Source organism: Belliella marina (genome assembly GCF_042682445.1).
Lineage (GTDB): Bacteria > Bacteroidota > Bacteroidia > Cytophagales > Cyclobacteriaceae > Belliella > Belliella marina.
The window spans coordinates 1-115,343 of sequence record NZ_JBHUHR010000022.1; the positions used below are offsets into that span (position 1 = coordinate 1).

65 protein-coding genes (1 of these 65 running past the window's edge) are annotated in these 115,343 nt (G+C 41.7%); 42 read left to right on the forward strand and 23 right to left on the reverse strand.

Annotated features, from left to right (window positions below):
• From ACFSKL_RS07630 to ACFSKL_RS07660, 7 genes are all read left to right on the forward strand, one after another.
• On the forward strand, positions 1-3,216 hold a 3,216-nt coding region (locus ACFSKL_RS07630), incomplete at its 5' end, for a collagen-like domain-containing protein (RefSeq protein WP_465252693.1).
• A gap of 260 nt (positions 3,217-3,476) precedes the next feature.
• Complete coding sequence (locus ACFSKL_RS07635) at positions 3,477-11,141, forward strand: GEVED domain-containing protein (RefSeq protein WP_376885002.1); 7,665 nt, start codon at positions 3,477-3,479, stop codon at positions 11,139-11,141.
• Positions 11,142-11,212: 71 nt separating this feature from the next.
• Positions 11,213-11,719 carry a hypothetical protein gene (locus ACFSKL_RS07640; RefSeq protein ID WP_376885004.1) on the forward strand — a complete coding sequence of 169 codons (507 nt, stop codon included), beginning with the start codon at positions 11,213-11,215 and terminating at the stop codon, positions 11,717-11,719.
• Positions 11,720-11,917: 198 nt separating this feature from the next.
• Complete coding sequence (locus tag ACFSKL_RS07645) at positions 11,918-12,451, forward strand: hypothetical protein (RefSeq protein ID WP_376885006.1); 534 nt, start codon at positions 11,918-11,920, stop codon at positions 12,449-12,451.
• A 100-nt stretch (positions 12,452-12,551) separates the two neighbouring features.
• Complete coding sequence (locus ACFSKL_RS07650; RefSeq protein ID WP_376885008.1) at positions 12,552-13,994, forward strand: hypothetical protein; 1,443 nt, start codon at positions 12,552-12,554, stop codon at positions 13,992-13,994.
• A 288-nt stretch (positions 13,995-14,282) separates the two neighbouring features.
• A complete protein-coding gene (locus ACFSKL_RS07655; RefSeq protein WP_376885010.1) occupies positions 14,283-14,783 on the forward strand; it encodes a hypothetical protein in 501 nt (166 codons plus the stop codon).
• 125 nt (positions 14,784-14,908) lie between these two features.
• Positions 14,909-23,788, forward strand: coding sequence for a DUF8202 domain-containing protein (locus ACFSKL_RS07660; RefSeq protein ID WP_376885012.1), 8,880 nt, complete (start codon positions 14,909-14,911; stop codon positions 23,786-23,788).
• Positions 23,789-24,142: 354 nt separating this feature from the next.
• Here the strand turns inward: ACFSKL_RS07660 and ACFSKL_RS07665 are convergent, their stop codons facing one another.
• Entirely contained in the window at positions 24,143-25,963 is a 1,821-nt protein-coding gene (locus ACFSKL_RS07665) for a sensor histidine kinase (RefSeq protein ID WP_376885014.1), read from the reverse strand.
• Between the two features lie 305 nt (positions 25,964-26,268).
• Positions 26,269-28,209 (reverse strand): sensor histidine kinase, encoded by a 1,941-nt coding sequence (locus ACFSKL_RS07670; protein WP_376885017.1) that lies wholly within the window; start codon positions 28,207-28,209, stop codon positions 26,269-26,271.
• Between the two features lie 741 nt (positions 28,210-28,950).
• Between ACFSKL_RS07670 and ACFSKL_RS07675 the strand changes: the two genes are divergently transcribed.
• Positions 28,951-29,232, forward strand: coding sequence for a hypothetical protein (locus tag ACFSKL_RS07675; protein ID WP_376885019.1), 282 nt, complete (start codon positions 28,951-28,953; stop codon positions 29,230-29,232).
• Between the two features lie 353 nt (positions 29,233-29,585).
• On the opposite strand, the gene ACFSKL_RS07680 is transcribed toward ACFSKL_RS07675, so the two are convergent.
• Positions 29,586-30,218: a LuxR C-terminal-related transcriptional regulator gene (locus tag ACFSKL_RS07680; protein ID WP_376885021.1), complete on the reverse strand. Its 633-nt coding sequence runs from the start codon at positions 30,216-30,218 to the stop codon at positions 29,586-29,588.
• Positions 30,219-30,577: 359 nt separating this feature from the next.
• On the opposite strand from ACFSKL_RS07680, the gene ACFSKL_RS07685 reads away from it, so the two are divergent.
• The gene (locus tag ACFSKL_RS07685) at positions 30,578-30,952 is read left to right on the forward strand and encodes a glyoxalase superfamily protein (RefSeq protein ID WP_376885023.1); all 375 of its coding nucleotides are present in this window, start codon (positions 30,578-30,580) and stop codon (positions 30,950-30,952) included.
• 543 nt (positions 30,953-31,495) lie between these two features.
• Positions 31,496-31,981, forward strand: coding sequence for a helix-turn-helix domain-containing protein (locus tag ACFSKL_RS07690; RefSeq protein ID WP_376885025.1), 486 nt, complete (start codon positions 31,496-31,498; stop codon positions 31,979-31,981).
• A gap of 59 nt (positions 31,982-32,040) precedes the next feature.
• Here ACFSKL_RS07690 and ACFSKL_RS07695 read toward each other — a convergent pair whose 3' ends face one another.
• Positions 32,041-32,526, reverse strand: a complete 486-nt coding sequence (locus ACFSKL_RS07695) for a hypothetical protein (protein ID WP_376885027.1) — start codon at positions 32,524-32,526, stop codon at positions 32,041-32,043.
• A gap of 435 nt (positions 32,527-32,961) precedes the next feature.
• Here ACFSKL_RS07695 and ACFSKL_RS07700 point away from each other — a divergent pair, with 435 nt between their 5' ends.
• On the forward strand, positions 32,962-33,303 hold the full coding sequence (locus ACFSKL_RS07700) for a Crp/Fnr family transcriptional regulator (RefSeq protein WP_376885028.1): 342 nt from the start codon (positions 32,962-32,964) through the stop codon (positions 33,301-33,303).
• A gap of 2 nt (positions 33,304-33,305) precedes the next feature.
• The gene (locus ACFSKL_RS07705) at positions 33,306-33,473 is read left to right on the forward strand and encodes a Rossmann-fold NAD(P)-binding domain-containing protein (RefSeq protein ID WP_376885030.1); all 168 of its coding nucleotides are present in this window, start codon (positions 33,306-33,308) and stop codon (positions 33,471-33,473) included.
• Between the two features lie 278 nt (positions 33,474-33,751).
• Here ACFSKL_RS07705 and ACFSKL_RS07710 read toward each other — a convergent pair whose 3' ends face one another.
• The 8 genes from ACFSKL_RS07710 to ACFSKL_RS07745 form a co-directional block, all read right to left on the reverse strand.
• Entirely contained in the window at positions 33,752-34,210 is a 459-nt protein-coding gene (locus ACFSKL_RS07710; protein ID WP_376885032.1) for a GNAT family N-acetyltransferase, read from the reverse strand.
• Between the two features lie 15 nt (positions 34,211-34,225).
• Entirely contained in the window at positions 34,226-34,681 is a 456-nt protein-coding gene (locus tag ACFSKL_RS07715; RefSeq protein WP_376885034.1) for a GNAT family N-acetyltransferase, read from the reverse strand.
• Positions 34,682-34,916: 235 nt separating this feature from the next.
• Entirely contained in the window at positions 34,917-35,348 is a 432-nt protein-coding gene (locus ACFSKL_RS07720; protein WP_376885036.1) for a CPBP family intramembrane glutamic endopeptidase, read from the reverse strand.
• 525 nt (positions 35,349-35,873) lie between these two features.
• Positions 35,874-36,488 (reverse strand): hypothetical protein, encoded by a 615-nt coding sequence (locus ACFSKL_RS07725; RefSeq protein WP_376885038.1) that lies wholly within the window; start codon positions 36,486-36,488, stop codon positions 35,874-35,876.
• A 634-nt stretch (positions 36,489-37,122) separates the two neighbouring features.
• A complete protein-coding gene (locus tag ACFSKL_RS07730) occupies positions 37,123-37,926 on the reverse strand; it encodes an ion transporter (RefSeq protein WP_376885039.1) in 804 nt (267 codons plus the stop codon).
• 65 nt (positions 37,927-37,991) lie between these two features.
• Entirely contained in the window at positions 37,992-38,750 is a 759-nt protein-coding gene (locus ACFSKL_RS07735; RefSeq protein ID WP_376885041.1) for an HNH endonuclease, read from the reverse strand.
• A 537-nt stretch (positions 38,751-39,287) separates the two neighbouring features.
• Entirely contained in the window at positions 39,288-39,563 is a 276-nt protein-coding gene (locus tag ACFSKL_RS07740; protein ID WP_376885042.1) for a helix-turn-helix domain-containing protein, read from the reverse strand.
• Positions 39,560-39,985: a helix-turn-helix domain-containing protein gene (locus tag ACFSKL_RS07745; protein WP_376885044.1), complete on the reverse strand. Its 426-nt coding sequence runs from the start codon at positions 39,983-39,985 to the stop codon at positions 39,560-39,562. The genes ACFSKL_RS07740 and ACFSKL_RS07745 overlap by 4 nt, the downstream gene beginning before the upstream one ends.
• 987 nt (positions 39,986-40,972) lie before the next feature.
• Between ACFSKL_RS07745 and ACFSKL_RS07750 the strand changes: the two genes are divergently transcribed.
• The 21 genes from ACFSKL_RS07750 to ACFSKL_RS07850 all read left to right on the forward strand — a co-directional run bounded on the left by ACFSKL_RS07750 (position 40,973) and on the right by ACFSKL_RS07850 (position 83,622).
• Entirely contained in the window at positions 40,973-43,837 is a 2,865-nt protein-coding gene (locus tag ACFSKL_RS07750; RefSeq protein ID WP_376885046.1) for a TIM-barrel domain-containing protein, read from the forward strand.
• A 166-nt stretch (positions 43,838-44,003) separates the two neighbouring features.
• On the forward strand, positions 44,004-48,002 hold the full coding sequence (locus ACFSKL_RS07755) for a hybrid sensor histidine kinase/response regulator transcription factor (protein WP_376885048.1): 3,999 nt from the start codon (positions 44,004-44,006) through the stop codon (positions 48,000-48,002).
• Positions 48,003-48,548: 546 nt separating this feature from the next.
• Positions 48,549-51,719 carry a SusC/RagA family TonB-linked outer membrane protein gene (locus tag ACFSKL_RS07760; RefSeq protein ID WP_376885049.1) on the forward strand — a complete coding sequence of 1,057 codons (3,171 nt, stop codon included), beginning with the start codon at positions 48,549-48,551 and terminating at the stop codon, positions 51,717-51,719.
• A gap of 11 nt (positions 51,720-51,730) precedes the next feature.
• A complete protein-coding gene (locus tag ACFSKL_RS07765) occupies positions 51,731-53,317 on the forward strand; it encodes a RagB/SusD family nutrient uptake outer membrane protein (protein ID WP_376885051.1) in 1,587 nt (528 codons plus the stop codon).
• 20 nt (positions 53,318-53,337) lie between these two features.
• Entirely contained in the window at positions 53,338-54,585 is a 1,248-nt protein-coding gene (locus ACFSKL_RS07770; protein WP_376885053.1) for a glycan-binding surface protein, read from the forward strand.
• Between the two features lie 298 nt (positions 54,586-54,883).
• Positions 54,884-58,567 (forward strand): T9SS type A sorting domain-containing protein, encoded by a 3,684-nt coding sequence (locus ACFSKL_RS07775; protein WP_376885055.1) that lies wholly within the window; start codon positions 54,884-54,886, stop codon positions 58,565-58,567.
• Positions 58,568-59,425: 858 nt separating this feature from the next.
• Positions 59,426-59,800 carry a hypothetical protein gene (locus ACFSKL_RS07780; protein ID WP_376885057.1) on the forward strand — a complete coding sequence of 125 codons (375 nt, stop codon included), beginning with the start codon at positions 59,426-59,428 and terminating at the stop codon, positions 59,798-59,800.
• Positions 59,801-60,009: 209 nt separating this feature from the next.
• Positions 60,010-61,482, forward strand: coding sequence for a cellulase family glycosylhydrolase (locus ACFSKL_RS07785; protein WP_376885059.1), 1,473 nt, complete (start codon positions 60,010-60,012; stop codon positions 61,480-61,482).
• A 167-nt stretch (positions 61,483-61,649) separates the two neighbouring features.
• Positions 61,650-63,182, forward strand: a complete 1,533-nt coding sequence (locus ACFSKL_RS07790; protein ID WP_376885061.1) for a glycoside hydrolase family 43 protein — start codon at positions 61,650-61,652, stop codon at positions 63,180-63,182.
• A gap of 174 nt (positions 63,183-63,356) precedes the next feature.
• Positions 63,357-64,943 (forward strand): glycoside hydrolase family 43 protein, encoded by a 1,587-nt coding sequence (locus ACFSKL_RS07795; protein WP_376885064.1) that lies wholly within the window; start codon positions 63,357-63,359, stop codon positions 64,941-64,943.
• Positions 64,944-65,274: 331 nt separating this feature from the next.
• On the forward strand, positions 65,275-66,648 hold the full coding sequence (locus tag ACFSKL_RS07800) for a glycoside hydrolase family 43 protein (RefSeq protein WP_376885066.1): 1,374 nt from the start codon (positions 65,275-65,277) through the stop codon (positions 66,646-66,648).
• 614 nt (positions 66,649-67,262) lie between these two features.
• Positions 67,263-69,224, forward strand: coding sequence for a sialate O-acetylesterase (locus ACFSKL_RS07805; protein ID WP_376885067.1), 1,962 nt, complete (start codon positions 67,263-67,265; stop codon positions 69,222-69,224).
• Between the two features lie 184 nt (positions 69,225-69,408).
• Positions 69,409-70,881: a cellulase family glycosylhydrolase gene (locus ACFSKL_RS07810; protein ID WP_376885068.1), complete on the forward strand. Its 1,473-nt coding sequence runs from the start codon at positions 69,409-69,411 to the stop codon at positions 70,879-70,881.
• A gap of 30 nt (positions 70,882-70,911) precedes the next feature.
• Positions 70,912-72,561 (forward strand): glycoside hydrolase family 43 protein, encoded by a 1,650-nt coding sequence (locus ACFSKL_RS07815; RefSeq protein ID WP_376885071.1) that lies wholly within the window; start codon positions 70,912-70,914, stop codon positions 72,559-72,561.
• A gap of 180 nt (positions 72,562-72,741) precedes the next feature.
• Entirely contained in the window at positions 72,742-73,707 is a 966-nt protein-coding gene (locus ACFSKL_RS07820; protein ID WP_376885073.1) for an alpha/beta hydrolase, read from the forward strand.
• 60 nt (positions 73,708-73,767) lie between these two features.
• Positions 73,768-75,291: a family 43 glycosylhydrolase gene (locus ACFSKL_RS07825; protein WP_376885075.1), complete on the forward strand. Its 1,524-nt coding sequence runs from the start codon at positions 73,768-73,770 to the stop codon at positions 75,289-75,291.
• Between the two features lie 2 nt (positions 75,292-75,293).
• Complete coding sequence (locus ACFSKL_RS07830; protein ID WP_376885077.1) at positions 75,294-76,925, forward strand: alpha-L-fucosidase; 1,632 nt, start codon at positions 75,294-75,296, stop codon at positions 76,923-76,925.
• 10 nt (positions 76,926-76,935) lie between these two features.
• Positions 76,936-79,362: a glycoside hydrolase family 2 TIM barrel-domain containing protein gene (locus tag ACFSKL_RS07835; RefSeq protein WP_376885079.1), complete on the forward strand. Its 2,427-nt coding sequence runs from the start codon at positions 76,936-76,938 to the stop codon at positions 79,360-79,362.
• 10 nt (positions 79,363-79,372) lie between these two features.
• Positions 79,373-79,501 carry a hypothetical protein gene (locus ACFSKL_RS07840; RefSeq protein ID WP_376885081.1) on the forward strand — a complete coding sequence of 43 codons (129 nt, stop codon included), beginning with the start codon at positions 79,373-79,375 and terminating at the stop codon, positions 79,499-79,501.
• A gap of 24 nt (positions 79,502-79,525) precedes the next feature.
• A complete protein-coding gene (locus tag ACFSKL_RS07845; RefSeq protein ID WP_376885082.1) occupies positions 79,526-81,328 on the forward strand; it encodes a glycoside hydrolase family 2 protein in 1,803 nt (600 codons plus the stop codon).
• Between the two features lie 86 nt (positions 81,329-81,414).
• Positions 81,415-83,622, forward strand: a complete 2,208-nt coding sequence (locus tag ACFSKL_RS07850; RefSeq protein ID WP_376885084.1) for a glycoside hydrolase family 3 C-terminal domain-containing protein — start codon at positions 81,415-81,417, stop codon at positions 83,620-83,622.
• 497 nt (positions 83,623-84,119) lie between these two features.
• Here ACFSKL_RS07850 and ACFSKL_RS07855 read toward each other — a convergent pair whose 3' ends face one another.
• The 3 genes from ACFSKL_RS07855 to ACFSKL_RS07865 all read right to left on the reverse strand — a co-directional run bounded on the left by ACFSKL_RS07855 (position 84,120) and on the right by ACFSKL_RS07865 (position 87,962).
• Complete coding sequence (locus tag ACFSKL_RS07855) at positions 84,120-85,520, reverse strand: MBL fold metallo-hydrolase RNA specificity domain-containing protein (RefSeq protein ID WP_376885086.1); 1,401 nt, start codon at positions 85,518-85,520, stop codon at positions 84,120-84,122.
• 192 nt (positions 85,521-85,712) lie between these two features.
• A complete protein-coding gene (locus ACFSKL_RS07860; protein WP_376885088.1) occupies positions 85,713-87,629 on the reverse strand; it encodes a PspC domain-containing protein in 1,917 nt (638 codons plus the stop codon).
• 3 nt (positions 87,630-87,632) lie between these two features.
• On the reverse strand, positions 87,633-87,962 hold the full coding sequence (locus ACFSKL_RS07865) for a PadR family transcriptional regulator (protein WP_376885090.1): 330 nt from the start codon (positions 87,960-87,962) through the stop codon (positions 87,633-87,635).
• A 402-nt stretch (positions 87,963-88,364) separates the two neighbouring features.
• On the opposite strand from ACFSKL_RS07865, the gene ACFSKL_RS07870 reads away from it, so the two are divergent.
• Positions 88,365-89,477: a putative type IX sorting system protein PorV2 gene (locus ACFSKL_RS07870; RefSeq protein WP_465252694.1), complete on the forward strand. Its 1,113-nt coding sequence runs from the start codon at positions 88,365-88,367 to the stop codon at positions 89,475-89,477.
• A 5-nt stretch (positions 89,478-89,482) separates the two neighbouring features.
• A complete protein-coding gene (gene porU2, locus ACFSKL_RS07875; protein WP_376885093.1) occupies positions 89,483-94,510 on the forward strand; it encodes a putative type IX secretion system sortase PorU2 in 5,028 nt (1,675 codons plus the stop codon).
• 216 nt (positions 94,511-94,726) lie between these two features.
• On the opposite strand, the gene ACFSKL_RS07880 is transcribed toward porU2, so the two are convergent.
• The gene (locus ACFSKL_RS07880) at positions 94,727-95,443 is read right to left on the reverse strand and encodes a TVP38/TMEM64 family protein (protein WP_376885095.1); all 717 of its coding nucleotides are present in this window, start codon (positions 95,441-95,443) and stop codon (positions 94,727-94,729) included.
• 384 nt (positions 95,444-95,827) lie between these two features.
• Here ACFSKL_RS07880 and ACFSKL_RS07885 point away from each other — a divergent pair, with 384 nt between their 5' ends.
• Positions 95,828-96,973, forward strand: a complete 1,146-nt coding sequence (locus ACFSKL_RS07885; protein WP_376885098.1) for a cystathionine gamma-synthase — start codon at positions 95,828-95,830, stop codon at positions 96,971-96,973.
• Between the two features lie 411 nt (positions 96,974-97,384).
• Here ACFSKL_RS07885 and ACFSKL_RS07890 read toward each other — a convergent pair whose 3' ends face one another.
• The 4 genes from ACFSKL_RS07890 to ACFSKL_RS07905 form a co-directional block, all read right to left on the reverse strand.
• Positions 97,385-98,218, reverse strand: coding sequence for a hypothetical protein (locus tag ACFSKL_RS07890; RefSeq protein ID WP_376885100.1), 834 nt, complete (start codon positions 98,216-98,218; stop codon positions 97,385-97,387).
• Positions 98,219-98,223: 5 nt separating this feature from the next.
• Positions 98,224-99,177, reverse strand: coding sequence for a Smr/MutS family protein (locus tag ACFSKL_RS07895; RefSeq protein ID WP_376885102.1), 954 nt, complete (start codon positions 99,175-99,177; stop codon positions 98,224-98,226).
• Entirely contained in the window at positions 99,174-100,475 is a 1,302-nt protein-coding gene (locus ACFSKL_RS07900) for a cryptochrome/photolyase family protein (protein WP_376885103.1), read from the reverse strand. Before ACFSKL_RS07900 ends, ACFSKL_RS07895 begins: the two co-directional genes overlap by 4 nt.
• 314 nt (positions 100,476-100,789) lie before the next feature.
• Positions 100,790-105,322 carry a translocation/assembly module TamB domain-containing protein gene (locus ACFSKL_RS07905; protein WP_376885400.1) on the reverse strand — a complete coding sequence of 1,511 codons (4,533 nt, stop codon included), beginning with the start codon at positions 105,320-105,322 and terminating at the stop codon, positions 100,790-100,792.
• 60 nt (positions 105,323-105,382) lie between these two features.
• Here ACFSKL_RS07905 and tsaD point away from each other — a divergent pair, with 60 nt between their 5' ends.
• The 5 genes from tsaD (at position 105,383) to ACFSKL_RS07930 (ending at position 111,276) form a co-directional block, all read left to right on the forward strand.
• The gene (tsaD, locus tag ACFSKL_RS07910; RefSeq protein ID WP_376885105.1) at positions 105,383-106,387 is read left to right on the forward strand and encodes a tRNA (adenosine(37)-N6)-threonylcarbamoyltransferase complex transferase subunit TsaD; all 1,005 of its coding nucleotides are present in this window, start codon (positions 105,383-105,385) and stop codon (positions 106,385-106,387) included.
• A 90-nt stretch (positions 106,388-106,477) separates the two neighbouring features.
• Positions 106,478-107,566, forward strand: coding sequence for a PDDEXK nuclease domain-containing protein (locus tag ACFSKL_RS07915; RefSeq protein ID WP_376885108.1), 1,089 nt, complete (start codon positions 106,478-106,480; stop codon positions 107,564-107,566).
• A 141-nt stretch (positions 107,567-107,707) separates the two neighbouring features.
• Positions 107,708-108,172: an SsrA-binding protein SmpB gene (gene smpB, locus ACFSKL_RS07920; RefSeq protein WP_376885110.1), complete on the forward strand. Its 465-nt coding sequence runs from the start codon at positions 107,708-107,710 to the stop codon at positions 108,170-108,172.
• A 53-nt stretch (positions 108,173-108,225) separates the two neighbouring features.
• On the forward strand, positions 108,226-108,732 hold the full coding sequence (locus ACFSKL_RS07925) for an HNH endonuclease (RefSeq protein ID WP_376885112.1): 507 nt from the start codon (positions 108,226-108,228) through the stop codon (positions 108,730-108,732).
• Between the two features lie 54 nt (positions 108,733-108,786).
• Positions 108,787-111,276: an ATP-binding protein gene (locus tag ACFSKL_RS07930; RefSeq protein WP_376885114.1), complete on the forward strand. Its 2,490-nt coding sequence runs from the start codon at positions 108,787-108,789 to the stop codon at positions 111,274-111,276.
• 1 nt (position 111,277) lies between these two features.
• Here ACFSKL_RS07930 and ACFSKL_RS07935 read toward each other — a convergent pair whose 3' ends face one another.
• From ACFSKL_RS07935 to ACFSKL_RS07945, 3 genes are all read right to left on the reverse strand, one after another.
• Positions 111,278-112,618: a sigma-54-dependent transcriptional regulator gene (locus ACFSKL_RS07935; protein WP_376885116.1), complete on the reverse strand. Its 1,341-nt coding sequence runs from the start codon at positions 112,616-112,618 to the stop codon at positions 111,278-111,280.
• Between the two features lie 95 nt (positions 112,619-112,713).
• Positions 112,714-113,049, reverse strand: a complete 336-nt coding sequence (locus ACFSKL_RS07940) for a hypothetical protein (RefSeq protein WP_376885118.1) — start codon at positions 113,047-113,049, stop codon at positions 112,714-112,716.
• A gap of 45 nt (positions 113,050-113,094) precedes the next feature.
• Positions 113,095-113,253, reverse strand: coding sequence for a hypothetical protein (locus tag ACFSKL_RS07945; protein WP_376885119.1), 159 nt, complete (start codon positions 113,251-113,253; stop codon positions 113,095-113,097).
• Positions 113,254-113,525: 272 nt separating this feature from the next.
• Between ACFSKL_RS07945 and ACFSKL_RS07950 the strand changes: the two genes are divergently transcribed.
• Positions 113,526-115,343, forward strand: the 5' portion of a protein-coding gene (locus tag ACFSKL_RS07950; protein ID WP_376885121.1) for an amidophosphoribosyltransferase. Its footprint extends 66 nt past the window's final position; 1,818 of the gene's 1,884 nt are visible here — the first part of the coding sequence; the start codon lies at positions 113,526-113,528; its stop codon lies off the right edge, out of view.

Genomic DNA, 115,343 nt, shown 5'->3' on the forward strand with positions numbered 1-115,343 from the left:
GGATCGACCTTTACTACTTCAGACCTGACTGGTCCACAGGGAGAGCAGGGCGAGACAGGTTTCTCTTCGGAGGCGATGCCTGGTCAGACCGGTGCTCCTGGTACCCCTGGTGATGCTGGTGATCCCGGCGCTCCTGGTGAAGGAGTGACCATAGTCCACAACGCAGACGGTGTGTGGGTATATGATCCTACCACTGAGACTTGGACGAATATCAATGGTCCTGCGGGAGCAGATGGAGCAGATGGAGCGGATGGCCTATCGGCGTATGAACTTTGGTTGGTTGACAATCCGGGTGGTACAGAACAGGATTTCTTGGACAGCTTGGTTGGTCCGGTAGGTCCACAGGGCGAGCAGGGCGAGACAGGTTTCTCTTCGGAGTCGATGCCTGGCCAGACGGGTGCTCCTGGTACTCCTGGTGATGCTGGTGATCCCGGCGCTCCTGGTGAAGGAGTGACCATAGTCCACAACGCAGACGGTGTGTGGGTATATGATCCTACCACCGAGACTTGGACGAATATCAATGGCCCAGAAGGGGTAGACGGAGTGGATGGAATTGACGGACAGGATGGAGCCGACGGAGCTGACGGTCTTTCAGCCTACGAGATTTGGATAAACGAAGGCAATACAGGAACCGAGCAAGAATTCTTGGATGGACTTCAGGGAGCTGCAGGTGCTGACGGAGCGGATGGAGCCGATGGTCTTTCTGCCTACGAAATTTGGTTGAGCGAGGGTAATACCGGAACTGAGCAGGATTTTATTGATTCACTTCAAGGAGTGGATGGGGCAGACGGACTTTCTGCTTATGAGGTTTGGATAAATGAAGGCAATACAGGAACTGAGCAAGAGTTCTTGGACGGCTTGGTTGGTCCAGCAGGGGTAGACGGAGTGGATGGAATTGATGGACAGGACGGATCCGATGGTCTTTCAGCCTACGAGATTTGGATAAATGAAGGCAATACAGGAACCGAGCAAGAGTTCCTGGATAGCCTTCAAGGAGCTGCAGGTGCCGACGGAGCAGATGGCGCAGACGGACTTTCTGCTTACGAGATTTGGATAAACGAAGGTAATACAGGAACCGAGCAGGACTTTATCGACTCCCTTCAGGGTGCAGATGGGGCAGATGGACTTTCTGCCTACGAGATTTGGATAAATGAAGGCAATACAGGGACTGAGCAAGAGTTCTTGGACGGCTTGGTTGGCCCGGCAGGGGCAGATGGAATTGATGGAGTTGATGGTCAGGACGGAGCCGATGGGGCAGACGGACTTTCTGCTTATGAGGTTTGGATAAATGAAGGCAATACAGGAACCGAGCAAGAGTTTTTGGACAGTTTGGTTGGTCCGGCAGGACCACAAGGTGAAGAAGGTGCTCCAGGGCCAGAAGGACCTACAGGAGCACAAGGAATACAAGGAGATCCGGGGCCACAAGGACCAGCAGGAGCTAATGGAGCAGACGGCGCAGATGGACAGTCAGCGTATGAACTTTGGTTGATTGACAATCCGGGCGGTACAGAACAGGACTTTTTGGACAGCTTGGTTGGTCCCACAGGAGAGACAGGAGGACAAGGAGACCCGGGACCACAAGGTGATCCAGGACCACAAGGGCCAGCAGGGCCAATGGGTCCAGCAGGAGCTGATGGACAAGGTGGTGTGACTACAGCGGGAACGGGTATTGATGTAACGGGTGATGGAACAGCCATTGATCCTTATGTGATAACGAATACCTCGCCTAATACTGATGAACAGACATTAACCCTGGATAATGGGGATTTGTCGATAAGCAATGGCAATACAGTTCCATTGATTTCCATAGATCCGGATAATGCTATTACCGTAGGAACAGACGGGGCTTTGTTTGCTCCACAAGCAGATTCCATTAACATCTACAACTCCAATGGTCTTTTAACAGGAACGGAGACGATAAGAACTTTGGGTTTGAACAGTAAACAGTTGAGATTCAACGGAAATGACCGGAGAACCTGGTGGGATGCCGATGGAAGAATTCATCAGACAGCTACCAACACTGATATGGATGCAGCTATGGGTTTTCATAACGGAAGTTCTAGTTTATGGATACAGCAATGGAATGCTAGCACTTCTTCAATAACTGCTACCGGTAGTTCCACAGAGTTATCATTGGGAACACATGTCACTGATGTTTCTGCTCCGATATCATTCAGTACGAGTGCGGGAGGCGGAGCTCTTGGTACTGAAAAAATGCGTATAACAGGTGAGGGAGAGATATTGTTTAACAACTACCCCAACACCCGTGACGATAGCGGAGACACTGCAGTAGAAAACATCCTCTACACCGATGAAAACGGCAATATGCTTTCTGCTCCAATGGGTTCCTTATTGCAAGAGCCTTGGTTCAGTGCGGCTACCAACACAGGAGCTACGACCAATACCGAAGACATATACCACTTTGGGTATGTAGGTATTGGTACAGAAAATCCGGATAGAGGGTTGCTGATCGAAAACAACAATGTCAATGACAACAAGGATGATATCATGATCAGAACATTTAGTGGTGCTAATTCACACACGCCTTCCCTCAATATGCGTAGGGCTGCGGGCACCTTGGATGTTCCAGAAAATCTGACTGCTGGCAGTAGTATAGGTGCATTGACATTCACTTCTTTTCACAATGGATCTTTTGGTGATTGGCATCAGACGGGGCTGAGGGCATATTATATGGGTGATGGAGCAACTAGCCTGACATCCCTGGAGTTTCGTACCTCTGAAGAGAGCCAGGTGTTTATCCAAGCTAATGGGGGGATAATGTATACCAAGTACCCCAACAGTAGAGATGATAGCGGAACAACTCCCGTAGAAAACATCCTCTACACCGATGAAAATGGCAATATGCTTTCTGCGGATATTTCAGCACTTGCGCCCCAAGCAGTTCATTACCGACTTACCAGCCAAAACACAGGTAAGGAATGGATCGACGAAGAGCCTGTTTTTGAGGTGGTTGGAGATATTACCTTGGCAACCAACTCCAATGTAGTGGATCTCTCAGGAAGTGATATTCCTACCGGAGCTATTGTGATAGGTGTCAGATTTATAAGCAAGACCACAGGATCTATCAGTACCAACATCATAGAATATGACCAGACTAATAGAACCTTGATACTCGGGACTGCTGGGTCTATGACAACCCTACATCCTGCAGGTGATTACCATATCATCGTGGAGTACTTTGTGCCAACACCTTAAAAAAAGATTGAAGCTGGATATGGGAAGATGCCTTCCCGAATTGCACACAATTGGGGGAGTGGGAAAGTGTATACTTTCCCACTATCATCCCGAATTACAAGGGGACATCCTAAGGGAAGTGCTTAAACAATCAGGTAATTGATTGGAAATGATAGAAAAACACAACATACAACCGACTTGCATATCCATAAAGAAGGCGAAAGCAATTGCTTTCAGAGCTGTGTTGTTGTTAGGCGTAGTTCAGAAAAAGACAAAGCTTAATGAAAAATAGCTATAAATCACAAGTAAGGCTGTTGATCGGTATTTTTCTATCGGTACTGTTTTTATGTTCGCAGCATTTAAGTGCACAAACACGCTTGTCAGAGAGTTTTAATTACGCTCAGGGGACAACGCTGTCAAATACCGGTTGGGTAACTATTACAGGCACTCCGCTTATCACAGTAGTAGATGGCAATCTGACCTACCCCAATACGATTGCTGCTAATATGGGAAATAAAATAGCCTTGGGTCCTGGTGGGCAGAATGTCTATAAAAGCTTTATTTCTATACCCGTAAACGCAGATGGTCTGGCAGCTTATGCTTCTATGGTCGTAAATGTTTCGGCAGCACAAACTGGAAATTACTTTTTTGCTTTGGGAAGTACAGCTTCTGCCCATAATGCCCGGATATATATACAGGCCAATGGTTCAGGTTATAGCTTTGGGATAGGAAAAACAGCAGCAGCAGCTGATTATGAAACTACGGTAAGACCCTTTGGGGAGAATGTTCTACTGGTGCTCAAATATGAGGCTTTTACGGGAACCAGCAATGACATAATCAGATTATATGTAAATCCGCCTTTATCGGTAGAGTCCCCGGCAACAGCGGTTATCAGTATAGCACCGGCCATAGCAGATGTAGCATCACTTAATCATGCTTTTCTTGTGCAAGCAGCAGCAGCCAGTGGGCCAACACTGGAAGTGGACGGAATCAATATAGGAGACACCTGGAGCAGTGTTACATCTGCCATATTTGACTATGGGGATGTGCCAGATTCTTATGAGTTTTCTAAGGACGGGGTTTATATGCCTGCAGCCCACATGCGTATTTCAGGTCTTTCACTGGGGAGCATTCTCCCTAACCGGGAGCTTGCACCCCATAGTGTAGCACCGGGAGAAGACAATAACGGGACCAATGGAGACGGAGCAGAAGAAGATGCCATAGATCCTGCTACCGTTCAGATAAGAAAAGGTGCTGCTTTTGTTTTGGATGTTCCGGTAACCAATACATCAGGAACAAAGTACCTGTATGGCTGGATCGACTTCAACAATGACGGAAAATTTGAAGCTGGAGAGTTTGTAACAGCTTCCTTTAGTACGGCAGGAACAAGCACACAGACGCTTACCTGGACAGGACTTCAAACTGCGGAAATACCCGATGGAGTCGAGAAACTGTATATGAGGTTACGGCTTTCTGATAGGATTTTGAATGACTTTACCACCGCAGCAGGGGGAGGTGCCGATATGGATGAACGGAGCATCGGCTTCGGGGCAATTTCAACAACCAATGTCAATGACCACGGAACCATCCCCAACGGAGAGGTGGAGGACTACCAGATAGAAGTAGTCAACACGTTTGATTACGGAGACCTTCCGGTTTCCTTTGAAAATGATAAAGATGATAATTACCTTCCTGCTGTACACGCACCCTTGGAAGGTTTCAGCATAGGGGACTTGTTGGATGTGGAAACAACCCCGGCATCTGTGACGGCACCCGCTGAGAACAATATTGCCGGAGATAATGCGGTAGGAGAAGCAGATGAAGACGGAATTACCGAGTTCGTGAGTGTGAGCAGAGGGGTTGCCTATAGTATTTCGGTACCTGTAAATATTCCGGCAACACTCACAGGGACCAAATATTTATATGGTTGGTTAGACCTGAACGGAGACGGACGTTTCCAGCTGGGTGAAGTGGCAACAGCCACAACAACTTTGACAGGGAATTCATATATTACCCTTACTTGGACTGCTGCCCAGACCACATCCATTGCACTGGGAACAACCCATATCTATACGAGGTTGAGGCTCTCTAATTTGCAATTACTGGATTTTACCACAGCTGCTTCAGGAGGAGCTATCATTGACGAAAGAAGTGTTGGAAACGGAGCTACGGCTACCGGCAATCCGGCTAATAATCCGATAGTCGCTTTTGGTGAGGTAGAGGATTACCAATTGCCTGTTGATTTTTATGATTTTGGGGATTTACCGGTAAGTTACGAACTGAATAATGCCAGTGATTCCTATCCCGCAAGACAGATTGCCAATTCTTCCTATACAATAGGACAATTGGTTGAGCACGAATCTGCCCCGTTTAGCGTGCTGCCGGGAGAAGATAACAATGGTACCAATGGGGATGGTTTAGAGGAAGACGGTTTGATTACCCTGCCTTTGATTACAAGGGGAGCTCCTTTCAACTTTTCTGTGCCTGTGACCGTAGCGGCCGGCTCAAGCGTTATTGCCTGGGTCGATTTCAACAATGACGGTAAGTTTCAGGCAAATGAGGTGGCTTATACAGCAGTTTCCGGAACCGGAACCGGCTATCAGACAGTATCCACGGGAACAACAGCAGTCACTTTTTGGTTCAGAGGAGCACAGACAGCTCTTATTCCTCCAGGAACGGAGCATTTGTATGTGCGTATCAGACTGACACAGACAGCCGGAGCGGATAATGCTGCTACAACAGACATTGATGAACGGTCTATTGCTGATGGGGCCAATACAGGAATATATACGCTTCCACGCTTTGGAGAGGTAGAGGATTATCGTTTTGAAGTAGCGGACGAACTTTATGACTTTGGTGATGCTCCTGAAAGTTACGAAATGGATAAGGATGGAACAGCACCCGCAAATTTCAAGCCGGCAAGGAACTATCCTACCAATGCTTTACATCTCGGGAATTCTTTTGATTTAGAATCAGGACCGGCTTCTGTAGCCCCGGGTGCAGATAATAACGGAACTAACGGTGACGGAATCACTGATGATGGGCTGGCATCTAACCAGTTATTCATCAAATCCGGAGCACTCAATTCCTTTGTGGTTTCCGTAACCAATAATACAGGTGCTGCCGCTACATTATATGGGTGGATAGACTTGAACAACAACGGAAGGTTTGAGGCTGGAGAAGTTCAGACTGTATCGGTTGCCAACGGAGCAACTTCTGCAACATTAAACTTCACTGCCGCACAAATCAATTCGATAGACGCTGCAACTCAGAAACTCTATATGCGATTGAGGCTGATACAACCCGAAACAGGGGTAACCATCGCTGACTTCACAACTGCAGCTCAGGGAGGTGCCGTGGTAGATGAACGCTCCATAGCAGATGGGTTGATTACCGGAGAATACGGATCGGTATCCCGTGGAGAAGTAGAGGATTATCAATTGACCGTGATCCGTGATTATGGCGATGTACCTTCCAGCTATGAAAACGGAAATCCGGCTTATCACACAAATACAATTGTTCCTGAACTTATGATAGGGGAAACAGTAGATTATGAATTGGCTCCGAACAGTGTGGCTCCGGGTGTAGACAACAACGGACTGAATGGTGACGGCGAGGATGAAGACGGAATTTCTGTCCCTCAAACAATTACCAGTGGTGCTCCTTTCTCGATAGTTGTTCCGATAAATACTACCGTTACAGGTACCAAGCAACTGTATGGCTGGATTGACTTCAATGGTGACGGATTCTTTAATGGAAATGAAGCAGCCCTTGCTTCCGGTAGTGTTACAGCCGGTACTACAGGCTATTTTACACTCACGTGGAACAATACCGAGGTGTCCCCGGCAGTGCTTGCAGAAGGGAAAACGTATGTGAGGCTCAGATTGTCAGGAGCTGCATTGACCAATACCAACAGTGGAAATACTACGTTGATTGATACTCGAAGCTATGGCGGAAGCAATGCTGTAGGAGAAATAGAAGATTATCAATTTCTGGTAAGTGATTTATATGATTACGGAGATGCTCCCATTACTTATGATATGAATAAGTTTGGCACCGATCCGGAACACTACCTGCCTGCAAGACAGGCACCATCTCCTTTGTTAAGGCTAGGTGAATTGGTAGAAGCAGAATCCGCACCAAACTCCGTGGCTGACGGTGCTGATAACAACGGAACTAATGGAGACGGAGCAGAAGAAGATGCGATTGCCCTAATGCCGGTTCACAGAGGAACGATCTATTATTCACGTGTGAGCGTCATGAATAATACAGGTTCAAATAAGACCTTATATGGCTGGATAGACTTTAATAATGATGGGCGTTTTCAGGCATCAGAAGTAGCAACAGTTACAGTGCCGAGCAATGCAGAACAGCAGACTGTTACCCTGTCGTGGACAGCTGTCAATACCAACACTATCCCCGTAGGGGTTGAGAACGTCTATATGCGTTTGCGCATTTCAGCCGGAACATTGAGCGATTGGACAACAGCAGCTTCGTTTGGTGCTGTAGTGGACGAACGGGCTATAGGTGACGGTCTTGCAGGAACAGCTGCCGCGACACCTTATGGAGTGGCACAGATTGGGGAAATTGAAGATTACAGGCTGCCTGTAGTAACTATATATGATTATGGAGACTTACCGGACAGCTATGATACCAACCGAAATGATATAGTGGCTCCGGCAAGGCAGGCCATCAGCAGCGGATTGTATATAGGAGACAACCCTGCCGATGCCGAAGCGGCCAAACTGACCTCGGCAGATGCACTGGGCGATGACCAGGACGGAATTGATGACGAGGACGGGCTGGACTTGGATATTTCTCCTATTTATGCAGGAGGCGGAGCCGGATATACGGCACGTGTAAAAGTTACAAATTTCACAGGAGCAGCGAGAACACTTTATGGTTGGATTGACTTTAACAACGACGGCCGTTTTCAGGCAACTGAAGTGGCAACAGTTAGTGTGCCTAATAACACAGACGGAGGCTTGGTAACCCTTACATGGAGCAACCCACAGTCGGTTTTCGACTCGGCTTTGACCGAACTGAATATACGCCTGCGTATATCACAAGGAACATTAACCGATTTCATAACAGGTGCCCCGGGTGCTTTGGTGGATGAAAGGGCATTGGCAGATGGACTCAATACAGGAGAATATGCCGCATCACCGGTGATATTTAACGGTGAGGTGGAAGACCATAAGATTCCGGTATCCACTGACCTTGATTATGGCGATGTGCCGGAATCTTATGAATATAATAATTCAGGAGTAATCTTACCGGCCCGCCATTTGCCAAATGAAGCACTACTTATAGGGAATACGGTGGATACCGAGCCTGGTCCGCAGAGTGTGGCTCCGGGCGCCGATAATAACGGAGCCAATGGGGACGGACTGGATGAAGATGGAGTGGTATTCCCTTTACCTACGCTGATATCAGGATCTGAATATAGCGTACTTGTAAATGTGACCAATAACCTCACGACCGCTGCTACACTTCATGCCTGGATAGATATGGACGGTAACGGAAGATTTACTTCTGATGAATATACCTCTGTTTTGCTATCCGCAAATTCCGGAAGTCAGACAGCTCAGCTCTATTGGTATACTACATCGTACACCGGTACGGCTGCCAACACCTATATGAGAATTCGTCTGACAAGTGCAGCACTTGCTGACAATCCATCTACAGCAGATGTGGATGAAAGATCTATTGGTGACGGGCTCAGTACAGGTGTAAATGCAACTTATCCTATTAATGGTGAAGTAGAGGATTATTCAATTCCTGTAGATTTGGGAGCAACACAAGGTGAACCCCAGCCATGTGATGCTGAAGATGACCGTTTAGGACTTATGGATCCTATACAGGCACTTTTTCATGCAACTATTGCTAAAACAGCAAATGGAGATTGGCTGGTATTTGGAGCTAATACACATGGAAGTGGTACCCATCAGATGACACCGGCTAAACTTGAATCAGGATTCAATGGCTATAATTTCCAAGGGAATCCATTAATGGCAACAGGTGCAAGTATATACGGTCTTGATTTTACTCATCAGTATTGCCTTTTGACTACTACCGGATTATATGTTTGGGGAACTTCAGGAATCGTGATTCCAGGCGTCTCCAATGCTATGAGCCAGTTACCACTGCCATTGGGGGTGAGTCCTGCCGATGTACAAATGATAGATGCGGGGCGTGGTGTTTCAATAGGTTCTCTAATGTTATTGACCAAAACAGGGGAGATATGGGTATATTCAAATGTAATCGGGAGTGATGTCCAGGGAGACGGAAGTATTGTAGCAGCTGGTTGGCATCAGGTGATGTTGAATGTTACAACACCACTTACCGGAATGAAAGATGTTCGTACTTCAGGTGCAGCAGCAATTGCTACGGATGGCAACAGTTTTTATACCTGGGGTTCTGATGTGTTTTTAGGGGATGGTTTACAAGCATCTAATAAGAGTTATGCAACCCAAATGGTTACACCAACAGGTATAACATTGCCGATAAAGCAGCAAAGCATCAACCACAGAAATAATACAGCATATTATCTACGGGATGGAGAAGGGAAAGTATTTGTTTTGGGAGCAAATGAAGATGGTCAGCTGGGGCTTGGCAATACTTCCAATACCCAAAACTGGCTTACTATTACCCAAATGAATGAGGAGCCGGATGCTCCGGGTAACCAACCGGATGTTACCAAACCCATTAAAAAAGTAATCTGGATTTCTGCGAATAACCATGATTCGTGGGCTCCAATTTTTGGTCTGATCACAGAGGAACACAGGGCATACACAACGGGAAACAACGATGGGGTTAAATCGGGGACCGTGGGTCCAACAACCCGTTATTTGCCAACTGCTGTTACCATCGGGAATGGAGCACAAATGATGGAAGGGAAAATGATTTATTTAGAAGTCGGAGGTCATATTTCTATATTGATTAAAGACAGGAACGACCGCTATGGCTATGTAGGGCATACTGTTGAGGGAAGTGATGGTTGTGGTGGTTGTACGAATAGCCCTGCGGAATTCAATTTCTCCGGTCCCCCATCAACAGGACCAGTTTGTGGAAACACAGCTTTTGATTATGGAGATCTGGACGATCGCTATAACTTAGGGGATGGTGCTAGCCATGAGATCAAATTTAGCCAAAATGACAATCCATTGAAGTTAGGTAGCATAGCAGCAGATAGTGAAGACTGGGCACAGTTCACCATAACCGGAAGTGGGAATGATGCCATGGGAGATGATGATGATGAGCAAGGAGATGATGAAGATGCTCTCACAGCTGGAAGTTTGCCTATAAAAGTACCGGGAGTTCCCTATACTTTGGAGATTCCTCTGACCAATAACACTGGGGAAACTGCATATCTCTACGGTTTTATTGATTGGAATGACAATGGTAGGTTTGATCCATATGAAGCTGTTGTTGAAGAGGTACCATCTTCAGAAACGCCACAGACAATTACACTTACCTGGGCAGATGATATACTTATAGATTGCCAAGAAGGGGAAGTAGTAAGGGGGTTCGTTCGATTGAGATTGACCACGGCACTACTGGAAGATGACGCAGATACTCCCGAAGATGAACGCAGCTTCCTGGCCGCACCAGATGGAGAGGTTGAGGATTATTATTTAGATTGGGAACCAGACTGTTCTGTTTGTACTATGCCAGGAGCGGGAGGAACTCCGGACGGTTATACTGTGGTGGGAGTAACTACTCATACAGAACTCACAAGCAACTGGCCAGCTACTGTACCTAACGGTTGGTTGGCTATTGAATCTGCGACCAAAGGGTTTGTGATTACTAGGGTACAAAACGATGCAGTGATTACTGACCCTAAATCAGGAATGTTGATCTATGATATTGATGCAGACTGTGTCAAATTGTTTAGAGATGGTGAATGGAACTGTATTGAGCAAACGTGTATTAGTGTAGATTAGTTGAATGTAGAAGAGGACGGAGGTTATATCACATAACCGTAATCTGTCATATAAACAGTAAAAATGAACTTATGAAAAAAATTATCTTTAGTATAGTTCTCTTCACCATGGCATCTTATGCCATGGGCCAAGTCGCTGTTAGCAAATTAACTGTTGATGGCAACAGTACATTGTTGGACTTTTATGATCAAGCGGACAATTTCCGCGGGATTATCCTTCCGGCAGTAGATGTTGTTCCTCTAACACCAGTAAACGGGACATTTTTGTTTGATAGATCAGACAAGAAGTTGAAAATGTATGAAGGGGGTGTCTGGGTGGATTTGTCAGGCGAAGGACACGACGCTGGTATCATAACAAATAATTCACTTGAGACAGGAAAGAAAACCGTTATGGGAGATACCGAGTCCGCAGCGGATGGGGCTCTGGTTTTGGAGTCTCCCGACAAAGCAATGATACTGCCGCACATAGCCAATCCTCATACCACTGTAAAAAGCCCTTATCCAGGTATGATGTGTTTCGATACAGTCAGTAATGCGCTGGCTATCTTTGACGGATTAGTGTGGAACTACTGGAAGTAAAAAGGTGATTTGAGGTATTTGAACACTAGTTCGAACGAACCTACTGATATATAAAGTTTAAACTAAGTAATAAATAGACACCAACTAAGGTAATCAATGAATAATTCCTTGCCTTGTCAGCAGGGATTTATCCGATCATTAAAAATAAATAATAATGATATGAAAATACGATTTAAGTTATTGGTAAAATTTTGTTGTATGTCATTAATGACAATGTTGTCCATTATTGCTTTTGGGCAACAGGGCGAATCACTCCGATTTGGACAGCAAAACAAACCGCACCAACACAGTGAAAGTTGCGGTCACGTAAAAGATAATAATCCTGTTCGTGTAATGGAAGGAAAAGGGTATAACAGCCTTGAGGATGGTGTCAGAAACCAAATGAGGTTTTCCGGAACCGGCGGGACTGAGGTATCACTCAGGGATAATGAGGTTATCGTGCACAAAACGGGCGTATATAAAATCAGTGTGTCAACCGATATAGACAAGGACGATATTATACAAAAAAGAGTGAATTATGAAGTTGTCGTCAACGGTAAGGAAGCATTTCAGACAAATTCTCACACTTTTCCGTCAACCGGAGTATATAGCTTTCAGGTACAATTGAAGGAAAATGACAGATTATGTTTTAATCTGGTTAAAATTATGGATGAAGAAGATAACATATCCCAAAACAAATTAACAGTTCAGTTCACTGATCCTGCCCTTATTTCATACGGGGGGGATCAGTGATGGGTTGGATGTGGGGAAATATTTTTGTCCACTTAATAGGATACTATGGACTCCCTAAATGCAGTCATATAACGGCACGGCAAATTATTTAAATAAGATTATGATGAAAAAACAGGTATTATTATTAGCCGCATTACTCAGTTCGGCCATTGCCTACTCTCAGACAGGAATAAATACGGTAACTCCCAAAACCACTTTGGATGTAGAAGGAAAACCCGCAGATATCACTTCGTTGGACGGTATCATCGCACCTAGAATTGCCGGTGACCAACTGAGAGCCAAGACCTATACCACAGACCAAGAGGGGGCTTTGGTATATGTAATAGCAGCAGATACCGCTCCGGCAGGGCAAACGATAGATGTGACTGCGTCCGGTTACTATTATTTCAACGGAACTAAATGGGTAAGTACGGAAGGGGAATATCTTAATATCTACAACGCCAACGGTACGCTTACTGCAAACAGGACCGTAACACAAGATGAAAACTTTCTCAGATTTTCAAACGTACAGCAAACTACGTTTTTTAATACCGCAGGTACTGGAATGAGGCAAGATGCCGGAAGCGGCAACAGGGCTTCAATAACCTTCTCCCATGGCGGAGCAAATTCACTGTTTCTTTATACTGATAATAATTCTGCTGCGCAAATGCTTGCTGGCGGTAATTCTACCAGTCTCAATATTGGAACCAATAATACGACCAATGCCGCACCTATTAATTTTACAACAAGTTCTGGTGGAGCGCCAGGCTCTCAAAGAGCCCAGATAGCAGGAGATGGCAGATTTAACATTATTAATACACTGAGTGTAGGCTATGCTGGGCAGCAAACTTTTTCAGGAACGGAAAGGCTAAAGGTAAACGGAAGAGTAGCAATAGGTATCGGTATTCCTACAGAACAACTTCATATCAATGGAGGAAATGTAAGGATACAAGGTTTACCATTGAATGGAGCAACCAATGCTACAAACACTACGCCCGGCGGTAGTGCATCACCCTCTCAAGACCAGACTTTTGAAGCTACCCGAACATTGGTAGCGGATAATAATGGTGTCGTAGGATATGTACAAGGAGTACCTTCAGATGCTGGAACATCAAAAGTACTTGTAGTTGCCAACGCACCGGGAACACAGAATGTGGCAGGACAAGTTATCCCAAATGCTGCCATTGGGCAATTTACTGTGGAAAGTCTTGATATTTATGATTCCTGGACCAATAATGTTTTTACTGTTCCGACTGGTATGGGAGGGGTTTACATTATAGTCATGCAAAGTTCTAACACACATACAAGCACTGGGACTGCAACCCCCACATGGCATACCATGGCCTACTATGAAAGAAGTACAAATGGAGGAGTAAGTTGGAGTACAATGATAAAACATACCTATTCCAACCTGGCAGGTACCATTGTGGACAATGGAAATACGTTGTATTGGACAGGATTTCTGAATGTAGGAGATCAGGTAAGGGTTCGTTTCAGTTGTAATGCCATTACGGATAACATTGTGGACTACGCTGGGCTTTCCATTACAAAGCTGGCCCAATAATATTTAACTCTTTTCATTTAAAGATAAAAACGTGGCGGTAAACCAAGCTGGTTTTATGACTGGTTTAATAGATTTAACCTGGGGAATTTCGTCCGAATATAAAAAGTATGAATGGCGTGAGTCAATAGGTGGATGTAAAATTATAGTCAAAACCTGCCCCGACTAGTCGGGGTGATCACTAAAAAAACAATTATAAACACATGAAATCGAGCATGACTAAAAAGTCAAACACTGGGGGATTATGCATGCGAGATTCTATATGGCCTTTAAAAGACAAATTATAATCTTATGAAAATACCTGTTTTATTACTACTTGGGATCTGCTTCAGTTGTACTGTGGGTTATGGTCAAACTGCCATCGAAAAATTAAACGTAGATGGCAGTGGTGTATTGGACTTTGCTTCTGGCACCACCAAGGGGATTATTCTACCTGCTGTAGAAATCTTGCCTGCCACACCGGCGAACGGGACATTTTTGTATGACAAAAATGCCCAAATGGTAAAAATGTATTCAAATGGTGTCTGGATTAACCTTTCTGATGAGGGAAACAACAGTGCCGTGTTGCCTTATTCTGGTGCAGCTGCAGGCACGCAGACAGTGATAGGAGACACGAGTACAGCTGTTGATGGTGTGTTGGTGTTGGAAGCGACGGATAAGGCATTGGTGTTGCCCAAAGTGGCTTCCCCCCATTTGAATGTACCCAGTCCATACCCGGGAATGATATGCTATGATACTGATGCCAAGGCTTTGGCTGTCTATGATGGCTTGGTTTGGAGTTATTGGAAGTAGGGAAATCCAGAATAAGAAAGAAACGTATGCATCAGTCATTCTTGCATACGAAAATGTAGCTTCCTATAGATAAATTATGCGTTTAAAGTGAATTGTCCTGAAGAGGGAATTAAAAATTGTTTAGCATGAAAAAATTATACAACTTGAAAATTGGATTTGTTACAGCGCTGTTTTTTTCCGTGCTAACTTCGGCTTTCGGGCAGTCCCCCGGGGGTGTATCCACCGGTTTGGCCGCTTGGTACAAGGGGGATGTAGGATTGGCGGGAACTTTCTGGGCAGACCAATCAGGCAATGCTTATAACCTGGAAAGAACCTCAGCACCCGTTGGCGAGTCTTTGATCAACTTCAATCCGGTAGCTTCTTTTGGCGGGGTTACTGCTCACCAGTTCAACAATCTCACACCCAAGATCCTTTGGCCGGTAGGAAATACCACCCCCACTACATACTACTATGTTGCTAAAAACAATGCAGCTACTGCCAACAGAGCAGTATTTGGTATCGGCGCATCCAATGATGCTACAGGCTTTCACAGTGGTCAACAGGCTACCACCGGAACCATTGCAACTCGAGGTGTTGTGACATTTGCAAACAATACAGGCACTGCCATGGTTCCTGCTCCGCCTAATTGGGATATCACACAACCGAACCAAGGCTTGAATTTGGTAAGGACAGGGTATGATGGAGGAGGTGCTACCGGTAGGAATTATATCGCTGCCCAAAGCCTGGCGGAGGTCATCAATGCAACCAATGTAAGCCCGACATATGCCAATAATGCGGCCTTTAGGATAGGCTCTTCAGGGGCAAATAGTGTTTTCTGGAGCGGGGATGTGGCAGAAGTGGTAGTTTTTTCCGGGAAGCACGATCCTGCAGAATACAACAAAGTAGAAACGTATCTTGCGCTAAAGTATGGCATTTCCAAGCAAGGCGACTATGTCGATGCCAATGACAATGTTCTTTATAGTGACGCTACTTACAACAACAATATTTCCGGAATAGGAAGGGATGATGCATCAGGATTGCACCAAAAGCAAGCGATGTCCCAAAATACAGGAAATCAAGTGTTGATAAGCAATGGGAGCAGTTTGTTTGATACCAATGCAGGCAATACAAATGATCTTGTTGATGGTCAGTTTTTGGTATGGGGAGATAATGGGTTGCAAAAGCAATTAGCAGAATCACTAACACACAATGCTCCGGGTGGCGAAACCAACTTTCGTTTTGGAGCCATTTGGAAAGCACAAAATACCAACGGAGTAGGACAAGTAACCGTGGCCTGGCCTGCGGGGATTACTAATTTACACCTGGTACGATCTACGGATGCAACAATAGACGCAACGGACGAATTTATTCCGATGACGAATGTGGTTACAGTTAATGGCGTTGATTATAATACAGCAACAGTCACTTTCAATGATGGAGACTATTTCACCTTTGCCGGATATATGATGGCTCCGGGTGGCGTTGCCGGACAGGGTTTTTGGGTGAGATCAGATATGGCAGGAGATATTGCTACTGCCTGGCAAGACCATTCGACAAATGCAGACGACATCCCTGCCTTGGGTACCTGGGCATTGTCTACTGCCGATGGAGCACATAACTTCCATCCATATACCACAGATTATACAACTTCGAAGAATTTCTATAATAGCAATACCTTGTTGAATCCGGGTGGTGGAGATAATACCACGTCATATTCTATGTTCTCTTCGGTAAGACCCACTTCAACCGGAACAGGTCGTATCACTGGTATGGGTACTACTGGCGGTACAACGTATGGGTCAAACCCATCTCTTGCATCATCGGCCGGAACCCCACGCTTTTATGATTTTGATGCGACAACAACCTCAGAGGTATTCAGTACACCGTTTACGATTAACACAACCAATCTTTTCTCCGCCGTGGCAGACAACTCCATCGCCAACGGAGGTGGGTCAAGCTTCTCAGGAGGTGAACTTACCTTGGGGTTAAACGGTGCCTATGAAGGCTTTACATACAATAATTCCAACCTGTTTCAGTTTAACGGCCCTTATTTAAGAGTAGGCTATAGTACGTTTGGAACAGGAGCCGGCGTTTTCCCTGGCGATATCATGGAAGTGATTTGGTATAGCCGGGCACTTACTCCTAACGAACAATCGAGGGTAAACTCGTACTTAGCTATCAAGAACGGTGTTACCTTGAGCGAAGACTATTTGAATTCAGATTCAGATGTGGTATTCAGCCTTACAGCCAACACGGGCTATACAGAAAACATCTTTGGTCTCGGGTTCAATGCCGTCAGCGGGTTGACCCAGCGTCAGGCCAAAAGTATCAATGAAGGTCAAGAACTAATTATCGGAGCAGGAAATTCCCTTTTTGACAACAATGCCGACAATACCAATGATCTTACAGAAGGACAATTCCTAATGACAGGTGATAATGGCTTGATGCAGGGATTGAGTGTTCCATTGGCTTATTTGGCAGGAAGCAATGGTGAGACCAATTTCCGCTTTGAATCCATTTGGAAGGTGCAAAACACAGCTAATGTTGGCACAGTAACTGTTGCTTGGCCGGTGGGAGTTGGCAATATGTATTTGGTTCGGTCAATAGATGAAACATTTGATGATTCAGATGACTTTATCCCAATGGACGATGTGGTAAGCATCAATGGGCAGGGTTACAATACCGCAACCATTACATTCAGTGATGGAGATTTCTTCACTTTTGCTGGATATACACATGCACCGGGTGGAGTTGGGGCAGGCCTTGAAGCTTGGCACAGGGCAGATGCATTTGTCTATACCGACGCAGGTGTAACTCTGGCAGCTTCTGGTCAGACAATTGAGCAATGGAGTGAATTCAACAGCTCCGGGATTGACTTTAGTCAGCCAACGGCAGCCCGAAGACCAATTTATACCCCAGAAGTAATGCTCAATTTCAATCCGTCTGTGAGGTTTACCCGTTCGTCGGTTCAATGGTTGTCATATACTTTCCCTATCTCTACACCAAAAACTGAAGGGACCTTATATTTTACAGGCAGGGATAATACTGTTGGTTATGGCTCAGGAATTCTTGGTATGGATGTTACCATGGATTATCCTGGTTGGCATAGAATGGCCGGGAATAATTACTTAATCTACCACAACAATTTCACTCCGGAATTGTCAAACCCCATCGCAAGTGAAATTCCAAATATTATGGGAGCTTCATGGTTAAATGGGGCAGGAAGCACCGCTTCAAACTTGTTGTTTAGCACGAGATACAACGGCTTTGTAGAAACTTTTAATACGGTAAGTAATATTAGTTTAAGCACCAATCATTATAGAATTGGTCAAGATACTAACTATGGGGCTTATGACGGGAATATAGGTGAAACCGTATATTATAGTAGAGATTTGGATGGGAATGAGAAAGATAGGGTAGATAGTTATATGGGGATCAAGTATGGTGTGACCTTGCGGGAGGATGATTTTGAAACAGGCACCTTCAACTATCTGTCTTCTTCAAGTACTGTAATTTGGGATGGTACTAATAATGCCACATATCACAACAATGTATTTGGTATCGCCAATGATTTTGCTTCGGCATTGCATCAAAAGCAATCAAAAAGTGCCAACCCAAGTCAGAGACTGATAATCGGAGCAGGAACGTCTTTGGCTGAAAGCAATTTGGAAAACACTAACTCATTGACAGACGGACAGTTCTTGATAGTAGGTGATAATAACGAAAGACAAAGCTTGATCATCCCACTGGTTTATACAGCAGGTACTAACGGTGAAACAAATTTGCGTTTTGAAGCTGTTTGGAAAGTACAAAATACAAATAATGTAGGCACGGTTACGTTAGCTTGGCCGGTAGGATTGTCAAATATGTATCTAGTGCGTTCAACAGACGAAATATTTGATGATACAGATGATTTTGTCCCAATGGAAGATGTGATAAGCATCAATGGACAGGATTACAATACTGCAAGCATTACATTCAATGATGGAGACTACTTCACTTTTGCGGCCTATGGAGTTGGTCCAGGTGGGGTTGTCAATAATCTGTCTTATTGGTACAGAGCTGATATTGATGCTGAAAACACTGGTGTTGGCTCTGATGTTACTTCTTGGACAGATGTATTTACAGGAACTGTAGTTTCTCAATTGGGAACTAACGCCTTTCCAAAGTTTATAGAAGGAGACGTCGACTATTTTAACTTTAATGCTGGTATCAACTTTACTGCGGGCAATCAAAGTTTAGGAAATATTAATGTTCAAACAATATATGATTTAGAGTTTGACATTATAACATTGACTAAAGAAGGTATTATAAATCCCGGAAGTAATGGTAGAATATTTAGCTCATTAGTGGATAATAATTTACCTGCTGGAAGTATTTCCAGGTGGGATGGTATTGGTCTGAATGCAGACCAAAGATTAGAAAGGGTTAACAACAGCTATGGTGCACGCTATTTAGCAAACCCGGGGGGTATTACTTATTCGACTACCATTCCGAGTATTATGTACCAAACTTTTACAGATTTAACACTTTCAAAAGGACTCAACGGAAATACAAATGGTGCCAATGGAACACATGGTGCCAGAGGTTTTATGAACGGGGGTCACGCTTTTGGTGATACCCGCTTCTCCAGTAATGGAAGTGATAATGGTGGATTTACAGGACACCTTGGTGAAACCATTATCTATGGTCATGGCAATTTAACTGAAACGGAAAGAAGAAGGGTGGACTCATATCTTGCTATTAAGTATGGTATCACACTTTCTCGATTAGAATCGCTGAATTACTTATCCTCAACGGAAGAAACGGTCTGGGATGGTGTGAATAGTACTGAATTCAACAACAACGTCTTTGGTATCGCACGTGATGATATTGGTTTACTCAGCCAAAAGGTTTCAACTTCGGTTAATCCTGCTGCAAAGGGCATGTTGATTGTGGCGACCACTAATGACTTCACCGCTCCGAATACCAACACGGAAAGAACAGCGTTCGGTGAAGACCACACATTTATTATGTTTGGCGACAATGCCGTTACTGGGGAAACCGAGGCCGATACAGATCCCTGTACAGGACTTCCATTGGATCCTGCCATTACGAGAGCCAATAAGGTGTGGCGCGTAGAGACCACAGGTAATCCTGAACCAATTTGGTTGCAGGCTGATCTGAATGACTATACCTTCAATTCCAGTATAGAAATATGGGTAGCCGATGATGAAAATTTCAGCACTAACCTTGTCAGATTGCCAGCGGCTTCTTATACAGGAGGTACAGCTTCTTTCAACTTCCTGTTTACCGAAGGGGTTAAGTATATGACCTTTGCTGGGATAGTTTCCCCAAGTGATTGTGACGTATGTACAGGAGGGACCTTTGTGTTCAAAACCGGTGCGAGTTGGAATACCGCATTAGAGCGCCAGAACAATGTAATGGATCCGGAAACCATCGGTTCCACCGATTTGGGCGATTTAATCGTGAATATGTCGGCAGATTTCCCTGCGGGAATAGAATATCGTCCAAATGCTTACCCTCGTCGCTATGGTAGATGGTTCTTGTCCAGAAGAAGGGACAACCAAAATGTGGAGGTAAGTCATAATATAAGCCTAAACCAAACTGTGGCAGGTGCGAGTTTCCAGATATCCAATATCAATACCTACCTGAACAATGCCAATAAGTTTACCGTCATAGGCTATGATTGTGATGACAATGTGGTGATGCCAAAAATTACAAACGCTGCAAATCCTTCCAACGCAACTACCTATGAAATCCAGGGGAATCAAGTGATTGGGACCAAGCGTTATAGGGGACTTACCTTCCTGCACTCCACAGCCAATGTGCGTTTCAACAGACCGATAGAACGTATTGAAATCATTTTTGATGTGGAGCGGGTCAATGCCCGACAAACCCTCAGATCTTTGGATATAGGAGACATTAGCTTTGAGTGTGCTATTCCGCTACCACCAACTGTGGATAATGTGACGATGATACAGGACTTCACACAAAGCGAAGACGTGCCTAGCTGTATTGAGACAACTATGCGTATGCGTTTTATCAACAGTAATTGTGATACAAGAACCTTGGATATTTCCCAGTCGCTGCCTTCTGGATTGGAGTTTGTGGATGATACTTACAATGATTCGGAATTTGGTTCACCGACACCGTATACCTTTGATGCCAATACCTTTACACTCAATGGGCTGGAGTTGCCATCTGGAACTACCTTCCTTTATATCAATGTCAGAAGCACGGATGGTACTACGACAGTGTATAATACATCCAGTGATTATACAGTAACAGAAACAAGCAATTCATATAGTAGTATCAACCCGGCAGCAGGAGAATTCAGCACAGTCGGCTTTGTGGCAAGCAACTTTACGGAACCAGATTTGGATTTACTCTATGAAGTGGATGCTACTTGTGTGGATGAAGGAGGTCAAGTGACTTATACTTTGAACTTTGACAACCATGATCCAGAAATCACAGGGGCAAGCCTTAAAGTTTACTATGATATAGGTCAGGAGATTGTTTCTGTTGATTTCAATAATGGTACATCAGGAACACTTGGATTTGATCCAGTTGGGGATTCTTATATAGAAATAGATGATTTGGTTATTCCAGCTGGTCAAAGTTCCATTACGGTGGTCCTGGATATTACCAATGAAATATTTACTGATGAGGATTTTGTCTCCAGTGTATTTGAATTGATTGTTGACCCTGATAATCCTTGTGCAGAGGAGTTGCCAATGACTTCCAATGAGGTGGTTTTGGGTGCTTGTACTTGTATCGAACCACCTAGTGACTGTGATGTGTGTACAGGAGGTACCTTTGTATTCAAGACTGGGAACAGCTGGAATACCTCATTGGAACGCATAAACAACGTGATGGATCCAGAAATCATCGGAACTACCGACCAAGGCGATTTGATTGTGGATATGTCGGCGGATTTCCCTGCTGGAATAGAATATCGCCCAGATTCTCACCCTCGTCCTTATGGCAGATGGTTCTTGTCCAGAAGAAGGGACAATCAGAATGTGGAAGTAGTCCACAGCATCAACCTCAACCAGACGGTGGCTGGTGCGAGCTTCCAAATTTCCAACATCAATACTTATCTGAGGAATGCCAGTAAGTTTACCATTATAGGTTACGACTGCGATGACATTGAGGTATTGCCAAAAATTACCAATGCGGCCAATCCGAGCAGTAGAACCACTTATGAGATTCAGGGGAATCAAGTGATTGGTAATAAGCGTTATAGAGGGCTTTCGTACCTGCATTCGACCGCAAATGTACACTTCGAAAGGGCAATTGAACGTATTGAGATTGTCTTTGATGTGGAAAGAGTCAATGCACGACAGACACTTCGTTCGTTGGATATTGGGGATATTACTTTCGAGTGTTTGATCTCTCTTCCACCAAATGCGGATAATGTGTACATGGTACAGGATTTCGCTAACAGTGAAGATGTGCCAACTTGTCTTGAGACTACGATGCGTATGCGCTTTATCAACAATAATTGCGAACCTCAAACGATCGATATCACACAAACCTTACCTTCGGGACTGGAGTTTGTAGAAGATACCTATAACGATTCTGAGTTCGAAACACCTCCAGCATATACATACAATGCCAATACCTTTACCTTGAATGGACTGGAATTGATGCCTGGTACCAATTACCTGTACATCAATGTACGAAGCACGGATGGTACGACCACAGCTTACAATACTTCAAGTGACTATACGATAACAGAAACTAGCAATTCATATAGTAGTGTAAACCCTTCAGGAGATGAGTTTAGTACAATAGGTTTTGAGGCGAGCAGCTTCACGGCGCCGGATTTAAACTTCCTCTATGAAGTAGATGCTACCTGTCTGGCCGAGGGAGATCAGGTAACTTATACCTTAAATTTTGACAACCAAGATCCAGAAATCACCGGAGCAATATTGAAAGTGTATTATGATCTTGGACAGGATATCACTTCCGTTACCTTCAACAATGGAACCTCGGGTGTACTCGGGTTTGATCCTATCGGAGAATCCTACATCGAGATCGATGATTTGGTAATCCCGACCGGTGAAAGTTCCATTACCGTGACACTGGATATTACCAACGAGATATTCACGGATGAAGCTGACGCTTCAAGCTTCTTTGAGTTGATTGTGGATCCGGACAATATCTGTTCTGTAGAAAACCCATCGATGCTGTCCAATGTGATCATCTTAGAAGCTTGTCTTGGTGTTGATCCTGAGCTTTGTACGGAAGAAGTGGAAGGGAATACGTTTTCTTCCGATGGTGGAGTTCCGATCACATTCAACCAACCAGCTACCAATTATGGTTTCCAGTTTGATATTCATGCCTTAGACAATTCCTTCAATATGGAAATCAACGGGGTACAGCTGGCTACACAGGAGATTGAGTTCCAGTCTGCCGGGACAAGCGGCATCAATGTACAGTTCGCTGATGGTGACGAATATGAAACCAATACTGCTCCAATATGGCAGTTGAAGGGTACGGCCTCCGCGCCACTTATCCGAGTTGTTATTGCCCCTAATGGTGATGTCAGTATGTATGGCAGCAAGACTTCAGGTGGTGAGCTGCATCTGTTGGAATTGAGTAACGGTAATAGCTTTAATGCCATCACATGGAATGATGGAGCGCCTAACACCATCATAGCGACCCAATCGGTTGTTGGCGTTACCTATATCTATGGACGTGGAAGTGGGTTGAACATCGTGCCTTGTCCGGATACCTTCTGTACCCAACCCGGCGCAGATGGAACACCAGCAGAGTTTACCAGGGTAGGGGTTTCTGACAGAATTGGAATGCCGGCAAACTGGCCTGCAAATATCCCGAATGGTTTCATTGCCATCGAATCGGAAAATAAGGGCTTTGTAATTACCCGATTGACCACTGTGCAAATCGATGCCCTTGATGCCGTAGAAGGAATGTTGGTGTATGATACCGATGAAGAATGTATCAAGCTGTATAATGGAACCGATTGGAATTGCATCGTGAGGAGTTGTAATGATTGATAATCATATTTAAGATCCCTAACTTTTAGATTTATTAAAGGCCATCTGTATCGGATGGCCTTTTTTTATTTGCCGGTAAGATTCTTGTCTTCAGGAAAATCGCTTTTACCCAAAAAATCATCGAGAGTTTAAACCTTGGTCTGTGTCCCCACAGACCAATCTACCTAAATTGGACAGATCCCGAAGGGTTTCTCGCTTTGAAATTATTAAGAGCGATTTCCCTGTCACAGACTTTCGAAGTAAAGAAATTGAAAATTTTCAACTACCAAAAATCAACAGGGGAAGTTAAGCATCAATAACAAAGAAGTTTGACAGCACACTCAAATCCAAAAAGGCTGTACGTACTTGTTGGTGTCATTTTGATGATATAGGGATAGATATGGCCAATTCGGTACCTTGTGAGCCGAAGTTTATTTCCATCTTCCCATTCAGATATTGTACACGGCGTTTGATGGATTTCAAACCCATCGAGGAGCTTCCCAAATCGGACTTTTTGTTTTTAAGGCCAATTCCATCATCATTGATTGCCAGCATAAGACTGCCCGCTTCTTCATAGAGCAAAATACTTACACGATTAGCTTTGGCATGTTTGATGATATTGGTGATTGCCTCCTGGATGATCCGGAATAAAGCTATCCGGGTATCTATGGGGATATGCTGAAGGGCTCCCTCGTCTATGTGGATATCTTTCTGATAATGGGAGTCAGGCAAGGCAGAATCAATTAATAATCTGATCTGTTGCTCAAAAGTTTGCCCTTGCTGCCCTCCATCAGTATTGAACCATTCATGGCTCTTGTTCCTGGCTATTTCGTAGGCATTTGTTATCTGTGATTGCATTGCTGCCAGTTTCTTTTTCAGTATTGGATCTTCAGTGTCTAAAGAAAGCACTTCCAATTGATGCTTGATGCTGGCGATGGAAGAGGACAGTCCGTCATGCAGATCCTGACCGAGCCGCCGCTGTTCTTCCCGCACCGCTTCGTGTTTTGCCTCCTCCATGGCGATAATCTGCATGTTGGCTGTTTCATTGAGTGCCCCGATTTGTTCCTTTGCCTTTCGACTTCTGCGGAGCATGATTAAGTAAATAGTCATTAAGGAGATCAATGCCATAAATGAAATGATGACTACCCACAAGGTTCGCCTCTTATTTTCCTCAGCCAATAGCCTATTGTCATCTTCTATATCATTATACTTTACATAATCACCCATAAACTTTCTCGACTTTTCCCAGTCTGCCGACATGGCCTTTTCCAATTCCACATAGATTTTGATGAGCTCGTCTTTGTCGCCAAGGTGTTTAGCAATATCCAAAGCATTATTTAGAATGTAGATTTCTAAATATTTGTCCCCACTTTTCTTTACCACTTCATACTCTTGATAAAGGTGTTCAAGCTCTTTTTGAAAGTCGTCTTCATAATTATACAGAGCAACGAGTGAATTGAACTCCAAATTTGCATTGCCAATATGCTTTGCTGCGGCAAGAGATTGTTGTATGAGAGGCAATGCTTCTTCCTTTCGGTCATTTGAAATCAATAGACTTGCTTGCCAGAGCTGGTTGAAAATCAGTAAACTTTCATCGTTATAGCGTCTTGCAATTTCTCTTGATTTGTTGAGGTAGTAACGAACACTGTCTTCAGAAAGGTCAGGTCCTCTGTTGAGATAGCTTATATAAACTTCAGCCATAATGCTGTCCTTTTCGAGTTTTTTTCCTGTTTGAATGGCTTTTTGCAGGAGCGATATAATCTTGGGTCTATCAGAAATGCCTTTGTTCTCGACTTCGACCATATCCAAATATACACGGACAATATTTTCGGGATCATCGAGTTTTTGGTAGTAGGGTAATATTTTGCCAAGCAGCTCCAGCGACTCTGCATAAAGTCCTTTCTTAAAAAGCGCAAAAGCGATCACATGGTCTGCGGCTGTTTGACCTTGACGATACTTTATATTGGTGGCCACACGCTTGGCTTCCATTCCGTAGTAAAAGCAACTATCTGCATTTCTGGTGCGGTAAAGTGTCCCCAACCGGTTCAGCGTGTTGACCTTACTGACGCTGTCCTTGATTGAGGATAACTTATTCAGTTCTTGGTTGATCTGCTGGATTTGTCCGTAGCTTGGGGTGCAGCAAATGTAGGATAAAACGAGCAGGAGAAAAGAGAGGATGATTTTGGGAAAGAGCATGTTTAGTTGAAGCTTTGCTAAGTTGTTTTTTGACTAAAGGTATCATGTTAATGTATCAATCTGGGGGAAAATCCATCGCCTTTAGGCAAAGACTTTAGTGTTTTTTTCTTTGTGAACTCTGTGGTAAAAATTATAACCACAAAGATCCCCAAGTTTTTCACAAAGAACACTAAGTCTCGGTTGCATTTTAGTCGCCTTTAAGCGAAACCAAACCTATCGGTCTTTAGCCGATAGTAGTTTAGTTATCCTTCCATTCTTGCGGAATAGCATATAATGCGACAAATATATCAGTGTCATTTTGATGGTCATGGTATTGATATAGCCAATTCGGTACCTTTTGAGCCGAAGTTTATTTCCATCTTCCCATTCAGATATTGGACACGGCGTTTGATGGATTTCAGACCCATCGAGGAGCTTCCCAAAGCAGACTTTTTATTTTTAAGGCCAGTTCCGTTATCTTTGATTGCCAGCATGAGACTGTCCGCTTCTTCATAGAGCAAAATGCTTACACGATTAGCTTTTGCATGTTTGATGATATTGGTGATTGCCTCCTGGATGATCCGAAATAAAGCTATCCGGGTATCTATGGGGATATGCTGAAGGGCTCCTTCGTCTATGTGGATATCTTTCTGATAATGGGAGTCAGGCAAGGCGGAATCAATCAGCAATTTGATCTGTTGCTCAAAAGTTTGCCCTTGCTGCCCTCCATCAGTATTGAACCATTCATGGCTCTTGTCCCTGGCTATTTCGTAGGCATTTGTTATCTGTGATTGCATTGCTGCCAGTTTCTTTTTCAGTATTGGATCTTCAGTGTCTAAAGAAAGCACTTCCAATTGATGCTTGATGCTGGCAATGGAAGAGGACAGGCCGTCATGTAGATCCTGACCGAGCCGCCGCTGTTCTTCCCGTACCGCTTCATGTTTCATCTCCTCCAAGGCTATGATCTGGATGTTGGCTGCGTTGTTTAGCTCTTCAATCTGCTGTCTTGCTTTTCTGCTGCGATAACGCATCATCAGGTAAATTCCCAACACGATAAGCACAGCTGCGAGAGAAATGGCAAAAAGCCAGACGGTACGTTGTTGCTTTTCTTTTTCAGCTCTTTGAAATGCTATGTCACTGTGCTCTGCAGCGGTATATGCATAGAGCAGCTCATCCACCTCTTCATTCAATAGAGCCTGGACATCCCTTTCTCTTTCAATTGCATCAGCCAACAGACTGTACGCTTCAGCTATGTTTCCCCTCAGCAAATGAAGTTTGCTTTTATTTTCAGTGATTTTTGCAGGTGTGGATTTCTCAAAGAGAGGAAGGCTTTCGTATAACCTAATGTAATATTCGACGCTGTCAGGATTATTTAAGTTGAAATAGTGATCAATGCGCCAAGGTATAAGGTTCGAACTGATGAAATCTGTTGACAAATCTCTGTACACAGTTCTCAGGGAGTCCATGCCATCTAACAAAGTACCTACTTTACTCTGGTCTTTTTCAAAAAGGGCTATAGCGTGCTTTATTTCCAATTGGAAAAAATCATTATATAGCATATGAAAATCGTTAATCGGGTATTTTTCCACCAGAGCTGTTCCTATTTCTTCGGCCAATTGGGCAGTTTGGTATATTGCTGTGGTATCATTGGTTTTGATAAAAGAAGTGATGGCAGGAGACAATATGTATATAGCATCAATCCCTGATGGATAGTCAATAAGGTTATTTTTGAGCAATACTGGGAGTTTTTGGAGGTGTTCCTGTTCTTGGTTGAAGACAGAAATGACTTTCCCATAGTTTCTTTGTTCCATGTAGATATAGCATTTCTGCTGTGCTTCAAGGAGGGAATGGGTGCCTCTACTTTTTTCGTACTCCCGGGCTGCTTTTTCAGCGTAGTACATGGATGCCCCATTTTTCTCAAATAGACGGGCATTGTTAAGAAAGCATATAAAGTAGTTTGACCGAGCGTGCCCATATTCATCTTTGCTCCAAGCTATTTTCTCGTACGATTCCAGCAGATTCACCAGTTCTTGGGGCTCAAAATACTTCCCCTCAGTCAACAGTTGATTGGTTAATGAATCTGCCTTGACAAAATACTGTCGTGCTGATATCTTGTTTGAGTGGTAGGCTTTGGCCAACTTGTCAAACTCCTCTTGGGCCCGGGTAGGAGATTGGGCGTAGAGAAATTGTCCTTGATGTACCAGTAGGAAAAGAAAAGTGAATACAAAAATCAAGCAAACCGGCTGTGGGTGGAGTCTGGTACGCATAAGTTGATTGGAATCAGTTAGGTTATGGTTGATTTGGGACAAAGGATTCGCAGATAGACTCTGTTATAAGAGTGTCTCCCCATCAATTAGAGCATATTGAGCACTAAAATAAAGCAGGCGGTCTACGGCATGCTGTTTTTTTGAGATATACTTGATAGTATAAATCAGTATCAAATCTGGAGCAGGATAACTAGTGGGGGTACATTCCATGGGTGGAATATATCCTTTTGGGTTCTTTTGCATAATTCCTCATACTTGTCCTATATTAAGTTCTGGAAAATCCTGATAAATTCCTATTTTTTGTTTTTTTTTCGAAACTTCACACTTTATTGGCAGGTTCTGAGCAAAGTGTACAAATATTTTACTCGAAAAGATATTGCCCCAGATGGAGGCAATTTACTGTGTATGGTAGAGTCTGAACATTTATACATTAACAAGTTAATACTAAATGACGAAAATAGCATAACAAGTATTTGTTAATTACTAACTGTTGTAGGTCCAAAATAAGAAATTATTCACTTTATTTAAGATAAAGGTGAAACGGTCATCAGTAATGTTGAATAACTATTAATCATTGCTAAATCGACAAGGAGTGGGTCATGTGTTTTACTTTCAAGGATTCATATGGTTTTTTGTACATTCTTGTTTGTCTTTTTTTTAATAGTTTGCTTATGTTTTTAGGAAAAAAAGGAGGTTGATTTGAGTTTAGTAAATTACTATATCATAGGGAGTGACAAACGCATGATTAAAGACATAAAAAAATCGTTGCCCCGTACCAGATACAAATATTTAGGTGCTAGTTATTTGGCAGAAAGTTTTGTCGAAGAATTGAATTTAATTCGAACAACCCCCGATATGTTTTTTTTAGTGGGAGACTTGGAGAATTTCAAAGAAATGTTGGAATTGATCATGATACATTATGCTGATTCTTCAATTTTAATCCTGGTTGACAAAGCAAAACTGGATAGCCATTATGCTTTTAGAGATGAAATATTTGGAAAATTTAATTGTATAGTTATATAGTTTTTATGTATATATGGTTCTTTGCCAGTAGCTCTTTTTAAATATATCCACCAAAGGATCTGTCCAGTCTGTAGACTGTTGACGATTATCCGCAACATTATAGCTTTGTTGTTTCCTTACTGGCAAAGTAGCGGATAATCATAATAGTTGTTAACCTCTAAAGACATTTCACATATAATTTCCATCAAGTAGGGCTTGGAATCAGGGAAATTGCTTTTAACAATTTCAAGGTGAGAAACCCTTCGAGGGTTGCCCTATTTGTTGGATTGGTCTGTGGGGACATTGGTCAAGGTTATTAAATCTAAACCCTCGAAGATTTTTGGCTAAAAGCAATTTCCCTGAATTAGAATTCCCTAAATTAGTTCAAGCCGATGCGCATACGCAAGCAGTTCCGTGATGGAATTGACCTGTGCCTTTGCCATCATATTGCGACGATGGGAGACAATTGTATGTTTGCTAAGGTTACTTTGCTCTGCAGTTTGGGCAATAGACATTCCTCCCGAAAAGTATTGCAAAATTTCCAATTCCCTGGCCGAAAATGGTATTTCTTTGATTAGATCCATCTCTGCCACTATTTTGTCGATTACCGGGCACAAATACTGGGTGCCTCGGTCTACTTCCTTTATGCATTGAAGTATAGTGTCAAAACCTGATGATTTACTGATAAGGCCTTTAGGGTTGTAAACCAGTATATTGCCAATGACTATAGGATTCATTACTGAACTTATGATAATTACTTTTATTTGACGGTTTAGTCGTTTGACTTCGTTGATGAGTGGAAGGGTATTCTTTTCTTTTAGGTAATAATCCAAAAAAAGAAAGATGGGGTTGTTGGAACTTGTCATCAAAAACTGGGTCAGTTCCTTTTCGTCATTAAATGCATGTACGGATTTGAATATTCCCAATCGTTCCAGTAGTGAAGAGAATGAATCTGAGAATAAGACGTGGTCGTCGAGGACTATCGCAATGGTATTATTTCTATCCATGATTTTAATTTAACATACAGACAACTTGATGAGAAAATTTGTAGTCTGCTAATTATTGGGTTTGTTTGATTGGTATTGACAAATTTTTGCTAAATATAGACTTACAATATAACATGAATTTGCTATTTTAACATGTAAAAATCTTACTTAAATTATTATCTGCGTTATTTACTATCAATGTTTCAGCAATTCACATAATTATATTCAATCCAAAATCTAATTGGTATAATAAAGTAGGGATTTGAAATAAAAACATGTCTTGCAAGAAGGGGCGTTTGCCGCTATGGACATTCCTTGATCCTATCACTGTAATAAAAGTAGGTGTGTGTTGCATATAATAATTTAACGTGTATTGATGTATGGATTTGAACAGTTGTAAAGTTATACCTGTATTGAAGGTTTCTGACTTCAAATTGGCGAAGCAATTTTATATTGACCATATGGGGTTTGAAGTAGAATGGGAAGAACATGTTGTTGACAAATCATATAGTTATATGGTGATTTCCTTTAATCATATCATCTTTCATATGACTGATTGTGATAAGGAGAAAATGTCTACAGGCAAGATTTTCATTGAATATTCTGAGATATGTGAATACATCAAATTCTTAAGTGCTAGAAAGTGTACTTTTGAAGTCATTGATCTTGAAATGTTCCCGTGGAAATCTATAGGTATTCAAATTGAAGATCCTTTTGACCATCATCTTGTTTTTTTTGAACCAGAGGAGGTTTAGGTGGCATGAATGATCCTGATCCAGAGAATAAAGATACGGATAACTTCATTAATAGGGAAGGCTTAAACGGAAAAATGACTAAAAAATATGGTTTAATTTGATGATGAATGGTTTTGTTACACCTAAACATATATCAAATCAAATGTAAATGTATGATTGATAATGATATATTTTTTAAATAGACATTGTTGTATTTGACTGTCCACAATGTTACACTTTAATCCAGAAAAGACTTTATTGGATGTGGATACTAGTCCACAGTTTGTGCCCGTGGCGTAGACAATTGCCCAAAATCCATAGAGTCTCAAATCATTCACCTAACAAATTATTGTATGGCTACGTGCAAGAAAGCGGATAGTCCTAATATATTATTTTAAATCCTTATAAGAATGAGAAATGCCTTTTAATGAAAAGCACAGTTTTCACGTTGAGTTTCTTGACCCTTTATTATCAAAAGGAGATACATTACAGTTGTGTTTTTTGTTAAGTATCGTGTTATTGATTAGTTATATTTATATTAAAAATACCTCGAAGAGAAGATCAGTGAAGGAGAGCATGGTTTTCCAAAAAAGAAGTGAAAACTATCAGCTTCATAAAAAAGTGTATGGGCAGCCTATACCACAATCTGAAGGTTTTGGAGAAACAAAACCTAAAGAAATGATGCCCCGTGAGACAGAGGAAATGCTTTTGGAAAAGCTAAGTAACTTTGAATCAACACGCCAATTTACGGAAAAAGGCCTTTCACTTTCAACTTTGGCTGGAAGGGTGAAAACAAATACCAAATATCTTTCTTATGTGATAAACAAACATAAAGGTAAAGATTTCAATAGCTATATCAATGAACTAAGGGTTGGTTTTATTTTGGCAAAAATGGATGAGGATCACCAGTATCTTCAATATAAAATAAGTTATTTGGCTGAGGAATCAGGGTTCTCTTCACATAGTAAATTTTCAAAGGTATTCAAGCAGATTACAGGAGATTCCCCTTCTGTTTATATGGATTCTTTGAAAAAATTGAGAGAGGAATAGAAATCTAAAACAACTATCTGTAGCTGATTGGATGCCCAAAAAAACATAGCTGGTTGATTTTATAAATCCTCTGTCATTTTCCCAAGATTGACTTTTTCAGCTTTTGTAAATATTATTTCTCGGACATACTCCATTTTTTTCCATAAATAAGTATTGCCTTTCAGTCCATTTGTTATTTTCATTCTGCGGTTAAGCCGAGCTATTTCCTTTTCTGTGGCTTGCCTTTTTTCTCCGAGTACTCCATAAAGTTTTATCGCTGGATAATCTGAAAATTTACCTTTGAACAATGCCTTAACCCAAAAAAAACGTCCACTATTCACTCCGAGCAAACATACATTAGGATTGTATTTGCTGTGTTCTGGTAATTTTGAGGGGAATTTCTCAAAATAGAACCCAGTCAAATTATCATTCAAGAACAGCGAACCGATGGGGGTTACAGTCGGATTGTTTTCTGAATCAACCGAAGCGATAGAAACATAAAAGTTTGAGCTGAAACTTTTATTAAAGTGCTTTCTTATTTTATTCCAATCAGTTTTAATATCCATATTATTGATTTTCGTTGCCTTGTGCAGAACTGAGTATTTTGGCTATATCTTTTCAGGCAAAATTTCTTCCGAACAAGTTAAAGATAAATCCTCTTAAACGAAAAATATACGAATCCATGCTTTCCTATTCCTCCAAACCCTTCCCAAATAGATTGGCAAGGCAAGTAAAACCTACAATTCAGAGAACTATACCAGATTGTGAACAGATAATTCCAACGAATTATTTTAGTGCGGAACAGGATTGAAAGGATGATAAACCTAGTCCCGAAGAATTCTTGATTTGTTATCTGGACTTCAAAATTCTAAATTGAAAGAAATGCTGTAAGTTAACAGTACTGTCAAACTATAGTACGACCACAAATGAATGATAAGGTAGCCAGTCCCTTTTTACCAAATGTTAAATCAATTGCCCAAACCATTTGATAACTTTACACTATGAAAGAATTGATTGAATATATTTTGCAATTTGGTAACCTGAACAAACAGCAAATAGCCCTAATCAAGCAAAAAGCTACAGAAATAGAGCTTCCCAAAGGTCAATATTTTTCAGAAGCCGGTAAAATCCCCCGGCAAGTTGGTTTTGTTCTTGAAGGTGTTTTTCGATTTTGCTATTACAACAATAAAGGAGAGGAAATCACCGATTACTTTATTGACGAAAACCATTTCGTCACAGACTACCTGAATTTTGATGCCAACATGGCGGCTTCCGAATACGTGCAGGCAGTTACGGATTGCAGGCTGTTGGTGTTTGCAAAGCAAGATTGGAACGATAAATAAACATGGTTGATCCGGGCTATACAAAAACTGATTTTACAGGTCATAATGGTGGCGAAGTGGAAGAAGCAGGGAAACGAGTTGCGAGATATGCTTTGATTGACGAAGATGGGCCAACAGGTAAGTTTTTCAGTGAAGAAACCAATCCTGAAACAGGGGAAATTCCTTGGTAAAATTAGTGGCCCTTTTAAAGCCCGGCAAAAGATCTTGCCGGGCTTTTACCAAATTATTTCCCAATGATTTTTTTACGGTACAGCAATCTAACATTGCCCTCTGGGTAGCCCAAGGACTTTTATTTGGGCAGGTTTTATGAAAATATTTCAACCCGAAGAGTTGGCATTCCCTTGGATAAAAGACAATCCGGGCTTGGTTTTAGCCACTGGTTTGGTTGATTGCTGGAGGGAATTGGTATTGTTTCGGTTAGCGAGTTACATTCAATTCTATTGTTGTCTCAGTTTCCACTAAACTTGTAATAGAAATGTACTACTTGTTCTTCATCGGTCGGTTTGGTAGTTCGGTAAAAGTCAATCGCATAATCGTCAATTTTGTCAGCCTGGACAAAAACTTCTTCAAACCCGTTTTTTTTGCAATAATTATTTGTAAAATCAATCAACATTTTCCCAATCCCTTTCCTTTGATATTGACTTAGGACTGCGAGGTCATAAATATAGGCAAGAGGTTTTTCTGAGTAGTATTGCTCAATTACATAAAAAGTGAGCCCGGCAACTATCTTATTTTCTGTCTTAGCTGTAATTGCATAAAAATTTTCTTTGTTCAACAGGTTTTTTAAGTGTTCCTGACTTGGGCGCTCAAAATTGCCCATTTCAAATACAATCTCGAAAACTGTAATAAGTTCATTCAGTTCTTCGATGTTATTCGGTTGTATAATAGACAGACTGAATTTATCCATAATATTCTGTAGTTTTTATTTAAAATGGATTTTCATGCCTTCATGAGTGGCTTTAAATCCCAAATCTTCATAAAACTTAATAGCATTAGGCCTTTTCTTGTCAGTCGTTAATTGTAATAAGTGAGCATTTCGTTCTTTGGCTCTATTGATTGCCCATTCAAACATTTTTTTACCAACTCCAAGACCTCTTTTGTCCTTCCTAATTCTTACGGCTTCTATCTGTGCCCTTATTCCACCACAATATGTCAGGTATTGGATAAATGAAAGTTGTAAAGTCCCAATGACTTCATGGTTTTCATTTTCAACAACAATTAATTCTTGATTTTGATCTGTGTTTATTTTATCAAAAGCCTCAAGATATTCTGCTGGCAATGGTGTTTGAAAATTCTCTCTGGTTTTTCCAAGTTCATCATCTGCAATCATTTCCACAATAATCGCAGTATCACTTCTTGTTGCTTTTCTAAATTTCATTTTTTCAGTTCGGTTTATATTGCTTTAGACTTAGATCAGCTACTAAACAATTAAATTAATAAATTAACATGTATGTACGCTACTTGGCCACTAGCCAGACAAAGTTTCTCCAACAATGGATTTCCATTACTGTTGACTGTCGTCTGTTGACGATTATCCGCAACATGATGGTTTGCTTACTTCATTACTGGCAAAGTAGCGGATAATCATATATATTAAAATCCAATTCCCATCATTATTGGATAACCTGTAAAACTGCCAACATAGCGGAAAGTATGACTAACCAGTGGATGATGATGTTTAATGTCAATTTTTTAAGCAAAATGAATAGGATTCCAAAAATAAGCCCCCATGATAAAAACCACCAGAATTGGTCTATTGATTTTAATCCGTGTTGAAAGATAAACGGTATAGCAGATATAAAAACCGCCAACCATTTGTTGATGTTTTTACTTTGTAAAGCGCTGATTGCAAATCCTCTATAGACTATTTCCTCTGCCAAACCTGTAAATAATCCCATCATAATAAAGATCACTCTTGCAGTTGTCGTTTTGGGTGTCAATGAAGGTAAAGAGTCTAGTCCTGAGATATCTACTGTTGAATTTGCCAATGCCATCTCTATAAAGCCAAGTAAACCAAAAGCAAAAATCAAATAACCTGCTATCAAATAGACAGTTTTCTTTTTCGATAATGTATATCCGATATCTTTCCAATCCCATCCTGACGATACCAAAATCCTGGAAATTATAAATAGCTGTAAAATGTACCAACCGGTAATGATTATCCAAAAAGTATTGAAAAAATCAAGCCCTATATCTGTAATCAAAGACCTGTTCAAAAGCAATAAGGAAATCAAAGTTGCAAAGATTGGAAAACCAACAAGCACGGTAACCGTTGTTGACAATGGTATATTTCTTTTAATTTCTGAGTGTTTCATCATTATAGAGTTTACGTTAATTCATTCCTGTTAAATTCAAATTGTTGGCCAAATAAAGTGTTGGAATATAAAGATTTATGCTGCATGAATCAGTCGTTGGAAATCAAGTAAAAACGGGATAGGGGATTTTATACTCATAGGGTACAAATGCCTTCACTGGCAGTATTTATTGGATAGATTTGTTTTGCCTGATGATGTCCTGATTTATTTGCTTCTACAGTTTTTGGAAATTTATGTTTAGATACTTTTTCAGACTTATCTAAATACGCCAATCTTCAATCCTATGTAGGTAGTCAGACCAGAAAGGTCTGATTGGTTGATGTTTCTGTAATTCATGTTCCCGACCAACCGGTATCCAGCACCAGCATTGAACCGGACATATTGACTTATATTTACCTCTACCAAGGCAACTGGTTCCAATTGAAAAAAACCAGAAACTCCAAAGTCAGAACCTCCATTTCCATCGTTCATTTTTACTTCCCCATAACCTATATTGAATGGGAAAGTTAGATGCACCACCTTTTGGGATGCCACGGTATATTCCACAAAACCGCCAACTGTCCAATAGTCCATATAAATATTGGGTGATGTTTCACTCAGTGGACGGCTTTCATTGTGGGAAGTGTTGAAGTATGCCCCTGCTGTGAACTTATCCTTGAAGCTAATACCACCTCTCAGGTTCAAGAGTGTAGTATTACTTCCATCCATTTGGGTAAATCCATAGCTTGGGGCAATGAAAAACCCTAAATTTTCAGTGTTGATCAGTCCCTTGTTTCCAAATAAAGTTTCAGTTTCGTTTTGTGCAAATAATTTGAACTGGCAGCAAACCATGCATAAAAGCAAAAGCGAAATAAAGAAGTGTTTTTTCATTTTGTCAAATTGTTAGTGTTTATGGAGTTGAAATAACTTGATATAGGATTGTAAGAAAACTAAAAGTGACCCAACTTGAATTTTTGGTGTATGAACTTAAGATAAAACCTGATGGAGTGAATTGAGTATAATCAATTTTGATGATTCTTATTCGATCATAAGTTACCTTCTTTAATTTTGAGGTATTTGATCATATAAAAAAATACAATATGAGTATCCGCAATGTTGCATGTTGGGCAAGAAGAGGCTTTATAAGTTGCGGATACTCGTCAAAAGCTTGCGCGCCAGTGGTGTGACAACAGTTCACACTTGTACAGCTACGTAGTCAATAGAGCTTCAAATCGTTCATCAAACAATCTAACGATTGGCTACGTGCAGGAAAGCGGATAGTCAGAAAATACAAATTAATTATGTACAAGTTCAATTTGTTTCTGATAATATCCAGTTTTCAGGTATTTCTCACCCAATCGTCTCCCGACCATTCGCCTACTTTTTGCTATAAAACAAGAATCTATATAACTATTAGAATATTGTACTTTCTCAAGATTCTTGAACTCACTGTTTCCATAGTTTGTATCCCCATCATGGTATGTGACTCCACAGAACATACAAATGCTTATATCCTCACAAAACATCAATATTCATCGGTTTTTACTTTTATAGTTTGACCACATGTGGCACAGTAATCACCTTGTTGTTTTCTTTTTGAAATTTCATCGGAAAAGCCCGATGCCAAAATCCCTGTCGGCAATGCAAAAAGCCCAATACCAATGATGGCGATAATGCCACCCAGAAATTGTCCCAAGGGTGTGACAGGATAGATGTCCCCATAACCAACTGTTGTCAACGTGGCTATTCCCCACCACATGGTCCCGGGTATACTTGAGAAGTTTTCCGGTTGGGCTTCGTTCTCAACGTAATACATGAATGCTGACGAGATTAGTAAAAGAAATGCTGTGAATATGAGTGATATCGCCAGTTCTTCTTTTTTCTTCTTGAAAACGCTGTTGATGAAAGAGAGGGCTTCAACATATCTTGCAATTTTGAACAACCGAAAGATCCTAAAAATCCTAAGTACCCGTAAAAGTCTCAAGTCTATGCCTATAAAAGGAAGGTAGAAAGGCAAAAATGCCAACAAATCAATGAGCGCCAGGGGAGTTAGTGCAAATTTTAGATTTCCTGTTAAGGGTTTTTTGTATGTAGGTATGAGGTCGGCAGTCCAAACCCGAAGAATGTACTCAACCGTAAAAATGACAACTGAGAAAATTTCAAAAATGTCAAATTGGGTCTGATACTGTAGTCTTACGTGTTCTATTGATTCTAATACAATGGCTAATACATTCAGAATTATCAATGTAATTATGAAAATGTCAAAGTACCAACTGGTGTCTCCAGGCTTTTTTGATACAGATAATATATAGTATATTTTTTCCTTCATAATACTCAGTTAGAATAAGGTGTTCTAAAATTTTAGCACATATAATCAGAATTGTAGGTTGTTGCTTACCCAATCCTGTCTCGCTTTTTTCTGCCACAAGTTTCGCAAAGTAGCTGGATATTCCTGAAGGTGTTGGGACCACCTTTTGATAATGGGATAATATGGTCGAATCCAAGCTGTTCGAAACTTTTACATTCTCTACATTTTCCATTGTCTCGATTCCAAACAAGGTCTTCTATTTGTTTTGAAAAGTATCTCCTTTTCAACCCATAAGAAGCACTGTTTGATTTCGGGAATTTTGCAGTGTCAAGGTCTGTGATAGCTGCACCCTGCTCTAATGCCCTACTTATTTCATCTTGTTTGAACTTATCAAATTGGTCATAACTCAGGTTGAATAATCCCTGTAAATCCACAATATGCATAGCTTCTTCTTTGCTAATACTGTTGTCAAAATAGACCCTCTCAAACTGCCTATGTAAAATATCCCCAACCTCTTGGTGTCGATAGGTGTAAAAGTCACCTTCTTTTATTCTGAAGTATTTTTTTAGAAGGTCTATATTGAGTTTTTCGTTGTCGGAAATGATGTGGTCATTCAAAATGAGGTTGATGTATACGATCAGCAAGTCAATAAGCTCTTCCTTGATATCTTCTATTTTTCTGATATTATATTGATCAAGAAGTCTTTGGATGTTTTCCCTGTCAAGTTCATTGTCGTATACAAGTTCGGCAATGCCAATAACATACTTGCTAAAACTCTCTATTGATAGAATGATTCCGAATGCTTTGTGAAGCTCCGGGTCGTTTTTTGGTAAAGCTGTAGGCATATAGGTATTTGTTTTGTCGGTTAAAATGCGGCACAATGCATTCATTTATGGGGTGAAATACTCGGTTTTGGATTGATTCCCTTTGTCTTATGGGAAATTTCGGTTACCAAATCTACCTATTCCCCCCAAAACAAAAAATACCAACAACTTGGTATTTTTCACTGAAAAAACTTTTTCTGGTCAACAAAAGCCGACTGACGCAAGTGGGATGACCGAGATTCTGACTTGTCTCCTTTTCGAGAGGAATCCCACCTTTTTAGGGGAGACTGGTGATGGCATATAGTGGGGGAGTGCTTGTCCCGTTTACGGGAATTCGAAATTCTTGCTCCAAGCTTTCGGAGTGATTTTCTCTCAAAAGCCAGCTGTGACGGATGTACCAATATCTGTTCTGATCTAACCGGAAGTAAAAAGTAAAAGGCATCCTATTCACTCAGCCCCCCCTCAAAAAAAACAAAAAAGCCCCGATAAAGAGACTTTTGGAACGTAAACGGTGATTACAAACAACTCAGCAGCTGTTGTTCAAGACTAATCTAGCACCTAAATTTCACCTTCCTTTGATTCAAAATAGTTTTGGCTGTAGATCGTTCTACTATGGCTTCCAATATTGTAATTGATGCTTTCAGCAAGCTCTAGTAAATGACTGGGATTGATTTCATATAGATCACCAAGCTTTGCTGCCTGCAAAATATCTAATTTTTTGTTACCGTTTTCGATTTCTGAATATTCTGAAACTGTAAGATCTATTTTGGTTGCTACTAAGTCAATGTCAAATTTAAATTCTTCACGTAATCTTTTTAATAGAGTGTCTTTCATTGCGATGGTTTTTTACTATTGTTCATATTATGAATCATCGAATATAGTTCTTCCTTATCCTTTTTTAAGGATTCTAATTCTTTAATTAAATAGGCAATGTGAATATCTTTTTCTTTGATTATTCTTTCATAAAATTCAGAAAAATTTTCTTTGGCTTCTTGGTATTTATTAGGAGATATAATCGATCTACTATATTCGCCAGTATTATAATTTATAATGGGTAAATCCTCTGACAAAAAGTAATCAGGCTTCACATGATAAAACTCAGCCAATTGCTGGATTCTTTCCAAGGTCAGCTTGGTTTTTCCTGACTCTAGATTGGAATAAGTCTTCTGATTAACATCCAGTACATTGGCTACATATTCTTGTGAGAAGTCTCTTGACTCTCGCAATATCCGCATGATTTTTTGTGCTTTGAACATATTGATGATATTTCACCTAAACTAGAATTTAGTCTTCTCACTTAAAATGATTTCATTCTATCTCATATCATTCTTTTTTTCAAAATTTGTGAAATAGGATTCTTAGTTCAAGATACTAAGTATTCTTCAAATTTAAAGTATATCTGCAATAATAATGCGAACTTAAAATGGAAATTCTAACCCAAAACACCCAAAATCAGACATGATACATTACAAAGTGTAGGTAAGCATTCTCGTATTTTGGAGACTTAAATAATGATTTAACTAAAAGAACTTCGGCACAATTCCATAAAATCTCCAGTGCGTTGAATTAATTGCACTAGTTTTTTATTAGATGAATTATTTACTTCAACCACAGTAATCCCCTTATGCGAGACAAGCCATCTACTTATCTAAGGTCGATACGCCATAGATATACCTTCACTTTTTATGGTATATAGCTACAGCATGATCAAAACCAGAAAGGTTTCCATTTTTCAGCCTCCAGAAACTTTTACCCATTCCCGTATCAGTTGAAGAAACAGGAAGTTTTTCCAGCCCGAAACAGCTATGCTCTTTACTAATGGGGAGAATTGACGTGAGATGTTAGATGATTTTTCCGATACGGAGGATGATGTTTGAGACACAAGGTTTCTCCTTGAAAATGACCAGCATTTTGATAGTAAAGATCTTCGATCACGTCGTACCACAATTAAAGGTTCCACATTTCACATCTTGTAATTTACGTCTCATATCTTCTGGTCTGAGCCAGGCAAGAAGTAAACCCAAACAAAATTAACGGAAGTGGTTTATAGAATGAAAGGTTGGCAGGTCTTCTCAAATCCAATAGAGTTGTTTGGTTTGGATACATTTCAATACCTTATTGAAAACATAATGACCCTCTATTAAATTGTTTTGTTCCGACCTTTAGGCTGAGAAATTATGTAAAAATGAAGAGTTCAGATTCTCTGGATTTGTGCATTCATACCAAATAAACCTAATTGTTAAATGAAAAACCAAAAAGTATTGTTGAATTTGTTGGTATTCTTATTGTTTGCGGCATGTTCCAAGTCAAATTACCAAAAAACCGAAGATGGTGTTATAATTAATCTGAACCAAAGAAATAAGTCAGAAGCCCAAAGAATTCGTTTGCGGGTGTTGGGGGAAGATCTGATCCATGTCTCCGCCACTTCTGAAAAAGAATTCCCCAGAGATTCCAGTTTGATTGTAGTTCCAGGTTTGTCTACAGCTCCCTTCACAATAGATGATATCGGGGATTCTATCACCTTAAGCACAGCTAGACTAGATGTATTGGTATCCAAAAAAGATGGAGGGGTGGTTTTCAAAGACAAAAATGGAAAGATTATCTTGGCTGAAAAGCAGGGTGGGGGAAAGTCGTTTACCCCTATTGAAGTAGAAGGTACAAAAGGCTACTCTATCAGACAGATATTCGATTCTCCAGATGATGAAGCTTTTTATGGCTTGGGACAGCATCAGGCTGATGAGTTCAATTATAAAGGGAAGAGTGAAGAGCTGTTCCAATACAATACAAAGGTTTCTGTACCCTTTATTGTTTCCAATAAGAACTATGGGATATTATGGGACAGTTATTCCTTAAGCCGATTTGGTGACAGCAGGGAATACAAGCAACTCAACAATGTATTTAAATTATATGATATAGGAGGACAGCCGGGTAGTTTGACAGGTACCTACATATCACAAAGCTCAGAAAAACAAAGACTGGTGCGCAAAGAGGATTCCCTTGACTTTGAAGATATCAAGACAATCAAGAATCTGCCTGAGAATTTCCCTTTGAAAGAAGCTGATGTGACTTTTGAAGGGGCAATTGAGGCGCCTAATGATGGGGTCTACCGTTTTATACTTTATTATGCAGGATATGTCAAAGTCTACATAGATAACGAGTTGGTAGTACCGGAGCGCTGGAGGACAGCGTGGAATCCAAACAGCTTTAAATTTACTGTTGGGTTGGAAGCCGGCAAAAAGGTCCCAATACGCATTGAATGGAGACCTGACGGAGGAAAGTCCTATTTTGGCTTGCGGGTTCAAACGCCACAGGAGGAAGAGGAGCTGAATAATCAGGTGTGGTGGAGCGAAATGAACAAAAAAATGGATTACTATTTTGTGTATGGAGGCTCCATGGATGAAATAATCAAGGGTTATAGGACATTGACAGGCAAATCCCAGATAATGCCGAAATGGGCTATGGGTTATTGGCAAAGCCGTGAAAGATACAAAACCCAGGAAGAAATGCTTGGTGTGTTGAAGGAGTTCCGCGACCGTAAGATCCCGATAGACAACATTGTCCTAGACTGGAACCATTGGCAGGAAGACTCATGGGGCAGCCACGAGTTTGACAAAGCCCGTTTTCCGGATCCGAAAGGGATGGTAGATTCAATCCATGCCATGAATGGAAAGATGATGATTTCTGTATGGCCAAAGTTTTATGCAAACACAGAGCATTACAAGGAGTTTGATAGAGAAGGCTGGATGTACCGACAGGCTGTGAAAGACAGCATCCGGGATTGGGTGGGGCCTGGATATGTAGGATCATTCTATGACGCTTATGCCTCTGGTGCCAGAAAACTGTTTTGGAAACAGATCTATGAGCATTACTACCCATTAGGGATAGATGCATGGTGGATGGATGCCAGCGAGCCTAATATTCTGGATTGTACAGATATGGAGTACAGGAAAGAACTCAGCGGTCCTACAGCTTTGGGTTCTTCTACGGAATATTTCAATACCTACGCTTTGATGAATGCCGAGGCTATTTATGAAGGACAGCGTAGCGTGGATGCTGATAAGCGTGTTTTTTTACTGACTCGTTCTGGATTTGCCGGTTTGCAACGTTATTCAACCGCTACCTGGAGTGGTGATATCGCAACCCGTTGGGAAGATATGAAAGCCCAAATTTCCGCAGGACTAAATTTTGCATTGAGTGGGATTCCATATTGGACTATGGACATAGGGGGATTCTGTGTAGAGGACAGGTATGTCAGCGCACAGCAGGAATATGACAAAAGTGGCAAAGAAAATGCAGATCTGGTGGAATGGCGTGAATTGAACGCCCGTTGGTATCAGTTTGGCGCTTTTGCTCCATTATTTAGAGCCCACGGTCAGTTTCCATATCGCGAGCCATGGAATATTGCGCCAGAAAACCACCCTGCGTATAAATCCATATTGTACTACACCAATTTGCGTTACCGCCTCATGCCTTACATTTATACATTGGCCGGAAAAACCTATTTTGATGATTATACCATCATGCGGCCTTTGGTGATGGATTTTCAGCATGATGAAAAAGTACTAAATCTAAGTGATCAGTTTATGTTTGGGCCGGCGATTATGGTCTGCCCTGTCTATGAATTCCAGGCACGGAGCCGTGAAGTTTATTTTCCGGAAGGGACAGACTGGTATGACTTTTATACGGGAAAAGTTGTACAAGGAGGGCAGACCTTGAGGGTAGATGCGCCGTATGACCGCATTCCATTGTATATCCGTGAAGGTGCAATTATCCCTGTCGGTCCTGACATCCAATACACAGATGAAAAACAGGCGGATAATATTGTATTATATGTTTACAGCGGACAAAACGGTAGTTTTACCCTATTCGAAGATGAAGGGACTAACTACAATTATGAAAAGGGGTACTCTTCGACAATAGACTTCCATTATGATGATTCAGAAGGGATCCTGACTATTGGAGAGCGAAAGGGGGAGTTTGAAGGAATGCTTGTGGAACGAAAATTCACTATTGTAATAGTCAATAAAGACTCTCCTATACCATTTGAATACAATGGACAGGGGAAGGTTGTGGATTACAACGGGAAGAAGCAGCTGATAAAATTGTAGATAGGTATTTTAGCCCTATTTCCAAAAAAAAAGTGTAAATTAAGGAAATAGCAGGGTCTTTCAAGAGCTGTTTGGCATTCTTGATAGATCCTGCTAAATTTCCGATAACTTGGTTGTTTTAAGAGTTGCATTTTTTCTGTTTGAATGATCTTAGCGTTTGTTGGATATGTCAAAAAAAATAGTTTATGTCTTCTGTACATTGATTTTGGTTCACCTGTTTGCTGTAATGGTGGTAGGTCAGCAACATTATCAATTTCAGCATCTTACGACTAAAGATGGGCTTTCGAATAGTAATGTCACTACTGTTCTGAAAGACAGCTATGGATTTTTATGGATTGGTATGGAGTCGGGATTGAATCGTTACGATGGTTATGAGTTCAAAAATTACAATGCTGATCCTGCAGTTTCAGATGCCAGATTTTTAAATAACATTGGAGGGTTGCAGGAAGATGGATTGGGTAATATATGGATCAACAGCTCATCTTACGTAGTCTACAATAGAAGCAAGGATAGTTTTATTACCGATGTCCCTGCTTATTTGCAGGGAATGGGCATTCCCGTAGACCGGAATTATAAGGTGTATGTAGACAAAAAGAAGGATTTATGGGTGTTGGGAGAGCAGAAGCTATATTACTATAACATGCTTACAAAGAGTGCCAAGGTTTTTAATTTGAGCCTACAGTTGGAAGAAGTGTTCTCGATCCATTTGAGTGATGACGGAGAGAATTTGTATGGTGTTTTGAAACCTGGGAAGCTTTGGCAATTGAACAAGCGAACCGGAAACCAGAAGCTGCTTAATTTGGATAATATCAACCAACCTGAAATTTACAATAGAATATATGTAGATAGTCGTGGAGGTTTGTGGCTATTTTCAGGTACATCAGGTTTGGTACATTATAGGAAGACGCCTAATGCTGATTGGGAAAAGCTGTTGATGAAATCCAATGGCAAAGGAATAAGCAATAGGGTTTTGAATATTCTCGATGATGAGAATGGGCGCATATGGATCGGAACCGATCATAATGGATTGTTTATTTATGACAAATCCAATGAGGTACTTACCAACCTATTGGAGAATCAGGGAGACAAAACTACAATCTCATCCAATAATGTAGTATGCCTTTACAAGGATGATAGCGGAATTATGTGGGTAGGGCACAATAAAAAAGGGTTGTCTTACTATCATGAAAGCTTTAAGAATATAGTCAATACAAACCATTCGGAATGCAGGGATGTCAGTGCCATCTTGGAAGATAGAAATGGGGATCTTTGGCTGGGGACAGATGGGAATGGGTTGTTTTTGAAAGAAAACTCCAAAGATGGGGATTTCAAGAAACTGCCTATAGGAGCCAGCACTGTTGTAGTAAGCATCATGGAAGACCATAAAGGAAGGGTATGGGTTGGGACTTATTTGGAAGGTCTTTTTTGTTATGAAAATGGGGCCTTTAGGAAATATACGACTAATAACAGCAGCTTGGCTTCGGATAATATTTGGAGCCTTGAGGAAGACCGATATGGAAATCTATGGATTGGGAATTTGGGTGGGGGGATACAGATTCTAGCCAATGGCGATGATAGCTTGGATTCCCTTGTATCTGTCTGTGAGTGGATGAAACACCCTCTCGACATACATTACGATGGCAAAGATAAATTGTACATAGGTACTGTCTATGGTCTCTACGAAGTGGATATAACCACCAGAAACTGCACCATTATAGTGGGAAATTCCAAAGGAACCATGAATTTCAGGCAAATGATAATTTCCAATGTCTACAAGTCTGAGAATGGCAATATTTGGTTGGGACATCCGAGTGGACTTACCCTTTGGGATACGAAGAAGGATACACTTTATTTTATTGACGAAAAGAATGGCCTTGCTGATAACGTAGTCAGGGGTATTATTGAAGATGATAACCAGAATTTATGGGTGACCACCAGCAATGGTCTTTCGGTACTCTCTGTCGAACGAGACCAACAGAATGGATTGGTGGTGTCTGGCAGAAATTTTTCAAACAAAGACGGTTTCAAGGAGGACCATTTCAACAATCGATCTATCTATAAACTGCATAACCGTGATATCCTTTTGGGTGGATCAGAAGGGTTTACAATCGTAAACCCAAATAAAATCGTGGAAAAGAAACAGCCACTTGCCAAAGTAGTCTTTACGGGATTGAGTGTAGGCAATAGCAGTATCAAAGTAGATTCTATGTATAATGGGTATCCATTGCTGAAGCGGCCGATGGAACAAACTGACTCACTGACTTTCCACCATAGTGAGAAGTTGATCACACTTCAGTTTACTACTGGAGATTTGCTGTATGCAGACAAAATAAAGTATGCCTATAGATTGGAAGGATTCAGTGATCAATGGATCACTACTAAGGAAAACAAGGTAGTGTTTTCATCACTCTCACCAGGAAATTATAAGCTTTTTGTAAAGGCCTGCAACAGTGATGGTGTTTGGAATGATGTTGCTTCAGAGTTGAATATTGTCGTTACCCCGCCATTTTATTTGTCCAGGTGGGCTATTGTTTTATATTTTGTATTCAGTATATGCTTGGTCGTATTTGTAATATACCGAACACGGAAGCATCACCATACTAGGCTTGAGCAACAGCGAATCCAACTGGAGAGAGAACAGGAAGTAGACTTGAATGAAATGAAATTGAGGTTTTTCACCAATGTCAGCCATGATTTGCGAACCCCACTCACCCTGATTATGACTCCCTTGCAGACGATTCTGGATGGGGACTTGGAAGAAGGTTTGCGTCAGAAGCTGAACATGATCAACAAAAACGCAAGCCAATTGCTGAGGTTGATCAATTCTTTGCTGGACTTCCGGAAATTGGATAAAAAGGCTGAATCCCTGCATTTGAAACAAGGGGATTTCGTAAGTTTTGTAAAGAATGCTTGCTCGCCTTTTCAAACATATGCCGCCGATAGGCAAATGAAGTTTGCATTCACTTGCGAGACTGAGTGTCAATTGATGGAATTTGACCCGCCAAAAGTCCAAAAAATTATATTCAACTTATTATCCAATGCCTTCAAGTTTACAAAGAGTAGGGGAAAAGTCGAAGTACATGTATACTCCGAAGGTGATTACATATGTGTAGAAGTTTCGGATTCTGGCAAAGGTATTGAAGACAAAGACAAAGAACATATATTTGAACGGTTTTATCAGTCTACCAATGCTCAGGATAATTTGGGAAGTGGAATAGGACTCCATATTGTCAGTGAGTATGTTCGCATGCACGGAGGAATTATTGATGTGAAGGACAACGTGCCAAATGGAAGCGTATTCACATTTAGGCTTCCAATTTTGGAAATAGGGGATTCCGAAAGATTGGATATTGAAGAAGCGTACCAGGATGAATTTGATGAAGGGGATGATGGGGAGAAACTTCATACACAGCCTTTGCTGCTTTTTGTTGATGACAATGTAGACCTCTGTGAGTTTATGGCAGACAGCCTGTCGGATGAATTTACGGTTTTGCTTGCCAATAACGGGGAGGAGGCGATCGAACTGCTGAAAAAGAATGATGTGAGGGTAGTGGTAAGTGATGTCATGATGCCGGTTATGGACGGCAACGAACTTTGTAAGCGAATCAAAACAAATATACAATGGTCTCATATCCCTGTTATTTTGCTGACAGCCCGGACTGCGGAAGAATATCAATTGGAGGGATTGGAAATGGGGGCAGATGATTATCTGACCAAACCTTTCAACTTTAATCTATTAAAACTCCGCATCCGTAAATTTTTGGAATGGACTGAAATGAGTCATATTGCGTTTAGCCAGAAGATGGAGGTTTCTCCCAGCGAAATAACCATAACCCCCCTTGATCAAAAGCTGATAGAGAAAGCGATTCATGTAGTGGAAGAACATATCAGTGATCCGGAGTTTTCTGTCGAAGACCTTGGCAGTGAGGTAGGTCTTAGCAGAAGCCATTTGTATAAGAAGTTGATGAACATCACAGGCAAAGGACCGGCTGAGTTTATCCGTACCATTCGTTTAAAAAGAGGAAGGCAGCTTCTGGAAAAAAGCCAGATGCAAATAGCTGAAGTAGCCTATAGCGTTGGCTTCAATTCACCTAAAAGATTCACCATCAATTTCAAAAACGAATTCGGGATTTCACCTTCGGATTATCTGCGAACCATAAAATAATAAGGTGCTGGTCTAAGACCCTAGGAAAACTTCTTTATTCTATTTATTCACCCTGCCTCCAAGGGTTTTGCTGCGGACACTTTGGGGGATTTTTTTATTGAAACGTCACCATTAAAGTAGGATCAAGCATTCGCTTTCATGATGGCCAGACTAGATTTATCCCGAAGACCTGATAACGCAAAATGATCAGGTATTTAGCGAGTGAAGCATTTCATCATTATGTGAAGGAGCAAAATGCAATTTGGTGGCTGTTTAAGATGAGATGTCAGCTTTGTGTTATTTATATATTTCACCATTGGAGGTTTGACGTAGGAATTCTAATGCATATACTGGGTTTGGCTTACCAATTAATTCGAATTTTTATCGTAATTCAATTTAATATTTTACTCAAAAGGTGTTTTTTGTGTAGAATATACGGTGTTAATACATCAAAGCCCCTAATCAAAAACATAACAGACCCTGTTTCAACAACCCTATTCATAGATTTACATTGTTAAAAAGACCGATTTATTGGTCAGACTCAAACAAAACCTAAAATAATCAATTATGAAGTTAAAAACGTGTACACGTAACAAGTGGCCAGGTATTGGGCGTAAATATAGCCTTATCCTAATACTGGTGAGTTTATGGGCATTGCCTGTTTTTGGACAGACTATATCGATCTCCGGTGTGGTGAAATCAGACATGGATGATGAGTCTTTGCCTGGTGTGAATGTTATCATTAAGGGTACTTCCAAGGGAACGGTTACCGATCTGGATGGACATTTTAAAATTGAAGTCCCTTCATCAGATGCTGTTTTGGTATTCAGCTTTATTGGATACAAACAGGAAGAGATCCCGGTGGGAAGCCAGAGTGTGATCAATGTGGTTTTGAAGTCCGAAATCGGTTCTCTGGAAGAAGTGGTTGTGATTGGGTACGGGACTACAAAACGGGGTGATGTAACTGGTGCCATATCTTCAGTATCTGGAGATGAAATCCGAAGGACAAACCCTGTTACTATTGATCAGGCACTTCAGGGGAAGGTTCCGGGTGTCGTTGTACAGCAAGCTTCGGGACAACCAGGTGGAGCTGTCAATGTTCAGGTCAGGGGATTGACCTTCAATAATTCTGCTCCATTATATGTAATTGATGGCATTATAATGGGAGGGATGGCCACCTTGGGTACCGGTACAAACCCTTTGGCTGGAATCAACCCTTCAGAAATTGAATCCATAGATGTTCTGAAAGATGCATCTGCAACCGCCATCTATGGTTCTCAAGCTACCAATGGGGTTATCGTCATCACAACCAAAAGAGGCAGTGAAGCAGCTCCTAGTATCAATTATGAGTTCAGTACTGGTTACCAGCAGCTTCCCCGTCGGCTTCCACTTATGAATTTACAGGAATATGCCTCTTTTATCAATGAACGGAACACGGGGTTAGGTTGGGGATTTGACGAAAGACCTGAGTTTATCAATCCACAGTATTTGGGCAAGGGGACAGATTGGCAGGGTGAGTTATTCAGGAATGCCCCTATGACCAACCATACCCTTACGGTGAGCGGAGGGGATAAGAGGACGCAATATCTACTTTCAGCGTCTTACTTAAACCAGGAAGGTATAGCCTTGGGTTCTGATTTCACCAGAGCATCCATGAGACTTAATCTGGACAATAAGGCAACGGACTGGCTGAAGATAGGTACAAGCCTTCAGTTGGCAAATATCAATGAAAATGTCACTTCTTCCGCTTCTGGTGTCATAAGAACGGCTCTTAGCCAGACTCCGGATATACCTGTATCAAATCCAGATGGAAGTTGGGGTGGTGCCTTCAATCCAAATGGTTGGGTCAATAATACTGTAAACCCTTTTGCGATTGCGCTTATCAACAAGGATAATGTCAGAAGAAACCAATTATTCGGCAACTTATATGCTGAGGTTAATTTATTGAAAGATCTGGTGTTTAGAAGTGAGTTGACAGGCAGTTTTTCTATGGCCACACAAGAACAGTTTTTCCCTACTTACGAAATGGGACTTGTGGTAAGAACGATCAACGAAGCTACCTACAGGTTTTCGCAAAACTTCTACTCCACTGTACGGAATTACTTCACCTACAACAGGATGTTGGGTGATAGATACAATTTGAATGTTATGACAGGCCACGAAGCACAGCTGAGCAAATCAGAGAACGTATTCGCAAGCCGTACCAACTTCCCTTCAAATAATGTACAGACCATCAGTGCCGGTGACCCACTCACGGCCATGAATTCCGGAATGAAAACCCATAATTCCCAAGAATCATTTTTTGGCAGGGTAAATCTTGGTATGGATGATAAATATCTCTTGACAGCTAATGTGCGGGCAGATGGATCTTCAAAGTTTGTTGCAGGAAATAGATGGGTAACTACCTATTCTGGAGCCATTGCCTGGAAAATCCATAATGAGAACTTCCTGAAGGATTATAGGAATATGAATGAGTTGAAGCTAAGAGTAGGATATGGCCTGACAAACAACCAGAACATTCCTGATTACCGCTATACTTCTGGCTTGGCCACTGTTACCACCGGTTTATCCGGAGTATCCCAAATCGTCCGTAACATGGGCAATCCCTTCCTGGAATGGGAAAGGACAAAGTATAGCAATATCGGTCTTGACGGAACATTTTTCAACTGGCGTATCAACTTCTCAATAGATGTCTATGACAGAAACGTTGACGGTCTATTGATGCAAGTTCCATTACCGATGTACTCCGGTACAGGGGTAGGGTATTCTCCAGGTTCTATACAAGCCCCTTGGGTAAACATCGGTGAAGTCAACAACAGAGGGATTGACTTTAGAATTAGTTCAAGAAATATAAGAACCAAAAATTTCATCTGGTCGACTGACTTGACGGTGTCACGCAACATCAACAAAGTGGTAAAGCTTATTACTGATGATGCTGCGTTGACTGGTCAGTTCAGCAGAACCCAAGTAGGAAGATCTATAGGTGAATTTTATGGTTATGTCGTTGATGGGGTTTTTGCCACGGCAAGTGATTTTGAGACAAACGCTATCCCTGTGCGAAACGGTGAGCCACTTCCTATAGGTGCTGCTGGAGGAAGTATTTGGTATGGTGATTTGATTTTTAGGGACTTCAATGGTGATGGGATCATCGATGAAAGAGACCAAACCTTTTTGGGCTCGCCTATCCCAAAATTTCAATTGGGACTCAACAATTCCTTTTCTTACAAGAGCTTTGACTTGAATGTGTTCTTCAATGCGAATTATGGGAATAAGGTTTTCAACCAGTTGCGTATCAACGGTGAGTATCCGGGAACCAGTTTCGGCTACCTGAGATCATTGAACAACTATGCCAAACTTGACCTGATAGATCCTGAAGGATCAGCTACCGACATCAACAATGTTTATGTCTCAAATCCTAGTACCAGAATTGTGGGTATCAGAAATGACAATACGAACGATAATAATAGGACTTCTGACAAATTTGTCGAAGATGGATCCTTTATCAGATGCAGGGCTATTTCTCTGGGATATAACCTGCCGGAAAGACTCACTCAAAAAGCAAGGGTAAATGCGCTTAGGGTCTATGTAAATGTCAACAACGCATTTCTTATAACTAAATATAAGGGCTTGGATCCTGAAATCGGATCTTGGGATCCCATGAATGCAGGTGTGGATAACGGTTTTTACCCCCAATCCCGAGTGTTTACAGTAGGTGCCAATGTTACCTTGAACAAATAAAATGCTGAACCATGAAATTAAAAAATATAATAATCTATTCTTATCTCGTAATTGCAGGACTCTTAATATCCTGTGGTGAGGACTTTTTGGATCGACCTCCATTGTCAGAGATAAGCACTGAAAACTTCTATCAGACTACCAGTGACCTGAGATTGGCTACTGCCGCATTATACGGTGGAGGGCCTTGGGCTGAATGGAACTATTCATGTTATTTGCCAGTAGGTGAGGTGCTTAGTGGTAATATGGCCGTAGGGTATTGGGGTGATGCTGTTCAGCTAAATACATTCTCCGTCACCGGATTGAATGGGATTATGGTTGCAAACTGGAAGGCTATGTACAGGATCATTGCCCACTGCAATACAACCATCAATGCCATTACAGATAGGGCTCCTGCCTCTATACCTGAAGAAGACAAGAATGCGGCCATTGCAGAAGCAAAGTTTATCAGAGGATTTGCTTACTATAACCTGGCTTTGTTGTGGGGATCTGTTCCGATTATAGAAGATAACACCAAGTTGGTGACATCTCCTCTGGTTCCCCGACATCAGGTTAACGATGTATATCAGTTTGTGGTGAATGACTTGACTTATGCGGTCGAAAACCTTCCCCTTTCAGATGCCAAAGGAAGGCTTACTTCCTGGTCCGCACAAGGGATGTTGGCTAAAGCATATCTGACTTGGGCTGGTTTAAATTCGGGAGGACTTGGACAACGTGACCAAGAGCTACTTGACATGGCAAAGTTCTATGCTGGCAATGTTTGTAGCAATAGCGGACTGACATTGTTGGACAACTATGAAAATCTGTTTAGAACAGAGTTTAATGATAACAGGGAATCATTGTTTGCACTGCAATGGTCACCGGGTCTTGGTTGGATGGAAGGCAACATGCTTCAGATATATTCTCCGGGAGGCGCAGAAATATCAGCCAATGGGCAACCTGGTTGGTTTGGTATCCGACCTACGTTGAATATGTTCGAATTGTACACTCCAGAGGATAGCATCAGGCGCAAGGCTACTTTTATGCTGAGGGGGGATTATTATCCTGAGCTAAATGCAGCGGGCGGTGGTTATACTTTCAAAGAGCATACTGGTTTGAAAAAGCATATCGTGGGTACCAGTGTGGACAACAAAGCACCTACAATGACAATGAATTCTTCTCCGCAGCACAATTCTTTATTGAGGCTGGCAGATGTGTATCTGATATATGCAGAAGCCATCTTGGGCAACAATGCAGTCACATCTGATGCCGATGCGCTGCTTTACTTCAATGAAGTACGTCTTAGGGCAGGACTTGATCCCGTCAGCTCGATTGATGTGGATATGTTGATGAATGAAAGGAGAATTGAGCTGGCTGGCGAGAGTCATTTCTGGAATGATCTGGTAAGGCTTTCTTATTACAACTCTCCAAAAGCAATCGGTATTCTCAATAACCAACAAAGAGTAGCCTTTGAATATGATGAAGATGGTGTTGTGACTCCGAATGACCCTTTTGGGGACATAACCCCGGCGAATGCGAACACCTTTACTTTCCCACTGCCATCGATCGAAGTGACTGCCAATCCTAAATTGTTGGAGCCTCCGGTACCTTATCCATTCTAAAAACAATAAAGGAATAACCAATGAAAAAGATAATTTATATACATATAAACCGGTTGATGTTAGCTTGTGCGGCAGTAATTCTGATACTGTTTTCGGCCTGTGTTGAGAAAGAGGATGGTTTATTCCATCCGGTAATTACTGAGATTCGGAATTATGCTCCTGCTCCAAACGATACACTTATACAAAGCCTTCAACCAGGCCAGTGGGTAGTTTTGACTGGTCGCAATCTAACTGGAGCAACAGACATTCTATTTAATGGAGTATCAGCTGTTGTCAACAATGGTCTGTTTTCAGATAATTATGCGGTTGTACAGGTTCCGGGTGTCATACCTTTCCCTTTGGTACCCACAGAATTGCTGAATACAGTTCGGTACATTACCAATAAAGGTTTAACAACGTATTCCTTCGAAATTTCTGCTCCGGCTCCGGCTATTACACGGATTTCAAATGAAAATGCCAACGCTGGTGACTCTGTCGTTGTTTTTGGCTCTAATTTATTCATGCTAAATAAGTTTTCGTTTGCTGGAACTGAGATTACAGAATACAAATCTTCCCCTGACGGGACTTTTGTGAGTTTTAAAATGCCAGAGATTACCGGAAGCGGACCTGTAGTGGTCGAAAACAATACCGGTGGATATTCGACCCCGTTTAATGTCAATGATCCCACAGGTACACTTTGTAACTTTGATGATGTAAATACATTTGGCTGGGGAGCAAACATAGTCAATAATAATCCGCTCTATCCGAGCAGTAGGGGGAATTTTGCCGTCCTGCAAAACAATGGGCTGAATGCAGGGAATTCTAGTTGGTGGGAAGGTGGTAGAAGTATGAACACTAATCCTGTCCAATGGATTCCACAGGCTAGTCTATCCGATGCAGTAAGTGAATATGTATTCAAGTTTGAGATCAATGTCCCTGGGGAATGGAATGGGGCTACACTATTGGTTTTAAAGGATTTCAATTGGGGCTATGTGGCTCGATATGAGCCTTGGAGGATTAGTAGTAGCAGGACTTCACCATTTACCACAGAAGGTAACTGGATCACTGTAACTATCCCTTTCTCAGAGTTTCGCAATAAACCGCAAGGTGGTAAAGACGGGACAGGCCTGTCGATTGCCAGTTTGAAAGATTTGCTTGGAGATTCAGGTAACGGTAGCCTCAGTATTTTCATAATCAATGATTCCAGTGAAGCGACAGCTGCCATGAACATTGCCATAGATAATTTGAGGGTAGTGAAAGTCATTGAGCCAGAAGAAGAAGAGGATTAATACTTTAGGGTTCATAATACAGGGTCTGCTGAAAACACAAAACAACATGGATATGCATATCTTGACTGATCTAATCAATGGTATCGTGCATAATCTTAAGCAGACCCTGATAATGGAAGAGATCAATTGATCTAGCTGTCCTGATCGGAAGGGCAAATTTTGAATAAATAGTCGATTCCCATTGCAAGCAAGTTGAATATAGATTAAGGGGTGGTTGGATGCAAGTTCAATCCACCCCTTTTTTATTTTACCCTACATATTGCTTGTATAGATTGATTAACAATTAACCCAAAACACAATGAATTCAAATCTATTTGTTACCCCCAAACAGAAGCTGTTTGGGGCTTATGGCTATGGGCTTTTGATGGCCATTTTCGTATTTACTCAATCCAGCAAGAAGTTAATTGCCGTTTTCTCTTTATTTGTAGTGATTATTTTGTCTCAAGGCTATCAGTTGAATGCCCAAAACACAGAAAATTATAATTGGAATAGTTTAGCTATTGGCGGTGGTGGATTTGTTTCCGCCATAATCCCAAGCAAAACAGAGCAAAATCTGGTATATGCACGGACTGATGTGGGCGGTGCCTACAGATGGGATGCCTCTACCGGAACTTGGGTAGCTCTGAACGACTGGACATCGGAAGATGACGTAGGATATTTGGGTGTTGAATCCCTGGCACTGGATCCCAATAACCCCAGTAGATTATATATGCTTGTGGGTATTGATTATTTCAGCAACGGAAGAACTGCAATCTTGCGCTCAGATGATTACGGAAATTCGTTTACCATTACTGAAGTCACAAATCAGTTCAAAGCCCATGGGAATGGTTTTGGAAGGCAAACTGGTGAGAAGCTGGCCGTAGATCCCCACAACAGTAATATACTGTATTGTGGAAGTAGACAGGCCGGGCTATTCAGGAGCACCAATGCCGGAGCAAACTGGAGCAAGGTATCTTCCTTAGATGTAACCTCTACAGGTGAGAAAGAGATCCGTTTTGAGAACGGGATAAGTTTTGTGCTATTGGATCCATCCAGCAATTCTGGAGGAAGTACACAGAGAATGTTTGTAGGAGTTTCGCGTTCTGGAAGTGAGGGAGCAAATTTTTATAGAAGCGATGATGGAGGGCAATCATTTACAGCTGTGTCTGGAGCACCCACTAATTTTATGCCTCATCGTGCCGTTCTCGCCAGCAATGATAACCTTTATATCACCTATGCAAATGGAGCCGGGCCACATGGAAATGAAAACTCTGGCTCCATGGATAATGGCCAGATCTGGAGATACAACATTTCCTCAGGCGTATGGACTAACATTACCCCTCCCGGTTCCAACAGGGCATTCGGGGGAATAAGCGTTGATCCAAATAACCCTAACAGGATTGTGGCGTCTACCACCAACACTTTTTGGGGTCAATACACCAATGTGAATACCGGAAATACCGTATGGGGCGACAGGATATACCTGAGCACAAACGGTGGTTCAAGCTGGGTGGATGTGGTAGACCGGGGATTTACCCTGGATACTGATGGCATCACCTGGATTTATGGAAAAGCCATCCATTGGGCAGGTTCCATAGAATTCGACCCCTTCAATACGCAAAAAGTTTGGGTTACTTCAGGTAATGGTGTTTTTGTGAATGATAACATCAATACCAGTGATACATGGAGGTTTAATGTCCGGGGAATCGAAGAAACCGTGCCTTATAGTGTGGAAAGTATCCCCAATGGCCCTTTGATTTCTATTATTGGTGACTATGATGGGTTCAGACACACAGACATTAAAGAATACGCACCAATTCATAGTCCTAATATGGGAACCACCAGAGGGCTGGCAGTAGCAGCCCAAAATACAAGCAAAGTTGTCCGGGTAGGAAATTCCATGTATTACTCCAATGATATGGGGTTATCCTGGACCCAATCCAACATGAATGGCGAGTACGGGCGGGTAGCATTATCGGCTAATGGAAATATACTTTTGCATTCCCCACAAGGGTCTTTGGTCACTTATCGCTCAACGAATGATGGATCATCCTGGTCCACGGTAAGTGGTTTAAGTATAGGTGATGCACGGCCTGTAGCTGATCCGGTTAATTCCAATAAATTTTATGCTTACAACCCTTCAAATGGAGCGGTAATGGTGAGTTCCAACGGCGGGACTTCATTTTCTCAAGCCGGTACAGTCGCGGACAAGGGCTCAAAAACGATCAGATTGGCTCCCGGAATGGAGGGCCACGTCTGGATAGCTTTGAACGATGGAGGTCTGGCACGTTCAACTAACTCAGGGCAATCATTTTCGACCATAAGCGGCATCAGCAATTGCGGATCCGTTGGTTTTGGAGTGGCTGCTCCAGGAGCAGATTATCCTACCATCTACATTTGGGGTACTATCAATAATGTTAGAGGTGTTTATCGTTCGACAGATCAGGGAGCATCCTGGTCCAGAATCAATAATGATGCGCAACAATATGGAGGTCCCGGAAATGCTTATTTCGTACAGGGAGATATGAATGTTTTCGGAAGGGTATATATGAGTACGGCAGGTCGGGGTATCGCATATGGAGAGCCTGATGACTGTACACCTACTGCGATTACCCCGTACCTTCGGGTTAATGGAGCAGCTTGGCAGCGATCAGCCAATGCTTCCGTAACGGTAGGTGACAGTATGCAGTTTGGTCCACAACCCGCCCAGGGAGGGTCATGGAGTTGGAGTGGCCCTAATGGCTTTAGTGCTTTTGCCCGTGAGGTCACTATTTCCAACATCCAGTCCCATCAGACAGGGAGCTATAAAGCTACCTACACCAACAGCGTAGGGTGCCAAAGTGAACAGATTTTTGATGTCACGGTAGCAGGAGGCTCCGGTTCTATACTGAGAGAGTATTGGACAGGCATAAGTGGATCCTGTATCAGTAGCTTAACCTCCAATGTCAATTATCCCAATAACCCTACAGGCAGCGAGCAGATCTCAAGCCTGGAAGGTCCCACAAATTGGGGTGATAATTATGGTACCAGAATAAGGGGATATATTCACCCTACTACCAGTGGCAACTATACGTTCTGGGTGGCAGGAGATGACAATGTAGATTTATATCTGAGCACCAACGATAATCCGGAAAATAGCTCCCGAATAGCCTTCGTAGATGGATGGACTAATCCCAGAGAATGGAATAAGTACAGTTCCCAGCAGTCTGCCACCATTAACCTTACAGCAGGACAGAAGTACTATGTCGAGGTAATTCATAAGGAAAGTGGGGGAGGTGACAATGTTGCAGTGGCCTGGCAAGGCCCCGGGATTTCCCAAGACGTAATCGGTGGAAGCTACCTCTCACCTTTTGATCCCGGTGCGATTACAGTAAGGGCCAGGGGAGTACAAGGGGATGAGTCCATAGATCTGAGGGTAAACGGCAACACCGTGGCTACCTGGACACTTTCTACCTCATACACCGATTACACAGCGTCCGGTAGTGGGACAGTGGAAGTGCATTATACCAATGACAATGGGCCCAGAAATGTACAGGTAGATTATGTTATCATCAACGGGACTACCTATCAGTCGGAAAATCAGGAGGTCAATACGGGGGTGTGGCAAAATACCTGTGGTGGCTCGTTTAGCGAATGGTTGAACTGTAACGGCTATATCAGCTATGCCACTTCCGGCAGTTCTTCGGCAAGAACCCTTGGTTCAAATGAATTTGGAGAGCTAAGTATATTTGATTCGAAGCTATCAAAAGAGCCTGGAATTACTGCAAATGAAGTAGTCATTTACCCAAATCCTGCCCAAGCAGGAAGGTTTTCATTGGCATTACCGGCACCTTTACAAACTGCAATCATCAGTATATATGGGAGTCAGGGCAGATTGCTTTACCAAAATACCACAGAAGGCTATGAAATTTTGGAATTTGATCAATCACTAAGCGCAGGGGTTTATCTAGTCAATATACGATCAGGCCAATCTAATGTAACCAAGAAATTAGTCATTTACTAAACAGAATCTTCCAGGTTTGTAGATAATCGGCTGATTGCTGAAATCAGACAAAAAAACTGGAAGGTTTTTCTATTTAAGAATACACTAATTGTAAAATATGATTATCCGCTACTTTGCCAGTAATGAAGTAAGCAAACCATCATGTTGGGGATAATCGTCAACTACGCCACGCCTGTCCGCCGTGGTGGAGCGCACGAGTGCCAACGGACGACAGTCAAAAGTAATGAAAATCCGTTGTTGGAGAAACTTTGTTTGGCTTGTTGCAAAGTAGCGTATATACATATTGTAAATAATCAAATACCTGTTTCAGGTAATAATCAATGAATGAGTGAGTGGTGGTGTGTTGACTTTCGGGCATACCATCACTCCTAATTATGAAGTAGAATACATTACCTGTTTCAGACCCTAAAAAAGCCAATATTTTTACATGGTGACCTTTGTGGTAAAAATTATAGCCACAAAGATCACCAAGTTTTTCACAAAGATCACTAAGTCTCGGATTCACTTTAGTCTCCTTTAGGCGAAACCAAACCTATCATCGGTCTTTAGCCGATAGTTGTTTAGTCTCTTCCCATTCTAAACTATTTAATCTATCTAAGACGGACACGTATCTCACTTCTCTTTTGTATCAGATCTCTGTCTTGAGTCTTATATTTTGCTTCTTGTATCATTTTCATCCTATGTCTCATCCGCCACGGTGGACAAATCATCTCACGTCTCAAATCTCCCAAAAGAGGCAGATAAAACATCATCCCCCCCTATTAGACACATGACATCCCCTGTCCAGGCAAGATTATCAATACCTTAGCAATATTCAATGGCACATACAATGCCACAGCCAAAGTAACCTAAAAAACAATGTTGAGTGCTAATACAAGAATAGTAGGTGGGCTTTTCCTATTGCTCCTTTTTTGCCAAGGGCTATGTTATGCCCAGATCACCATGCCCAAGGTATTTGGTGACAATATGGTGTTACAAAGGGATATTAAAATTCCCGTTTGGGGAAGTTCAGATCCAGGATCCAATATAATAGCGGAACTGGGAGGAATACGTGTGACCACAAATGCCAATAAAGATGGAAATGAATTGATCGGTTTTGCTGTCGCAGGACATGATAGGCAATCCCAATGGGCTAAGGCTAAGATTGAAGGAAATGAAGTGGTGGCTTATTCTGATAAAGTGGTCAACTCAGAAGCGATACGCTATGCCTGGGTCGACAATCCTAATATGTAATCTGGTAAATTCAGAAGGCCTCCCAGCTGTACCGTTTAGAACTGATGATTGGAAGGGCAATACTCAGAAATAGACACTACTTCTACCTTGTACAATGTGAGATCAACATAAAACCTGACAGGTTTCAATCCTTGAGCATCAAACGAACAAAGTAGGATTAATGTAAACATGAAAGCAAACAATAAACTCAATAACTAAAACAAACTAGAATGAAAAAGATGAAATTGATTAGGATACTAACTTTTTTTCTGGGAATAATGGCACTTTTCTCTTGTGGAGAAGAGGGTGTGATAGACCCTGTACTTGACGTTTCCGTGAATAAGATGGATTTTGATGAAGAAGGGGGGGACAAAGAGTTCACCATATCAGGTAACAGTGATTGGAGCATCAGCAATCAGGCCACATTATGGTTACAATTGAGCCAGACAGCTGGAAGTGGCGGCAGTACTTCTATTCAGATAACAGCTACTCCCAATGCCACTGGTCTGACTAGGTCGACTATATTAAATATCACCTCGCCAAACGGACAGGCCCGAAGGATAACAATCTCACAGATTTCCACACTATATCCATCCTACAATACTTCCCCACTGCCTCCCGATGCAACGGGAATGGGCAGCACCGCAGTGCAACTGGCAGCGAAAATGGAAAAGGGAATAAATTTTGGGAATACCATGGAATCCCCAGTCGAAGGTGAGTGGCAGAGTAGTAAACTTACCGAATCCTATGTGAAATTTGTAAAACAAATAGGGTTCAATGCTGTACGGCTTCCTACTAACTGGGTTTGGACTCATTTAAGCGATCCAGATAGAATGAAAATTGACCCAGCATGGCTTGCCAGAGTGAAAGAAGTAGTTGGATGGTGTGTGGCCAATGATGTGTATGTAGTACTGAATACCCACGGTGATAATGGCTGGCTTGAGTACAATGTCAATGCGGCAAACCAAGAGGTGATTAATCAGAAGCTAAAGGCATTATGGCAGCAGATTGCTACAGAAATGCGTGACTTTGACGAACACCTTATTTTTGCAGGTATGAATGAACCTTTGGTTGATACTCCTGAGCAGATGGCCATACTTAATGGTTTTAACGAAACATTCATCAAGGCGGTTCGCTCCACGGGTGGAAGGAACAGTTACCGTGTACTGGTTGTTCAGGGACCTAGCACTGACCCTATTAAAACTGCTACTATGATGACAGAACTTCCAAAAGACGAGATTCCCAATAAGTTGATGGTTGAGGTGCATGACTACACGCCTGCTACATTTACGTTATTGAATAATGGAGATGCAACTTGGGGAACCGCGGTTTACTACTGGGGATCTGGAAATCATTCTACTATTGAGCCAAACCGCAACGCCCCCGCTGGTCAAGAAGAGAGTCTGATCGATGCTGAATTCAAAGGGGTAAAAGAGAATTTTGTTGATAAAGGTATCCCTGTAATATTGGGTGAATATGCATCATGGAGGAGGACTGCCGCTACCAACGCCAATTTTCTTCCTATGGATCTGGCAAAGCATAATCAGTCTGTGGAGTACTGGGCAAAATATGTGACTAAACAGGCTAAAGCAAATGGTATTATACCATTCTGGTGGGAGATAGGTTTTATGTTGGACAGATCTAATAATGTGGTAAAGGACCAGCGTATGTATGATGCCATTCTTGAAGGATATAATCAATAATTTAGAGTCCATTATAGCATAAGGTTATTTTCCTTCCCTGAGATTGATCAAGTTTTCACCAGTCTGGGGAAGGGCTAACTCCTTTGCTACAGTAGCTTAAAGAATAATTAGTCAAAAGAAATTAACCCTTAACGGATATTCGTTTTTTGGGTAAAATAAAAAAAAGAATGTTTAGGAAAAAAGTATTGTTTATTACAGCCTTTGCCATCTCCTTTTTGGGATGTAAAAAAGATGTAGAACCTCAGTCTACTTTGGATAAATCGGAAGTTGTTAATGAAAATCTGGAAGAAAAATTCGCAAATGTTTCGCCGAAACTTACCTCCGATAATGCGAGCCCTTTACTGGATTTTATATTTACGGCCGACCCAACAGCTGTGGAATACGAAGGGAGAATCTATGTGTATGCCACGAATGATCACCAACAGTATGAGCATGTAGGAAAGGATGGGAAAAATGGATACGGGCATATCCGTACACTGGTCATGATGTCTTCCGATGATATGGTCAACTGGACTTATCATGGCCTCATAAATACGGCCGATCTGGCTCCATGGACCCAGAATTCATGGGCACCTTCCATTACATCCAGACTGGAAGCAGATGGTAAGACACACTTCTATTTGTATTACTCCAATAGCGGTATTGGCACTGCTGTGCTTACTTCTACCTCTCCAGTTGGTCCGTGGAGTGACCCATTAGGAAAGAACATAGTCGACCGTTCTGTCCCCGGTGTGGATGTTGAAGCTCCATTCGATCCTGGTGTTCTTATTGACGACCAAGGTGCCGGATGGCTGACTTTTGGAGGCGGAACGCCCAAAACGGACTATATGCCAGATAATGCCAGAATCGTCAAATTGGGGGCAGATATGATCAGTTTGGCCAGCGATGTAGCCAAGATACCAGCCCCTTATTTTTTTGAAGCCAGCGAACTTAATTTTATCAATGGAACCTATGTTTATACCTATAACACGAATTGGACTGACCGCACCGAATGGCCTTATGGCCATATTGATATCCCAACCAAATGCAATATGTCTTATATGACAAGCAAAACACCGTTAGATCCGGATAGTTGGGAGTATCGTGATAATTACTTCAAGAATACTGGAGAAGATAACGTGGGACCTTGGACAAACAATCATACGCATCTGTTCAAGTTTAAAGAGAAATATTATATTGCTTACCATGCCATGTATTTGCAGGATTATTTCGACACTAAAGGTGGTTTTCGAAATGTGGGTATCGAAGAAATGCAAGTGGATGAAGAGCATGTGAATATTCTCATGGGCAAAGCAACTTTTGAAGGTCCGTCACAACTTAACCCATTAAATCCGTTCGATCTTCAGCAGGCAGAAACCACTGCAGGTACTTCGGGGCAAGTCCAGTTCGAAGCTGTTGGCAAACCTGGCAACATGGTTGCCAAAGGAAAAGCGGATAAACAATGTCTTATGGTGCGAGGAGCCGATTTTAGCAAACAGATCCCTGCCAAATTCGAAGCCAGGGTGAAGGGAAAAGGTAAAATTGATGTTTATGTGAATAATCTTAAAGGTGCTCCACTTGTTTCCCTTATATGTGATGGGAAGGAATGGGCTACGCTCTCGGAGAAAATAGAACGGACAATAGATAAAGGAGTAGGGAATATCTATTTTGTATTTAATGGAGAGGACCTTCTGTTTGACGAATGGAAATTCATCAATTAATCTGCTGTTGGTCTTGTAACCAATAGTACTTGTTTATTCCTATGCTTTCTTGTTGATGATAACAACAAGGAAGAAAAGAGAATAAAGCTTTTTTGAGTTCAGATGATTCAGAATTTGAAACAAAAAGGTAAAATAATATTTAAAATAAAATTTAGAATGTATTTGTACTATCCCATGAAAAAACAAATTAGTCTCATTTTTGTCTTCTTTATTTTGCTTGTCCAGGCTGTTGCTTTGGCGCAAGCCCAAAACCCATTGATTTTTGCCGATGTGCCTGATATGTCTATGATCAGGGTTGGTAAAAATTACTATATGAGCAGTACCACAATGCACATGAACCCGGGGGTACCCATTATGAAATCTACGGATCTTGTCAATTGGGAGATAATCAACTATGCCTATGATACTCTGGCAGATATACCGGAGCTAAACCTGACAGAAGGGAAAAGCACATACGGCAAGGGTTCATGGGCCAGCAGTCTGTGCTTCCATAAGGGAATGTATTATGTCACCACTTTTGCCCAAACCACAGGAGAAACCTATATCTTTAAAACGAAAGATATAGAAAAAGGCAATTGGGAAAGAATTTCTTTTAAACCGGCATACCATGACTCTTTCCTGTTTTTTGATGATGACGGCAAAGCCTATTTGATCCATGATGCACATACACTCAAAATCGTTGAGTTAAATGATGATCTGACGGGAGTTAAACAAGACGTTCCTGAGAAAGTCTTCATCGAAAACGCCAGTGCACCAGCAGGCGAAACAATGAGCCTTGGAGCTGAAGGATCTCAGTTGTTTAAAGTAGATGGGAAATATTATCTGTTTAATATTTGCGCACCACGCGGTGAAACGCGAACAGTAATCATACATAGGGCAGATAATATCAACGGTCCCTGGGAAGGGAAGGTAGCCTTACAGGATAGGGGGATTGCCCAAGGGGGATTGATAGACACTCCCGATGGACGTTGGTTCTCCTATCTTTTCCGCGATTATGCTGCTGTTGGGCGCGTTCCTTATCTCGTACCTGTCAAGTGGGAAGACGGTTGGCCTGTATTGGGGGAAAACGGCAAAGCCCCGGAAACATTAGACCTGCCAGCCGGCAAAGGTTTGATCCCGAATTTGGTTGGTTCTGATGAATTCAAGAGAAAAAAAGGACAGCGAGCACTTCCTTTAGTATGGCAATGGAACCATAACCCCGATAATGCGCTGTGGTCTGTAACTGAAAGAAAAGGGTTTTTGCGCCTCAAAACAGGAAGGATCGACACTGATTTTCTTCAGGCCAGAAACACGTTGACACAACGCACTATTGGTCCAACCAGCTCAGCTTCTGTTGCCTTGGATGTTTCCAAAATGAAGGATGGTGATTTCGCAGGATTATGTGCCTTTCAAAAAAGATACGGACAGGTTGGGGTAAAGGTCGAAAATGGTCAAAAGTCTATAGTAATGATCACTACCGATAATGATGAGCCTGTCGAAGTAAAGCGAATCTCATTGGATCAAGACCAGATTTACTTCAGGATCGATTGCGATTTTACAGGCATGAACGATGAAGCTAAGAACCTTTACGCCCTTAATGGGAAGGATGAAGCTAGTTTCTTTTACAGTCTTGATGGAAAAGTTTGGAATCCTATTGGAAACACATTGAAAATGACCTATGACATCCCACATTTTATGGGGTATCGTTTTGGCTTGTTTAATTATGCGACAAAAGAAATAGGCGGTTATGCTGACTTTGATTGGTTTAGAATTAAATATTAATATGGGTATCCGCAATGTTGCATGTTGGGTAAGAAGAGGCTTTATAGGTTGCGGATACTAGTCAACAGACAACAGCGCATAGTCAACAGAACCTAAAATATTTCATCCAATAATCTATTGTTTGGCTACGTGCAAGAAAGCGGATAGTCATAAATATTAATAACTAAAATGAAACGAGCATGAATTTTTTTAATCAAAAATTTCACATAAGGAATGATTAAAATAAGTTCATGGGAGTTCCTGCCTGCAGAAGGGCAGTACGGCCCGCAGGCCTGAATGTATTTCCCGAGAGATCGGGAAATACATTCAGAAACTAAAAAAAATTAAACAGATGAAACATACCTATAAACTTATAGCGACACTTATAGCTATCTTAAATTATTCCATTGGAAAAGCCCAAAATCCTATTGTGCAAACCAATTATACGGCTGATCCGGCACCAATGGTACATAATGGTACCGTATTTCTTTACACATCACATGATGAAGATGATGCCAATGCCGATGGCAAGGGTTTTAAAATGCTCAATTGGTTGCTTTATACATCAACAGACATGGTCAATTGGACAGATCATGGAATAGTTGCATCTCTTAAAGATTTTAGTTGGGCTAATCAGGATAATGGTGCTTGGGCAGTTCAGTGTATTGAACGAAATGGTAAATTTTATTTATACTGTCCCTTGCATGGCGGAGGGATAGGAGTTTTGGTTTCAGATAGTCCTTATGGCCCATTCAAAGACCCTATTGGCGAGAAGCTTATCAATTATCATCCTTGGAACGATATCGATCCTACGCTATTTATAGATGAGGATGGTCAGGCGTATTTGTATTGGGGAAATCCCGGCTTGTTTTATGTAAAACTGAATGAGGATATGATATCCTATTCGGGTGAAGTTCAACAAATACCCAATACAATAGAATCTTTTGGTAAACGCGAAGGAGAAAAAAATGACATAAGACCTACCACTTATGAGGAAGGACCCTGGTTGTATAAACGCAATAGTCTGTATTATTTGTTTTTTGGTGCAGGGCCCATACCGGAGCATATTGGTTATTCAACCAGTAAAAGTATAACAGGCCCTTGGAAATATCAAGGTGTCGTGATGCCTACACAAGGAGGTTCTTTTACGAATCATCCCGGTATAATTGATTTTAAGGGAAAGAGCTATTTTTTCTATCACAATAGTGCATTGCCCGGAGGTGGTGGTTTTACTCGTTCAGTTTGTGTAGAAGAAGCCAAGTTTAATAAAGATGGTTCGATTGTGCAAATGAATATGACAGAAGGGATTAAAAAGAGTTTAAGTCCATTAAATCCTTATGTCAAGACTGAAGCTGAAACCATTGCTTGGTCTGAAGGAGTGAAGTCAATGAACGATAATGTGGTTGGTAATTTTATTACGGCAAAATACAATGACGCTTTTATCAAAGTTAAAGAGGTGGATTTCCGTAAAAAAGGCGCTTCGAAATTCACGGCAAGAATTGGCACAACGCACAACGGAAATATTTCAATGGAAATACGATTGGACACTAAAGACGGTGAGTTAATAGGAACCGTAAATGTACCAATGACGGAAGACAATGACCAATGGGCATTGCAGACAATTGATGTAAAAAAAGTTTCAGGAATTCACGATTTGTATTTTGTTTTTAAGGGAGAAGCCGATACCGACCTCCTGTATTTTGATTATTGGAAATTCTTAAAATAATTTATGTATATCCGCAATGACACTAGTAGCCAAATTCAAAATTCAACCCCTGAGGGGGTTGAATTTATCGCACTTATCGGGATAGTGCCTCAAGTCCTGAAAATACTTGACATTTTTCTTATTGTTTTTCTTTTCAATATTCTTAAAAGCCTCTTCGTCCAAGTAAAGAGACCTCTCCTGCCGTCGAGGTGACCTAGTCGTTGAAAGCACACTTTTGTCTAGACACTTGGTTCTTGTATCCTTGTCACGTCCTGAAAATAGTTGACACTTTTTGTAATCACAATCGTCATTTGAACTCGACCCTAAATATATCGCCGAACTTGTCTTCTGTCAGGAAGAGGCATACTTGTCCGCCTCAGGTGGATATCTATCTATATCGCTAAGCTTATATCGCTCTTGACATATATGTCTTGCATTTCGCTTCTTGACTCTTGCTTTTTATTGTTATGTCTCCTCCGCCACGTCGGACAAGTCATCTGACGTCTCAAATCTTCCAATAAAACATCAAAACCCCTTATTAGACACATGACATACCCTGTCCAGGCAAGATTATCAATACCTTAGCAATATTCAATGGCACGTATAATGCCACAGCCAAAATAACCTAAAAAACAATGTTGAGTGCGAATACAAGAATAGCAGGAGGGCTTTTCATATTGCTCCTCTTTTGCCAAGGGCTATGTTATGCCCAGATCACCATGCCCAAGGTATTTGGTGACAATATGGTTTTACAAAGGGATATTAAAATTCCCGTTTGGGGAAGTTCAGATCCAGGATCCAATATAATAGCGGAACTGGGAGGAATACGTGTGACAACAAAGGCCAATAAAGAGGGGAAATGGATGGTTCGGTTTCCAAAATTTGAAGCAGGTGGTCCCTATATACTCAAAGTTTATGAAAAAGGAAAATCAGAAGAAAGTGTTACGTTACACGGAGTCCTCATTGGCGATGTTTGGCTGGCATCCGGGCAGTCCAATATGGAATGGCAGGTACAGCAGTCTGCGGACGCAGAAAACGAAATAGTAAATGCTGATTTTTCCAATATTCGCTTCCTTTCAGTAGCACATAATAAGAAATTGATACCGCAGGAGGATATTTCTTCAGGTGAATGGCAGCTATGTGACAGTACCTATGTAAAAGAGTTTTCTGCAGTTGCTTATTTTTTTGCACGAAAGATACAGCAGGATCAAAACGTACCGGTAGGTATCATCCAGAGTACCTGGGGAGGAACACCCGTTGAATCCTGGACAAGCCGGGAAATGTTGCTTTCCTCACCCATTTCCAGACAAGCCGTATTAGCCAACAGCACACTCAGGGATCCCGAAGACTTTATTCAAGACAGCCTGAACGTATTGCGCTTTTGGGATATCGTATTGAACCCACAGAATAAGACAGACAAGATCGTTTCTGCACCAGATTATGATGATTCCGACTGGGCTGGTATTGAGATGCCAAGGATGATTAAGGATTTTGGTATTGGGTCTTACGAAGGACTGGTCTGGTTGCGTAAAAAGGTGTCGTTACCGGAAAGCTTTGAGGGCAAAGATCTGATAGTGAATGTTGGGTATCCAGAGATGAATTATTCCTTGTATTTCAACGGAGAGGAAATTTGTAAAGCTGTTTGGAACTCTAATCCAACCCATCATTACACCATTCCTGCCCATCTCGTAAAAAGGGGCGAGAATGTCGTGTCTATCCGGTTGGCAGCGATATGGAACGGTGGAGGCATCTACCCCCCCGCTGACAATCTCTATATTTCGGACGGCTCTTCACAGGTATCATTGGCTGGAAGCTGGTTGTATCATAAAGACCTTGAACCTGCACTTCCCAAGACAATGGATTATCATTACAGGCCATCACTCCTGTTCAATGCCATGATCAATCCACTCATTCCCTATGGGATCAAAGGCTTTATTTGGTATCAGGGAGAAGCGAATGCTTCGGAAGCATATCACTACAGAAAGCTTTTTCCCATGCTGATCACGGATTGGAGGAAACGCTGGAATCAGGGCAAACTTCCCTTTTTGTATGTACAATTGGCAAATTTCAGAAAGACACAAGATCTTCCGTCGGAAAGTGACTGGGCAGAGCTGAGGGAAGCCCAGACCATGACTTTGACACAGCCCAATACAGGAATGGCTTGTATCATCGATATCGGGGAGGCGGATGATATTCACCCAAAAAACAAACAGGAAGTTGGAAGGAGATTGGCCCTCATTGCCAATAAGTTGGTATATAAACAAAAAGACTGCATCGCATCCGGGCCGGTATACAAAAGTTCCAAAACAGAAGGAAATCAAATCCGCATCAGCTTTGACCATATCGGTACTGGGCTTTTGGCCAATGACGGAAATGAATTGACCGGTTTTGCTGTCGCAGGACATGACAGGCAATTCCATTGGGCTAAGGCAAAGATTGAAGGAAACGAAGTGGTGGTGTATTCTGATCTTGTGAAAAATCCCCAGGTAGTACGCTATGCTTGGGCTAACAACCCTATGTGTAACCTGGTAAATTCAGAAGGTCTTCCAGCTGTTCCCTTTAGAACTGATGATTGGAAGGGCATTACTCAGAAATAGAATCTATGGTTAATCTTATTTTGTTAAGTGTAAACCTTCCAGGTTTAGAAGAGCAGATTCCTGAAAATTGAAGCTTGGAGTGCATAAAACCTGGAAGGTTTTGGCTCTTTTCGGTAATATGACAAAGTAGGATTAATGTAAACATGAAAGCAAACAATAAACTCAATAACTAAAATAAACTAGAATGAAGAAATTAAAATTGACCAGTGTACTGGCTGTTTTTTTGGGAATAATGTTACTTGTCTCTTGTGGAGAAGAACTGATGAAAGATCCTATACTCGATGTTTCTGTGAGTAAAGTGGATTTTGATGAGGAGGGAGGGATCATGGAGATCACCATTTCAAGTAATGATGATTGGAGTATTAGTCATCAGGCTCAAGCATGGCTACAATTGAGTCAATCAAAAGGAAGCAGTGGTAGTGCCTCAATAGAGCTCACAGTTTCTCCAAATGCTACAGGTCTTACCCGAACTGCCATTTTGAATATCACATCACCCAATGGGCAGGCTAGGAGGATTAATGTATCGCAGATTTCGACCATATATCCATCATACAATACTTCTCCACTACCTCCCGATGCAACGGGGATGAGCAGCAACGCAGTGGAGCTTGCCGCCAAAATGGGATTGGGTTGGAACCTAGGGAATACCTTAGAAGCCATTATCAATGGAGTAGGGGATGAGACTTTTTGGGGAAATCCCAAAACCACCAAAGAATATATTGATTTTGTAAAAGCTACTGGCTTCAATACCATCCGCCTTCCAGTAGCCTGGGATGTGTACCTGTCTAATGAGGAGACTGCCAAGATTGACCCTCAATGGTTAGACAGGGTAAAAGAAGTGGTGCAATATTGTATAGATAACGACATGTATGTGCTGCTCAATATCCATTGGGATGGTGGCTGGCTGGAAAGTAACTGTACACCTGCTAAGAAAGATGAGGTGAATGCCAAGCAAAAAGCTTATTGGCAGCAGATTGCCACGCACTTCCGGGACTATGACGAACACCTCATGTTTGCCAGTGCCAATGAACCAGAAGTCCATAATGCTGTAGAGATGGAGGTCTTACTTTCCTATCACCAGACCTTTGTCAATGCGGTACGGTCTACTGGTGGAAGAAACAGCTATAGGGTGCTTGTTGTTCAGGGCCCTGGTACCAATATTGAAAGGACCTATGAGCTGATGCATACCTTGCCTACAGACGAAATAGAAGGCCGCATGATGGCGGAGGTTCATTATTACACGCCTTCCCAATTCTGCATTTTGTTTGAGGATGTCAGCTGGGGCAGTATGGCTTACTACTGGGGACAAGGGAATAATTCTACTTTAGAGCCAGATCGTAACTCCACTTATGGCGATGAGGCAGAAGCTGCCAAATCTTTCGCACTGTCAAAAAAGCAATTTGTAGACAAAGGAATACCAGTACTATTGGGGGAATATGGTGCCTACCGACGTCATAAGAGTGCAAATGTGCCAATGGATCTCGAATTGCACCATAAATCCGTGGATGATTGGACCTATTATATCACATCCTTAGCGATTCAAAATGGCATGATCCCTTTTTGGTGGGATACAGGTGCAGCTCTGGATCGGAGCAACTATACCGTAAAAGATCAGCGTACCATCGCCAAACTTTTGGAAGCATTACAGGATAATTAGACCTATCATATTTCAATTAATTAAGATTTTATGTTGTATAGAAAAATTACTTGGCTTGTCTGTATACTATTTTTACAGACAAGCATACTCATAGGGCAGACCACTTTCAAAAACCCTGTTATCACTGGCATGAATCCCGATCCAAGTATTTGCAGGGTTGGGGATGATTTCTATTTGGTGACTTCCACTTTTGAATACTTTCCAGGATTGCCCATTTATCATAGTAAAGACCTGGTCAACTGGAAGCTGGTAGGCCATGCACTTTCCCGACAAAGCAATAACCCATTGATGGGTGCATCTTCTTCAGGAGGGAACTTTGCCCCGGCTATTCGCTACCATGATGGGACATTTTACATTTCATGTACCAACTATGGAGGTAAGGGATCTGAAGGGGTGTTTTATGTGACCGCTACTGATCCTGCAGGTGACTGGTCTGATCCGGTATGGGTTGGCAACTGGTTTGTAGATCCATCCATGATGTTTGCCAATGACAGCCTGTACTGGATTAGCCCCAATAACAAGGGTGATTTCTCAGTTGGCACTTTTGATCCTAATGCAAAAAAATTCGTCGAGCCCTTACAATTGGTTGCTTCAGGTTTGGGTGGAGCATCGCCTGAAGCGCCACATATGTATAAGATCAACGACTACTACTACCTGATCTCTGCGGAAGGTGGCACAGGTTATGAGCACCGCTCGGTCATACAGCGAAGCACATCACCCTATGGACCTTTTGAACCTAGTCCTTATAACCCGGTGATTTCCAATATGGATAATCCTGAAAGCCCATTTCAGGCAATTGGCCATTCTGATTTTGTACAGCTACAGGATGGCAGCTGGTGGTTGGTATGTCTTGGAATCAGACCGATAGAAGGTAATTACCACCACTTGGGGAGGGAAACATTTCTTGCGCCGATTACCTGGACTCCTGATGGTTGGCCGATTGCTGGCGACAGAGGAGTGATGCTGGAAGAATTTCCGGTGCCTAACCTTCCTGAACATATTTGGGAAAAGGAATCTGTTAGGGATGATTTTGATAGTTCGGACTTACGTCTATTGTGGAATTTCCTAAGAAACCCTCATGATACTGACTGGTCACTAACGGAAAACCTTGGCTATTTGAGGCTCAATGGCTCAAAAATCAGTTTCAGGGAAAAAGATTCCCCTGCTTTTGTTGCCCGTAGACAGACAGCATTTAATATGGCAGCTTCTACCAAAGTCAACTTCACTCCGGTAGCTCCCAATGAAGAAGCTGGTTTGGTTATCAGAGGAAATGATGAAAACCATTTGAGTTTGGTCATCACGATGAGAGATGGGAAAAGGGTAGCCATGTATAGAGAATTCCTAAAAGGGGATGAGAAAGATACAGAAGTGATGGAGATTTCAGAAGGGGATATTACCCTACGGATAACTGCCTCAGAATCGCAATATGAATTTTGGGTGCAGGAAGAAGGGAAGCCTGCGGTGTCTTTGGGTACATCACCAACAAAGGTATTGTCAACTGAAGTATTGAATGGTTTCACTGGTGTCTATATAGGGATGTACGCTTCAGGCAATGGCAGTGCCAATACTAATCCTGCAGATTTCGATTGGTTTGATTTTGAAGAGGATCTGGCAATGCCATACAAGTGGATTTCTGGTGTAGAGGAATCGGTGGATCATGGGAATTCTTCCGGTAATTAATATACCAAATGAATAGAATTTTCTTACATATAATCTCTATCGTGTTTATATGCCGCATCCCAAAATCAAAATACGAAAGCTTATGCCGATTTTGATCAGTTTGTGTATAGACCTAGCAATTTAAATTAAAAGTGTAATCTCTTTCCATTGAATAGATTAGATTATCTAAATTACTTATTGATGATAAAAAAGAATTTTGTATTACTTATACTGTTGTTAATGGTAGGCAAGCTTCATGCTCAAAGTAAGACAATAGACTTATGGAAAGGGCAAGTACCTGGAGCCATTATCTATTCAAGTTATCAGCAATCAGTTGATTCTGCGGATAATTGGGTCAAAATGCGTTTTGTTACTGACCCCACACTGGTGATGTATCAGGCACCTGCCGAAAAGGCAAACGGCACGGCAGTGATAATTTGCCCAGGAGGAGGGTATTGGGGGTTGGCAGTTTCACATGAAGGAGAGCAGGTTGCCCAATGGCTAAATTCTCTGGGAGTGACGGCTTTTGTATTGAACTACCGTTTACCAAACGATTCCATTATGGTTGACAAATCCATCGCACCTTTGCAGGACGGTCAGGAAGCCATTCGGACGGTCAGACGACGTGCCACAGAATGGGGGATTGATCCTTACAAAATTGGAATCATGGGATTTTCTGCCGGTGGCCATCTAGCTTCCTCTGTTTCTACGCATTATAATGAAGAGGTTTACGATTTAGTTGATAACACCAGTGCCCGTCCTGATTTTTCATTGCTGATTTATCCTGTAATATCTATGGATGAGCATATTACACATGCCGGGTCCAAATCTAATTTGTTAGGAGAAAATCCATCCCCAGAACAGGTCAATCGCTTTTCAAACGAGCTTCAGGTGAGCAGTGATACGCCACCAGCGTTTTTAGTCCATTCCATGGATGATGGGGCAGTACCTGTACAAAACAGCATTGGCTATGCACTGGCTCTGGAGAAGCATCAAGTACGCAGTGAACTCCATATCTACCAATCCGGAGGACATGGATATGGCATGGGACGGTCGAAAAACACAGAATCTTCCTGGCCGGAAGCCTGTAGTAAATGGCTTGAATCCAGTGGTTTTCTATCAGTGGAAAGTGAAATAATTAAATCAGTATCGGAATATCAAAAATAGGATGGCTATAATATCCCTCTAAAGTTTAATGATTGAACTTCTAATGAAAATAAGATGATTATGAACATGATAAGAATTTTTCTGTTTTTTATTTGCTTCCAGACAGTTTTTCCGGTAAGTGCACAGTATCAAACTAAGGTCAATAAAAAGGGTGCTGCTTTTTATACCAACCCAATCTTTGGAGGAGACTACCCGGACCCGAGCATATTGCGTGATGGTGACGACTACTATATTGTGCACTCATCTTTCGAGTATTATCCAGGCCTGCTGATCTGGCATTCCAAAGACTTGGTCAACTGGTCTCCGGTAACCAATGCCCTGCATCAATATTTAGGTTCTGTCTGGGCACCTGATCTGGCCAAACACAACGGTAAGTATTACATCTATTTTCCGGCTAACAACACGAATTACGTGATTTGGGCCGATTCGATCAATGGTCCGTGGAGCGAGCCCATAGATCTTAAAATAGGGCATATTGACCCAGGGCATGCGGTTGATGAAAATGGGAAGAGATACCTGTTTTTTAGCAGCGGTGGATTTGTACCGTTATCTGATGACGGGCTTTCCGTATCCGGAGAATTTAAAAGCTCATACCAGGGATGGCCCATACCACGGGAGTGGTCGATCGAGTGTTTTTGCATGGAAGGTCCCAAGCTGGTAAAACGCGGCGACTATTATTACCTGACAGTTGCCCAGGGAGGAACGGCCGGGCCCGCAACAGGCCATATGATCATTTCTGCCCGGTCTAAATCGCTTTTTGGCCCTTGGGAGAATGCGCCCCATAACCCGATAGTAAGGACAACCGACAGCTCTGAAAGGTGGTGGTCGAAAGGGCACGGAACCATAATAGATGATCCCGAGGGAAACTGGTGGATGGTCTACCATGCTTATGAGAACGGGTATTTAAACTTGGGGCGTCAGACCTTGCTCCTGCCTGTCGAATGGACAGAAGACGGCTGGTACAGGGTACCCAAAGGAATTGCCGATACCGAACCCGTGAAAAAAGAAGGGTTGGTTACCTCGGATAAGAATACTACTTTCAGTGATAATTTTGAAGGAGCCAACCTGAAGCCCCAATGGAAATTTTTTGGCGGATATGATACTAACAGGTACCATTTGGAGGATAACAGTTTGGTCCTTGAAGCAAAAGGAAATGCTATTGCCGATTGCTCACCCCTATTATATACACCCACGGACCACTCGTACACGGCAGAAGTGGAGCTCCTTATAGAAGGAGAAGCAAAAGGAGGATTGGTGATTTTTTATAATGAAAGGGCGTATTCTGGGATCCTGGCAGACCATGAAAATATCCTGGCAAATATTAAAGGCTGGCAATTTGAAACTGAAAAGAATGTAATTGAAAATCGTGTATTCCTTCGCCTAAAGAATGTCAACAATACTGTCGATATGTATTACAGCAAAGATGGCGACAACTGGACCAAAATCCAAAACTCACTGGAAATCTCAGGTTTCCATCACAATGCTTTTGGCGGGTTTTTGGGAGTTCGTATCGGGCTTTGCTCAATGGGAAAGGGAAGTGTAAAATTTAAGAATTTTGTTTACAAACCAATAAATCAAAAATAGACATGAGAATTATAATGTTTGCTGTTTGGCTTTTTTTCTGTCAATCATTGTTGGCACAGGAAAACTTTCCGTCTCCAATTAGAGAAGGGAATGAGCCCATTGCTCCAGGAAAGTTCGAACCTACCTGGGAATCGCTCCAGCAATATGAGACCCCTGAATGGTTTCGTAATGCCAAATTCGGTATCTGGGCACACTGGGGTCCCCAATGTGAGCCAGAGGCTGGTGACTGGTATGGCCGGAATATGTATATTGAGGGGACTCACCAATACAAAGTACACCTCGAAAAATACGGACATCCCTCTGAGTTTGGATTCAAAGACGTGATCAATGAATGGAAAGCCGACAAATGGGATCCGGAAAAACTTATCGAGTTGTATAAGAAAACCGGTGCGCAATATTTCTTTGCCATGGCCAATCACCATGATAACCTGGACTTATGGGATAGCAAGTACCAAAAATGGAATTCGGTAAACGTGGGCCCCAAAAAGGACATCATAGCTGGCTGGGCGGAAGCGGCCAAAAAGCAAAATTTACCTTTTGGGCTAAGTGTGCACTCTACCCATGCTTGGACTTGGTATGAAAGTTCCCGCAGAACAGATACTACCGGTGTCAAAGCGGGTGTCCCCTATGACGGTCACCTTACCAAAGAGGATGGAAAAGGAAAATGGTGGGAAGGTTTGGATCCACAGGAACTTTATGTCCAGAACCATGAACATAGTGAGGGCTGGCAGAATCTATACTTCCCTGAAGGTCAATGGTACTGGGGAAATGGTGCCAGTATCCCAGATCAGGTGTATAGTGAGAATTTTTACAATCGTACTATGGATCTGATTAATAAATACGATCCAGATCTGTTGTACTTTGATGATACTGTACTTCCCTTGTATCCTATAAGTGATGCAGGATTGAATATAGCTGCCCATTACTATAACCGTAATATGGCCAATAACAATGGCCAACTCGAAGCAGTGATGTTTGGTAAAATTTTGTCTGATGAACAAAAACAATGTATGGTTTGGGATGTGGAAAGGGGAGCGCCTGACAAGTTGCAAGATTTGCCATGGCAGACATGCACCTGTATAGGTGACTGGCATTACAACAGAGCTGTTTATGAACAGAACCGTTACAAATCAGCGGCAAGCGTCATTCGTACATTGGTAGATATTGTCAGCAAAAACGGGAATTTATTGCTAAGTGTACCAGTTCGCGGGGATGGGACCATAGATGATAAAGAAATCGCAATATTGGAAGGTGTTGGTTCTTGGATGGAAGTCAATCAAGAAAGTATTTTTGATACACGTCCCTGGGATATCTATGGGGAGGGTCCTGCTGTAGAATCTATCAACCCTCTTGATAATGCAGGATTTAATGAAGGCAAAGTGGTTCTGTCTGAAAAAGATATCCGCTTCAACCAGAAAGATAATGTGCTTTATGCAACGACTCTTGGTGCTCCTACCGAAGACATCAGCATAAAGTCACTGGGGAAAAACCCAAAGTTAGGCAAAATCAAAAAGATTGAAATGCTGGGTAGTAATGAAAAACTTTCATGGAAGCAAACTTCGGATGCATTGGTAATTAAGAAGCCAAAGACGCTTCCAAATGATATTGCGGTGGTGTTCAAGGTAATAAGATAATCCAATCAAAGTGATTAGAATTCAATTGGTTTTAAGTCTGCTTTTCCTATTCATAGTGTTAGGATCTTGCAAAAAAGAACAGGTCATAGATAACGCAAAGATTCCTTTCGATTTCGATTGGAGATTTGCACTTGACGATCATCCCGGTGCTGAGCAGCCTGGTTTTGATGATTCGGATTGGCGCTTGCTGGATGTGCCACATGATTTCAGCATCGAACATCCTTTTGATTCTACCTACGCCACCGGACCGGGTGGAGGTTATGCTTACAGTGGGATAGGATGGTATAGGAAGGCTTTCAGGACATCTCCCGGGTTTTCTGACAAAAAGGTTTGGATTCTCTTTGATGGCGTTTACCGAAACAGTGAAGTCTGGATCAATGGGCAATACTTGGGCGTCCGTCCATATGGATATTCTTCCTTTTATTATGACCTGACTCCGCATCTGAATCCCGTGGGCGAGGAAAATATACTTGCGGTAAAGGTGAATACTTCCGATCAGCCCAATTCAAGGTGGTACACCGGATCAGGGATTTACAGGCACGTCTGGCTGCTTGCCAAAAATAAGCTGCACATCGATCAATGGGGAGTTTTTGCCCGCACGGTTGATGCAGACGAAAATGAGGCAAGTATAGATGTTTCCATAGAATTGACCAATGAAAATGATGTCGGACAGTCCTGCACGGTAATTACTAGACTTATTGATGTCAAAGGTTTGGAAATTGGTAAAGCAGAATCGGAAACGAGGGCAGAAGTAGGTCAACAACTGAAATTGGACCAGAACATCCGTATCGACCGACCTCAATTATGGTCTGTTGAACAGCCCAATTTGTATCGCTTGCAAGTGGAAGTTTGGTCTGGGAATACTATGGTGGATAGTTATGCCACTTCTTTCGGAGTCAGAACTTTCAACTTTGATCCCAACAAGGGTTTTACCCTTAATGGAAAGCATGTAAAACTAAAAGGAGTAAACAACCACCACGACGGAGGGCCACTGGGATCTGCAGTGTTGGACTATACCCATAAGCGGCAATTGGAGATTTTGAAGGGAATGGGCTGCAATGCCATAAGGATGAGCCATAATCCTCCTTCACCTGAACTGTTGGCCTATGCCGATAGCTTGGGTTTTGTGGTGATCAACGAAATATTCGATGAGTGGATGGACGGTAAAACACCTGCGGGCTACGCATCGAATTTTGAGGAATGGTACGAAAGGGATATAGAAAACTGGATCAAACGCGATCGTAACCATCCTTCAATTATAGCATGGAGCATTGGCAATGAACTGAAGGAGCAGTATAACAAGGATAATGCTTTGAGGATTATCAATATGCTGACAGAGGCTTCGCATAAGTACGATACAACAAGACCTCTGACCCTTGCCTGCAATGAGATTCTTAACTTCAATGCTTTTGGAGCACTGGAATTACTCGACATTGTGGGATACAACTATCAGGAAGCTCACTATAAAGCAGACCACAAAAAATACCCCAACAGGGTGATTTATGGTTCTGAAACGGTGATGTACCCTTACCATGATCACAATGCGTGGCAAATGCGATCATACCAACAATGGCTCGACGGCCAGTTGGAGGATTATGTGGCCGGGGAATTCCTTTGGACGGGCTTTGATTACCTTGGTGAGGCAGGTATCGGTCATGTGGGTACTGGGTTCGAATTCTGGAAAACTTGGCCTGAATGGCCTTGGAGGGGGGCGGATTGTGGTGTGATAGATATGTGTGGCTTTCCCAAGCCCGGATACTGGTTTAGAAAAGCACTTTGGAATGATGAGCCGATGGTGTATATCGCTGTTCAGACTGATGAATCGGCAAGGAACAGGGAAATCAGCTCTTTCTGGAATTGGCCGAAAGTAGAAACTCACTGGAATCATAGTAAATTGGGGGATACACTTGCAGTACATGTGTATACCAATGTCCCCGATGTAGAACTGAGATTGAACGGAAAATCCCTTGGCAGCCGCAAGTGGGATTTGAAGGAAGAAGCCTTTCTGTTTTGGGAAGTACCTTATGAGCCAGGTACGCTAGAAGCTGTTGGTAGAACCAAAGATGGGAAGGCAGTTTCCTTTGAAATCATAACAGCTGGAGAACCTGCCAAACTTGTGCTTTCTCCAGATAGAAAAGTAATCAAAGCGAATGGGCAAGATTTGAGCTATGTGGGCGTACAGGTCTTAGATGCCAATGACGTACCTGTTCCTTTTGCTGACAATTTGATTGAATTTGAAGTGACTGGTGCAGCCAAGCTCGCCGCCGTGGGCAACGGTGATCAAAAAAGCCATACCCCATTGAAAGGTGAAAAAATGGAGGCTTATCTGGGTAAATGTTTGGCTATCGTGCAATCGACAGATAAGAAAGGAGAAATAACCATTACTGCTAGGAGTGGAGCATTACCTGTGGCTACAGCTACGCTGAAAGCGGAATAACAGGAAGAGAATGACACATACAACTATGGTAGCCGATAAGGATGAGTGGATTCCTAGGAGGTTTACCAATGTATGGATAAAATCAGAGCAAGGTTGGCAGCTGGCAGCACGACAGTCTTCGAGGCAAAATATAGAGTAATTGACCAAATTGAAATATTTAGAAATGAGCAAATACAAAAAGACGGCCAAGAAAAAATGGATTCTGGCAGTACTATCCTTAATAGCGATCCTTAGCCACACTTATGGCCAAACAGCGATGATCAATGTCGAGTCGAGAGATAATAAGATGAGCTTGAATGGTGAATGGAAAACAATGATTGACCCAGCCAATAGTGGGGAATACCTGCAAGTATGGCAGGAGAAAACACCACAGAAAAAGACTGACTTTTTTGAGTATTCTTTCGAAGGAGCTCCTTTGTTGAAAGTTCCGGGTGACTTCAATTCCCAGCTGAGAGAACTTACCCATCTTGAAGGGATTGCATGGTACAAAAAGTCCTTCAATTATTCCCGAAAGTCTGGGAAAAGGCTATTCCTTCATTTTGGTGCGGTGAATTACCTAGCAAATGTATATTTGAATGGGGAGAAAATCGGTAGTCATGAAGGTGGTTTTACACCTTTTCAGTTCGAAATCACTGATATAGTCAAGGAAGGTGAAAACGCTCTTATAGTGAAAGTGGATAACAGACGCCATGGAAATGGATTGCCAGGGTTTAGTTTCGACTGGCTTAATTTTGGGGGTATCACCAGGGATGTTGATCTGATCGAAACGAACGATACTTACATCGAAGATTATACTATCCAATTAAAAAAGGGTAGTTTGAATACCGTGCAAGGAAGTATCCAATTGAATGGTACAAAACCATCTCAAAAGGTAAAAGTAAGGATACCTGAATTGGACTTGATCCATAAAGCAAAAACTGATGAGGATGGTATTGCAAACATAGAGTTTACCTCGAAATTCGAGCTTTGGTCACCGGAAAATCCCAAAATTTACGAAGTGATCATCGAGAGCGAGACAGATATCGTCAAAGACCAAATTGGATTTAGAAGTATTGAGGTAAAAGGGACTGACATATTGCTTAATGGACAGCCAATTTTTATCAAAGCAGTGAATATTCATGAAGAAAATCCACATCAAGGATCTAGGGCCCATTCGGTTGAGGATGCCCAAGTTTTACTGAATGCTGCCAAAGAGTTGGGGTGTAACCTGGTAAGATTGGCTCACTATCCACATAGTGAAAATACCGTGAGAGAAGCTGAAAAAATGGGATTAATGGTGTGGAGTGAATTGCCCATCTATCAACATATTCAATTTGAAGATAGTCTGGTTCCCCAGAAAATGGAGAATATGCTCAAAGAAATGATCCGCAGAGATAAAAACCGATGTGGTGTAGTTGTTTGGGCTTTATCAAACGAAACATACCCAGGAACTCCTGGGAGAAACGATGCCCTTATTGAATTGACACAGCAATGTAGAGCTGAAGATTCGACAAGACTGGTCGTTCATGTTGCTAATACCCAGACTTACAAGGACAATACTTTTGGGGTGTCAGATTCACTGTATCTGCATTCAGATATCGTGGCGGTAAATGAATACATAGGCTGGTACATACCATGGCAGGGAAAACCTTCCGAAACACAATGGCACGTTGCATTTCCAAACAAACCTCTTTTCATCTCTGAGTTTGGGGGAGAAGCTATGTATGGCAGTCAGGGAGGACCGGAAGATGAAGCTGCCTATTGGACAGAAGGATATCAGGAGAAGATTTATGTAGATCAGGTTGAAATGTTCAATAAAGTCCCAAACCTTGTGGGAGTTTGCCCATGGTTGCTTTTTGACTACAAATCGCCAGGAAGAATGCACACAGTCTATCAGCAGGGATATAATAGAAAAGGTTTATTGTCTGAAAAGGGTGACAAGAAAAAAGCCTGGTATGTAATGAAGGAATACTTCAAGAGTAAATGATGTTCCCCAGTAGCTAGTTTAGAAGAATCTAAGCGACATTGAATTACAGATTTTCAATCTGTTACATACTTTAAACAAAAACATAAATGAAATTAATAGTAAAACTTGGGATGCTATGTACTATGGCATTCATGTCTGTACCTGTTATTGGGCAGCAAATACCAGTAGCCTACCTAGATGTCAACAGACCCGTTGAAGAACGTGTCGAAAGTGCACTTTCATTGATGACTTTAGAAGAGAAAGTAGCCATGTGCCATGCCCAATCTAAATTCAGCTCAAAAGGGGTGGCTAGGCTTGGTATACCAGAGGTTTGGTCTACTGATGGCCCTCATGGGATCAGGGAAGAAACTTATTGGGACGAATGGGGAGGTGCCCAATGGACAAATGATTCCTGTACGGCATTTCCGGCACTCACTTGCCTTGCCGCTACTTTCAATACCAACTTGTCTTTGGCTTACGGTGAGTCTATAGGGGAAGAAGCTCGGTATAGGAACAAAACCATTCTTTTGGGGCCAGGAGTGAACATGTATCGTACCCCATTAAATGGGAGGAATTTTGAGTATATGGGAGAAGATCCATATTTGGCCTCTCGCATGGTGGTGCCATACATTCATGGTGTACAATCCACAGGGGTAGCAGCCTGTGTGAAGCATTTTGCCTTAAACAATCAAGAAGTCTGGAGAGGTCATATCAACGTCAATGTAAGTGATCGGGCTTTGCACGAGATTTACTTACCCGCATTCAAAGCGGCAGTACAAGAAGGTGAAGTATGGTCAGTCATGGGCGCGTACAATCAATTTAGAGGAGAGCAATGCTGTCATAGTGACCTGCTTTTGAATAAAATCCTCAAGGGTGAATGGGGTTTTGATGGATTGGTGATTAGTGATTGGGGTGGAGTTCACAATACAGATCAGGCTGTCAACAATGGACTTGATATAGAAATGGGAACGTACACCGATGGATTGACTACGAGTGGAAAATTCCCCTATTCCTCTTATTTTCTTGCCGACCCTTTTCGCAAGGGATTGGAAGAAGGCATATATGATATGGAGGTGTTGGATGACAAAGTACGTAGGATACTTCGGGTGATCTTCAGGACTACGATGAGTGCAAATCGACCATTTGGTAAATTTGTATCTCCTGAGCACAGTGAGGTGGCAAGAAAGGTTGCGCAAGAAGGTATAGTTTTGTTGAAAAACAAGAATCAATTCTTTCCTATACCAGTAGACAAAAAAATTAAAATAGCCGTAATCGGAGAAAATGCTTCCCGGAGTCTTGTAGAAGGTGGTGGATCCTCATCCTTGAAGGCAGCCTATGAGATAAGTCCATTGGAAGGACTGAAAGAGAAGTATGGAGAAGAGTACATCACATATAGTATTGGCTATGCATCGGGTCCTTCACTCTACGGACGCGAGGAGCCATCGAAATATGATGCAGATTCGCTGAGTAAAGCTGCTGTTGATGTTGCAAAAGGGGCAGATATTGTATTGTTCATAGGAGGTCTCAATAAGAATCACTATCAGGACTGTGAAGGAGGGGATAGGAAGTCAATGGATCTTCCATTTGGGCAAGATAAGTTGATTCAGGATATTATGAAAGTGAACAAAAATACGGCAGTGATATTGTTGAGTGGCAATGCCGTAGCCATGCCATGGGTGGATCAAGTTCCTGCGATTATGCAGGGTTGGTATTTGGGTTCCGAAGCTGGAAGTGCTTTGGCTGATGTTGTATCTGGTGATGTCAATCCTTCAGGTAAATTACCTTTTTCTTTCCCCAAAAAACTGGAAGATAACAGTGCGCATTTTTATGGAGAACTCTCTTACCCGGGAGATAGTATTGATCAGTATTACAAAGAAGATATCCTTGTAGGATATAGATGGTTTGATACCAAAAAGATCAAACCATTATACGCTTTTGGATTTGGATTGAGCTACACGTCCTTCGACTATGGTGATCTATCGATTGATAAAAACCAAGCAAGTGATAAAGAGACAGTAAAAGTAATGTTTACCTTGACTAATTCAGGAAAAACTGATGGAGCTGAAGTGCCGCAATTATATGTGAACAAAGCTAAATCAGCTGTATCTAGGGCAGAAAAAGAGCTTAAAGTATTTGATAAGGTCTACCTCAAAGCTGGTGAAAGCAAAAAAGTAGAACTGGAATTGCTAATAAGCAGCCTAGCATATTACGATGAAAAAGCAAGTGACTGGGTAGTTGAGCCTGGGGTGTATTCGATTTTATTAGGTAGTTCTTCCTCTGATATTAAGTCCAAAGTAAACCTGAAAGTTGAGTAGGCATATTTTAATCCTGGCTAAATACCAAGATAGATGAAGGATCCCGGGAATGGCTATATAGTTTTTCCCGGGGTTTACTCGAAACTCTTAAGGTATTCCCTGAGGGCAAGTTTTGCTGTCACGTCCTGAAAATAGTTGACACTCTTTTTATATTTACGTCCTCGTTTTAGAGGCAAGTCATTTCGACTAGAGGAGCCTGTCCCGCAGGATTGCGGGAAAAAATCTCGTACTGAATTTCACACTCCAACTTCAATTTTCACTTGCCTGCTTCAAAGACGGGACGAGACCTTTCCTGCCGTCGAGGTGACTTGTTGGTCATTTCGAATTTACCTCCCGTAAGGGAGGCGTGGAGCCTGTCCCGCAGAATTGCGGGGAGAAATCTCGAACTGAAATTTATAGACACTGTTCATTTTCCAACTTCTTTTTCTTGCTTCTCGCCCCTTGCTTCTTGCTTCTTCAATTTGTGCATCTCACACATCTCATATCTCCACCAAGCCCTAAATCCCTTCAAAAAGCATAAAGCTTTCCAAGTATTCAGGTATGGTACTGTTCCAATCCAATTCCTCTTTTAATTTTTCTCCCAATGACTTCCTTGCTTCGTCTTCACCGTGAACCAAAAAAGTCATCTTTGGCTTTGAGGTGAACCCTTGTGCCCAATCAACCAATTCCTCTTGGTCGGCATGGGCGGAAAGTCCCTCAACATAGGAGATTGACGCTTTGACAGGGACATTCAATCCATACATCCTGACACTTTCTTCCCCATCGAGCAATCTCCTTCCCCTAGTGCCTTTGGCTTGGTAGCCTACGAAAATGATCGAATCCTGTTCATTTGGAAGTCTGTTGTATAAGTGGTGCATCACCCTTCCTCCTGTAGCCATCCCACTCGCAGAGATGATGATCGCATCACCCCTCAGTGCATTCAGTGACATGGAAGCTTCCTGGGATTGATAATAATGCAGGTTTTTATGTGAAAAAGGATTACAGCCCTCTTCTTCCAATACGGGTTTCAACCTATGGTAATGATTGAATTTTTTATAAAGATTGGTTACATCTATGGCCATTGGGCTGTCGACATAGATTGGGATATTTGGGATTTTCCCTTTTTGCTGAAGCCTGTGCAGATAGAATAATATCAGTTGGGTTCTGCCTACCGCAAATGCAGGGATCACTGCCACACCACCGTTTCTGTAGGCATTTCTGATGGCCAAGGCGAGTTCATCTTCTTGGTTCCTTACTTTTGAAACCCGGTCTCCATAGGTGGATTCCAAAAATAATATGTCAGCGAAAGGCAATCTGGCCGGAGGGTTGAGGATAGGGTCATGGTACCTTCCCAAATCACCAGAGAAAACAATCTTTTTCACCTGGTTTTCCCCTTTTACCCGAAGCTTGAGGATCGCAGCGCCAAGAATGTGTCCGGCATTGTAGAAAGTAAAATCAAAAAATGGGACAATCGACTGGACCTCTTCAAAATCAACCCCATTCAATAAAGGAAAAACCTTCTCGGCATCTTCCACAGTATAGAGTGGCTCAGGCTTTTCGTGTTTTGAGTATCCTTTTTTCTGGGCAAATGCAGCTTCTTCTTCCTGTAGTTTGCCTGAATCCAGCAACATGATTTTGACCAGCTCCAAAGTAGGGTTGGTACAATACACAGGTCCCTTGAAACCTGATTTTACAAGTTTTGGGAGGTAGCCTGTGTGGTCGATATGGGCATGGGTCAGTATGACCATGTCGATTTCAGCCGGATTTACTGGGAACTCCTCCCAGTTTCTAAGCCTGTAATCTTTTATACCTTGAAACATGCCACAATCTACAAGCAATTTGAAATTGTCTATTTCCAAAAGGTACCTTGAGCCGGTTACTGTTCCTGCTCCGCCTAAAAATTTGACTTTAACATTCATCTGATTTTGGGTTTTTCTGACCTCTTAAAGTTAGCGTAATTTTTGACAGAAAGCTCCAATAAAATTAAAGAACAGCCCCCCAATCTCCAATCCCCCAATAACCCTATCTTCCAATCGACCAATCCCCAATAACTCAATCAACCAATCCCCAATCTTCCAATCTTCCAATCCCCTAATTTTCCAATCCCCCTCTCACTTCTTCATAAAGTACGCCTCGGCAAACTTTGCCCTTGAAATGGAGTCTGCTTCACTTTTCTTGTGTTCTGAGCGGCAAGTCAAACATAGCAATCCATCTGAATTGAATACCCAGTGGTTTCTGGAGTTAACGTCCCTGATTTTGTATCCGTTTTTGTTTAGGGTATTCCTGATGATTGGGAGTGTGGATTTGTCCATCACAAATACTTGTTCGTAGGGGATCTCAAGTATCAAGTCCAATTCCTGAACCCGGAACTTATCCAGTGTATTCAATTCAACAGACCTGTTGAGCGTCATGATGCTGTCTTTCAAGGTGAAGGTGTAAGGGATTGATTTTGCATTGCTGAGTGCTTCTGACCTAGTCCTTCCCCTGGCTTTGTACTTTTGGATCAATTCAGCTTTGCCCGAGTCTTTTCCTTCGATTTGTAGGGTCACCTGTTGCGTGAATGTAGATTTTAAATGGTTGTTGTTGGTTTTGACAAGCAATACCCGGTCATCCAGACTGATTTCTTCTGTTTGGGTATGTGTGGCCTCGGATTTAAACTGGGAAATGACTTTTGGGATCTGGAATGCACAAACACCTATACTCAATATCCAAATTCCAAAGGTGATCAAGCCCATTCTTGCCTCCAATATATTTCGCTTTACCCAAACGCTGATTGCAAGGATGATCAATACCAAACCTGGTATCAATACCGCAACAGAGGCAGCAATTACCAACCATACCGGTAGGATTTCTGTCAGCCATTCAGTTGGTATTTGTTCCCGTTGGAACATATAGAGATCGGCAGATGGAATAAAGTTGAAATATACTGCCAATGCAGTGATTGGGGTTATTGTGATGGACAAGCCTATGACGAAGATAATCAAGCCAAAGATAACCCGTATGATGGTCAACAATACTTTTCCAAGAGGGCCCAATGCAGCACCTAAGCCATTGATGATCATCCCCAAGACCCGGAAAGGTGCCATCAAGATTTTTCTTGCGGTACTTTCTTCTTTGTTGATGATGGGGTTTAGGTTTTCCTTGATCGTTGATTCTATATTGTCAAGCGTAATCGCCCCACCTTTCATCTGGATCCTCTCGGTGATGGACTTGGCAGCAGGAGTGATGATCCATAGGATCAGGTAGATCACCAATCCCGATCCACCTGCAAATATCAATGCGATGAAAATCAACCTTGCCCAGAGCACTTCTATCCCGAAGTATGCCGCCAATCCACTGGCAACACCCCCAAGTGTTCTGTCATCTGGGTTTCTGTAGAGTTTTTTGACATTTTTGTCTTCAGGATCATCATAGGAAACTGGCAAAATAATCCATAAAACCACATAGGCTACCAATGCAAACAAACCAATGGAAAGACTGAAATTGGCATTCCATGGCATCCAGTTGAAGCTTCCAAACTTGAGGTTGCCACTAAACAGCAGCAAGATGGCTATCAATCTGGTCCAAAGTGGGTCTATGGAGAAGTAATTGGCAAATCCCGCACAGACACCTCCAAGGATCTTGCTTTTTTCCATCCTGGTGATTTTCTTATAACCCTGGCTGGCAGTTTCCCCGGGAGGTGTGATGTATTTATAGAAGTCGTTTTCAGTGTTTGCATTTTCTTCTTCCTTGTCTATGGGCTTCTGGTCTGGGTCAGCATCTTCCAATGCTTTGAAATCGGCGATGGTACCCATTTTCTCAATCAGGTTCTCCACATCTTTTGCCGTGATTACCTGTTTGTTGTTTTTGAGATTGCTTAGGAAAATCTCCGCAATGCGGTTTTCTATATCCGAAATGATCTCTTGGTTATCTTCATAATGGGAAAAATGCTTGTTGATCGCATCCAGGTATTTCTTGAGTGTAGCGAAACCATCCTCTTCAATATGGAAAAGAATCCCGCTTATATTGATACTTATTGTCTTTTTCATGTCTTAGCGCTTTGAGGTTATTAACTGAGTCGATTTTACCAAAGATTCCCAGGTCTGGTCCAGGGTTTCCAAAAAGCCCTTTCCTTCTTCGGTGATGGAATAATACTTCCTGGGTGGGCCGGACTCAGACTCCACCCATTTGTAGGATACCAATGACGCCGTTTTCAGTCTGTTGAGTAGCGGATAGAGCGTGCCTTCGACTACGATCATTTTGGCTTCAGTCAATTCATCAATCATATCCGATGCATATACCTCACCTCTTGAGATAATATGCAGAATGCAAAACTCCAAGAGTCCTTTCCGCATTTGGATTTGTGTATTTGAAGCGTTCATATATTCTCTGTTTTTAATTTTTCTCTTTTGTGGAATAAAGCATGGCTTTCTCTACGGCCATACTTTCCCTATGCCAAGAATTAGAGAAAAACTATACCAAAGTTAAATAAGCTACCTTGTTATACCAGTTTCTTGGCAGTCCTTGGAAGAAAATTCCATTCAATTTTGAAAAAATATTCATTGATTTAATTTTAAGGGACTTTTTGGGATTAGAGGGGTCAAATGTTTTTTTTTGAAGGCAAGTTGCAAGTTCAATGATGGCAAATGGATTTGTAATTGAAACGTACATTTCCCCGTACGATATCGGACAGATTTTTCTTGTGATTATCAGTTTAATTTTATGGGAATTAAGCAAATACTGTGTTTTTATTTTTACTTTGCGTAAGTGATTCTTACTTGTATATGAGGTTTTTTGGGTGTTTGATAGTCTTGTTCTTAACCTTTGGCCCGACAGGGCTACAGGCTCAGTCTATTGTACCCAAATACTCCAATGAGTTTATGAATATTGGGATAGGCGCTAGGGCATTGGCCATGGGTGGGGCGCAAGTGTCCGCAGTGAGGGATGTGACGGCTGCCTACTGGAATCCTGCAGGTTTGATAGGCGTGAAGCATGAATATGAATTCTCCCTGATGCATGCTGAGTATTTCGCAGGAATAGCCAAATTTGACTACGCAGGATTTACGACCAATATCGAGGAAGACAACCAAATCGCCATTTCCCTGATTCGCTTTGGTGTAGATGATATTCCCGATACTAGGTTTCTCTATGATGCAAACGGAGCCTTAAACTACAACAATATCCAATTTTTCAATGCAGCGGATTATGCCTTGCTGCTATCATTTGCCAGGGATGTAAGTGATATCTTCAAACTTGGGGTCAACACAAAGATCATCCACAGAAATGTGGGCAAATTTGCACATGCCTGGGGTTTTGGTTTGGACTTGGGAGGGATTGTCTTGTTGGATCAGTGGAGGTTTGGGGTGATGTTGCGGGACGTGACTTCGACATTCAATGCCTGGTCACACAATGCCGAAATGGTCAGGGACATATATTCACAAACAGATAATGAAGTGCCCATCAATTCCATTGAATTGACTCTGCCCAGGGCAATATTCAGTGTCTCCCGTGATTTTGATGTGAATGATGAAATTAGGTTACAGGGCGTGTTTGATTTGGATTTTACTTTTGATGGAAGGAGAAATACAGTCTTCGCTACCAACTTGGTCAGTATCGACCCAAGACTGGGACTGGAGGCAGCGTATAGAAACCTCGTTTATCTGAGGGCAGGAGGCAGCAATGTCCAAAAAATCAAGGATTTTGACAGTTCGACTTCATTTGTTTGGAAGCCGAGTTTTGGAGTAGGGGTTTTCCTGAATGAAAAGTTTCAAATAGATTATGCATTGTCGGATATTGGTGGGGTTTCGCAAACTCCCTATTCGCATGTCTTTAGTGTCAAAGTGAGTCTGAATGAACTTGATGGGAAGTTTAGGCTTAACAAAGGTTGGGATAATTGATCAATATGAAAAAAAGGCTTTTATATAGCATTTTGATGTTTTTTTGCTTTGCCAGTGTTTTTGCACAGGCAAACTGGATCAATTATAACAACACCTATTATCGGATCTACACCGCTGAAGATGCCATCCATAGAATTACTTTTACGACCCTCTCTGCCTCGGGCATCAATGTCAACGGATTGGATCCACGGGATATCAGGTTATTCCATAGGGGGGAAGAAGTGGCGATCCATGTGCAGGGAGGCGATGATGGGAGGTTTGACCAAAATGATTTTGTTGAGTTTTTTGGAAAAAGAAATGATGGGACATTGGATGCCAAATTATACTTAGATCCTTCCCATGTGGGAAATACCATGTATAATACCCACAATGATTCCACCGCATTTTTCTTCACAGTCACTCCCGGAGTCAGGGGCAAAAGAATGTCTATTAGACAGCCTGTCGATGGCGCTTTGGAAGGTATTTCCAATTACCAAACCGAAGAGTTGGAGATTTTTTCTGACCAATATAATCTGGGACCTACGTACTTTCCGAGTTCTAGGCTTTCCGAGTTTGAAGAGGGGCAAGGCTGGATGTCAGCCCCGATAGTGAAAGGAACCCCCAGAAATATCACCTTCAATGGACTTGGTCAAGTTAGTCCAGGTTTGTCCGCAAAATTGGAAATCGGATTGACGGGAAGATCGGAATCCCAGCATCTGACAGTCGTTCGGCTCGGGGTCAATGCTGCCAGTCTTAGAAATGCTGCCAGCTTCGAATACAAAAATTATGAGGCGATTCATGTAGAAGTCCCTGTATTGCCAACAGACTTCAATTCGGATGGGAGTTTGGCTGTCCAGTTTTTGTCCAACGCAACTACAAATCCTGACAATGTTTCTTTGGCTTACGTTCGGTTGGTCTATCCGAAAAATGTGGAAAACAAGGATGTTCCGAGGGAATTGTTGATGGTGCCAGCTGGGGAGAGGAAATTGGAAATTGGAAATATAATCTCTGACTACATTGCCCATGAAATATCCGACCCCAACAATCCAGTTCGGATACCAGTCACAAAGACTGGCAATCAGATAGGTTTGAGGGCAGGTGTTGCGGAAAGGGAAAGTAAAATTATGCTGGAAAATCAGCTAAATGTCATCGGAGTCAATGTGATGAGACCGGTGAGGTTTAGAAATCTGTTGAATCAATCTGCCGATTTCATCATTGTGACCAATAGGGCTTTGAGGAGACCCTCGGCAAGCTATGGTGATCCGGTAGGCGCATATGCGGCACATAGGGCCTCTCCGGCAGGTGGTTCTTATGATACTTTGGTAGTCAATGTGGATGAATTGTACGACCAGTTTACTTTTGGGGAGAAAACCCCACTGGCAATCTATGAATTTCTTCGTGCTTACTATCCTTTGCATCAACCTGACTTTCTGTTTTTGGTAGGGCGGTCTACAGGGATTTTCAGCACAGCCAGGGAAAATTCCGTGAATCATTTCTATCGCAAGCGACCTTCTATTTTCCAATTTCAGGACATGGTTCCCCCGGCAGGATACCCATATGCGGATAGCAATTATTCCATTGGCTTGGATCCAGCCAATCCCCTTGTGTCTACTGTCGCCATCGGTAGGATCCCCGCAAGAACACCGGAGCATGTGGCAGATTACCTAGAGAAAGCAAAAGAAAAAGATGCGCTCGGAGCTTCTCAACCTTGGCAAAAAGAGATTATCCACCTGAGTGGTGGCGTATCTGCATTTGAGTTGGATAGGTATTTCAATTTTCTCAATGGATTCAAAAACATTGCGGAAGGACCTTATTTGGGAGGAAATGTAAAAACCTATAGAAAGAGGTCCAATTCCACAGTTGAGCTGATTGACATATCGGGTGATGTCAATAATGGGGCGAGCTTGATTACATTTTTTGGTCATGGAGCACCCACTGTTTTGGATATAGAAATAGGTTTTGCCTCTGATCCCACTATGGCTTACAACAACCAAGGAAAATATCCAATGCTTTTGTTGAATGGTTGTGATGCAGGAAATGCATTTGGCAACGCCTTTACCTTTGGGGAAGACTGGGTATTGACACCAAGAAAGGGAAGTACAAACTTCATGGCCCATGCGAATATTGGGGTGGACATTTACTTGAGGAGATACAGCGAATCGTTTTATGCAAAGGCGTTTTCGGATTCGTCCATGATCCACCAACCCATTGGAACGATACGGAAAGAGACAGAAAAACTATTCTATGAAAGGTTTGGTACTTCCTCAGTCAACAGGGCGCACGCCGAACAGTTGATCATGCTGGGTGATCCAGCGATCAGATTGTTTCCCGCAAATAGGCCTGATTATGCATTGAATGCAGAAGAAGTGACATTGGGGAGCTTTGACGGCGATCCATTCAACGCACTATCTGATTCATTGCAATTATCGGTGGTTTTGAGGAATTTGGGCAGGGTCGATTTTGATTCCATTGACTTTAGGGTTTCCAGAAGGCTGCCCGACGGTACCCATATCCAATATGAATCAATCATGCTGCCACCAGTTTCTAGAAGAGATACGGTCTATTTCACGATTCCCAATTCAGCAATCCAAGCTTTTGGAGACAATCAGTTTACCATCGAAGTGAACAGGTCCAGGGAAGTGGAGGAATTGACTTATGCAAACAATAGCCTCACGACGACACAATTTATTCCCTTGAGTGGGACAATGAATATTTTGCCCTTTGATTTTGGGATCGTAAATACCCAGAATATAGAACTGATCACCCAAATCCCCGGCAGTTCGGTAGAAGAGAGGACATTGATCGTGCAGATTGACACGGCTGCCGATTTTACCTCCGCACGAAGGAGGGAAAGGAGAGTGACTACTTCCTCTCTTTCAAGATGGGGTATCGATCTTTTTGAGAACATAGCGACTGTGGATTCTTTGACTTTCTATTGGAGATCCAAATACCTCAACCCAAGAGCGGGAGAAAGTGATGAATGGATAAGTTCGAGTTTCTCCTACATCCAAAATGGACCTGAAGGCTGGACACAGAGAGAATTGCCCCAATTGGAAAAAAACAGTTTGGAAAACCTTGTGATCGATCCCAGCAAAAAGGAATGGAAATATGAGGATACAAAGTTGAGTTTTGGTGTCTTCACTTTCGGGGTGGATGCGGATAGTTTGACCTTTAGAAACACCCAGTTCTATTTGGGTGGCATTCCCCAGATCATTGACAATGTCAATAATGCAAATACCAGACTGTGCCCCAACGGTTCATTGGGTTTGGTAGCATTTGAACAGCGCTCATTGACACCATATTTGGTAATACCAATTCCTGGTTTCGATATATTGGATGGGCGAAGTTGTGGCAGGGTGCCACAAGTAATCCAGAGTATTCGGAATTCTTGGCTGGCAGATCCCAACCAGACCATCATGTCAGAGTATATAGACGGCTTGGCGGAAGGGGATTATGTGACGATTTTCTCTGTAGGAAATGTGAATTATGAACAATGGCAGGATGTGAATTTTGCGAAGCTCAAAGAAGTTGGCGCAAATGAAGCCACGCTGCGCAATCTTAAGAATGGTGAGCCATATATTCTCCACGGCAGAAAAGGCATGCGCCCGGGTGAGGCAATAGAAATCGTTGGCAAGACAAATCTGGAAGTAGAACCAAACCAGCAAATCATAGAATTTGATTCCGAGGTGACAGGCTACTTTACCTCTGGGAGCATCATTACCCCAAGGATTGGTCCTTCATCTGAGTGGAAAAGGTATTTTAGGGATGTGAAGTCCAGGGATTGGATCAATGATGAGTTGACTGTTTTTGATATAATTGGGATTAGGGAAAATGGAGAGGAGAGTGTCCTTTTTTCCAATGTCCGAGATGGGGAGATTGATTTGAATAGTATCAACCCAATACAGTTTCCCTATTTGCGTTTGAGGTTTGCGATGGATGATGAGCAATCTACAGCACCAGCCCAGTTGGACAAATGGCAGGTGAATTATACGGGAGTGCCGGAAGGAGTGCTGGTATATCATGGGAGGGAAAAAAAGATTTCCTTGCAGGAAGGTGAGGATACCAGCCTGAAGTTTGAATTTCTGAATGTATCGAAGTACGATTATCTGGATTCCATCACGGTGCAGTGGGTTTTTAACAATACTACTCAAAAGAAAATAGAAAGGTTCGAAATGAAAATCCCAGCTATCAAAGCAGGTGAAAGCCATGAGTTTGACCTGGAATTTGTTTCGGTTGGCCGTGGAGGAAATATCAATATCGAGGTTTTTGCCAATCCAAGGATCATCATGGAACAGACTTTTAGAAACAATGTGGTGGACTTGATAGACCACATCAATGTGATTCCTGACAATACCAATGCTATTTTGGATGTGAGTTTTGATGGGACATATATTATGGATGGTGATATCGTGTCTCCAACAGTCCTGATCAATACCTTGCTCAAAAATGAAAAGACACTTCTGCTCAAGAAGGATACCATGGGATTGGAGTTGTTTTTGAAAAAACAATGTGAAGGATGCCAATTTGAAAGAATGAACTTCTCAAGTCCAAAGATTTCTTGGTCGCCAGCTACAGAGAATAGCAGTTTTAGGATCGAATTGCAACCCGGTCCATTGGAAGATGGGGTGTATACTTTCCGTGTGACAACAGAGGAGTTGGGAGTGGATAAACCTTATGAGGTGAATTTCGAAGTGGTAAACGAATCGACCATTACCAACTTTTATCCCTATCCCAATCCGTTCAGTACAAGTACAAGGTTTGTGTTTACGGTCACAGGATCAGAAGTGCCAGACCAGATCAAAATCCAGATCATGACCGTGACTGGAAGGGTAGTCAGGGAAATTCTGCAGGATGAATTGGGACCGATTAGGATCGGGAATAATATCACGGATTTTGCTTGGGATGGAAGGGACGAGTTTGGTGATCAGTTGGCAAATGGGGTGTATATCTACAGGGTGTTGGTCAGAAAAGAAGGACAATTTGTAGAACCCAGAGCCACAGCCGGAGACAAAGGGTTCAAGCAGGGGTATGGGAAAATGTATTTGTTGAGGTAATATATAAGTGGTGTTTTCGTGAGAAAGAGGGTTTTAACAGAAACAAAACCTATCTGTTTTTTTATCGATCGTAGATTAGTGTGACAGTAGATACGATTTTGAGAGTTTTTAGTGCATTGAAGGCCAAAGTAAACTTCAATGTCGAATTGATGAATAGCAATGTGGAAATTGCAGGTTAAGGTTTGGTTTGCTCGAAATCAAATAAATGGTTTCTATTTAGGATTGTTTTTGAATTGGGTTATAAAAAAAACTCCAAATCCCCCAAATACTCAATGCCAGCAAAAAAATAAAAACCCAGCCCTTTCCGCCAATCCCATCTTGTTGGATAGCACTGTAGATATCCGATGCGATGGTACCTGAGAAGAAGACCAAGGTAGTCCGTGGGAGCATACCAAAAGTGCCGAAAAACACCAATTTTTTCCAGCCACTCTTGAGTAAAGCGAACAATAAATTGGAAAGTGCAAAAGGAATAACCGGACTCAGTCTCACGAAGAATATAAGTTCACCAACCTTGTTTTCTTTTTGCCTAATCAAATCTTTGGCTTTGGGGTATTTCTCCAAGATCAAATCTAAACTGTCCTTTCCAAGGCTTTTTCCCCAAATATATCCAAGCAATGTGGCCAAAGAGTATCCGACAATCACCCACAAAAATGCTTGCCACCCAAATAGAAACCCAGATAATCCTGCAAAGAGTGTAGTAGGCATCAATGCCAGTCCCATCAAAAGCATTCCTCCGAAAACGTACAATAATATACCAAGTGCATTTGAAAAGTCAATTTGCTCAAGAAATGAGGTGTTTCGAACAGCTAAAGGCACCAATATCAAGCTACAAATCGAAGGGATAATACTGACCCACAATAGGGCGATCGCCACTGCTGGATTATTCTTTCCGATTAATTTGATATCCTTGAATATCCCTGTCTTTTTTTCCATCTTTGGGCAAAGTTAATCCAAAATATAGCTTTTATAGATAGCCTGTTATCTGATATGCGAATTATATAGTCTTGTTTTGGAATTCTTATGAAAGAATCTTGTTGAAGTATTAATGATTCACTCTGATGGAAATTTCTCAACTTTAGTTTGATGTTTTTATGTCCTTTGTGTATTCCTAGTGTCTTTTGTGGTTAAGTTTTTTCACCAACAAGATCACTATCGTTTCATAGGGTTCATTAAGTCGAACTTTTGGATTTAGGTTTGAATGACTTCTTTAATGGGGATCAGTAAGAACTAGACTTATCGGTAATTAATTGAGTGGTCTATTAGAGTAAATGGACTTTTACTAGCAGTAGTTAATTTGATGAAGAAAAACAATAATATATGAAATTCGGTACCAAAGCAATACACGCTGGTGTAGAACCAGATCCTTCCACTGGGGCGATTATGACCCCAATCTACCAAACCTCAACTTACGTGCAGCGTTCACCGGGTGACCATCAGGGATATGAATATTCCAGGACTCATAATCCGACCAGAACAGCCTTGCAAAACAACCTCACGGCATTGGAAAATGGAAAACATGGCCTTTGTTTCTCCTCAGGTCTGGGAGCAATAGATGCCATCATCAAATTGCTCAATCCGGGTGATGAAGTCATCAGCACCAATGATCTTTATGGAGGTTCCTACAGGATTTTCACCAAAGTGTTTGAAAGATATGGAATCAAGTTCCATTTCGTGTCTATGGATGAACCTGCTTCGATAGGCAACTACATCAATGAAAATACAAAGCTTATCTGGGCAGAAACCCCAACCAATCCAATGATGAATATCATTGATATAGAGGCTATAGCAGCAGTGGCGAAGAAGCATCAGGTTTTGTTTGCTGTTGACAATACTTTTGCGACACCATTTCTACAGAACCCATTGGACTTGGGAGCCGATATTGTTATGCACTCAGTAACCAAATACCTAGGTGGACACTCTGATGTCGTGATGGGTGCGATCATTGTGAATGATGATGCGCTTGCGGATAAGCTTGCATTTATCCAAAATGCTTGTGGGGCTACTCCAGGTCCACAGGACTGTTTCTTGGTATTGAGAGGGATCAAGACATTGCACCTGAGAATGGAAAGACATTGCCAAAATGGTAAAACTATAGCTGCATTCTTGAAAAACCACCCGAAAATCGAGAAAGTATATTGGCCTGGCTTCGAAGATCATCCGAACCATGTGATTGCGAAAAAGCAAATGAGGGATTTTGGTGGGATGATCTCATTCACTTTGGTTGGCAATAGGATAGAAGATGCCAAAAAAGTATTGGAGAATCTCCACTATTTTGCATTGGCGGAGTCATTGGGAGGTGTGGAGTCACTCTGTGGCCATCCTGCGACGATGACCCATGCGAGCATTCCAAAAGAAGAAAGGGAAAAGGTCGGATTGGTGGATTCATTGATCCGTTTGAGTGTTGGGATAGAGGATTCCGAAGATCTAAAAGAGGATCTGAAGAAAGCATTGGAATTGATATAAAATCCTAAAAAAGGAAGTGGTCTTGGTAGATTCTATCCTTCAGGAACGTTTCTGTTGTTCTGTGAGGATACAGACCAAGGGGAGGATTTACTATAAACAAAAGAAAGCCTGTCACGAAATAAATCTGACAGGCTTTTGTTTTTTTATACCTTCAAATAGTTTTTTATGTATATCCGCTTTCTTACCAGTAGCCATTTAAAATAATGTATCCATATTGTTTCCAGGGCAAGTTGACCGTCAACCGTCGACACTCGTGCGCCGTGGCGTAGTTGACAATTATCCGCATGATTACATATGCATAATTTAACTACTGGTGCCATTGCGGATAATCATGTAGTTTTTTATGATTATCCAGATAATTCTAAGCGTTTAATTAACCTATTGGTATCATTGCAGGTAATCAAATGGTTTTCAATTCAAAATCCTATCAAACAAGTATTTACACTGCCCTTCTACATTGCTGGTCAATTTCTTTTTGTTTTGTTTCAAGTCTGCCAATAGGTCTTTGTACTTTCTGGAAATCTCTTCTTTGTCTCCAAAAAAATAAACCAAATGCTGGGTCAATAACTGGTTTTGATACCATGACAGAAGGGTTTGTTGGAGTGCGTTCATTTTGATGTGGACTTCCCTGACAAAAATAGGGTTGAATCCGGAATCAATCCTGATATTCTCCAAAGCAGTGACAATCCGAAGCCCTTCGTAAATATCTTTCAAGGCTTTGTTGTCCAGTTTGTGCTGGTTGTCTACATTGAAAAACTCCAATTCTTCATTGATGATCTGCGTGGTAGCAGTGTTGATCATCAGTGGCTTGAGCCCTAAGCTGTGGTGGCGCACATCTGCATAGAGTTTTTCCCATATCTTCAAAGGGGTGGAAACAATCAGATCATACATTTTGTTGTAGTGATCCTTTTTTTCATCCATCAGGAATTTTTCGTATGTGTTGAAAGTCAGATTCTTTTTTGCCTTTATCTGCTCCAATTCCTGGACTACAAATTTCAAATGCTTCGTTTTTTTCAACCCCTTGAAGATGGTCTTAAAAGGTTCAAAAATCTCAAATTTAAGTTTCTTCTCATCAAAGTGTATTTTGGAGATCAGGTGGATATAGATTTCAAGGAAAATAAGCTTTTGCTCTAATTCTATAGCTTTTTTTCCCTTGTACTGTTTCCCCAGTGCCAAAAATGACGCTCTGGCTTCTTCGAATTGCACATCAAAATGATGGAAAATAGGTGAAATTTTACCGTTCATTGGCTTTAGGAGATTCTGACTAATGTGGCACCGTATCCGAAGCGATTCTTTTGGGTATCTTGAAAGTACTTAATATTTCCTAATTGACTGAGATATTTATGAATTTCTTTTTTCAAGACCCCATTTCCAATCCCATGGATAAATGTGATTTCATCCATTCCGTGTGCGATCGCATAATTGAGATTCCTCTCAAAGGTATCCATCTGGAGTTTCAGCATTTCATTGTTGCTCATGAATTGGAAGTCTTTGGTAAGTTTTTCGATGTGCAAATCAATGTCTTTTTCTGGTCTTGGAAACTGTGTGGTAGTTGCTGGGGCAGTATCCTTTTTCAACTCCTCATTCAATTGCTTGACATCTATGTCCTTTGTGTTTTCGGATAGCTTGAAGATATACCCGTTCTTTTCCAAAATGGGAGCCTTTCCCTTACTCTTGAAAAATGAAGTGGCTTTGAATTTGATTTTGCGCTCAAATGAAGGCTGGGTTTTCTCTATTTTTTGGTGGATTGGAAAAAACTGACACAATAGGGTAGGCCAGTCTTCAAAATCAGCAATGGATTTTTCACCAATCTTCTTGCTGCCCTTTGCACTGAGCTCTCCCGATACCAAGGTACGGCTATTATCTCCATAGACTTCCGAGACCATCATCAGGTAATTCCTTGGACTTGGGTTGACCAGATATATACTGTGGTCTTTGTCATTGATTGGGAGATATGCCAGGTAAATACCGTCATTTTGATCAAGATCATTTGACTTGGAAGCAAAACTTGTCGGTTTTTCCTCTTTTATCCCATCTCCAAAGTATTGCCTTTCAGAGGCTGAAATGACCACCACCTCATTTTTCATGGCAGGAATCCTAAATCCATCTTCAATTTCAACCTCTATTCGACCACCAGCGGATATTTTGGTAATCACCCCTTCTTCATTGCCGTGAAGCAATCTCACTTTATCACCTATATTCATGAATTCAATGCTTTTTTGTATGTTTCTATAGCCCTTTCCCGGGCAAATTTATGGTCAACCATCGGTTTGGGATACTCTGGAGTTCCAAATTCAGGGACCCATTTTTTGATGTATTTGAGTTCTTTGTCAAATTTCTCTGTTTGGGATTCTGGATTGAACACCCTGAAGTATGGTTGGGCATCGGTGCCTGTCCCGGCAGCCCATTGCCAGCCTCCATTGTTCGAAGATAACTCAAAATCCAACAACTTCTGTGCAAAATATGCTTCTCCCCATCTCCAATCTATCAAAAGGTGCTTGGTCAGGAAGCTTGCGACTATCATTCTCACCCGATTATGCATAAAACCCGTCGTGTTTAATTCCCGCATCCCTGCATCTACTATTGGATAACCCGTCTTTCCATCACACCATTTCTGGAAATCCTCTTCCGAATTTCTCCAGGGAATATGGTCATATTGTGGTTTGAAAGCTTTGTCCACAACCTGCGGATTATGATACAGAATCATCATGTAAAACTCCCTCCATATCAATTCATTGAGGTAAGTATCATTCAAGCTCGCAGCTTCAATCGCCAATTTCCGAATGCTGATTGTACCGAACCTGAGATGTATGCCCAACCTGCTGGTTCCATGGATTGCTGGAAAATTCCTTACTTGATCATATTTCTTGATCAATGGCTCATTTATTTCCAGCTTTGGGATTTTGATATTGCTTGCCACAAATCCCATTTCTTCCAATGTCGGCATATCAAAGGGCTGCGTTTCAAAGAAGTTTTTGCCCTTGTCCTCCAGCGACAGGAGTTGGATATTTGCCTTATGGAATTTTTCCAACCAGACTTTGCTATAGGGAGTGAATACTTTGTAATACTCACCGCTTCCATTCAGGATTTCATCCTTTTCAAAGATCACCTGGTCTTTGAAATCCAAAAATTGGATTCCTTTTGATTTGGCAAGCTCCTTGATGGCCAAGTCCCTTTCTTTTGCGTATGGTTCGTAATCTCTGTTGGTATAGATATTCTCAATAGCATAAGTGTCCATCAGCTCCCTATAGATGTCAATTGGAGTGCCATATTTGACTAATATGCCTGTCCCCAAATCTTGGAGTTGACGGGAGATTTTGGACACTTGGTCGTGGATAAAGGTAAGCCTTGCATCCTCTTTGTCTTCAAGTTTGTCCAGGATGTTTTTGTCAAAAATAAATAGGGGCAATACGTTTTTTTCTTGCTCCAATGCATAGTACAATCCAGTATTATCCTCTAGCCGTAAATCTCTTCTAAACCAAAATATGCTAATCTTCTTCATAGTAATTTCATTGTCCTATCTCTTAATAGCTGGGCTGCAAAAATGTTTTCAATTAATGGAAAAACTAGGGTTAGTGATAAATCTTTATAAATATCTCTGGGAGAAAATCCCTGTCTTTTAGGCGGAGGTTTAAGTTTAATGCTTTTGTGTCCTTTGTGTTCCTTGTGGTTGATTTTTTTCAACACGAAGCACACAATGGTTAAGCAAAATCCAGCTATAGTCTCTAATGTTGGATGAATCTTTTTCGGCTTTAGCCGAAACAAAACCCCTCGGTTTTTAACCGATAGTAGGTTAGTCTGGCCTTATGATTTGGATTATTGTTGACCCTCTTTCTCTTTTATTTTTTCTTCCAGATTTTCCAATGGTATATTTTTCCAGTTTTGTTCATTTTCAAATTGATACCGCAAGAAATCATCTGTGTCGTTTATCCTCAATTTTTCATTTTTCTTTTTGGTGATTCTTTGGAAAAGTTCTGTAAATGTATTGAAAGCTAGATTTTGGGAAACGGATATCCCGTAGGTTGCGACGTTTCGGGACAGGGAAAGTGAGGTGAAGGTATTGAAATTGTTTCGGTTATAAATCCGCAGTCTGTACCTGCCATCTTGTGTAAGCAAGTATTCGGCTTGCCAATCTCCGGCGATGCTGTTGATGTCGGCATGTCCCTGCAAATCCGTAAATCCGCCATCTCTTGTTACTCGGAGCCTACCATCCAAGAAAGTATAGGCTACCCGCAACTGAAAAGTCTCCAGTGCGCTTTGATCCAAAGTAGCCAAATCTATGTCAACTTCAAGATTTTGGTCGACTTGGGAAATGAAACTGTTCAGCTGCGAAGAAAGCAATTGGCTGAGGTTGGAACTGGCGATGTTGCTTACTCCACTGAATTGCCCTTCTGGTGAAAATGACCGCATCATAATGACAGAGAATACCTGTCGGTTTTTCTCTTGTTCATCGTTAGCAATCCGATTCTTGAATGCCGAAATGTAAGTTTGGATATTTCCCTCCGGGAATTCTGTGAAGTCAAAATCAAATGCTATATCCGGACTCAAAATATTGCCTTTCAAGTCCATGATCACTTTCAGTGGCCACCTTCTTCTGAGCTGTGGGTCATCGAGATCCGTCCCGTTGGTGGTTCCTGTCTGGAGGTTCTGGAGGGAAACACTCTCTTGATAGGTCGCCCTCAGGTCCATCACGCCCTCATAGGGATCTCCAAACCAAGAGATTCTTCCTCCCGGCTGTACGACAAACTCACGTCTGATGATGTTGTATAGGGAAAAGTTGTACTTCGCCTCGGTTATTTCATAATTCCCCGACATGGAGAAGTTGCCTTGGGTATCAATATTCAAAGTCAATACACCTCGTCCCCTTCCTTGGATGTTCTCCCCTGTCCTTGGGTCGATTTGGATTTCCGTATAGGCATCTGGAGTGACATCCAAGACAAAGTTCATCCTGACATTGTTGATGGCCAACTTTTCAACAGATTCATCTGTAGATTTTACCCTGGTGGTATCTCTGACATTGATGATGTTGATAAAGTCTTCCTGTGCCTGCACATTGTTGGAACCAAAAGGGATAAATATCCTGGTGTTGGGCTGTGAAGTTGCCCGCGCATTGATGTCAAGGTTGTTGGCTGCCCCAAAGATGTTCAATGTGCCGGTAACATAGGCATTTCCATAAAACAATTCATTGTCTCTGGCAGTAGTGTTCAGGACTTGGAAATTTTCCAGATTTGAAGAAATATCAAGGATGAAATCATTGAAGTTGTCGTGGGAAACACCTCCCCGCATCCTTGCGGTATTTCCATTGACATCTTTGAGGGTGAGTTCCCTAAAGCTGATTTCATTGGACCCAAATACTAAATTTCCATCTACGGTATAGAAAGTGTTGAGGTAATTGATTTTCAAAGTACCTCCATTGACCCTTCCATTTCCAATGACATTTGGTGCTGAAAGGCTTCCCTGAATGCTCAAGTCCCCGCTGATAGTTCCTCCCATTTGCGTGAGGTAATCCGAAAGGAATGGCTCCAGAACTGACAGGTTTGCTTCCCGCAATTCAGCTCTGAGGGAGAGTTCTTCATTTTTGTTGTTGAGGAATCCATTGAGCCCGATCACTTTTTTTCCCTCCCGTAAGTTGTTTAGCTCCAAGTTGATTTTATCATCGGACAAATAGGTCGAGGCATCAATATTGCCAACAAGAAAATTATTGATTTCAAAATCGCTGATATTGATGTTCCCATTGACACCCAATACACCATAAATATCATTCAGTGCAAATAATCCATTGGCGGTCCCCTCAAATTCCTTGATACTTAGGGTATTGAAAAAATCCAGGTTGACATCTTTGATTTGGAGTGCCAATATTTGTTCAGGATCAGGAGAAATGTTCCCATTGAGGGAGATGAACTGGTTTTCATTGAGCAATTTGATATTGTCAAATTCTATCAGATTATTTGATATTGTGATTTGGTTGTCCTCCTCAAATCTCCAGATTTTATCCAAAATCTTCAACTCCGACGGCTCTAATACAACTGAGGTGTGGTCCGGGAAAATCTGTATTTCTAAACTTAGGTTAAAATAGCTCTGGGAACTCAATTGCTCTTGGTTGTAGGTCAAATCAATTTTTGATTCATCCCAAATAGCTTCAATCCCAAGGTTGTTGAAAGTCAGTCCGTTTGTCAATACCTGCTGTTTGGAAAGGATATAGAAGGAAGCCAATACCTCTTGGCTATTCGCGAGTTTGGAGGTATTGAAGTCCAAGTTGGTATCGAAGAAGAAATTTCCATCATAATAGATGGAATCAACACTGGAAAAAAAGTTGAATATGGTATTGGTGGGTGTTTGGTAAAAGGCACCTTCTATGATGGTGTTTTTGGAAATGGAGGCTTTTGGCTCGACAAGGTTGATCAAGGGATTGATGTCAATAAAATTCAGGTTGATGTCAATACTATATGGCTCGACACCGGCTCCGCTATTTGCTTGTTTGGGTTCTGGTGAATTGGTCAGTATAGCCCAATATTGCTTGCTGAGCATCTCCACATCCTGGATCAATTCCTTCACCTTAAAATCGCCGGAGATACCGGCTACCAAGTAATCGGAATTCAGTGAGACCAACCGAGATTCGTCTGTAAAGAGTGATTGGAAGAAGAAATTGTCAACAAACATATTTCTGCCTTCATAGCTCAAGTTGATATCACTAAACCTTGCTATTCCCTCTACATCATCCAGCGTGATCCCTTTGGTGTCCAGGTCTACTTTGCCGCTGACGAATATGTCCCTGTCCAGGATATTCAGTTCTTTGAGGAATGCTGTGTCTACCTGTGCATTGAGCCTGATGGAATCTTTGTTGTCTCTCAAGTCTAGAATCCCATCAAAATTCGCTTTTAGATACTTGTCGTTTACTTTCAGTTTCCCACTGAAGAGGTCTTTTCCAAAAGTCGCATTGCTTATTATATTGCTATAGTTATAATTGTTGATCCCCAGTTTTTTGATGTTCGCATCCACTTGCAAAAGCGCACTTTCCAAAGTCAATCCAGTCCCTCTAATCTGGCCTGTCAAACTTACTTTTTGAAAATTCTCTTTGTCTTCCAGGAGGATTCCCAAGTCTAAATCACGTAACTCCACCCGGCCATTATAGGTAGGTCGTCTGTTGTCGAGTCTGTAGTTTAACCTTCCGATTATTTGGCCTATTCCTGTCCTGAAATTACCGTTGGCAGTAAAGTGGTTGAGGTAACCCGAAAAGTCTGTGTCAAACCTTATATCACGGAATTTATCCACTTCTTGTCTTGCTTCCTGACTGATATAGGGAGACAGATCTGTACTGTTCAAAATGGAGTTTTGCAAAGACATTTCGAAAAAAGTGTTGCTGATATCAGGTAAGCCCTGAATGTCAAATTTACCAAACAAGGCACTCCTTTGGCCAAACCTTATAAGCAATTGTTCTGAAGCCAAATCATTGACATGGCCTACTATGTCGCCACTCAGTGTGATCCGGTCTTCGAAGTTGGGGATTTGGTCGGAGAAATACTTCAGATCCTTGATGTCCAATGTAGATTCACTCAATCTTGCAAGAAGCTGTACTTCTTCATTGAAATTCGACAAAGCTTTGACAGACTCAAAACTGAACTTGAGGTAATCCTTGATCTCAGTTTGGTTTGACTTCAAGTACAATTCATCAAACTCCATAAAAGTAGGGGCATAGGTGAATTTAGTCTTCAATTGCTGGATGACAATCCCTGAAGTAATCTCTATTCCCCTGAGGAAGTTGGTCTGGAAGCCAATCTCTCCTTGGAACGTGTAGAAATCATCGGCATCAGCGAGTAGGTCCCTAAACCTGAGTTTGTTGTAATCAAATCCTCCTGTGACGGGGATTGCAGCATAATTGATGATGTCCAGCGAAGTTTCTTCCAAGAAGATATTGCCAATACTGAATTTCACATCTTTTTTGTCCGCTTTGGCTTGCGGCAGCATTCCGTTGATTTGGTTGAAGAATTCAGTGATATTCAAGTCTTCTGCCCCTTCATGTCCTATGATGCGGACGTTTCCATTGAATAACTTGATCTGGTCCAAACTTGGATTTTCTCTATCCATTAAGCCTTTTAGGGAGAAATCTATGTATACTTCTTCCAGATTGACCATTAAGCTGTCATATTGGTCATATATGGTGACATCTTTCAGACTGACAGCATCCCACCATCTGATTTTGACTTTATCGATAGAGGTGTTGAAGCCTGTATTTTCGGTAATGTAACTTGTGAGAATCCGTGTCACCCGGGTTTGGATGGCAGGTACCTGCAATGCAAGCACAAAAAGTAACAGTCCCAAAATTAGGAAAAGTACTGTCCTGAGGAGCATTTTTAAGGCTTTCAGTATTTTTTCCGTAACTTTCGACTTCTTTTCCAAAGGGGTTGTACAATGAATGTAAATATTCTGGCCATAGAATCATCATGTGATGAAACATCGGCATCTATAATATCAAATGGCAAAATACTTAATAATATTGTCGCTACGCAATCGGTTCACGAAAAATATGGTGGAGTTGTTCCAGAATTGGCCTCCAGGGCACATCAGCAGCATTTGATCCCTGTGGTCCATGAAGCCATTGTTTCTTCTGGAATTGATAAAAATGCGCTGACAGCTGTAGCCTTCACAAGAGGGCCTGGCTTGATGGGCTCTTTGATGGTAGGGGTTTCGTTTGCGAAGTCCTTTGCTTATGCCTTGGACATACCCCTGATTGCGATCAATCATATGGAAGCGCATATATTGGCCCATTTTATCGATGAGCCAAAGCCCAGTTTTCCCTTTATCTGTTTGACTGTCAGTGGTGGACACACGCAGTTGGTTTTGGTAAGAGATCATCTTGATATGGAAGTGATTGGCGAGACGATGGATGATGCAGTAGGGGAAGCTTTTGACAAGACTGCAAAATTGCTGGGATTGCCTTATCCCGGAGGACCGTTTTTGGATAAATATGCCAAAGAAGGGAATCCAAAAGCCTACCAGTTTCCTATTTCGGATATGCCTGATCTTACCTTCTCATTCAGTGGTATCAAGACGGCCGTGTTATATTTCCTGAGGGATCATTTGAAGGATAATCCACAATTTGTGGAGGATAATCTGGCTGATATTTGTGCATCAGTCCAGTATACTTTGATCAAAACCCTCATGCAAAAGCTCAAAAAAGCTGCAAAGCAGTACAAGATCAAAGAAATCGCAATAGCTGGTGGGGTATCTGCAAATTCCGGGTTGAGGGATGAGTTGGAAAATCTGTCCAGCCAATTGGGATGGAAAGTGTATATTCCAAAATTCGAATACTGTACCGATAATGCAGCGATGATAGCCATGGCAGCACATTACAAGTATCAGAAGGGTGATTTTTGTGGATTGGATGTCAGTCCGGAAGCAAGGATGAAAATTTGATTATAAAGTGAAAATTGATAATGGATTTTTTTTAAAAGTTATTTGCAAACTCAATTTCTTCTTTATTTTGGAAATTAAAATGAATTAAGTATGGTTTTTTTTAATAAAGAATACAAAGATTGGTTGGTGGAGCTCAAAAGTAGAATTCGATCTGCACAAATTAAAGCGGCTGTAACGGTAAACAGTACAATGATAATGTTTTATTGGGAGCTAGGTGAAATGATTTGTGAAAAACAAACAGCTTATGGGACAGGATTTATACCTCAACTTTCCAAGGACCTACAAGGTGAGTTTCCCAACATGAAAGGGTTATCTGCAAGAAACTTGGCTTTTTGCAGGCAATTTTATCAATGGTATGCCTCTTCAAATTTGCAACAGGTTGTTGCAAATTTGAAGAGGCATGAACTTGAAAGAATCCCAAATATAGAAAATGATCAAATAAATTTAGTTAAATATTATGTGTCACAAATTCCTTGGGGACACAATATTTACATTTTCACTAAATCAAAAAATATTGAAGAGGCTCTATTTTATATCCAACAAACTATTGAAAACAATTGGAGTAGAGATATCCTAGACCTTCAAATCAAATCGAACCTATACAAAAGACGGGGTAAATCAATAAATAATTTCGAACAGACTTTGCCTGAACCATTGTCAGATTTAGCGAACCAAACTCTAAAAGATCCATATATTTTTGATTTTTTGAGTTTGGATATTAGGTATAGAGAAAGAGATATAGAAAAACAATTGGTGCAACACATCAGTAAATTTTTGCTTGAGTTAGGTAAGGGATTTGCTTTTGTTGGAAATCAATATCATATACAAATGTCTGATAATGATTATTATATTGATTTACTTTTTTATCATACTAAATTAAAATGTTATGTGGTTATTGAATTGAAAAACACTAGGTTTATTCCTGAGTTTGCAGGAAAGTTGAATTTTTATCTTTCAGCAGTGGACAGTTTGATAAAAGACGAGTCAGACAACCCTACAATTGGGATTTTGCTGTGCAAAGACAAAGATAATATTGAAGCTGAATTTGCACTAAGGGATATTAATAAACCGATGGGAGTCAGTGAATTGGAATTGGTTGAGAATCTTCCGGAGAATTTGAAAAGCAGTTTGCCTAGTGTCGAAGAATTAGAGCAAGAATTGAATAAATTAGAAGGGTAAGAAAAAACTTTTGAATCCAGATTCAATTTATAACGTGGAAAGGATATAACTTAAATCAGGATAGGGGACCTTGAGATTGCCAGTGGAATTGTTCAAATTCAGTTGTCATGAAACCTAGAGAATTAAAAAGAAAAAACAAAAATGAACAAAAAACCTAAGTTTGATAAAATCATCAACATCAAAAACAAAAAAGCAAGCCATGAATTTGAGTTTGTGGAGAAATTCGTGGCAGGCTTGGTTTTGCGGGGTACTGAGATCAAGTCAATCAGGGAAGGCAAGGTTTCTTTGACTGAAGCTTATTGTTTTTTCAGAAGTGGTGAGTTGTATATCAAGCAGATGCATATTGCCCCATACAGCATGGCGGCCAGCTACAACCATGATGCTGTCAGGGAAAGAAAACTTTTGCTTAGCAAAAAAGAACTTGATAAATTAGAAACCAAATTTGCTGAGAAGGGACTTTCCATCATTCCAGTTCGTATATTTATAAACGACAAGGGATTGGCAAAAATGGAAATAGCTTTGGGTAGAGGCAAAAAACTCCATGACAAACGAAATGATATCAAGGAGAAAGACCTGAAGAGAGAACTAAGTAAACTGGCATACTAAACAATTCTATCACATAGCATGTTTTTTGGTCAGTTTGGTATAATCAACTGAATATGGAAAAACGTGTTTTGGTATTGAACTTGGATCATTCCCCCGTAGCTGTAGTGACAGTTCAAAAAGCCATGGTACTCACATTTTTGGAGAAGGTCAGTTGCTTAAGTTTCTACGAATCACATTGTATCAGGACAGTAGACCGTGTCTATAAATATCCCGCTGTCATCCGGCTCAATGAATATAAGAACATTCCCTTCAGAGGCGTTTTGCTGAATAGAAACAACCTTTTTAAGCGTGATGGAGGTGAATGCCAATATTGTGGCTCCAGAAAAAACCTCACTATCGACCATGTGGTCCCAAGATCCAAAGGAGGGAAAACCAACTGGACCAACCTGATCACTGCCTGTCACAGGTGTAATGTGGCCAAAGGGGACAAAACTCCAGAGCAAAGTGGACTGGTTTTGAGGAGCAAACCTTTTAAACCAAGTCTTTCTTTTTTCTTGGCTGAATATGCAGAGAGGCAGGCGGAGGAATGGCTTCCTTTTTTGGGTGTAAAAGCATGCTGATTTCCCCTTTTGGAATAGTTATTGACTTGATATCTGAAAATATTTAAGGCCTTGTTGAAAAATTCAGATAAATCCCAGTTAAGTTCAAAAGTCGTCTTGGGCTTTGTATTGGCTATACTTTTGGTTTTTAGTGTAAGTGTAGTCACTTACATTAGTATCAAGAATCTATTGGAAACGGTGGAAAGCCTTTCCGAGCCAAACGAAAAGTTGAGGCAACTCAATGGTTTGATGGCGGATGTTTACCTATTGGAGATGTCCAAAGCCAACCGGACTTCTGATAAGGACTCTACTTTCAATGAAGCTTACGAAAGGTTGGTAAAGCGATTGAATTGGTTGAATGAGTCGGCAGACAACGAGTCCGAGGTAGAAAGTTTCCAAAAAATCAACATCAATATTCAGGAACTGCTGATCTCCTATGCAGGATTGGAGGAGGTCAGGTACAGATTGACCAACCGGAGCTTTAGCCAAGAGGCACTCAAAAGCATAGAAATCAAACTCCAAAGACAACAGGAATCTTCCAAAATGGATTTTTTGGACAAACTCAAGCCGAGAGACCTGTTTGGGAATTTGGATAGTATAAGGCTTTCAAATAGGGTAAATGTGGAACTTGATAAAAGTGATGAATTTTCATCGCTTGTAGAAGAGATGGAGGCATTTAACCAAGATAGGGCTGTGGGCGGTGGGGACAAGGAAGCCGATTCGGATTCGATCTTGACAACATTGAAAAAAATGATGACTGAACTTTTTAAAGATGAACAGCAGCTTCGGGAAAATTTCATCAACCTGGAGACCAATTTGCAAGCAAAAAATGAAGAGGTGTTTTCTGAGATCCAGAATTTGATCAGTAGCATTCAGTTGAATTTGTTGATAGAATCCAGATCCCAAAATGAGTCAGCGTATAATTTAACCTATACCGTATCGATAGTTTTGGGAGGATTGGTGTTTTTGGGAGTCATTGGGTCATTGGGATTTGTTTTTAGTTTTTTGAAAGAGGTCAAAAAGGCCAATATCTACAATGAAAAATTGGAAGAGGCAAAAAAATATTCCGATAATCTGGCCAAGGCCAAACAGGATTTTTTGGCAAATATGAGCCATGAGATCAGAAATCCACTTCATGCGATTCAGGGTTTTCAAAAGGAGTTGGAAAAATCCCCCATGAATGCAGATCAACAGGATTTTGTGAAGATGATTGGTTTTGCATCCAAAACCTTGATGGGGGTGGTCAATGATATATTGGACTTCTCAAAATTGGAGGCAGGCAAGATAGAAATTGAAAAACAACCTTTTGATGCCAATAAGCTGTTTTTGGCGGTCAAAAGTTTTTTCAGCTTCAAAGCTGAGGAGAAAAAACTCGGCTTCAACTGGACCATTGACCTCCCAAGAGAAAAAATGCTTGTCGGTGATGAGCTCAGGATCAACCAAATTTTGAACAATTTGATTTCCAATGCCATCAAATTTACTTCTGAGGGAGAGATCAAGGTAGGCTTGAGCTGTCAGGATAATATACTCAAGATCGTGGTGCAAGACACTGGGATAGGTATGGGGGAGGAGCAGCTGAAGAATGTCTTCAATGAATTTAACCAAGCCGATTCGTCCATCACCAGAAGGTTTGGTGGGACTGGATTGGGACTTTCCATTGTGAAAAAACTGGTGGATCTTCAATCTGGGGATATAAAATTGGAAAGCGAAGTCCAGAAAGGGACTAGGATTGAAGTTAGTATACCTGTTGAAGTGGAAGAGGTCTCCAATGTTGAAGTATTGGAAGAAGAATCGCATACATTTTCCCTGGATGGCTTGAAAATCCTCGTCGTAGATGATGATAAAATCGGACTGAAGTTGATCAAACTGATCCTGGAAAGCAATGGTGCGGAGGTATTGGATTATAGTGGGGGGGTAGATTTTAGGGATACCTATGAATCATTGCCATTTGACCTTGCTTTTATTGATATACAGATGCCAGAGGTCAGTGGTGTGCAGGTGTTGGACTTGATCAAAAATGAGCATCAAAATACCGACTCCAAAATTTTGGCAATGACGGCAAATGTATTTGCGAACGAACAGGAAAAACTTATCCAATCAGGTTTTGATGCGATTTTGTTGAAGCCATTTGATGAGGACAAAATCATCAATCTTATTGGTGAAATTATGGGCTTGCAAAGAGGTGTTTCCAATAACATAAAATCCAAAAATCAAATTAAAGCCCATGACCCCATTGATTTGAGTGATTTGAAGAGGTTTTGTATGGGGGATGAGGAGTTGCTGTTAGAAATCATTTCGGATTATATAGGACAAACGGAAAAAGATATCCAAAACCTGACAAGTGCCTGTGGCCAGATGGATTATGGTCAGATAAGGGAAATAACACATCAGCTTTCCAGTAGATTGGGTCAGATAAAAGCCCAGCCTTCAGGGTTGGCAAAAGAAATCGAAGTATCCATAAAGGAAGGAAGACTCGAAGGGGTAATGGATCAAGTCAATCAACTCATTCCCAAAATCCAACAGGTTTTGGAACAGCTCTCGGATTATACCGAGCTATCCAAATAGATCAATCCAAACCATATTTGCCCATTTTGTTGTAAAGGGTTTTTCGGTCAATTCCCAAGGTCTTGGCAGTTTTGGATTTGTTGAATTTGTTTTCCAAGAGTGCCTTTTCTATCAACTGTTTCTCTTGGGAGGCCAAATCCACTTTCAGCTCCTCTACATCTTCCTTTATTTCGGTTTTCGCCGGAGCTATCAGTTCATTGGGGATCACGTCTAGTTCTATCGTATCTTTTTGGGTCAGCAGAACCGCCCTTCTGATGATGTTTTTCAGTTCCCTTAAGTTGCCAGGCCATGGATATTGTAGAAAAACCTCCTCTACTTCCGGAGAGAATGACTGGATGTTTTTATTTAATCTCAAATTGCTACCTGAAAGGAATTGGTTGGCAAAAAACATCAGATCCTCTCTTCTTTCCCTTAAAGGCAAGGCTGTCAGTGAAAATTCATTCAGCCTATGGTACAGGTCTTCCCTAAATGTACCATCTCCGGCTTGGTCTATGAGCTCTTCATTGGTGGCAGCGATGATCCTCACATCAATACCGATTTCTTGGGTGCCGCCGATTTTCCTGATTTTCCTTTCCTGGATGGCACGCAAGAGCTTTATTTGGATATCATATTCCAAGTTGCCTATTTCGTCCAGGAATATCGTACCGCCCTTGGCGGATTCAAAATGCCCAGTCCTATTGTCCATTGCACCCGTGAAGGCCCCTTTTACATGGCCAAAAAGTTCACTTCCAGCCAATTCTTTTGACAGGGCGCCACAATCTATGGCAATGAATGGAGAATTGCTTCTGTTTGATTTTTCGTGGATTCTCTTGGAGATAAACTCTTTACCTGTGCCTGTTTCGCCAAGCACAATCACACTTAATTCCGTCGGCGCTACGATATTGATGTGCTCTTCCAATTTTTTGGAGGCAGCGCTTTTTCCTATAATATACTCATCTGGGGCAATTGGTTTGGAAACGGGGTCTTTTGAAAGCTTTACTTTATCTGCATGCAATGCTTCCTGCACGGTGTGAAGCAATTCATCGGGATTGATTGGTTTGGTGATGTATTCAAACGCCCCCATTTTCATGGCTTTGACCGCAATCCTGATATCGGAATAATTGGTGATCAAAATAACTTCAACCCCATTGTTCAAAACCTTCACCTGCTTGAGGACCTGGAGTCCAGTGCCGTCAGGAAGCCGAAAATCCGTAATGACCAAATGGATGTCATTGTTTTTGATGATATAATCTACATCAATAAGTTTGGTACAGGAAAAGACTTTGAAATTATTCTTCTCCAGAAAGTTTTGTATTATCCTAGAATATGTCAAGTCGTCTTCGACGAGTAAAATATTTTTCATTTAAAAGCGCTGAATTCCCACACAAGCTAACAAAAAAATAAGGTATTGGAAAAATTCCAATACCTTAAAAGTAAATTTATTTAGATTAAAATAAATTATTTTTTGGTGGTTTCTCTAATTTCCTTACCATCAGCGTCATATTTTTTGACCAATTCCTCACCGGCGTTGTCAAATTTCACTTTGTAATAGATGGCACCTTCTTCACTCGTTTGTTGCCAAGCCTCAGAAATTGTCAGACTTGCTGTTTCTGGGTTTTGCGCAATGGTCTCTTTCACAAGTTCAGGAAGATTTTCTGGATCTACTTTCACTTTTTCTTGTTCTTGGATCATTATTTGAACCGCTTCTGTCTCAGATACAGTTGATGTTGCAAATACTGGGGCTGAAGCCATTCCCAAAAACAAAAGAGCTGGAATGATAAATTGAGTTTTCATGGTTTTATTGGTTTTAGTTAAATAAATAGTTTATTGAACAAATGATCAAGGATAATAAAATCTGCTTTCGAGTTCGTTGGAATAGAAAGTTTCCGCCGAAAATCCAATATTGTCGAATTTCTTTTTTTGGTAGCTGTTATAACATGCCACGGTGATGATTAGAAACTGGACAAACAAAGCTGATATTGTAATTATCTTTTTCATTTGATAACATATATGAAAAGACAATGCCAAAACAATAAATGGCTTGTATTCGCTTGAAATAGCATATATTCTTTCATGACTGTAGAGAAATTCCCCACTTTGTGTTTACTTTTTTTCACATATTGGGAATATTTGATAATATATTGATATGGGCAATCAGCCAATGATTTTTCAAAAAAACACCACAATTTGAAACCAAGGTGAAATACCTTCTTTATTCTTCTAAAAAAGAGCTAACTTTGCCAGCTCAAATATAACTTTCGCCCAACCCAATGAGTGATCAGATCAAACATGAATGTGGGATAGCCTTGATCAGGCTTCGAAAACCCCTCCAGTATTATATCGATAAGTACGGGTCTCCTTCTTATGTTACCAACAAGCTTTATATTCTGATGCAAAAGCAGATCAATAGAGGTCAGGATGGTGCAGGCATTGCGAATATTAAGATTGATACAAAGCCGGGGACAAGATACATCAGCAGGTACAGGTCAATAGAGCCACAGGCTGTCAATTTTATCTTTGATAAAATTCAAAAGAAACTCAAGAAAGCAAAAAAATTGGGTGGGGAGCAAGTTTTGTATGATGCCGATTGGCTAAAGGAAAACGTGGCTTTCACCGGTGAAGTTTGGCTGGGCCACTTGAGATATGGAACCCATGGTGAAAACAGTATAGAGACCTGCCATCCGTTTTTGAAACAAAACAACTGGAGAAGTAGGAACTTGGTCATGGCGGGAAATTTCAACATGACCAATGTAGAGGAATTGTTTAGCCGTTTGGTGGAATTGGGTCAGCATCCGAAGGAAAAGACAGATACAGTTACTGTCATGGAAAAAATCGGCCATTTTTTGGATGAGGAGAACCAGAGGATTTTTGATAAATACAAGCAGAAATATACCAATGAACAAATCACTGCGGTGATTGAGGATGAGTTGGACGTAGCCAGGATATTGAGAAGGTCTTGCAGAGATTTTGATGGGGGCTATGCCATGGCGGGTCTTATCGGCAACGGTTCCAGTTTTGTAGTGAGAGATCCTTCGGGTATAAGGCCAGCCTATTATTATGCCGATGACGAAATCGTAGTAGTAGCTTCCGAAAAACCGGCTATCAAATCAGCTTTCGATATTGATTACAAGGAAATCAAAGAGATCCAGCCTGGCTGTGCATTGGTAATCAACAAAGACGGAAGTTTTGGCGAATATGAAATCATGCCAGCCAGAGAGAAGAAATCCTGCTCCTTCGAAAGGATCTATTTCTCAAGGGGTACTGATCCAGGGATTTATAGGGAAAGAAAGCAGCTTGGGAAAGCACTGATTCCGCAAATCCTCAAAGCAATCGACTTTGATCTAAAGAATACCGTGTTTTCCTATATTCCAAATACGGCAGAGACGGCTTTTTTGGGTATGATTGAAGGATTGGAGGATTATTTGAGTGCAAAGAGAAAGGAAGTGTTGTTGGAAGGGAAGCCCCATTTGGAGGATTTGGAAGAATTGCTGCACTTCAGGCCAAGGGTAGAGAAGTTGGTGAGCAAAGATGTCAAACTCAGGACATTTATCACCAATGATTCAGATAGGGATGCCATGGTCGCCAATGTCTATGATACGACTTACGAGGTAGTGAGATCCGGAATTGATACTTTGGTTGTCATTGATGACAGTATCGTCAGGGGAACTACCCTTGAGAAGAGTATCCTGACGACTTTGGACAAATTGAACCCCAAAAGAATTGTCATAGTATCTTCGGCACCGCAGATCAGGTTTCCTGATTGCTACGGCATCGACATGTCGAAAATGAAAGAATTCATCGCATTCAGGGCGACTATGGAGCTGTTGCAGGAAAGAGGGATGTCCGGATTGGTAGATGAAATCTACAACAATGCCAAGTCTGGCAATGTGATGGATGTGAACTATGCAAAAGGGCTTTACGAACCATTCACAGATCAGGAAATCTCCGATAAAATTGCCGAAATCATCACTTCGGACAATATCAAGGCAGAAGTGAAAGTGATATACCAAACTGTTGAGAATTTGCACAAATCATGCCCAGAGCATCTGGGTGATTGGTACTTCACCGGAGACTTTCCCACACCGGGA

Coding starts and splice junctions, on each gene's coding strand:
- ACFSKL_RS07815 (WP_376885071.1), top strand. CDS start 70,912: ATGTTGTATAGAAAAATTACTTGGCTTGTCTGTATACTATTTTTACAG.
- ACFSKL_RS07800 (WP_376885066.1), top strand. CDS start 65,275: ATGAAACATACCTATAAACTTATAGCGACACTTATAGCTATCTTAAAT.
- ACFSKL_RS07820 (WP_376885073.1), top strand. CDS start 72,742: ATGATAAAAAAGAATTTTGTATTACTTATACTGTTGTTAATGGTAGGC.
- ACFSKL_RS07645 (WP_376885006.1), top strand. CDS start 11,918: ATGTCATTAATGACAATGTTGTCCATTATTGCTTTTGGGCAACAGGGC.
- ACFSKL_RS07895 (WP_376885102.1), bottom strand. CDS start 99,177: ATGAATATAGGTGATAAAGTGAGATTGCTTCACGGCAATGAAGAAGGG.
- ACFSKL_RS07905 (WP_376885400.1), bottom strand. CDS start 105,322: ATGCTCCTCAGGACAGTACTTTTCCTAATTTTGGGACTGTTACTTTTT.
- ACFSKL_RS07650 (WP_376885008.1), top strand. CDS start 12,552: ATGATGAAAAAACAGGTATTATTATTAGCCGCATTACTCAGTTCGGCC.
- ACFSKL_RS07825 (WP_376885075.1), top strand. CDS start 73,768: ATGAACATGATAAGAATTTTTCTGTTTTTTATTTGCTTCCAGACAGTT.
- ACFSKL_RS07655 (WP_376885010.1), top strand. CDS start 14,283: ATGAAAATACCTGTTTTATTACTACTTGGGATCTGCTTCAGTTGTACT.
- ACFSKL_RS07750 (WP_376885046.1), top strand. CDS start 40,973: ATGAAAAACCAAAAAGTATTGTTGAATTTGTTGGTATTCTTATTGTTT.
- ACFSKL_RS07885 (WP_376885098.1), top strand. CDS start 95,828: ATGAAATTCGGTACCAAAGCAATACACGCTGGTGTAGAACCAGATCCT.
- porU2 (WP_376885093.1), top strand. CDS start 89,483: ATGAAAAAAAGGCTTTTATATAGCATTTTGATGTTTTTTTGCTTTGCC.
- ACFSKL_RS07890 (WP_376885100.1), bottom strand. CDS start 98,218: ATGAACGGTAAAATTTCACCTATTTTCCATCATTTTGATGTGCAATTC.
- ACFSKL_RS07635 (WP_376885002.1), top strand. CDS start 3,477: ATGAAAAATAGCTATAAATCACAAGTAAGGCTGTTGATCGGTATTTTT.
- ACFSKL_RS07770 (WP_376885053.1), top strand. CDS start 53,338: ATGAAAAAGATAATTTATATACATATAAACCGGTTGATGTTAGCTTGT.
- ACFSKL_RS07675 (WP_376885019.1), top strand. CDS start 28,951: ATGATTAAAGACATAAAAAAATCGTTGCCCCGTACCAGATACAAATAT.
- ACFSKL_RS07725 (WP_376885038.1), bottom strand. CDS start 36,488: ATGAAAAAACACTTCTTTATTTCGCTTTTGCTTTTATGCATGGTTTGC.
- ACFSKL_RS07915 (WP_376885108.1), top strand. CDS start 106,478: ATGGTTTTTTTTAATAAAGAATACAAAGATTGGTTGGTGGAGCTCAAA.
- ACFSKL_RS07865 (WP_376885090.1), bottom strand. CDS start 87,962: ATGAACGCTTCAAATACACAAATCCAAATGCGGAAAGGACTCTTGGAG.
- ACFSKL_RS07755 (WP_376885048.1), top strand. CDS start 44,004: ATGTCAAAAAAAATAGTTTATGTCTTCTGTACATTGATTTTGGTTCAC.
- ACFSKL_RS07660 (WP_376885012.1), top strand. CDS start 14,909: ATGAAAAAATTATACAACTTGAAAATTGGATTTGTTACAGCGCTGTTT.
- ACFSKL_RS07640 (WP_376885004.1), top strand. CDS start 11,213: ATGAAAAAAATTATCTTTAGTATAGTTCTCTTCACCATGGCATCTTAT.
- ACFSKL_RS07935 (WP_376885116.1), bottom strand. CDS start 112,618: ATGAAAAATATTTTACTCGTCGAAGACGACTTGACATATTCTAGGATA.
- ACFSKL_RS07830 (WP_376885077.1), top strand. CDS start 75,294: ATGAGAATTATAATGTTTGCTGTTTGGCTTTTTTTCTGTCAATCATTG.
- ACFSKL_RS07880 (WP_376885095.1), bottom strand. CDS start 95,443: ATGGAAAAAAAGACAGGGATATTCAAGGATATCAAATTAATCGGAAAG.
- ACFSKL_RS07785 (WP_376885059.1), top strand. CDS start 60,010: ATGAAAAAGATGAAATTGATTAGGATACTAACTTTTTTTCTGGGAATA.
- ACFSKL_RS07735 (WP_376885041.1), bottom strand. CDS start 38,750: ATGCCTACAGCTTTACCAAAAAACGACCCGGAGCTTCACAAAGCATTC.
- ACFSKL_RS07845 (WP_376885082.1), top strand. CDS start 79,526: ATGAGCAAATACAAAAAGACGGCCAAGAAAAAATGGATTCTGGCAGTA.
- ACFSKL_RS07925 (WP_376885112.1), top strand. CDS start 108,226: ATGGAAAAACGTGTTTTGGTATTGAACTTGGATCATTCCCCCGTAGCT.
- ACFSKL_RS07850 (WP_376885084.1), top strand. CDS start 81,415: ATGAAATTAATAGTAAAACTTGGGATGCTATGTACTATGGCATTCATG.
- ACFSKL_RS07705 (WP_376885030.1), top strand. CDS start 33,306: ATGGTTGATCCGGGCTATACAAAAACTGATTTTACAGGTCATAATGGT.
- ACFSKL_RS07740 (WP_376885042.1), bottom strand. CDS start 39,563: ATGAAAGACACTCTATTAAAAAGATTACGTGAAGAATTTAAATTTGAC.
- ACFSKL_RS07805 (WP_376885067.1), top strand. CDS start 67,263: ATGTTGAGTGCGAATACAAGAATAGCAGGAGGGCTTTTCATATTGCTC.
- smpB (WP_376885110.1), top strand. CDS start 107,708: ATGAACAAAAAACCTAAGTTTGATAAAATCATCAACATCAAAAACAAA.
- ACFSKL_RS07780 (WP_376885057.1), top strand. CDS start 59,426: ATGTTGAGTGCTAATACAAGAATAGTAGGTGGGCTTTTCCTATTGCTC.
- tsaD (WP_376885105.1), top strand. CDS start 105,383: ATGAATGTAAATATTCTGGCCATAGAATCATCATGTGATGAAACATCG.
- ACFSKL_RS07840 (WP_376885081.1), top strand. CDS start 79,373: ATGACACATACAACTATGGTAGCCGATAAGGATGAGTGGATTCCTAGG.
- ACFSKL_RS07670 (WP_376885017.1), bottom strand. CDS start 28,209: ATGCGTACCAGACTCCACCCACAGCCGGTTTGCTTGATTTTTGTATTC.
- ACFSKL_RS07700 (WP_376885028.1), top strand. CDS start 32,962: ATGAAAGAATTGATTGAATATATTTTGCAATTTGGTAACCTGAACAAA.
- ACFSKL_RS07855 (WP_376885086.1), bottom strand. CDS start 85,520: ATGAATGTTAAAGTCAAATTTTTAGGCGGAGCAGGAACAGTAACCGGC.
- ACFSKL_RS07790 (WP_376885061.1), top strand. CDS start 61,650: ATGTTTAGGAAAAAAGTATTGTTTATTACAGCCTTTGCCATCTCCTTT.
- ACFSKL_RS07870 (WP_465252694.1), top strand. CDS start 88,365: ATGAGGTTTTTTGGGTGTTTGATAGTCTTGTTCTTAACCTTTGGCCCG.
- ACFSKL_RS07730 (WP_376885039.1), bottom strand. CDS start 37,926: ATGAAGGAAAAAATATACTATATATTATCTGTATCAAAAAAGCCTGGA.
- ACFSKL_RS07715 (WP_376885034.1), bottom strand. CDS start 34,681: ATGAAATTTAGAAAAGCAACAAGAAGTGATACTGCGATTATTGTGGAA.
- ACFSKL_RS07745 (WP_376885044.1), bottom strand. CDS start 39,985: ATGTTCAAAGCACAAAAAATCATGCGGATATTGCGAGAGTCAAGAGAC.
- ACFSKL_RS07860 (WP_376885088.1), bottom strand. CDS start 87,629: ATGAAAAAGACAATAAGTATCAATATAAGCGGGATTCTTTTCCATATT.
- ACFSKL_RS07695 (WP_376885027.1), bottom strand. CDS start 32,526: ATGGATATTAAAACTGATTGGAATAAAATAAGAAAGCACTTTAATAAA.
- ACFSKL_RS07775 (WP_376885055.1), top strand. CDS start 54,884: ATGAATTCAAATCTATTTGTTACCCCCAAACAGAAGCTGTTTGGGGCT.
- ACFSKL_RS07940 (WP_376885118.1), bottom strand. CDS start 113,049: ATGAAAACTCAATTTATCATTCCAGCTCTTTTGTTTTTGGGAATGGCT.
- ACFSKL_RS07680 (WP_376885021.1), bottom strand. CDS start 30,218: ATGGATAGAAATAATACCATTGCGATAGTCCTCGACGACCACGTCTTA.
- ACFSKL_RS07945 (WP_376885119.1), bottom strand. CDS start 113,253: ATGAAAAAGATAATTACAATATCAGCTTTGTTTGTCCAGTTTCTAATC.
- ACFSKL_RS07665 (WP_376885014.1), bottom strand. CDS start 25,963: ATGCTCTTTCCCAAAATCATCCTCTCTTTTCTCCTGCTCGTTTTATCC.
- ACFSKL_RS07900 (WP_376885103.1), bottom strand. CDS start 100,475: ATGAAGAAGATTAGCATATTTTGGTTTAGAAGAGATTTACGGCTAGAG.
- ACFSKL_RS07795 (WP_376885064.1), top strand. CDS start 63,357: ATGAAAAAACAAATTAGTCTCATTTTTGTCTTCTTTATTTTGCTTGTC.
- ACFSKL_RS07810 (WP_376885068.1), top strand. CDS start 69,409: ATGAAGAAATTAAAATTGACCAGTGTACTGGCTGTTTTTTTGGGAATA.
- ACFSKL_RS07765 (WP_376885051.1), top strand. CDS start 51,731: ATGAAATTAAAAAATATAATAATCTATTCTTATCTCGTAATTGCAGGA.
- ACFSKL_RS07685 (WP_376885023.1), top strand. CDS start 30,578: ATGGATTTGAACAGTTGTAAAGTTATACCTGTATTGAAGGTTTCTGAC.
- ACFSKL_RS07760 (WP_376885049.1), top strand. CDS start 48,549: ATGAAGTTAAAAACGTGTACACGTAACAAGTGGCCAGGTATTGGGCGT.
- ACFSKL_RS07710 (WP_376885032.1), bottom strand. CDS start 34,210: ATGGATAAATTCAGTCTGTCTATTATACAACCGAATAACATCGAAGAA.